The sequence below is a fragment of the Salinisphaera aquimarina genome (genome assembly GCF_042643355.1).
GTDB classification, from domain to species: Bacteria; Pseudomonadota; Gammaproteobacteria; order Nevskiales; family Salinisphaeraceae; genus Salinisphaera; species Salinisphaera aquimarina.
This window is the reverse complement of sequence record NZ_JBHRSS010000003.1, coordinates 860,882-973,709: the sequence shown is the minus strand read 5'-3', so window position 1 is coordinate 973,709 and position 112,828 is coordinate 860,882. Positions and strand designations below refer to the sequence as shown.

Sequence of the window (112,828 nt, the reverse complement as noted above, 5' to 3'; positions counted from 1 at the left end):
CCCGCAGGCGGGTCTGGGCGCGTTCGGTCTTGGGCCAGTGGTCGCCCCAGTGGCCGTTGGAGATGGCGTGCACGCCGGGCCTGAGTCGGGTACGGCGTACATCGCCGCGATTGGAGACGAACCAGAGCGTGTCGAGATCGCCGATCAGCAGGTTGAACGGACCATAGGCCTGTGCACCCGCGGGGATCCGATCGGCCCAGCCAGCGGCGCTCTCGCTGGAGGCAAAATAATCACGCACCAGCCAGCCGCGCGACAGACGAACACCGGCCGCGGCCGGCTCGCGCACGTTGGTGACGGCCGCAAACCGGCCCTGTCGATCCATGCCGCACCAGGCGCCGCCGGCTTCCAGATCGCGGCCGGCGAACAACCCTGCCGGGGTATCCCACCACTGCGCGGCGGCGGTAGCACGGGCATGAAACTCGTCGCGATTGGCGGTTACCACCAGCGGCCGATCCGCGGCGACCTGCCAGGCAAAGGCGATCAGGCACATGGCCGCGATCCCGTCGCGCGATCAGAGCGCGGTTCCAATCTTGCTAAGCTGTGCATCGGATTCCGGGGGCTAGACATCATGACAATGGAACAACAACAAAAACATCGTGTGGTGATCGTCGGCGGCGGTTTCGGCGGCCTGTTCGCGGCCCGTAAACTCGGCGGCAGCGGCTTCGACGTGACCCTGCTCGACAAGCGCAATTTTCATACGTTCCAGCCTCTGCTCTATCAGGTCGCCGCCGGCATGCTCACCACCGGCGATGTCTGTACGCCGCATCGGGTGACTCTGCGCCGCAAGAAGAACGTGCGCACTCTGATGAGCACCGCCTACGACATCGATCCGGCCACGCACACGCTCTACCACGAACACGGCGAACTCAAGTACGACACGCTGATCGTGGCCACCGGCGTCAAGCACGCTTATTTCGGCAACGACCAGTGGGCGGAGGTCGCTCCCGGCCTGAAAACCGTCGAGCACGCGCTGCGCATGCGCCGCAAGATCTTCTATGCATTCGAGACCGCCGAGCTTATCAGCGATGAAGCCGAACGCGCGCCCTGGCTGAACTTCGTGGTGGTGGGAGCCGGGCCGACCGGCGTCGAACTGGCCGGCGCGATCGCCGAACTCGCCCATCGCACGATGGTCGACGATTTTCGCCAGGTCGATCCCCAACAGGCACGCATTCTGCTGGTGGAAGGCGCGGACCGGGTACTGCCCGTGTATCCGGCAAAACTCTCGCGCAAGGCCGCGGCGATGCTGGCCGAACTCGGCGTGGAGATCATCACCGACACCCTGGTTTCGGCCATCGACGAGAGCGGCGTGGTCATGAAAGGCCCGCAAGGCGAACAACGGGTGCCGGCGCGCACCGTGCTGTGGGCGGCCGGTGTGCGCGCGTCGGTGTTCGGCGAGATCCTGGCAGACAAGACCGGAGCCACGCGCGAACGCGGCGGCCGCCTGCGGGTGAAATCAGATCTGTCGCTCGCGCAATATCCGGATATCTTCGTGATCGGCGATCTCGCCGCCTGTACCGACCGCAAGGGCAAGGACGTGCCCGGGCTGGCACCTGCGGCGATCCAGCAGGGCGAATATCTCGCGAAGATGCTCAAACGACGGGCCGCCGGCAAGCAGACGCCGGCCTTCGCCTACAAGGATCAGGGCAGCATGGCGGTGATCGGGCGCAATCGGGCGGTGGGCAACCTGCCCTGGTTCACGATTGCCGGCTTCAGCGCCTGGCTGCTGTGGGTGCTGATCCATATCTATGCGCTGATCGGCAGCGAGCGGCGCCTGCGCGTAATGCTGCAATGGGTCTGGAAATATTTCACCCGCCGTACCGGCGACCGCCTGATCACCGGCCGGCCGCCCAATACGCGCCGTCTTCAGCAGGAGCACGGCAGCGCGGCGGCTACCCCGGACACCGTCAGGGCGTCGAGCCAGACCTCGACTCCAGACCCAGCTCCTTGATCTTGCGGGTCAGCGTGTTGCGGCCCCAGCCGAGCAGGCGCGCCGCTTCCTGACGATGGCCGTCGGTCTGGTCGAGGGCGGCATGGATCATGACGCGTTCGAGACTCGGAATGGCCTCGTCGAGCAGATGATCAGCGCCCTCGGCCAGACGTGTTCGGGCCCAGCGCGCCAGCAGTTCATCCCATGCCGCGCCGGCAGCAGAGGCCGGCTGTTCAGGCGCTGCCGGGTCGACACCGGTCGGCGCGGGACCCGTCGGGGCCGGCGGCGCTACGGTGTTGACGGCGGGCAGCGTGTCGCCCTGGCGCAGATCGTGCGGCAGATCCTCGAGCACGACTTCGCGCCCGGGCGCCATGACCGTCAGCCAGCGACACAGATTCTCCAGCTGACGGACATTGCCGGCCCAGTCGAGAGCACTGAGAAAACGGCTGGTGGCCGCGCTCAGCGTCTTGATTTCCATCTGCAGTTCGCGCGCCGCGCGACCGAGAAAGAACTCGAGCAAGAGCGGGATGTCTTCGCTGCGTTCACGCAGCGGCGGCACACGCAGACGGATGACGTTCAGACGATGGAACAGATCCTCGCGAAAGCGCCCCTTGCGGACCTCGACTTCCAGATTCTGATTGGTTGCCGCGATGATGCGCACGTCCACGGTCACCGGCGTATGCCCGCCCACACGGTAGAACTGCCCGTCCTGCAGCACGCGCAGCAGCCGGGTCTGCAGATCGGCCGGCATGTCGCCGATCTCGTCGAGAAACAGCGTGCCGCCGTGGGCCTGCTCGAAGCGCCCGCGGCGCTGAGCGGCGGCGCCCGTGAATGCGCCTTTTTCATGGCCGAAGAACTCCGATTCCATGAGATCTTTCGGGATGGCCGCCGTATTGACGGCGATGAACGGCCGCTCGGCGCGCGGGCTGTGTTCATGCAGGGCGTGGGCAACCAGTTCCTTGCCGGTACCCGACTCGCCGGTAATCAGCACCGTGATGTTGGAGGCCGATAGCCGGCCGATCGCACGAAAGACCTCCTGCATGGCCGGTGCTTCGCCGATGATGATCGACTGCTGGGGCTTTTCCGTGGCACCGGCCGGCCTGACCTCCCGCGCCAGTCGCGCCGCCCGGGTGACCAGTTCAACGGCCTCGTCGAGGTCGAACGGCTTGGGCAGATACTCGAACGCACCGCCGCGATAGGCCGACACCGCGCTGTCCAGATCCGAATGCGCGGTCATGATGATGATAGGCAGATCGGGCTGTACCTTGCGCACCCGGTCGAGCAGATCGAGACCGGAGATTCCGGGCATGCGGATATCGGTGACCAGCACGTCCGGCACGTGGTCTTCGATGGCGTCGAGCAGTTCGGCGCCGCCGGGGAAACTGCGGACCTCGATGGCTGCGTTGGTCAGGGCACGCTCCAGCACCCAGCGGATCGACTCGTCGTCGTCCACGATCCACGCGGTGAATGACGTCGGTTTTGCACTATTCATGGTTCATCGCACCGCTGTGCAGATCTGAGGATATCGGCCTGCGCATGCGTCAGCGCTGGTGCTCATCATCGCTGGCCTCCAATGGCAGGATCACGCTGAAAATGGTTTGCCCCGGGCGACTCTCGCACTCGATAAGCCCTTGATGCAGATGGATCAGATACTGTGCGATCGGCAGGCCCATGCCGGTGCCTTCGGCACGCGAGCTGACCATCGGATGGAAGATCCGCGGCAGCAGATCGCGGGGAATGCCCGGCCCGTTGTCGATGACGTCGATACGCACCACCAGCCGATGCTGGGTGCCGCCGATCGTGAACAGCCGCTGGGTGCGCGTGCGCAGCATGATATCGCCGCGCTCGCCCAGGGCCGTGACCGCATTGCCCACCAGATTGAACAGGGTCTGGATCAGCTGCTCCCGGTCGGCCTGAATATCCGGAATGCTGGGGTCGTAATCACGCTGCAGGGTCACCTCCGTCGGCAGGTCGGCGCTGACCAGCGCGCGCACGTGCTCGAGCGGCTCGTGGATGTTCAGCGGCTGCTTGTTGGGTGGCCGTCGCGGGCCGAGCATCCCGTCGACGAGGTTATGCAGGCGGTCGGCCTCGCGGATGATGATGGTGGTGAATTCGCGCAGATCGGGGTCGGATATCTCGCGTTCGAGCAGTTGGGCGGCGCCGCGCAATCCGCCCAGCGGATTCTTGATTTCATGAGCGAGCCCACGCAGCATCTCCCGATTGGCGAGATTCTGCACCCGCATCTGGTCATCCCGGGAGATGCGCAGCTGGCGATCCAGCGACAGGAACTCGAGCACCAGCGAGGCGTCGCCGTTGCGGTCGTTGAACGGCGTCACCGTGCAATCCACGATCATGGGGTCACCGCCGCCCGCACGCAGATACAGTTCGCGTTCGGTGAACGCTGCCCCTTTCCTGAGCGCCGCCTCCAGCTTTGAGCGGTGATCGATCAGATACGGCAGCGCCTTGTCGAACGGCTCGCTGCCGCAATGACGCGCCGACACACCGAACAGCATTTCACTGGCGGTATTCAGATAGGTGACACGAAGCTGGGCATCGAGGCACACCACCGCGGTCTTCAGGTTGTCGAGAAGGGTGTCGGGACGAACGCCGATACTGTCGCGGGGACTCATAACATGGTGCAGAAGCAAGACTCGGGCCACATAACAGCCCTTGAGCCTATCCCAGTGGCGCGCGCACCGCACCAAACGGGTGCATCAACTCGCGTTCAGACCCGCGGGCGCGCTGCTGCTGTTGATCCGCGGCGCGGCCGGAACGCCCGCGGAATTGCCGGCCGGCGGCGCAACGGATGTCCCGGGAATGCCGCTGCCCGCGTCACCGTCGCTGCCGGCCTGGCCAGTGTTGAGCGGCGAAATCGCCGATGGCGGCTGCATGTAGAACGTCACCGGTTCGGTGCGCCGGATTTCACGGCCCTGGTAAATCAGCGCAGCGCTGAGCGTATGCGAACCACGCGGCACGTTACCCAGTTGCAGCTGGGTCTGGTCGGTCGGCGACTGTGGGATCGGGCTGCCGTCGAGATAGTAGGTCACCTGTTCGCCCGAGCGCAGCTCACTGCTGCCGCCAATGGTCAGCGCCACCGGCACGATACCCTGGGCGTCGCGGAACGTGGCGCCGGCCTCGGGCTGACTGAGCTGCGGTGTGCGCGCCTCGGGCATATCCTGAGCACCCGGATTTGATCCCATGCCGGCAACGGCCTGCAGTTCGGCCAACGCATCCTTGTTGCCGTCCACGCTCTGGATGCCGGGCAGATCGGCGCGCTTGGCGCCACCGCTGGCGGCGTTATCGCTGTAGTGACGCACGCCCTGTGCATCCACCCAGGTGTAGATTTCTGCCTGCGCCGCACCGGCGAGCAGCAACAAAGTCAGCAGCAGTGCCTTGTTCATGCCTCTCATCATGCCTGAGTCGGTTGTTTCGCTCTATTTTACCGCGTCGGCGAGATGACAAGCGCTCGGAGGCAAGGCGCGTAGAGCAGGCACCGAGGATACGACGCGATGTGAATCAAGGGCCCGACGACGCGCATGAAAAAGGGCGTACCCGGTAATCGGATACGCCCCGCCGACCGGTGCGAGGTGCACCGGTCTCCCCCAAGTCAGCGTGACTGCGCTAGCAGGAGTAGTACATGTCGAACTCGGCCGGATGCGTGCTCATCTTCAGACGCAGCACTTCTTCCATCTTGAGCTCGATATAGCCATCGATCAGATCGTCCGTGAACACGTCGCCCTTGGTCAGGAACTCGCGATCGGCGGACAGCGCGTTAAGCGCTTCTTCCAGCGACTGGGCCACGGTCGGAATGGCTTTCTCTTCCTCGGGCGGCAGATCGTAGAGATCCTTGTCCATGGCTTCGCCGGGATGGATCTTGTTCTGGATACCGTCGAGGCCGGCCATCAGCATGACCGAGAACGCCAGGTAGGGGTTGGCGGTGGGGTCCGGGAAACGCACCTCGATACGACGCGCCTTGGGGCTGGAGACCCAGGGAATACGGATCGATGCGGAACGGTTGCGCGCCGAGTAGGCCAGCAGCACCGGCGCCTCGAAGCCCTTGACCAGACGCTTGTAGCTGTTGGTCGAGGCATTGGCGAAGGCGTTGATCGCCTTGGCGTGCTTGATGATGCCACCGATATAGAACAGTGCTTCCTCCGACAGGCCGCCGTACTCGTCGCCGGAGAAGATGTTCTTGCCATCCTTGGACAGCGACTGATGCACGTGCATGCCGGAACCGTTGTCGCCGACCAGCGGCTTGGGCATGAAGGTCGCAGTCTTGCCAAAGGCATGAGCGACGTTGTGGACACAGTACTTGTAGATCAGGGTCTCGTCGGCCTTCTTGACCAGCGTGTTGAACAGCATGCCGATCTCGCCCTGGCCGGCGGTGCCCACTTCATGATGGTGCACTTCGACGGTCAGGCCCATTTCTTCCATGGCCAGGCACATGGCCGAGCGCATATCGTGATGGGCATCAACCGGCGGCACCGGAAAATAGCCGCCCTTGACGCCCGGACGATGGCCCATGTTGCCGTCGGGATACTGTTTTTCACTGTTCCAGGCCGCTTCCTCGGAATCGATGGCGAAGCCGGCACCCTTCATCTCGTTCTGCCAGTTGACCGAATCGAACACGAAGAACTCGGCTTCCGGGCCGAAGAACGCGGTATCGGCGATGCCGGTCGAGGCCAGATAGGCCTCGGCGCGCTTGGCCACGGTGCGCGGATCGCGCTCGTAGCCCATCATCGTGTTGGGTTCGAGCACGTCACAGCGGACGATGACGGTCGGCTCTTCGAAGAACGGATCCAGCATCGCGGTGCTGTCGTCCGGCATCAGTACCATGTCGGATTCGTTGATGCCCTTCCAGCCGTCGATGGACGAGCCATCGAACATCTTGCCTTCTTCCATGAACTCTTCGTCGACGATGTGCGCAGGCATCGTGACGTGCTGTTCCTTGCCCTGCGTATCGCAAAAGCGGAAGTCGACAAACTTCGCTTCACTTTCCTTGATGAGTTTGATCGCTTCGCTACTCGACATTGATGACTCCTTGTATAAGAAACTCGGTTGGCCCGTAAAACGCAGGGCAACGAGGACAGCCACTATAAAGGCAGATTCCGTGCCACGTCACGTAAACCGGGTTTCTGGCTTGCGATGGGCGCAAGCGCTCTATTTTAGTGCGGTAATCGCACCACTATATTGCACAAACTTAGTGGCGCGCTTTTTTGGTGCGCGCGGCTATCCGCCGTGAACCAACGGCGTTCCGTTATACTTCGCCCTGCGTTTAAAGGGTGTTTTGCATGGATTTCCAACAGCTCATTTTCCGGCTGCAGCAATTCTGGGCCGAGCGTGGCTGCGCAATTGTTCAGCCACTGGATATGCCGGTCGGCGCGGGGACCTTCCACCCGGCCACGTTCCTGCGCTCGATCGGACCCGAGCCCTGGCGCGCGGCCTATGTCCAGCCGTCCAGACGTCCCACCGACGGTCGCTACGGCGAGAACCCCAACCGATTGCAGCACTACTACCAGTTTCAGGTGCTGCTCAAGCCGTCGCCGAAAAATATTCAGGCGTTGTATCTGGAGTCGCTGGAGACCCTGGGCCTGGACATGTCGATTCACGACGTGCGCTTTGTCGAGGACAACTGGGAATCGCCCACACTGGGTGCCTGGGGGCTGGGCTGGGAAATCTGGCTCAACGGCATGGAAATCACCCAATTCACGTATTTCCAGCAGGTCGGAGGGCTCGACTGCCGGCCGGTATCCGGTGAGATTACCTACGGCCTGGAACGCATCGCCATGTATCTGCAGAACGTGGAGAGCGTCTACGACCTGATCTGGTCGGAGTCGCCCGCGGGCATCATCCGCTACGGCGATGTGTTCCACCAGAACGAGGTGGAGCAGTCGACCTACAACTTCGAGCACGCCGATGTCGGTGCGCTGTTCGCGCGCTTCGACGTACTCGAAACCGAGTGCAAGGCACTGATCGACAAGGCGCTGGCGCTGCCGGCCTACGAGCGCATGCTCGAGTGCTCGCACACTTTCAACATGCTCGATGCCCGCCATGCCATTTCGGTCACCGAACGCCAGGGCTATATCCTGCGCGTACGCACCTTGGCCCGTGCCTGTGCACAGGCCTACTACGCGTCCCGCGAAGCGCTCGGTTTCCCCATGCTCAATAAGAACGAGGCCGCATGAAGGCTACGCTACTGATTGAAATCGGCGTCGAGGAACTGCCGCCGAAGGCCATGTGGCGCCTCGGCGATGCGTTCGCCAAGGGCGTGACCGACGGACTGACCGAAGCCGGGCTGACGCATGAAGAGACCGTCTTCTATGCCACGCCGCGGCGTCTGGCCGTCGCTATCGCGGCGGTCACAGACAAGACCGATCCGGTCGCGGTGGTAAAAGCCGGCCCGACGGTGGCGATCGCCTTCGATGCCGACGGCAACCCGACCGCCGCCGCGCAGGGCTTTGCGCGATCGCTGGGCACCAGTGTGGACGCGCTCGAGCGCGAGGACAGCGACAAGGGCGAGCGGCTGGTCTATCGGGCCACCGACGACGGCAAGATGCTCTCCGACATGCTCCAGGAGATCGTCGACAAGTCTTTGAAAAAACTGCCGATTCCAAAGCTCATGCGGTGGGGCGACTCGGAGGCGGCGTTCGTCAGGCCGGTGCACTGGGTGGTCGCGTTACACGGCGACAAGGTGCTTGATCTCACGGTGTTCGGCGAACACGCCGACCGCATCACCCGGGGTCATCGTTTTCATCACCCGGACACGATCACGCTCGACAACGCGGACGCCTACGCCGAGCGTCTGCGAGCGCCGGGCTACGTGATCGCCGATCCCGAGGCACGCCGCGCGAAAGTGGTCGAGCAGATCGAGGCCGCGGCGCGTGACTTCGGCGGTCGCGCCATGGTCGACCCGGCGCTTGTGGACGAAGTGACTGCGCTCGTGGAATGGCCGGTGGGCATAGCCGGCCGGTTCGACACGCGCTTTCTGCAGTTGCCACGCGAAGTGCTGGTCGCAACCCTGCAGGGCCACCAGCGTTATTTCCCGATCGAGGACGAGGCCGGGCAGCTGCAGGCCGGGTTCGTGACGATTGCCAACATCGAAAGCCGCGACGTCGCCCAAGTGGTCGCCGGTAATGAACGCGTGGTTCGCCCGCGGCTCTCCGACGCGCTGTTCTTCTGGGAACAGGACAAGAACAAGGGGCTGGCCGCGCTCATCGACGGCCTCGATCGGGTGAGTTTTCAGCAGGAACTGGGATCTCTTGCCGACAAGAGCGAACGCGTGCGGGCCATTGCACAACGGCTCGCCGCTGCGGCCGGTGCGGATGCCGACGCAGTCGAGCGCGCAGCCATGCTCGCCAAGACGGACCTGCTCACCGAAATGGTCGGCGAATTCCCGGAGCTGCAAGGGGTCATGGGTCGTTATTACGCACGGGCCGCAGGCGAGGAGCCCGCGGTCGCCGATGCCCTGGAATCCCAGTACGCGCCCGCCCGCGCCGGAGCACCTATTGCCCCGGACGCCGTCGGCCGGGTGCTGGCCGTAGCGGATCGCCTCGATACGCTCAGTGGCATATTCGCCATCAACCGGCGGCCCAGTGGAGACAAGGACCCGTTCGGCCTGCGACGCGCCGCTCTGGGCGTCTTGCGTACGCTTATCGAAGCGCCGATAGCCATCGATCTCGCCACCGAGCTGGAGTTCGCGATAGCCCAGCAGCCTGTAAAAACCGCCGATGACACGGCCCACGCGCTGTGGATGTTCCACATGGAACGTCTGCGGGGCTACTACGCGGACCAAGACATCGCCGGCGATCGATTCGAGGCCGTCGCTGCGCTCGACATCACCGATATCGTCGACTTCGATCAGCGTATACACGCGGTCGCGGGTTTCGTTGTTCTCGACGACGCAGCCGTCGTCTGCGGCGCCCACAAACGTATTCGCAACATCCTGCGCAAGAACGACACCGTCGAAGCCAAGACGTTCGAGCCCGCAGGCGTACGCGAGCCGGCGGAGAAAGCGCTCGCGGATGCGCTGGCTGTCAACCGGGAACAGGTCGAGCAGGCGAGCAGTGAGGGCGCTTATGACCGCGCGCTGGCCAGTCTCACGCGCCTGGCCGCACCGCTCGATGCGTTCTTTGATCAGGTCATGGTGATGGCCGACGACCCCGAGTTGATGCGAAATAGAGTCGCGTTGCTGCGGGAACTCGACGTTCTGTGCCGCCAGGTCGCCGATATTTCCTGTCTGTCGTTAGACTAGGGCGGACATCCCCATGGTTGCCGACATGAAACTGGTCATTCTCGATCGCGACGGCGTCATCAATGAAGACAGCGACGACTTCATCAAGTCGCCCGCTGAATGGCGGCCGATCGCGGGCAGCCTGGAAGCGATCGTCAAGCTCAAGCACGCCGGCTTTCGGGTCGTGATCGCCAGCAATCAGTCGGGCCTTGCGCGTGCGCTATTCGACTACGACACGCTGTTCACGATCCACGACAAGATGACGCGCATGCTGGCCGACCTCGGCACCCAGGTCGACGGCATATTCTTCTGTCCGCACGGCCCGAAGGATGGTTGTCGTTGTCGCAAGCCCGGCACGGGGCTGCTGGACGATATCGCGCGTCGATTCGGCCGGCCGATCCAGGGATGTGCCTTTGTGGGTGACAGCGCAAGCGATGTCGACGCGGCGCGCACCGCCGGCGCCCGGCCGATTCTGGTGCGCACCGGCAAGCCGCTCGATGAGCGCTTCCTGCAGGACCAATCGATTGCGGTCTATGACAATCTCGAGCAGGCCGCCGACCAGATCATCGCCCGGTACAACGCTGGAAAGAAAACCAAAACGGCCGACTGAGCCGGCCGCGTTTTGGTTTTCGCGCTGTGCCAACCGCTCAGGCCCTAGTCCCGCTAGATATCGAGATTCGAGACCATCAGCGCGTTGCGTTCGATGAACTCGCGGCGGGGTTCCACATGGTCGCCCATGAGCGTGGTGAATATCTGATCCGCGCCCACCGCGTCGTCGATCTTCACCTGCATCAGGCGACGATTCTCGGGGTCCATGGTGGTTTCCCACAGCTGGCTGGGATTCATCTCGCCGAGGCCCTTGTAGCGCTGCACGTGCTGGCCGCGCTTGGCTTCGGCTAGCAGCCAGTCATAGGCCGCCTGAAAGCCGTCTATGGGCTGACTCCGCTCACCGCGGGTGATCGTCGCACCCTCGCCGATGAGCCCGAGCAACTCGTTGCCCAGCGCCGCCATACGCTTGTAGGCGTCGCCAGTGAAGAAGTCTTCATGCCAGACAAAGGTATGCGGAATGCCGTGGCTGTAGCGCGTGACCTGCAGATGAAGAGGTTTGTCGTCGGCCGCAGGCTTGATCTGCACCTCGTAGCGGTGCCGCGCCTCGCCGCGGGCGTCCAGGCGCTGCTGAAGCGAATCCGCCCAGGCCGTGATCCTGGCTTCGTCACCGAACAGCTCCGGCGTCATCGGCGGCAGATAAGTCATTTCCACCAGCGTCGCCGGATCGAATCGGCGCGTCAGCCGATCAATATCCTCGTGCATGCCCATATAACGGTGGGCGAGATCCGCCAGGGCATCATCGGCGATCGGCGGGGCATCGGCCGCCACGCGCAGCTCGGCCTTGCTCAGGGCCAGACGCAGCAGATAGTTGCCGAGTTCGCGATCGTCCTTGACGTAGTATTCCTGCTTGCCGCTCTTGACCTTGTACAGGGGCGGTTGCGCGATATAGACGTAACCGGCCTCGATCAAGGCGAACATCTGGCGATAGAAGAACGTCAGTAGCAACGTCCGAATATGCGAACCGTCGACGTCGGCGTCGGTCATGATGATGATGCGGTGATAGCGCAGCTTGGCCGGATTGAATTCGTCGCGACCGATACCACAGCCCAGCGCGGTAATCAGCGTGCCGACTTCGACCGAAGAGAGCATCTTGTCGAAGCGCGCTTTCTCGACGTTCAGGATCTTCCCCTTGAGCGGCAGAATCGCCTGATTGTGCCGATCGCGGCCCTGTTTTGCCGAGCCGCCGGCGGAGTCACCCTCCACCAGGAACAGTTCCGACAGCGCCGGATCCTTTTCCTGACAGTCTGCGAGCTTGCCGGGCAGACCGGCGATATCCAGCGCCCCTTTGCGGCGCGTCATATCCCGCGCCCGGCGCGCGGCGTCGCGCGCGCGCGCAGCATCGATGACCTTGGCGGCAATGACCTTGGCTTCGCGCGGATTCTCGAGCAGGAAATCGCTCAGATGTTCGTTGACCGACGATTCCACAGCAGTGCGAACTTCCGACGACACCAGCTTTTCCTTGGTCTGCGAGGAGAACTTGGGATCGGGCACCTTGACCGAAACGACCGCTGTCAGACCTTCACGCGCGTCATCGCCCGCCGGGCTGACTTTCTCTTTCTTGGCCAGCCCCTCGGATTCGATATAGCCGTTGAGAGTGCGCGTCAACGCACCGCGAAAACCGGCCAGGTGGGTGCCGCCATCGCGCTGCGGAATATTATTGGTGTAGCAGAACACGCTCTCCTGGTAGGAGTCGTTCCACTGCATCGCCACCTCGACGACCATGTCGTCGCGCTCCGCGGTGAAGTAGCAAACCGTATCGTGTAGCTGAGTCTTGTTTTCATTGAGATTTTGCACGAACGCCCGGATACCGCCTTCGTACTCGAACACCACGTCGCGTTCGCTGGCCTCTTCGGTCAGACGGATACGCACCCCCGAATTCAGGAACGACAGCTCACGCAGACGCTTGGCGAGAATATCGTAGCTATAGGCAATATTGGCGAACACGTCCGGACTGGGATGAAAATGAATCGACGTCCCCGTACGCGAGGTTTTGCCCATAACGGTCAATTCGTCGAGCGGATCACCCATCGAATAATTCTGACGAAAGTGCTCGCCATCGCGATGGATATTGAGCTCCAGGCGGTCCGAAAGCGCATTGACCACCGACACGCCGACCCCATGCAGCCCACCAGACACCTTGTAGGAGTTCGCGTCGAACTTTCCACCTGCGTGCAGCACGGTCATGATCACTTCGGCGGCCGGCTTGCCTTCACCTTCGTGCATGTCGACGGGTATGCCGCGACCATCATCAGTGACCGTAACACTCTGGTCGCGATGAATAAGGACTTGAATCTCGTTACAATATCCGGCCAGCGCTTCGTCGATCGCGTTGTCGACGACCTCGAACACCATATGATGCAGACCGGTGCCGTCGTCCGTATCGCCGATATACATACCCGGTCGTTTACGGACGGCTTCAAGGCCCTTGAGCACTTTAATGCTGCTGGAATTGTAATCGCCGTTGGATTGCGTCATGGCGGCCCGTTACTCAGAGTGGATTCGTTCGACTAAACCCTGCGAGTTTACCACGTTGCTCCCACGCAGGCGGCTTGCAGGCTCAGAGCGCCCTATCAGGCCAAATGAAAGAAAAGCCCGTACGCTCGCTCTGGACACGCCTGTCGGGGTGCTCTCGATCCCGCGGCAAGCACTTGGACTAAGCTGTGACCTCACCCCTAATACCGGCGGATACGAACCGGATCGACTGGCCGTTTCTAGACGGCTGCAACCCGACCATGTTCCACGTGGAACCTTCTGACGTCGCCCAGCCCCTCGGGCACCAGTGACGCTTCGAGGAACGTCATGAAGCACTGGCCGCCAACGGCTTCAATTTCCGTGGCCAGCGTTTCCCGATAATGAGGGCCCAGTTCGGCAGCAAGATCGTCGATCAGCAGAACCGGGCGCAATCCACGTCTTTGCTGGAGCAGTTGGGCTTGAACCAGCAACAGCGCCGTAGTCAACACTTTCTGTTGGCCGCGCGATACCCAGTCGCGTGCCGACGCACTGGCAATCGTGATTCGAAGATCCGCCCGATGGGGGCCCTGTTGGGTAAATCCGGCGCGCTGGTCCTGGTCGAGGCTCGAAGCGAGCGCCATGCCGAAACCATCATCGCCGCGCCAGCCTGGCGTGTAGTCGAGAACGACCGGCTCGTCTCCAAGCAGGCGATTGGTGCGCTCCGGCAGGCCGCGGTAAAGATGTTCGATATAGGCGCGACGCGACGCGTCGACGACTTCGGCATTGCGAACCAGCTCGGCGTCCCAGGCGATGATGTCCTTCTTGGGCAATCGTGCCTTGAGCGCGCGATTGCGCTGTCGTAAAGCGCGTCTATAGCGACGCCACGCCGGAAAAAACGCGTGTTCCACGTGGAACACGCCCCAGTCCATAAAGTGGCGACGAAAACGCGGGCCTTGTTCGAGCAACCGGTGCACATTCGGATCCACCAGTTGCAATGGCAAGGTGTTGATCAGGTCCAAGCGCGTCGTTTCTGCTTGCGCGTCGCGCTTGAACACGATTCGATTCCGCGTGCGGTGTATGCCAATACGATGGGAACGACCATCCTCGACACCGATGTCCCCGTTCAGGGTGAATGCATCCTGGCCCTGGCGAATGGCGGGTCGCGGCCCGGACTGTCGGAACGATTGACCGCGGCCCAGAAAGAAAATCGCCTCGAGCAGACTGGTCTTGCCCGAGGCGTTATCGCCGGTAATGACGTTGATGCCGTGGGATGGCTCAATATCCGCGAATTCGAAACACCGGAAATGCTGAAGCCGCAAACGCTGAATATGCATCGCGCCGTCGCAGGCGTCTAAAGTCGCATCGGCATGACGACATAACGGGTAGCCGGGTCATCAATTGCCTGTAGAAGGCCGGAACTGTCAGGGCCTGACAGCGACAGCGTGAATTCACGTCCGACCATGGCGCCCAGGGCCTCGAGCAGGTAGTTGACGTTGAACCCGATCTCGATCGGGTCGCTGTCATAGCTGACCTGGATTTCGTCTTCTGCTTCTTCACGCTCGACGTTCTGGGCCTGCAGACGCAATGTGTGTTCGCCGAGCGCGAGCCGCACGCCGCCAAATTTCTCATTCGAGAGAATCGCGGTACGTGAAAGGGCTTGTCGAATCATGTCTCTGTCGGCGTGCATCTGCTTGTCGGCGTTGTCGGGAATAACGCGTTCGTAATCCGGAAAGCGTCCATCGATCAGTTTGGTGGTGAACGCCAGTCCCGGCAGCTGCAGACGCAGATGTTTCGTTGTCAGCTGCACGGTGATTTCGGCTTCGCCGTCGCTCAGAAGACGGACCAGTTCCGTGATCGCCTTGCGCGGCACGATCGCCTGCATCGGCTCGTCGAGTGCGATATCAACGGCGGCATCGCTGAGCGCCAGTCGATGACCGTCGGTGGCAACACAGCGCGCGCGGTCCGAGCGCAGCGACAACAGCAGGCCGTTCAGGTAATAACGCACGTCCTGGTGGGCCATTGCGAAATGGGTTCGATCGAGAAGTCCCTTGAACGTGCCTTCGGCCAGCGTGAACTGCTGGCCTTCTTCGACTTCGTCGAGATAGGGCCAATCCTGGGCCGACATTGTCGCCAGCGTGAAACGCGACCGGCCGGATTGAACACGGGTTTGGTGCTGATCCTGCTGCAGACTGATTTCTGCATCATCGGGGAGGCCTCGGCAGATGTCGAGCAGTTTGCGTGCCGGTACCGCGGCGGACCCCTGTGCGCCGATGACGGCAATACAGTCCGTAATCAATTCGAGTTCGAGATCGGTCGCGGTAATCACGATGCGATCGGTTTCGGCCTTGATCAGGATATTGGACAGGATCGGCATTGTCTGGCGTCGTTCGACGACGCCGATGACGGTCTGAAGAGCAGAGAGCAGATCTCTGCGTTGTACTGAAAATTGCATGGACAGCTCCCGAAGCAGTCGGTCTTGTTGTCTTTATATCTCTTAAGAAAAGCTAGTTATAGTAGCAATAGGGTTGTGTCTAACCGGTGCGTATCTCTATTTTCAACATTAAAATCAATTGCTTGCGAATTTAACAAGGTTGCTTGAAAGCAGCGGAGATGTTGTGCCTGGCCTGTGGACAGCATGTGTGCCTTTTGAGCTTGCGACGCCGCCGAAGTGCGCGCCAGGATACTGTCCCCGGGTTATCCACAGCTAGCTGGTGAGCGTTCTGCTCAGATTGATGTAATCCTCTTCGATGCGGGCGTCGGTCTCGCGCAGTTCCTTGATCTTGCGGCAGGCATGCAGAACGGTCGTATGATCGCGACCCCCGAAGCCCTGTCCGATTTCCGGCAGACTGTGATTGGTCAGTTCCTTGGCCAGCGCCATCGCCAGCTGGCGAGGACGAGCGACCGACCGTGTGCGTTTCTTGCCGAGCAGGTCGCCCAGGCGCATCTTGTAATATTCGGCCACGGTCTTCTGGATATTCTCCAGCGTGACCAGCCGATCGTAGACTGCCAGCATGTCGTGCAACGCCTGTTTGGCGAAGTCGACGGTGATCGGGGTACCGGTGATCTGGGCCGAGGCCTTGAGACGATGCAGGGCGCCTTCCAGATCGCGTACGTTGGAACGCACCCGCTTGGCGATGAAGAACGCCACTTCCTGGGGCAGCGTGACGCCGAGGTATTCCGCCTTCGATAGCATGATCGCGACGCGTGTCTCCAGTTCCGGTGGTTCCACGGCAACCGACAGCCCCCAGGAGAAACGCGACTTGAGCCGATCCTCGAGTCCCTCGACCTCCTTTGGAAACCGGTCGCAGGTGATCACGATCCGCTGGTTCGACTCGAGCAGCGAGTTGAAGGTATGAAAGAACTCTTCCTGCGATCGATCCTTGTTGGCGAAGAACTGGATATCGTCGATCAGCAGCGCGTCCAGCGAGCGGTAATGGGCCTTGAAGCGATCCATGCGGTTATGCCGGATGGCGGTGATCATTTCGTTGACGAAATGCTCTGAGCGCACGTAGGCGACCTTGGCGCGCGGATTGTTGGTCAGCAGCCGGTTGCCCACGCTCTGCATCAGATGGGTCTTGCCCAGACCGACGCCGCCGTAGATCAGCAGCGGGTTGTAGGCGATGTTGTCGGGGTTGGCGGCCTGTTCGGCCGCGGCCCGGGCGATCTGATTGGATTTGCCCTGAACGAATGCTTCGAAGGTATAGCGACTGTCCAGATTGTGGCGCGAGGCCGGGGTAACCGCCGGCATCTCGGCGACCGCCGACGGCGCGGGTTTGCGCCCGCCGCCCACCAGCACGCGGATGCGCTTGGGCTGCTCGCCGAGATCGTTGAGTGCGTTCGCGATCGGGGTGCGCAATTCGCGCTCGACCTGGTCGCGTACCACCTCGTTGGGTGCCATGAGGTCCAGGCCGTCGTCGCTGAAACTGGCTTCAAGCGGTCGCAGCCAGAGATTGACGTCTTTCTCCGGCAGTCGTGTTTCTATGTGCGTGAGACAACGTTGCCAAAGCGAGTCAGCCAAGTCTTGAACTCCATAACCGGGGAGGACGCGTTCATCGGAGCGCGTCGGTGCACTACCCTAGCGCACCAACCACAACTTATCCACAGCTTGTGACCGGCTTGCAAGTCGCACCCCGAGGCGACTAGAATCCGCGGTCTTTCAGCAAGCAGCGCCCAAACATGGCGCCGGGTCGAACACATCATGAAAAGAACATACCAGCCCAGTAATCTGCACCGTAAGCGCACCCATGGTTTTCGTGCCCGCATGGCCACGAAGAACGGCCGCGCCGTGCTCGCCTCGCGTCGTGCCAAAGGCCGCAAGCGTCTGGCGCCGTAAGAATTTTTCGTGTCGCAGGCGGCGTTCCCAAAAACTGCGCGCCTGCGTAAATCCGGCGAATTCAAGGCAGTATTCGCCGGCGGGCACAAGTTTGTCTGTGCCGGATTCGTACTGATTGCAGCACCGGCCGGCACACCTCGGGCACGCCTGGGACTCGCGCTGGCCAAGCGCCGTATCGCGCGCTCGGTGGATCGCAATCGAATTAAACGGGTGTTGCGGGAATCCTTTCGCAACCACCGTAGTGTGCTTGCCGCAGTCGATATCGTGGTGTTGGCACGTAGTCGCACTGGTGCAATGAGCAACGCCGATCTGTTTGCTCAATTGGCTGGAATCTGGCCGCAAATCGCCCGGCTGGACAGTCTGCCTCGCCCCGACCGGTTGCCGCCGGGCGGGCGTGGTCAACGTTAGGGATTCTGCCGCGCATGGAAAATATTCGCTTCGCGTTGCTATGCGCCGTCGGCGTCATCTGCTTCTTCCTTTATCAGGCCTGGCAGACGGACTACGCGCCGACCCATGCCGATGCCACCGCGAGCAACTCGCAGGCCACCGCCCAGAACAATACCCGCAGCGACGATGACGATGTGCCGTCGCTGTCGTCCGCGCCGGAGGCCGGCGGTGTCTCCGAAAACAACGATCGCGGCAACGCCGACAATGGCTCGGATATCGCCCGCGACACGGGTGCACCGGTGGTCGAGCAGGCCAAGCGCGTGCATGTCGTCACCGACAAGCTCGATATCATCATCGACACCAAGGGCGGCGATCTGCGCAAGGTCGAATTGCGCGGTGTGCCGTTGTCGTCCGACAAGCCCGATACCAATCTGCGGCTGATCAACGACAGCGCGCCCAACTTCTTCATTGCCCAGAGCGGGCTCGTGGCCAGCGGCGCCAAGGCGCCCGATCACAACAGCACCTACCAGGCCGAAAAGACCGAGTACGAACTCGCCGACGGCGAGAACACCCTCGAAGTGCCGCTGACCTGGACCAACAACTCCGGCCATCAGGTCACCAAGACCTACACCTTCACGCGCGACAGCTATCGCATTGGCCTGCAGCACAAGGTGGTGAACAACGCCGACAGCGACTGGAAGCTGTCTCAGTACGTGCGTTTCTGGCGCGCGCCCTACGAGATCACCGGCGATGTGCCCTTCGCCAAGGCGTTCTTCGGGATCGGCTGGTATCAGAAGAAGGACGGCGGCGACAATTACAGCTACAAGACCGAGGATCACGACGACCTCGGCGAAGAGCCGCTCGAGCTGACCCAGCAGGGTGGCTGGGTCGCCATGATCCAGCATTACTTCATCGGCGCGGCCATCCCGCCGCCCGATTCCAAGGCGCGTTTCTTTGGTCGTCAGAAGGATGTGCCGAATGCCAATGGTGGTTTCGCCACCGGCTTCATCGGCGCCCAGCAGGACGTCGCGGCGCATTCGCAGACCGATTTCGACGCTACCCTGTTCGTGGGTCCCAAGCTCCAGGATCAGCTCGATTCGGTTGCGCCGGGCCTCGGCCTGGCGGTGGACTACGGCTGGCTGACAGTGCTCGCCAAGCCCATCTTCTGGGTGCTGGAACACCTGCACGCGCTGGTCGGCAACTGGGGTGTATCGATCATCCTGCTGACGTTCCTGATCAAGCTCGTGTTCTACAAGCTGTCGGAGACGCAGTACCGGGCGATGGCGCGCATGCGCAAGTTCGCACCGCGCATGACCCAGCTCAAGGAACAGTACGGCGACGATCGTCAGAAGCTCCAGGCCAAGATGATGGAGCTCTACAAGAAAGAGGGCTTCAATCCGCTGGCCGGCTGCTGGCCGATGCTGGTGCAGATGCCGGTGTTCATTTCGCTGTACTGGGTACTGCGGGAATCGGTGGAATTGCGTCACGCGCCGTTCATGCTCTGGATTCAGGATCTGTCCGCGCCCGACCCCTACTACATTCTGCCGGTGTTGTTCGGTGTGACCATGTTCCTGCAGCAGCGTCTGACCGCGAACGTGACCATGGACCCGATGCAGCAGCGCATGATGCAGATCATGCCGGTCGGTCTAGCCGTGTTCTTTGCCTTCTTCCCGGCCGGTCTGGTGCTCTACTGGTGCACCAACAACATGCTCTCGATCGGCCAGCAGTGGTATATCTACCGCAAGCTGGACGCCGAGGGCCTGGGCCACAAGGCCGCCAACAGCTGACCTGAACGGCGTGGGGGACTCCGACACGATCGTCGCACTTGCGAGTGCCGCCGGTCGCGCCGGAGTCGCGGTCGTACGGCTGTCGGGCCCCGATGTGCCGGCGCTGTGCCAGGCGTTGATCGGGCGCCTGCCCGAGCCGCGGCTGGCCGGCCTGGCCGCCTTCCGGGCGGCCGATGGCCAGGCTATCGACCATGGCCTGGCGATCTATTTCCCGGCCCCGGCCTCGTTCACCGGCGAACACGTGCTCGAACTGCAGGGTCACGGCAGCCCGATGCTTGTCGATATGCTGCTGGCCCGCGTGGTCGAACTGGGCGCGCGGCTGGCGGCCCCCGGCGAGTTCTCCCAGCGCGCTTTTCTCAACGACAAGCTCAGTCTCGATCAGGCCGAGGCCATCGCCGACGCGATCGATGCGGGCAGCGGCGCGGCCGCGGTCGCGGCCATGCGTTCGCTCGAAGGCGTGTTTTCGCATCAGATCGATGCCCTGGTGGCGGATCTGACCGCGCTGCGTGTCTATACCGAAGCCGCAATCGATTTCCCGGATGAAGACGACGTCGATTTTCTCGGCGACGGCGCCATTGCGTCCCGGCTCGAGGACATCCGCCAGCGACTGCATTCGCTCACCGATCAGGCGCGTGAAGGCGCAGCCCTGCGCGAAGGTCTGCGCCTGCTGATCCTTGGGCGCCCGAACGTGGGCAAGTCGAGTCTGCTCAACCGGCTGGCGCGCCGTGATACCGCCATCGTCACCGCGATCGCCGGCACCACGCGCGACGTGCTCACCGAGGATCTGTCCATCGACGGCCTGCCGCTGACGCTGATCGATACCGCCGGTCTGCGCGAAACCGACGACCCGATCGAGGCCGAGGGCGTGCGACGCGCCCGGGCGGAACTCGACCGCGCCGACCGCGTATTGCTGGTATTCGACGACGCGGCCGGTCTGGGCGCCGCCGAACAGGCCATGATCGATGACATCGGCGCGCGCTGCGCGATCACCCTGGTGGCCAACAAGATCGATATCAGCGGCGCCGACGCCGGGCTGGATGGCCTGGACGGCCACGACCGGGTACGGCTGTCGGCGACCACCGGCGCCGGTTTCGATGCGCTGGCCGCCCACCTCAAGGCCCAAGCCGGGCTTGCCGCCGATGGTGAACCCGCCTTCGTGGCGCGCCGCCGGCATCTGGATGCCCTGGCCCGTGCCGCGGCGGCGCTTGCAAGCGGCCACGAGCGACTCGCCGACGGCACCGGCGACCTGCTCGCCGAGGAACTGCGTCTGGCCCAGAACGCGCTGGGCGAGATCACCGGCGCGGTGACCAGCGACGATCTGCTCGGCGAGATCTTCTCGAGTTTCTGCATCGGCAAGTAGTGACGTCCTCCCGTTAGCCGCAACTACGGATTGAGCGTCGCTCGCGTCCTGTGCATGATGCAGGAACCACCTGTGTCGAGGCGCTGCCATGCTTGGTTATCCACGGCTGATCTATGCCGGCTATGTCGTTTTTACCCTGCTGCTCGGGGTGGTGCTGGCGTGGATGGCGCCGGTGTGGCTGTGGGCGTGGCTGATCCTGGTCGCACTGGCGGTACTGGGCGCGTCCGATCTGTGTTCGCATCGCAACGTGCTGCGAAATTTTCCGATCCTCGGGCACCTGCGCTACATGCTCGAGTTCATGCGCCCCGAGTTGCGCCAGTACTTCTTCGAATCCGAAACCAGCGGCCGACCGTTTTCGCGCGAGCAGCGCGAGATCGTGTATAGACGCGCAGCCGGCGCGCCCGATACCTCGCCGTTCGGCACGATTCGTGACTACGAGGACGCCGGCTACAACTTCACCATGCACTCGGTGGCGCCAAAGACGGTCGATCGCCGACACGCACGACTGATCATCGGTAACGCACAGTGCCGCCAGCCCTATGATTCCTCGCGTCTGAATATCTCGGCGATGAGCTTTGGTTCGCTGTCGGCAAACGCGGTGGCGGCCATGAATCGCGGTGCCGCGCTCGGCAACTTCGCCCAGGACACCGGCGAGGGCGCGATCAGCGACCATCACCGGGAACACGGCGGTGACCTGATCTGGGAGATCGCCTCGGCGTATTTCGGTTGCCGCACCGACGACGGCCGTTTCGACCCCGAGGAATTCGCGCGCAAGGCCAACACCGATCAGGTCAAGATGATCGAGATCAAGCTGTCCCAGGGCGCCAAGCCCGGCCACGGCGGTCTGCTGCCCGGCTCCAAGGTGACTGCGGAGATCGCCCGTGTGCGTGAAATCGAGCAGGGACAAGATTGTCTGTCGCCGGCGGCGCACAGCGCGTTCGACACGCCTATCGGCCTATTGCGGTTCGTGCAGCGACTGCGCGAACTCACTCACGGCAAGCCGGTCGGCTTCAAGCTGTGCCTGGGGCATCGCGCCGAATTCATGGGTATCTGCAAGGCTATCGTCGAAACCGGCATCGTCCCGGATTTCATTACCGTGGACGGCGCCGAGGGCGGCACCGGCGCCGCGCCCACCGAGTTCTCGGATTTCATCGGCACCTATATCAACGACGCCCTGCCGTTCGTACACGAATGCCTGCTCGGCATCGGCGTCCGTGATCAGGTGCGCGTGATCGCCAGCGGCAAGGTGGTCATGGGCTTCGACATGGTGCTCAAGATCGCCTTGGGTGCGGATATGTGCAACGCTGCCCGCGCCTTCATGTTCTCGGTCGGCTGCATCCAGGCACGGCGCTGTCATACCGATACCTGTCCGACGGGCGTGGCCACCCAGAACCCACGCCGGGCCGCCGCCCTCGACGTGATGAGCAAGTCGCTGCAGGTGCGCAACTACCACGACGCGACCATCAAGTCGTTTCTGGATATCGTCGGCACCATCGGCCTGGACGATCCGGATGAGCTCACCCCGGCGCATATCCAGCACCGGCCGGAACATGGCCATGCCAGCACGTTCGCCGATATCGAACCGCGCATTGGATCCGGCGATTTTCTCGACGGACGTGTTCCGGATGTATATCGCCGCGACTGGCAGGCCGCGCGCGCCGACCGCTTCTAGCCTGCCAGGCGGTGCCCGGGTCGTTTCCGTAGTCGCACGGATGTATGGCCGGCCGGTGGTTGCCTAGAATCCGCTTCGCTTTTGCAACGGCTAGGCCGCTGCACTACTGCCTGCGCCTGGCAAAAAGTGTGCGCGGCGGCGCATCCGTTCACTCACGACTCAATTTCCGGCTTGGGAAAACAACATGCTCATTCGTACTCGCAAAGACGCCGAACAGGACGCGGTTGAAGACGACAAATGGCTCAGCAAGCGCTACACGCTGCGTGCCGACGGTATGGGCCACTCACTACACGAGACCTATATCAAGCCCGGCCAGTCGCTGCATATGTGGTACAAGAATCACAAGGAAACCGTGCTCTGTATCCAGGGCCGCGGCCGGATCGAGGATCTAACCGAAGGCGGCCAGTGGGATCTCGAGCCCGGCGTGCTGTATGCGCTGGACAAGAACCAGCAGCATATTCTCTCCAGCGAAAAAGGCATGACCGTGGTCTGTGTGTTCTCGCCCGCGCTCGTGGGCCCGGAGTCGCATGACGAACAGGGCAGCTATACCCTGCTGGACGACGATGGCACCGTGCTCAGAAGATGACGCCGATCGGGCCGGCCTGATTGCAGTTAGTGGTTGGATGCGGCGGCATCGCCGGACGCCCTGGCGATCTCGAACAATCGCGGCCAGTACTTGCCGGTCAGATAGAGTCGTTCTTGTGCCGCGTCCCAGGCGATACCGTTGAGTACGTTCGGCGTCGCGTCCCGCGGCAGTGATGCTTTGAGTGCCGTCGCGTCGATGGCGCGGGTCACCTGGCCGCTGACCGGATCGATCCGTACGATCCGGCTCTGGTGCCACACGTTTGCCCAGATGCCGCCGTCGATGTATTCCAGCTCGTTGAGGTTGTCGAGCGGTCGGCCCTGTTCGGTCACCGCGATCCGGCCGACCACGGAAAAATCCTGACGGTCGATCACACGCAGCGCGGCGCTGCCGTCGCTCATGATCAGATGATGTCCGTCCCAGGTCAGGCCCCAGCCTTCACCGCTGTAATGCAGTTCACCCAGGCGTTCGAGGCTGTTGCGGTCATAGATGAACACCACCCCGGCCTTCCAGGTGAGCTGGTAGAGTCGGCCATCGGCCAGGGCCAGGCCTTCGCCGAAGTATTCAGCGGGCAGAGACACCGCCTGCAGGATCCGCCCGCTTTCGAGATCGACCCGGCGCAGGCTGGACTGGCCGTACTGGCCGGTGCTTTCGAACATCTCGCCCCGGTCGACGAGCAATCCCTGGGTGAAGGCGTCGGCGTCGTGCGGGTATGCGGCGAGTATCCGCGCCGGCTCGGCGGGCACGATCGAGGCGCTGCATGCCGTGGTCGCGCCCAGCAGAACGGCGACTATGAGGCCTCGGATACCCTTATTCATGGCGCCATCATAGCGATACGAACGCCGGCCCGCCTGGCGGTTTCGAGGCGCTAAAAAAGTTGCTGTCGACAATACGTATTGTGCGCAAAACAATTTAAGATAAGACACTGTTTCTTCGACCGAGACGATTCAATGGCCGAGACCCAACATACCGAACACGATCTGGATCACAGCCAGAAACGTGACGCGCGCCGTCGCGAGGCTCCCAGCGCGGCGGTGGTCTATGAGGCCATCCGCCGCGAGGCCGAGTCCGAGCTCACGCGGCCGCTGCCGGGCCTGTGGTTCTCGGCCCTGGCCGCGGGGCTGTCGATGGGTTTTTCCTTCATTGCCCAAGCGCTGCTCTACAACTACACGCCCGAGTCCGCCTGGCGCCCGATCGTGGCAAGCTTCGGTTATTCCATGGGTTTTCTGTTCGTGATCCTGGGTCGCCAGCAGCTGTTCACCGAGAACACCCTCACCCCGGTGCTGGAGGTGCTGCGGGTGCGCTCCCTGGGCGTGCTGACACGCACGCTCATTCTCTGGATCGTCGTTTTGCTGGGCAACATGATCGGCACCGCGATATTCGCCTTCGCCATGTCGCATTTCGATGTGCTCGACCCTAAGGTCAACGAAGCGCTGGCCGAGATCGCGGCCAAGGAATACGAGTACGGTTTCTCGACCATGTTCGTGCGCGCCATCTTCGCGGGCTGGCTGGTCGCGCTCATGCTCTGGCTGATGCCGTTCGCCGAGACCGCCCGCGTCGGCGTGATCATTCTGGTGACGTTTCTGATCGGGCTGGCGCATTTTCCGCACATCATCGCCGGCTCGGTGGCGGCGCTGTACGCGGTGTTTTCCGGCACCCACGGGCTGGGCGCGTTCTTCGGCACCTTCTTTCTGCCCACCCTGCTGGGCAACATGGTGGGCGGGATCATGCTGGTGGCCGTGGTCAATTATGCTCAGGTGGCCTATAGCGATTCCGACCGTGACGACAGCGACGTGGACCGCAAGGCCGACAGCAACAGCGGCGAGGTCTACAACCGGGATTGACGACGGCCGTCTCTACTGAATGGGATGTTGCGCCGCAGCATGGTGGTCATGCCATTGAGCGGAAGATATTTCACGTCGGAATCCGATGATAAATGGCAAGGCCGCTGGCAACGGGTCAAGGACAACACGCCTTCGGCAAGGTCCAGGAAAAATACGGCGACACCTAAGGAAAAGGTCGAAGAGATGCGCAAGGACTTCGAGCGCAAGCATCTCTAGGCACGGGGTCCTGCATGAAACGGCGCGGTCGAACCGGGCCGCCTTGTTCATGACCGGTGGTCGATCGCGGCCGCGACCAGCGCCCGGAACAGCCGTCGTTGGGCGGGTCGGTAGAACAGATATTCCGGGTGCCACTGCACGCCGATGACAAAACCGCGGGCGCGGGCCTCGATGGCCTGCACGAAGCCGTCGGCATCGCGCGCGCTCGCGCTCAGCCCCTGACCGAGTTGGTGTACGGCCTGATGATGCAGGCTGTTCACGCGCAGACGCGTGCGCGCGGTGACCGCGCTCAGGTGTGAGTGTTTTTTCAGCGCCACCGGCTTGCAGGCCAGCGGGTTGGCCCGGTTCGAGGTATGCCGGCGCATCGCGCTGATGCTCTCATAGAGCGTGCCGCCGCCGCATACGTTGATCAGCTGGGCACCGCGGCAGATCCCCAGCAGCGGCCGGCCGCGCTCCAGCGCGCTCTTGATCGCAGCGAGTTCGAAGGCGTCGCGCTCGCGATCGGCGCTGCGATCGAACACCGGGCTGGCCGCATAGAGGTCGCTGGCGATGTCGTCGCCGCCGCCAATCACGAGGCCGTCGATATTCGCCGGCATGGGCCGGCGCGGCGTCGCCCGCACGGCCTGGCCGCCGGCCAGCCGTATCGCCAGCCAGGCGAACCACCAGCCGGGCGCCCAACGGCTGGCCTTGCCGGTAACGGCGATCCGCGGTCGTGCCGGTTTTACGGCCCTGCTCGAATCACAGATAACGTTCGAACCCGTCGCCCCAGCGCCCCAACCAGTCGCCGAATGGCTTGTCGAGCGCGCTGCAGTAGTCCTCGCAGATACGGATCAGCCGCGGGGCGTCCGCGGCGAGTTCCTCGATCACCAGCCAGTGGTTCCAGGCCGGGTTCAGATCCCAGCCGGGTTGTTCGATCTCGCAGTTGGGCAGGCGGTAATGCAGCGTCGGCCGGGCGTTGACCAGATCGTCGGGCACCGCGGCGCGCACGCGGTCGTCGTCCATATGCGCAAACACCGGCAGCATGTCCAGGGCGCGGTTGCGGGTGGCGTTTTCGGCGAGGTAATCGCTGATCAGGCGTGCCTTGGTGGGGGTGTAGCTCGGGTCGCACACGGTACGCACATAAACCTTGCTGTAGGGCTGGATATAGGGAAACACGCGCCGGCTGATATCGATCTCGCTGACCCGCTTGAGCCAGTCGAAGGCCACCGCGAAGGCGCGGATATAAGCCAGCAGCGTGTCGGTTTCCAGATCCGGCAGTTCCGGATTCAGGTGCAGCCCGAAGGCATAGAGCGCGGACTGGCTGGTGCCACGCGCGCCGGCGTCGCGCAGCGCCTGGAGCATCGGGTGCAGCCGGTGCAGTTCGCCGATCGCGATCGGTGGACACACGATCTCCAGTGGCACCACCCGCTTGGCCAGGGCACCGAGCACGTCCTCCGAGACCTGCTCCAGTTCATCGAGCAGGCCGGGTTCGTGTTCGCGGCGGCCGCGTTCTTTGAGGAAGGCGTAGTCGAGTTCGACCGCGAAATCACCCAGTGTGGTGTTCTCGACCGTGTATTCGTATGCGCTGTGAGGGCGGATGTCGCCGCCCAGACAGGCGCGCAGTGTCTCGCCGATGCGTTCGATGGTCAGGCCCGTAAACTCAAGTTCCACACCGACCCGGCGCTCACCGTTCGCCGCCGTATTGCGGCGCGAAGGTTGGCGCAGCGGGGCGTTGCCTGAGGCGGTCGTGGATGGGGTCATTGTATCGTGCACTGCAACATAATTGAGAAACCCTGCAAGCATGCCATTGGCGCACCCCCGGAGCTAGTTGTCGGCCCTCCGTGAGCGGGCGTAGTATCAAGCCCAAATCGCTTTTCTACCGACTTTCATAAGGAGTGCCGTATGGCCCAGGCGAGTTCGCACCCGGAGCACGCCGACGACGTGGAAGACGTCGATCCGCAGGAATCCGGCGAGTGGCGTGATGCGCTCGATGCCGTTATCGAAGTCGAAGGCCCCGAGCGGGCACATTTTCTGCTGGAAATGCTCATCGAGCGTTCGCGTCGGTCCGGCGCCTATATTCCCTATTCGCCGAACACAGCCTACGTCAACACCATCCCGCCGCATCAGGAAGTCCGCTCGCCGGGCGACCCGGCGATCGAATGGCGGATCCGTTCGTTCATCCGCTGGAACGCGATGGCGATGGTGATCCAGGCCAACCGCCATCATGAAGGCGTGGGCGGGCATATCGCCAGTTTCGCGTCGGCGGCGACGCTCTATGAAGTCGGCTTCAACCACTTCTTCCACGCGCCCAGCGAGGATCACGGCGGCGATCTGGTCTATATCCAGGGCCATTCCGCGCCCGGTATCTATGCGCGGTCCTATCTGGAAGGCCGGATCAGCGAAGACCAGCTGCTCAACTTCCGTTCGGAATCGGGCGGCAAGGGCCTGTCGAGCTATCCGCATGCCTATCTGATGCCGGATTACTGGCAGTTCGCGACCGTGTCGATGGGCATCGGCCCGATCACCGCCATCTATCAGGCGCGCTTCATGCGCTACCTGCACAATCGTGGCATCGAGGACACCAGCAAGCGTCATGTCTGGTGTTTCTGTGGCGACGGCGAGATGGACGAGCCCGAATCCATGGGCGCGATCGATATCGCCGCCCGCGAGGGCCTCGACAACCTGATCTTCGTTGTCAACTGCAATCTGCAGCGCCTGGATGGCCCGGTGCGTGGCGACTCCAAAATCATCAACGAGCTGGAAGGCTCGTTCCGCGGCGCCGGTTGGAACGTGATCAAGGTCATCTGGGGCGCGCTCTGGGACGGCCTGCTGGCCCAGGACCACGACGGCAAGCTCGTCGAGCTGATGAACGAGACCGTCGACGGCGAATACCAGGCCTACAAGGCTCATGGCGGCGACTACACGCGTGAGCATTTCTTCGGCAAGTATCCGGAGCTGGAGAAGATGGTGGCCTCGATGTCCGACGAAGACATCCGTCGCCTGAACCGCGGCGGTCACGATCCGCACAAGGTCTATGCCGCCTATCATCGCGCGGTGAACACCGACAACGGGCGCCCGACCGTGATCCTGGCCAAGACGGTCAAGGGCTACGGCATGGGCGAGGCCGGCGAAGGCCAGAACATCACCCATCAGCAGAAGAAGATGGGCGAGGATTCCCTCAAGGAATTCCGCGATCGCTTCGAGATCCCGGTTGACGACGACAAGATCAACGAAGCGCCTTTCTACAAGCCGGCCGAAGATTCGGAGGAGATGAAGTATCTCCACGCCCGTCGCGAGGAACTCGGCGGCTACCTGCCGCAGCGCCGGACCCAGGGCGATACGCTGGAGATCCCCCCGCTGTCGATCTTCGACAAGTTGTTGCAGGGCTCGGGCGACCGCGAAATGGCCACCACCATGGTCTTCGTGCGTTGCCTGCAGTTGCTCATCCGCGACAAGAACATCAAGGATCGCGTCGTGCCGATCATTCCGGACGAGGCGCGTACCTTCGGCATGGAAGGCATGTTCCGCAGCCTGGGCATCTATTCCCCGGTGGGTCAGCTGTTCAAGCCGGAAGACTCGGACCAACTCGCTTTCTACAAGGAAGCGGTCGACGGCCAGATTCTGGAAGAAGGCATCACCGAAGCCGGGGCCATGTCCTCGTTCATCGCCGCGGCGACGTCGTATTCCAACCACGGCAAGACGATGATCCCGTTCTATGCGTTCTACTCGATGTTCGGGTTCCAGCGTATCGGCGATTTCTGCTGGGCCGCCGGCGACATGCGCGCGCGGGGCTTCATGCTCGGTGGCACCGCAGGGCGTACAACCATCAACGGCGAAGGCCTGCAGCATCAGGACGGCCATTCGCACGTCATGTTCGACTTCGTGCCCAACTGCCGTGCCTACGACCCGACCTTCTCCTACGAGATGGCGGTGATCATTCATCGCGGTCTGGAAGAGATGTACGTCGAGCAGAAGGACGTCTACTACTACCTGACGATGATGAACGAGAACTACAGCCACCCGGCCATGCCGGAAGGCGTGGAAGACGACATCATCGCCGGCATGTACAAGTTCGCCGAAGGCAACAAGCGTTACAAGAAGCAGGTCAATCTGCTCGGTTCCGGCACCATCCTGCGCGAGTCGATCGCCGCCGCCGAAATGCTCGAGAAGGAGTACAACGTCGGCGCCACGGTCTGGAGCGTGCCCAGCTTCACCCAGCTCAAGCGCGACGGCCTCACCACCGAACGGTGGAACATGCTGCATCCGCAGGAAAATCCGCGTCAGAGCTTCGTGGGCAAGAAGTTTGCCGACGCCAAGGGCCCGGCCATCGCCGCAACCGATTATGTACGAGCGCTGCCGGAGATGATCCGTCCGTTCATGCCGGTGGCGTATCACACGCTGGGTACCGACGGTTTCGGCCGTTCCGACACGCGTGACGCGCTGCGCGACTTCTTCGAGGTCGATCGGCGCTGGATTACCGTGGCCGCGCTCAAGGCACTGGCCGACGAAGGCACGATCGAGCGCAAGCAGGTGGCGGACGCGATCCAGAAATACGGTATCGATCCGGAGAAGCCGGAGCCGATCACGCACTGATACGCATCGGTACGATTGCACGAACGATAGAACCGAGTTAGGCGCGGTCGGCAGCTTGCCGGCCGCGCCCCGATCAAGGAATACGCTTTATGGCGGCGCAGGAAATCAAGGTCCCGGACATCGGCGATTTCGACGCGGTCGAAGTCATCGAAGTGCTGGTATCCGAAGGCGACACGGTCGAGGAAGAACAGGCCCTGATCACGCTGGAATCGGACAAGGCCACCCTCGAGGTGCCGTCCACCGTGGCCGGCAAGATCACCGATCTCAAAGTCGCCGAAGGCGACAAGGTCTCCGAGGGTGACGTCATCGCCATGATCGAGGCCGGTGATGATGCCGGTGACGATAGCGACGATGCGGACGACGACGACCAGGCCGATGACGACAGCGAGGATGCTGCCGACGAAGACGACACTGGCGAGTCCGACGAGGCTGATGACAGCGATGATGACGACGCCGCGGATGAGCAAGAGGCATCCGGCGGCGGCGAGACGGTCGAGATCAAGGTGCCGGATATCGGCGATTTCGACGAGGTCGAAGTCATCGAGGTACTGGTCGCCGAGGGCGACGACGTCGCGGAAGAACAGGCGCTGATCACGCTGGAATCCGACAAAGCCACGCTGGAAGTGCCCTCTACCACCGCCGGCAAGATCGGTGAACTCAAGGTCAAGGAAGGCGACAAGGTCTCCGAAGGCGACGTGATCGCCATGCTCGAGACCGCCGCCAAGAAGAAATCCGGCGGCAAATCGGACGACAAGAAAGCGGCCAGCAAGAAGTCTTCCGACGGCGACCGGGCGAAGAAGGACAAGCCAAAGCAGGATGACGACAGCAAGAAGGATGCGCCGGCCAAGTCCGCCGACAGCAAGCCTGCCCCGTCCGGCGACAGCGACGACTCGAGCAAGCTTAAGAGCATCGACGAGGACCGCTTCAACAAGGCCCATGCCTCGCCGAGCGTGCGTCGCTACGCGCGCCAGCTGGGCGCGGATCTCGGCCGTATCCAGGGCAGCGGCCGCAAGGGCCGGATTCTCGAGGACGACGTCCAGGCCTACGTGAAAAAGGCGCTGGAATCGACCCAGGGCGGCGGCGCCGGCACCGCGCCCGCCGGCGGTGGCGGCGTGCCCCAGCAGCCGGATATCGACTTCAGCCAGTTCGGCGAAGTCGAGACGGTCAAGCTCGAGCGCATCCGCAAGATCTCGGCCAAGGCCGTACATCGCAACTGGCTGCTCATCCCGCATGTCACCCAGTTCGACACCGCCGACATCACCGAGATGGAAGCCTTCCGCAAGGCCAACAAGGAAAAGGCCGCGAAGGAGGGCGTCAAGCTCACGCCGCTGGCTTTCATGCTCAAGGCCTGCGCCGCCGCGCTCAAGCAGTTCCCGGACATGAACAGCTCGCTGTCCGCGGACGGCGAGTCGCTGATTCACAAAAAGTATTGCAACATTGCCGTGGCCGTGGATACGCCCGCCGGCCTGCTCATGCCGGTACTCAAGGACGTCGACCAGAAAGGCATCTACGAGCTGGCGCGCGAACTCGACGGCATCAGCGGCCGGGCCCGCGACGGCAAGCTCAAGGGCGACGAGATGAAGGGCGCCTGCTTCTCCATCTCCAGCCTCGGCGGCGTCGGCGGCACCGCGTTCACGCCGATCGTGAACAGTCCGGAAGTCGCCATCCTCGGCGTGTCCAAACACGCGTGGCAGCCGGTTTGGGACGGCAACGCCTTCGTGCCGCGCCTGATCCTGCCGCTGTCGCTGTCCTATGACCACCGCGTGATCGACGGCGCCAAGGCGGCGAGGATCACCGGCTTCATCAGCGAGAAACTCTCTGATCTTCGTACGTTGCTTCTCTAGGAGGCCGCGGCCATGGGACTGCAATACGGCGTTGCCGCTCGCTTGTGTAGCGTTGCTACACCGCAGGCGCGGCGTCTTGTCTTGCAGCCCCATGACTCGCGCCGGGCGGTCTGAGGCCCTGTCGCTTCGATCGCTCCTTCTTGAACGCACAATCCGGCCCGCAGGCCGGTCAAGGTAGTTAAACCATGGCGCAGGAAATCAAGGTTCCGGACATTGGCGATTTCGACGCGGTCGAGGTCATCGAAGTGCTGGTCGCCGAAGGCGACGAGGTCGAGCAAGAGCAGGCGCTGATCACGCTGGAGTCGGACAAGGCCACGCTGGAAGTGCCCTCGTCTGCGGCCGGCAAGATCACCGAGATGAAGGTCAAGGAAGGCGACAAGGTCTCCGAAGGCGACGCCATCGCCCTGCTCGAAGCCGCCGAGAGTGACGGCGACGAGGCCGATAGCGGTGAAGACAAGAAGCAGGACAAGGCCGAAGAAAAGAAGGCCGATTCCGGCGACAAGAAGAAGACCTCAGACAAAGAGAAAAGCGACGAAAAGAAGCCATCGTCGTCGAAAAAATCCGAAAAGGAAGACAAGAGCAGCGAAAAAAGCGAATCGAAGTCGGCGTCGAAGAAAGACCACGGCTACGATTGCGACGTGCTGGTGCTCGGCTCCGGCCCCGGCGGCTATACCGCCGCCTTCCGCGCCGCGGACATGGGCCTGAACGTCACCCTGGTCGAACGCCACAGCGTGCTCGGCGGCGTGTGCCTGAATATCGGCTGCATCCCCTCCAAGGCCCTGTTGCACTCGGCCAAGGTCATCGAAGACGCTGCCGACATGGCCAACCACGGCGTGTCCTTCGGCAAGCCCAAGATCGAGCTGCCCAAGCTCATGGAGTTCAAGCAGTCGGTGATCGACAAGCTCACCGGCGGCCTCAAGTCCATGGCCTCGAAGCGCAAGGTCAACATCGTCACCGGCACGGGCACCTTCAAGGACGAGCACACGCTGTCCATCGAAGGCAACGATGACACCAGCGAGATCAGCTTCAACAACTGCATCATCGCGGTCGGCTCCGAGCCGGTCATCCTGCCCGACTGGCCCGAAGACGAACGCATCTGGGATTCCGAAGCGGCGCTGTCGCCGGACGAAATCCCGAAATCGCTGCTCGTGATCGGCGGCGGCATCATCGGCCTGGAACTGGCCAACGTCTATGCCGCCCACGGCACCGATGTCGACATCGTCGAGATGACCGACACGCTCATCCCCGGCGCCGATCGCGACCTGGTCAAGCCTCTGCAGAAACGCATGAGCAGCCGCTGCGGCAATATCTGGACCGGCACCAAGGTCACCGGCATCAAGGCCAGCAAGAAGTCGCTGAAAGCCAGCTTCGAGGGCAAGGACGCCCCCAAGAGCAAGGACTACGATCGCGTGCTCGCCGCCATCGGCCGCAAGCCCAACGGCAAGAAGATCGGCGCCGAGAACGTCGGCGTGAAAGTGGACGAGCGCGGCTTCATAGGCATCGACAAGCAGTGCCGCACGAGTGTGGACAACATCTTCGCCATCGGCGACGTCTCCGGCGAACCGCAGCTGGCCCACCGCGCCACCCATCAGGGCAAGGTCGCGGCCGAATGCTGTGCCGGCGAAAAAGCCGCCTTCGACGCCAAGGTCATCCCGTCCGTGGTCTATACCGACCCGGAAGTGGCATGGACCGGCGTCACAGAAACCCAGGCCAAGAAGGACGGCGTCGAATACGAGAAGGGCGCCTTCCCCTGGGCCGCCAGCGGCCGTGCGCTCGGCATGGGCGTATCCGAGGGCCTCACCAAGATCCTGTTCGACAAGGACAGCGGTGTGGCTATCGGTGCCGGTGCGGTTGGTCCCGGCGCCGGCGAACTGATCGCCGAACTGGGTCTGGCCATAGAAATGGGCTGCGACGCTCACGACATCGGCCTGACCGTACATCCCCATCCGACCCTGTCGGAGACGGTGGGCATGGCCGCCGAGGCGGCCGCGGGCACGCTCACGGATTTGTATATACCGAAGAAGAAGTAGCTCAGCCGCTATCTCCTACGACTAAAGGCCGGCAATTTGCCGGCCTTTTTTTATGCATTTTGCATTTACTCGGCCCATCCCCTTCTCTATTGTTCTAGACAGTGGCTATCAATGCTGCTGTGAGGGGGAACATGGCCGAGCTTGCGAACATTCATCCGGGCGACGTGTTGCGCGAAGAATTTATCGCGCCGATGGGCTTGAGCCTTCGCAAAGTTGCGGGTGCGACCGGTCTTTCACCGGACGACCTAACTGCGCTGATGGAAGGACGCCGTCAGGTGGATGCCGATATCGCTCTGCGACTGAGCCGGTACTTTGGCACGTCGGTTCAGTTTTGGGTGGGATTGCAGTCGGATTACGACGCACTGGCTGCACAATGCGAGACCTGACCCCGTCCGTTGCTGTGACCCCGTCCTTTGCTGCTCTAGTCTGCACGAAGCAATCGATCCTATAAAACCCGCTAAGAAACCCTATGCCTAATCCTAGCTTCTTCGGCTCGGCTCAAATAACCGGTCGAGGCATAAAAAAACACTTTGAGAGTTATGAGCCGGTCAGGGCGATCTACGAACTTATTTGGAACGGATTTGACGCGAATGCGACTAAGGTAAACATTCGGACGGTCTATAACGACCTAGATGGATTAGAACAAATCGCCGTTACTGATAATGGCGACGGGATCGATTTAGAGCGGCTGGCAGAGAGTTTTGAAAGATTTAATGAATCTTCGAAAAAAGGCGACGATGAAACTCACGGGTCCCAAGGTCGAGGCAGGCTTGCATTCCATAAATTAAGTGAAATAGCCGAGTGGTATACGAAGTACGCCTCCGTGAACGCTAAAATAACCATAAATAGCGCAACTATTAAAGATTATTCGGGGGAGAATCTAAACTCTAGCGACCAACATGCTTCGCTCTCAGGTCTCAACTCGGGAACATGCGTCGAGCTTCGGAATATACACGGAAATTTGCCGGAACACGAAAGCCTAATCGAACAGATTTCACGTGAATTTGGATGGTATCTTGCCCTAGACGAATCACGGGAAATCAACGTAAATGAACGCACTGTGCCCGTTCCGCATCATTCCTTAACTAGGAAGCAGTTCGACTTAGAGGGTGTAGAATTTCGAGTCGACATAATCCAGTGGAAAGATCGTCCAAAAACTGAAAAATCTTACACCTATATCACAAATAGCAAAGATAGAATCATAACCAAAGAGCTTAGTAAGTTAAACAATAAAATATCGTTTTATACTAGCGCGTATGTCTCGTCTCCATGGTTAGACAGCTACGACTCTAGCGGACTGGAAATGGATCCCATCCATCAGGATGATAATCGGATCGTCCGTAAGGTTTTTTCGGAGGTATTGAATTTCCAGCGGGAACTATACAAGGACTTTCTTCGGGAGCATGCGGCCGAAGAAGTTGAGAAATACGACCGAGCGGGTTTTTTTCCGGAGTATAGAGGATTTGATAAATTTTATGCGGCTTGGAGGAAAAATAACACTAAAACGGTCATTAAAGAGCTATATGTAGCTGACCCGTCTATATTCCATACCCTGAGTTCGAAACAAGCGAGGGTCGTCATCAGACTCTTGGATAAGGTCTTAGTGTCAAACGAAAATGACGGATTAATGGATGTTTTAGATGGAGTCTTAGATCTTGACCAGGAGTCCTTGCAAACGTTTTCGGGTCAGCTTAGACGCACTTCGCTAGATAATATTATAAGTAGTATTGAAACGCTTCAGCGACGGCAAATTGCGGTGCATAAGCTGAGAGAAATTATGGAGAACAGGTACGCTGATGTCTTAGAAACGCCTGATTTGCAGGGAATCGTAGAAAATAATACGTGGCTGTTCGGGCCGCAATATACGACGCTTGGAGCAGAAGAGGATACGTTTACGAAAATTTCTAGAAAGCTACGTGACGAGGTTCCGGGTATCAATTCAGTCGGCGTGGAAGAAATCGCGGACGACGCGAAGCTTGATGGTGTTCAAAGACAAGTAGATCTTTTCTTGGCGCGTAAACTGCCTGCTTACGACTCATCCGGTGAGGAATTTTTCAGGTGCGTGATAGTTGAGATCAAGAGGCCGGGAATTTCCCTAAACAAAAAGCACTTACGTCAGCTGGACGATTACGCAGAGATACTATCGAAACATGGGACGTTTTCGAGTTCAAAGCTCAAGATTGAGTTAATTTTGATCGGTCGAAAGATTTCGAAAGACGATAGCCATATCGGCTCGAGGTTGGATAGCGTTAAAAGTGTGGGAGAGATGGGTCTGGTAACGGATAGTAAGGTTAAGTGTTACGTAAAAGATTGGTTTACGATTTTCGACGAATTCGATCTGACTAATAATTATTTGATGGAAAGACTCAATACTAAGTTGGACGATTTAGATAGGGAGCCCACTACTGGTTTGGTGGCGTCGTTGCAAGGCTAGTCGCGCCAGCTCTTGGCGGCTTTAGAGGAGCTTTAGGGGAATTGAGGGTCAGTCTTGCGTTTTGCCTCAAGCAGCCATTACGACTCGAAAGCCAAGACTCACCTCCGAGAACGAGCTGAGCTCACTCAAATAAGGTTCTGCCCGGCCGGTCTCTTTACAACGCGGCAGCGAAGCGGGGCCCGGCATACTGAAATTCCCGTAATATGGCGGCCCGTGATTTTTTAAAGCAGGAGTGCCAGCCATGGCCAAAGCCAGTGCCCGTCATATTCTCGTTGACAGCGAGCAGAAGTGCGCCGAACTCAAGAGCCAGATCGAAGGCGGTAGCGACTTCGCCGAAGTCGCGCGTGAGCATTCCTCGTGCCCGTCCGGCCGCAAGGGCGGCGATCTCGGTACGTTTGGCCCCGGCCAGATGGTTCGCGAGTTCGACGAGGTGGTGTTCAGTGCGCCGTTGAACGAGGTGCAGGGTCCGGTGAAAACGCAGTTTGGTTATCACCTGTTGGAAGTGACCGAGCGCGGTTAGGGATATCGGGGCCAGTTGCGTCGCGCCGGCCTTGATTTTTCGGCTGTAGCTCGTTTGCGGGTAGCGGCTTGCTTTCTGTCGGCTTGGGGTTTCGCGCTGATGCGCGAGCGACTTTTATTTGCTTGCCCAAAATAAAAGTAGCCAAAACAAAAGGCACCCTGCCTTGCGCCGATGCTACGCATCGGTTCCCTGCGCGGCTCCGGCCGCCTGGTAAATTTCACTGGGGGCCAGCCGAAAACTCGCCGCGCTGCGCGCGACTCAAACATCCGGCTGCCTTCTTCTCTTTCGGCCTCCACTGCTCGGCGCTACGCCCAAGGGGCCCAATACAGATAAGCCTCAGGGTCGCGTCGCGATCTTCGTAGGTCGAATTAGCCGAAGGCGTAATCCGACGGGAACGCAGGCGCACGCTTCAATAACAACTCGGTAGCCGTTATGGCTATGGCGGGCCGTATTGCCTGTATCAGGTCCCGTTGCACAGCGACGGAGACGCGCAGCGGCGTAGGGTGTCCGGCGCATTGCGCCGGTGCGGCCAGCCTGTTTGAGGACCGCCAAAGCGGGCCGAGTTCTGGCCGCATCCCTTCGCCGTGAGCATCGGAGTGCACCGGCGTAGCCGGCGCTGTGCCGGGTGTCCTTTCCTTTGCTGCCTTTCGTTTGGACAAGCAAACGAAAGACAGTCGCACAGCAGTGCGAAACAAAAGGTTCGAGGGGCTCGCGAGTGCCGGAAGACGCTTGGCTTGAAACCACCGAATTTTGAATCAATGACAGCGGTTCGGTCGGCTTGGGGTTTCGCACTGCTGTGCGAGCGACTTATATTTGCTTGTCCAAATATAAGTCGCCAACACAAAAGACACCCTCTCTTCGCGCCGATGCTTCGCATCGGTTCCCTGCGCTGCTCGCCAGGAAGGGAACAGCCGGAAACTCGCCGCGCTACGCGCGACTCAGACATCCGGCTGTTTTAATCCCTTCCTGGCTGCGCTGCTCGGCGCTTCGCCAAGGGGACCCAATACAGGCAAGCTCGCTATCGCTCGCTCAGGGTCGCTTCGCGATCCTTGTTGATCTGAGTGCGCCTAAAGTGGAATCGGACGCGAACACAGCCACGCTCGCCAAGTTCTACCTAAAAGTTGTTGCGTCGAAAGGCGCCGACCTGGCTTCTCTGTATTCGGGCCCTTGTGAAGCGACGAGAAGCGCAGCGCCGAAGGGTGTCCGGCGCACTGCGCCGGTGCGGCCAGCCTGTCTGAGGACCGCCAAAGCGGGCCGACCTAGTCAGATTTTCAAGGGGCCGCATCCTTTCGCCGCGAGCATCGGAGTACACCGGCGCAGCCGGCGGTGTGCCCGGGTGTCCTTTCCTTTGCTGTCTTTCGTTTGGACAAGCAAACGAAAGACAGTCGCACAACAGTGCGAAACCCCAAGTAAACAGCCGGCGATCAGGTCGAATTCGTAAGCAGTAGTCGCTCATTCCTTGCTAATCAACTGCTCAGCCAAGGGCTACACTTGGGCGTCACGAACAACCAACCGCCCATTCAACCGAGCATCAAGCTCGCCCAGTTCCGCGTCGGCATCCAGCGGCCAACCCACATCCAGCGTCACGCCCGCGGCGTGATAATCCGCCGCCACGATCTCGCCCTCGTGTTCCGCCAGCCACCCACGCGCAGGCTGCTCATCGGCAAAGGTCAGAGCCAGCGAAACGCGACGGCGCGGCACGTACTGTCGCGTCGGCAGTTCCGCGATCAACGCAGTCACCGTCTGGCCATAAGCCCGCGCCAGACCGCCGGTGCCGAGCTTGGTGCCGCCGAAATAGCGAATAACGATACAGGCGATTCGCCCCAGGCCGCTGCCTTCGAGCACGCGGTACATTGGCTGCCCGGCAGTACCGCCGGGTTCGCCGTCGTCGGAAAAGCCGATCGCGCGATCCTCGCCGGGCGCGCCCGCGATATAGGCCGAGCAATGATGCGAGGCATCCGGGTATTGTTCACGCGCACGGGCGATCAGCCGCTGTGCGTCCTTGACGCCGTCGATGCCGGCACACCAGCCGATGAAGCGGCTTTTCTGTATTTCGAGCGTGGCGGTATGAGGATAGTCGACGCTCGCCGCCGGCATGGAATAGCGCATCAAAGCTCCGCGGGACCGACACTGGGGTGGAGTCTCGCATTGTGCGTGCGGCAGGGCGACGCCAACTCGGGCTAGCGCGTTATGAGTAGACAGCTCCGGAGGGCGGCCGAGACCGCTGTGCGGCCGCAATCAGCGGTAGAAGCGTTTCTTGAGCAGCGTGTCGATCTCCTCGTAGAAACCGGCGTAGCGCTTGCTGACATTCGCCATGATCTTCGCGAGTGCGGCGTCCGGCTCGCGCTCGGCGAGGGTAGCGGCCAGATAGTGCTGCTGGTCGACCGCCCCCAGCAGGCGGATGAGAATACCGCGTTCAAACACCTTGCCCGTGTCGCCAACCACGGGGGCGAAGCGTTTGAGGGTGGCTTTCTTCTGGGCGTCGTGAGCGGCCTGGATGATGGGCGGCGTATTGTCGTGGTCGATGGCCAGCGCCGGGAATTCGCCGGTGAGGGTCGTCATTCGCTGCGCCAACTGGCCGCTGTAATCGGTGATGTCCCGAACGACGTGTTGCACGTCATCGGACTCGATCTTCACATAGAAAATCCTGTCGACCTGCGACAGCCCGTCCGCGGTCGAATACAACTCGCTGTAGTCGTCGTTGAGCCGGTCGCGCACCGAAGGTTGGGCGGCGACAGACGATGACGCGGGCGACGAGCCGAGACTGCCGGAGCCCAGAGTCGAGCAGCCGCTCAACGCAATCATCATTGCGATGAGCAGTCCCGGCAGGTGAGCCGGCCGGACGCGGCTGTTTTCGGTATTAATATTCATGACTGCCCACTACGTGTTTCGTCGCTCCCGCGATGCCGGGGGTGCATCGTAGCGGATGCGCCGGCGCTTGCCGCGGTCGGGTGTTAAGGATGCGGTGGTCTGGCGATGGCAACCACCCTGCCGAACAGCCCGTACGCATCCGGTATCTCGCATTCAGGCGTACTGTTCGGCTTTGATTTAACGGAATTTTTATCCATGACCGATGGCAATAACACGGGCAGCGACAACATCTGGCCGGAGAGTTCGGAAACCATGAATGGCGCCCAGCGCATCTACCTGCAGCGCCTGTGCGGAAAGGCGGGTGTGGCGTTCGACGACTCCTGGAGCGAGGCCCAGGCGCTCGAACGCATCAAGGAGCTGGAAGCGTAGACCGGCAATTGGAAATCGGAGGTCGGTCTTGCGAGGGCCGGCCCGTATGCTGACTTGAACCCGTTATCGACCTTGGTATCGCGCCGGCAGAGGCCACCGCCCCGGTTACTGAGGCGGCCGGTGGTCTAATGGTCGCCGGTTTTGGGCAGCGTTCATGCGCCATGGATTTCGGGCTCGGGCTGATGCATCCTGCGTTTTCCGCTCTCTCGTGATGTCGCGGCAATGAATCCGGAAGACCTGCGCAAACTGGTGACCCACAGCATGCCGTTCGGCAAGTACGAGGGGCGTTTGATCGCCGATCTGCCCGGCCATTATCTGAACTGGTTCGCCCGTGAGGGTTTTCCCCGCGGTGAGATCGGCCGCCTGCTGGCGCTCATGCACGAAATCGATCACAACGGCCTGAGTGCATTGCTCGACCCACTGCGGGCCGGTCGTTAGTTTGCGTTCGTCGGTATCCTGTTCGCGTCGTTTCAAGTTTCCGGGGTTTCGATTCGCATGGCCATTCTCAAGATCGCCCGTATGGGCCACCCGGTGTTGTGGCAGGTCGCGGCGAGGGTCGAAGACCCGACCGATGACGAGGTCCAGCGCCTGATCGCCGACATGAAGGATACGCTGGCGGACGCCGAGGGCGTGGGCCTGGCCGCACCGCAGGTGTATGTATCCAGGGCGGTGATGATGTTCTTCGTGCCGCCGTCGCGCACCACGGAAGACGAGGCCGACGACGGCGTGCCGTTGACGGTGCTGATCAACCCCGAGATCGAGCCGATCGGCGACACGCGGGTCGGTGGCTGGGAAGGGTGTCTTTCTATACCCGGCTTGCAGGGCTATGTGCCGCGCTGGCAGCGGATTCGCTATCGCGGCGTGGATGAGACCGGCGTGCCGATCGAGCGCGAGGCCGAAGGTTTCCACGCCCGCGTCGTCCAGCATGAATACGACCATCTGATGGGCGTGCTCTATACCGAACGCATGGACGACATGACCCAGTTCGGTTTCAACGCCGAGTTGTCACGGCATGCGACACGCGACACGGACGACGAGACTTAGCGCGATGCTTCAGTTGTGCCAGCGTCGGGGCCTGAACTGTGACTCGACAGCCCTTGAAGCCGGCCCGATTACCGTCGGTTTTTTCTGTAGTCGGGCCATATATGGTCCCGGCTGATCACACGATTCACCGAGAAAGCGCGCACTTGGCTGTGCCGGTCCCTTAATTGCTTTTTGTCGTGACAACGCCGCAACTGGAGACGCCACCATGAAATACCTGCCGTTTGCCTTGCTGTTCCTGGCCACTGCCGCCGGGGCGGTGGCCAATCCGGACGCGCCACGCTATGTGGATGCGTTTCATCAGCGTATGGCGCCCTACCACGAGCGGATCGTTCAGGGACAGACGACGCTGGCCATGGATCAGGCCGGTGTTGCCATGGCCAAGGCGCTGGACAATGAGCTGAACGCGGCATATCGCAAGCTGATGACGCGGCTGTCGCCGGAGCAGAAATCGGCCCTGCGCGCGTCGCAGCGGCAATGGTTGAAATACCGGGACGCCGAGTATGCGTTCCTCAATCAGGCGTTCACGCGCGAGTCGCACGGCAGTTCGTCGGTACTGACGGTCGGCAGTGCCCGCAATGCCCTGGTCTACGAACGGGTCGAGGAGCTCTGGTCCTATCTCGAGCAGTTGTAGGCCGATGCGTGGCGGCGTGATGCACGACAGGCGGATGTGATTCCGCCCGCTGCGATCTGCCGCCCGCTGTCACTCTAGTTCGCATGACTCAGCAGCGTTCGACGCCCTTTCCCTGCAGAATTCGAGCCGCGCGACAGTCTGCTACAGTCGCAGCGAACCGGCGGTGGACAGGAATACGGATGGGTCGCGCATTTTTCGCGCTGATGCTGTGCCTTGCGGGCCTGAGCGCTTTGCCGTGCTCGGCATCAGCCGCCGACGCGCCGAAGCCGGTCGTGCTGGAGTTGTTTACCTCCAACAGCTGCGAGCAATGCCCGCCGGCCAATGAATTCATGCGGCGATTGCAGGCGTCGCCGCCGCCCGGGATCGAGCCTATCCTGTTGTCGGAACATGTCGATTACTGGAATCCGTACGGCTGGGTCGATCGCTATTCCAGTGCCCAGTTCACCGAGCGCCAGAAAATCTACGGCTGGGATAATTTCCAGGGCAAGATCTACACCCCACAGCTGATCATCGACGGCCGCCGCTCCACGGTCGGCACCTGGGAGAACGACGTCCACGCCGCGATTCGCGATCTGGCAACGCAGGCGAATCGACCGGTCTCGATCGGCTTCGAGCCGACGCAAGAGCAGATGCTGGCCGTGCAGATCGATTTCGCGAGGGCGCCGGAAGACGATCTCTCGCAGATCTGGGTCGCCCTGGTTCAGGACAACGTGGTGGCGAAGGTCGACGCCGGCGAAAACGGCGGCCGGACGCTGCATGAGGACGGTCTGGTACGCACACTCATCCAGGCTCGAGCCAGCGGTTCGGATGCCACCCAGGCCACGCATTACCGGGCGTCGTTAACGCTGCCGTCCGGAGTAGATCGGGCCGATCTGGCCGTGGTCGCCTTCGCCCAGCGTGCGGACAACCACGCCATCGTCGGCGCGACGCGGCGGCCCCTGCGGTAGCGCAGCCGGCCGTCGTCCCGCCTGGACATCACCATTTTCGAGCGGTCCGTAACCGCCGATGAGAGCGACGGTACAAAAGTCGACAAGCGACAACCGACGGTACCGGAGCATAGCCTCGGTCGACAGCGAATAGTCACCAAGTGTCAGGATACTTGACACTCGATACAGCTGTAGTTCGGAGGAGACGGGGGCTGCAGACTTCTCGTCGATGTTAATTACTTGAAATATAAAAATTTTCTTTCCGGTGCACGACCGTCAACGCAATGTATGCGGGTATGGCTGGTCGACATGACGGCATGGTCGCGGCCTGATTGGGCACTAAGTGTCGAAACATATTACAAGAGGTGTGATTTTCCACCGTTTTCGTGCCGTCTTTCGAGTGCCTGCGGGACCAACCCATGACGCCATAAGCCATGGCCCGCTCCTTGCTTTTGACAAAAGCGAGAACGGATGCTAGGCAAAGCAGGTTCCGTTGATGTGATTAGAAGGTTGGGTGCGTTATAGGCTGAATCTTTAGCAGGTGATGACATCATGAAACTCAAACAAGTATTAGTAGGTGGCGCCCTCCTGGCGTTTTCAGGGTTGACCGGTACTGCGTTCGCAGCAGTCACGCTCGCCTTTGACGATGTCGGCCCTCGCACGGGCGGCACGGTAAGCTACGACGGCGCCGGAGGGGCACTGATCGGAAGTAATGTGGGATTCAGCAGCATTGAGTTTGGGGGCGGCGTGGCTCCTAACGAGAGCTCGCTGGCCTGCAACGGCTGTCTTCTGAACTTCACGACCGGCAACAATGTCTCCGAACCGTCCGGTGGCAGTGTGGACTATATCTTCGGTAACGGCGGTTCGTTCTCGCTGAGCGGACAGGCCGTGGATTCGGGCGGTACGGTGATCGTGGATGGGTTACTGCTGAGCGGCGCTTTCAGCGGCCAGCCGACGGCCACGCGGCAGAACGTTAATACAAGTACCCCGCCGGCGACGATCAATTTCAATGGCTTCGGCACGGATACGAACAACCCGGATCTGCTGGCCTACTTCGGTATCGATCCGGCGACCTCGTTCATTTTTGCCAATACCACCATCGCACTGGGTACCACCAGCTTCAATCTGGCGACCGGCGCTTTCTCGGGCACGGTCAACCAGGCGGATCTGATCAACAGTGGTTCGTTGGCTGCCGTTCCCGAGCCGAGCGAATTGGCGATGATGGGGCTTGGTATGGCGTTGCTGCTCATGGGCATCAGCGTACGACGCAGACAGTCCCTCTGATACAGAGCTGACAGGCCGAAGTCGAGCATCGCAAAAGCCTCGACACGGTCCAGGGAGGAAGTATTCTCGGCATCGCTCTTCGGGCGATGCCGTTTTTATTTGCATGCCCGATCCTGTTCAAGGTATTGATGCTGGCGCATCGGTAGCTGATCGGCGTCGAAAAGTAGTAGGCGAGTCGGTGGTGTCGGGTGAGGGGTAATGCACGGAGCACGCATTATACGGTCGGGCCGCGCACGCCGTGTCACGACAACATCCGCGGCCTTTGCCAGCCCGGCCCGGCTTTCCACATCTTGATTATGTACGAGACGCAGCAGGCTCCGACCTGGCGCAACGGGCGGATAGCTTGAGAAGAAAGCATTTCTCACGCAAAGCCGCCAAGCCGGAAAGATGAAGCACGCCTTTCGATGGCGCGCTGTTTTGGCTTCTTCGCGTCTTTGCGCCTTCACGTGAAACCGTTGTGGCTCCGGCATCCGGGGCAGAATGAAGTAAGACAAACGAACTGAACCTGCTACATAGTCAAGTTCCACGTTGAGCCGTGCTCCCGCCCTGGGCCAGCAATCGGCCCGCAATCGGCCAGGATCGCGGGACATTGCATTTTGGGTCTTAGACACGGCCTCGGGCGGCGAAGGTTTTGGCGCCGATCATGTAGCGCGAGAACCTGCCGCTGCTCGCGAGCATTCAATCGGCGCTCGGTTCAATCTTGGCTATCCGCTCCCTGCCATGGGCCAGATCGATTGGTCCAAGAGATGAGCGACGGGTGCAACACGCGCTTCCCTATGCTTGTTTGGCTGCGGGCGCGGGGTTGGCCGCCATGTGCCGTGTCGCCGGGACCTACACTTATTCAGGCCAGAGCCGGCGGTCTGGGCGTAGCCAAAGCAACGCATAACAAGACGTCCTTGCCTCGGTTGCCCGATCTTGCCCGGGTCGACCTGACGGTGGTGGCGTTGCGCCAGGGGTGGATTCCTGTGCGATCGTGGGCGCGTCTCGCAATATCTCTCCATAATACAGCGGCATGGAGCGAGCACGGGTGTCGGGTTCGGTTCCGGTGTTGATGAAATTCAGCTTCGGGTCTTGAGGCTTTCCAATGAGTATTGTCTACAAAGCGGATCCGGTTCGCGGCAAGCGCTGGCAGGCGCTGCTGGCGGGGAAGGCGCCCGAGCGCAGATTGCATCTCTGGCCCGAGTACGGGGATCCGGCGGCGGTGCGGTATCTGGTGGCATGGCAGCCGCCGGAACACGTCATGGCCTGTTTCCCGAACCTGCAGGTGCTGTTTTCGACCGGTGCGGGCGTCGATCAGCTGGATCTGGACCGCATACCGGCCGAGCTGCCGGTGGTGCGTATGATCGATCCCGGCCTCACACAGGGCATGGTCGAGTACGTGGTGTTAGCGGTGCTGGCGCTGCAGCGGGATATGCCGGCGTATCTGTCGCAACAGCGCGCAGGCGTCTGGCAACCGCTTGCGCAGCGGCCTGCTGCTCGCACGCGCGTGGGCGTGATGGGCGTAGGCGAACTCGGGCGCAGCGTGCTCGAGCGACTGGCCTGCTTTGGTTTTGCCTGCGAAGGCTGGAATCGTTCGCCGAAGCAGATGGACGGCGTACCGGTGTCCAGCGGCGATCAGGCGCTGGACGCGTTCCTGGCGCGCACCGATATTCTGATCTGCCTACTGCCGCTGACCCCGGCGACCCGTGGCCTGTTGAATACGACCCTGTTTGATCAGTTGCCGCGGGGTGCTGCGGTGGTGAACGTCGCGCGCGGGCCGCAACTGGTGATTGACGATCTGCTGGCGGCGCTGGATCGGGGACAGCTAGGTGGCGCGGTGCTGGATGTGGTCGATCCCGAGCCGCTCCCGGCCGATCACCCATTGTGGACACACCCGCGCGTATGGCTCACGCCGCATGTCGCCAGCGCGACGCAGCCGGAAACCGCGCTCGACGCGCTGCTGGCCAACATCGAGCGCTTCGAACACGGCGAACCCATGCAAGGCGAGGTCGATCGATCCCGCGGCTATTGAACCGGCCCGGTCCGGTGTCGGTCACGACCGGGCGCATGTGCGTTGTGTCTGCTGGCTTTGACGCTCAGGGAAACACGAGGCGCGGCTTATCGAAGGCCCGTCATTCCCCATCCGGCACCAGATACTGGATCTCGACCTTTTGACGGCCCCAGTTGCGGGCGCGCTGTTTCTTGGCGAACAGGATGTCGATCTTGTCGCGCCAGCGCCGGTGCATCTTGTCCTGAACGGTGTAGGTGCCCGGCAGACCCTCGATCCGGATCTTTGTGCCGTGGGTCAGGCCTTCGTCGATAAGGTCACGCGATACGGCGACGGCCTTGGAGGTGGGCTTGAGCTGGTCGCCGAACGCGGTCAACCCGACGTTGCCGCGCTTGGTTTCCTCCTCGGCGAGCGTGAACGAGGTGGCGGTGACTTCCATGGTCTCCCACGACGCGGTGTCGTCGGCGTGGCCGGTGCCGGGGCCGATCATGCCAAGCATCAGCGTGCCGATCGTTACGGCTATGCCGGCCGGGGAGCGCGTGCCAATGGTATTCATCGTGATGATCCTCTGCCTGCGTGGCGTGGGCCCGGAAGGCCGATACGCCGGGGCAAATGAAAAGCGTTCTCTCGACCTATATAAACAGCTAAACGCATACGCTGCAGCATCTGCCGGCTGCCACGGCCGTTAGCGGTTCGGCAGATCATGCGGCGAGCCTTGATGCCCGCTGTGGCCACGGCGGGATGAATCCACCGATTCGACCGGCGGAACGCTTGGCCTGACAATGGCATCAGGTCCCCATCGTGCGCAGGTAACTCGTGGACGATCTCGTCGACAAACCGGCCCGACAGCAGGCGCTGCTTCCATCGGCGCCGGTACCGGTCGCGGCGAAGCCGTTGGCGTGCGGCACCGCGCCGGAAAGCGCGTCTGCGCGAGACAAATTGGTCGCAGCCTGTCTGGCCGATGCGATCGGCGCGTTCGGAGTGGCGTCGTCGGGCTACCACCTGCGCCGGCGTGTTCTGACCGGGCTGCTGCGCCTGCCGGTACGGCGGGTGGCAGAGCGTTTACTGGCCTACGATGCGATCGTCGCCGACCAGGGCCTGCAGCGCGGCGGTGCCTACGCGCTGCCGACGCTGGCACGTCACGCCGTTGTCCACGGCCAGGCGAACATACCGCGGCGCGGCCCGCTGCTGCTGGTATCCAATCACCCGGGCCTGGCCGATGCGGCCGCGCTCTTCGCCCATGTGCCGCGGGTGGATCTGCGTGTGATCGCCGCCCGCCGGCCGTTGCTGGCCGCGCTGCCGGCGACCGCCCGCCAGCTGTTGTTCGTGCCGGAGGACGGGTCAAATCGTCTGCCGGTCGTGCGTCAGGCCGCGCGTCATATGCGTCATGGTGGCGCCCTGCTGACGTTTCCCGCCGGCCGCATCGAGCCCGACCCCGCCATTCGCTCCGACGCGATCGCGGCCCTGGCGCAGTGGTCGCCCTGCGTCGACAGCTTCGCTCGTCTGGCGCCCGACCTGACGATTGTGCCCGTGGTCGTCAGCGGCGTGCTGTCACGCAGGGCGCTGGATCATCCGGTTACCCGGCTGCGGCATGCCCAGCGCGATCGGGAATGGCTGGCGGCGACCCTGCAGATGCTCGTGCCTGCGCTTGCCGACGTCACCGTGCGCGTGGTTTTCGGCGCACCGATTCGTGTATCCACGCTGGCGGTCGGCCAATCGGCGCGCGCCGCCGTGCTCGATCGGACACGGCAGCTGATGCGCGACTGCGCTCTGCCTGACCAACCATGACAACGCCCCTGCATGAGCTCGCGCGGTCGGCTGCGTTCTACAATCCTGTCCGCGGACAGGTGGACTCCACGCCTTCTGGCACGCAGACAAGACCAAGAGCCCGAGCCAATGGACCGACCGATGGATGACCGCCCATGATCTCTCGACGCGTCGTCGTTGCCGGGCTGCTCAGCCTGGGCCCTGCCGGTATCAGCCTCGGCGCATTGGCCCGCGACAGCGACGGCGCGCAGACAGGCGCGCCGGCCGATTCCCTGGTTGATTCGCTGGTTGATTCCTTGGCTGACCTCGAACGTCGCTACGGTGGCCGCCTCGGCGTGGCGGTTTTCGATACCGGCAGCGGTCACATCGCCACCCATCGCGGCGACGAACGATTCGCCCTGTGCAGCACGTTCAAGGTACTGGCTGCCGGGTACGTGCTCGCGCGCGTGGATCGCGGCGAGGAGCGCCTGGATCGGCGCATCGCCTATGATCAGGATGATCTGGTCGACTATTCGCCCGCGACCGGAAAGCATGTCGGCGACGGCATGCGTCTGCGCGATATCTGCGAAGCGGCGGTCACGCTCAGCGACAATACCGCCGCCAACCTGATGCTCGCCAGCCTTGGCGGGCCGGCCGGGTTGACGGCCTATCTGCGCTCGCTGGGTGACGACGTCACGCGTCTGGATCGTCGCGAACCGCAGCTCAACTACGTCGAGCCGGGCGATCCGCGCGATACCACCACGCCGGTCGCGATGCTGCACACCTTGCGTCGCCTCGTGCTCGGGAGGGCTCTCTCCGTGGCCTCGCGCGATCAGCTGCAGACCTGGTTGCGCGCCAACCAGACCGGCGACAAGCGACTGCGCGCCGGCCTGCCGGCGCAGTGGCGCGTGGGCGACAAGACCGGCACCGGGCCGAACCACGAGGCCAATGACATCGCCGTGGTCTGGCCGCCGGAACGGGCGCCGCTGGTGATCACGGCCTACTATGTCGGCCGCGATGCGTCCGATGGTGACCGGGATACGGTGCTGGCCGAGGTGGGCCGGCTTGCCGCGACGCTGTGAGCCGCTCCGCCGGTCGATTCGACGACCACGGGTCGTGGTGTCTCGATCCCGGCGCCTTGTGGTCGCTGCGCCACGCTGCCCGGACTCGGCGTACAGACGACGCACGCTCCGATCAGTCGCGTTTCGTCACGGACCATGGGTAGACTCAGGGTTGGCGTTCTCAGCCCGAGGGATGTGCGATGAAACGATCCACCTGTGACCGGTCTCTGATCGTCGGCCGCCACCGGCGTTGCCGCGCGGTGTTGGCGTTGTGCATGGCCGTCATGCTCACCGCGAGTATTGCCGCTGCCGCGGCCCCGGCCGGGAAGCCGCCGATGGCGAAGACGATCGCCATGATCGGCGCCGGCAACATGGGCCAGGCGCTGGGCAATCTGTGGGCGGCGGCGGGTTATCGGGTGCTGTTCGCGAGCCGACATCCGGATGAGCTCGATGACGTGGTCGCGAGCGCGGGCCATGGCGCCGAGGCGGCCGCGGTCGGTGACGCGATCGATCGTGCCGGGATCGTGGTGCTTGCGGTGCCGTATCGCGCGGAACCGCCGATCGCGCAGCAATACGGCGAACGCATGCAGGACAAGATCCTGGTGGATGTCGACAATGCCTTCCCGCACCGCGACGGCGAGGTCGCGGTCAAGGCGGAAAAGGTCGGCGAAGCGGTCTATTCGGCGCGCCTGTTCGAAGGCACACGCTTCATCCGTGCCTTCAATCTCAAGGGCGCGACCAGTTTTCCCGATCCCAGCGAAACGGATGCCGCGGATTTCGAGGTGCCCTACACGACTAACGACGAATCCGTCCGGCCGATCGCGGAAGCACTCATACGCGCCACCGGTGGTACGCCGAAGTATGAAGGCGGGCTGGAGAATGCCCGTGAATACTGAGCTGCGGCGCGGCGCCCAAGGCAGGCATCAAAACGGACGTTCTCATGCAAGACACGACTGAAACGCGAACCCTGAGCGTGTCCATCAACCGGGACCTGGCCGAGGCTTATGCGTTCTTGTCCGTTCCCGAGAATTTTCCGAAGTGGGCGTCGGGGTTGGGCGAACTGCGTCGGGTCGATGACGCTTGGATAGTGCAAACCCCCGATGGTCCCGTGGAGGTCTGTTTTTCGCAGCGCAACGACTTCGGTGTGCTCGATCACTGGGTGTGTCCCGCGCCGGATACAACGATCTATATTCCGATGCGAGTGGTTCGGAACGGCAGCGGCTGCGAATTGATCTTCACGCTCTTCCGGCTCCCCGGCATGAGCGACGAGAAATTCGCCGCCGACGCGGAGTGGGTCATGCGGGATCTGCATGCCGTTCGGGATATTCTGGAAACAAAAGACGCCTGACAGGGTGACGCGGGCGCCCGCCCCAGAACGCGGTCACGTTTGGAGCGGGCGTAATGAGCGGCCGCTGCGTAAGCTATTGCTTCTCATCACTACTCTTTATCTTTCGGCAACTTGTAGGCGATCACGTAGTCGCCCATCCTGGTGCCGAACGTGCCGTGGCCGCCGGCCGTGACCAGCAGATACTGCTGGCCGCTGTTGCCGGTATAGGTCATGGGCGTGGCGTTGCCGCCGGCTGGCAGGCGCGCCTTCCACAGCTGCTCGCCGGTGGCCACGTTGTAACCACGCACATAGTAGTCGAGCGTGCCGCTGAGAAACGCCACGCCGCCGGCCGTGGTGATCGGGCCACCGAGCGCGGGCACGCCCATGGGCAGCGGCAGGGGCACGACCGGCATCTGGTCGCGGGCGGTGCCGTTGGCATGCCGCCAGACCACCTTTGACTGCTGCAGGTCGATGCCCGCCACATCACCCCAGGAGGGCGCCTGGCAGGGCAGCTTGAGCGGTGACAGCAGCGCCCCGATCTTCACCGCATAGGGCGCGCCGGCGTTGGGCTGCAGGCCGGAGCCTTCGGAGGCACCGCGTTCCATCTCGTCGGCCTGTTCACGCGGCACCAGCTTCAGCGTGAAGGCCAGATACTTGGGCGCGACGAACAGGGTCTGGGTAGCCGGATTGACGGCCACGCCGCCCCAGTTCATCACCCCGACGTTGCCGGGATAGGAGATCGAGCCCTGCAACGACGGCGGCGTGTACTGGCCCTCGTAGCGCAGCGACTTGAAACGGATCCGACACATCATCTGATCCAGCGGCGTGGCGCCCCACATGTCGGCGCCGGTCAGTTTCGGCGGCAGCAGGTTGAGCGCGGAGCGCGGCTGGGTCTTCGCGGTATGGTCGCCGTCGACCGCGCCCTGGGGAGCGGGGATTTCTTCGATCGGCACCACCGGCTTGCCGCTGTTGCGGTTGAACACATACAGGCTGCCCTGCTTGGTGGGCTGGATGACCACCGGCTGGGTGCCGTCTGCCGTGGCCATGTCGGTGAGCACGGGCTGGGCCGGCGGATCCATATCCCACAGATCGTGATGCACGAGCTGGGCGTGCCAGGCGACCTGGCCACTGTCCACATGCAGCGCGACCAGCGAAGAACTGTATTTTTCCGTCGCCGGCGGCCGGTCGCCGCCGTACTGGTCGGGCGGCTGGTTGCCGACCGGCAGATACAGCAGGCCGCGTTCTTCGTCCACGCTCATCGGCGCCCAGACGTTGGGCGAATTGCGGGTGTAGTGGGCGTCGGGGCCGATCGGCTTTGTCTCGGTCGGGTTGCCGCTGTCCCAGTTCCAGACCAGTTCGCCGCTGTGTACGTCGAAGGCGCGCACCACGCCGGAGGGTTCATCGGTGGAGGCGTTGTCGGTGACATGGCCGCCGATGATGACCAGATTCCGGGTGACCACCGGCGGCGAGGTGGCGTAGTAGCCGCCCGGATCGAAGGGCCGTACGTTGCGGGTCAGATCGACCGCGCCGTTGTCGCCGAAGCCCGGGCAGGGTTTGCCGGTATCGGCGTCGAGCGCGATCAGGCGCGCGTCGGCGGTGGGCAGGAAGATGCGTCTGGGGCAGCTGTCGTTGCTGGTGGCATTGCCGGTGGTAGTCAGGTTGCTGTTGTCGGGGCTATTACTGGCGCCGCCATAGGCAGCCTCGTCGTAATAGGCGACGCCGCGACAGGTCATGTGCGCCCAGCCGGAGAAATCCTTTGCGCCTTCCTGACTCAGCTGGGTGTCGTAGCGCCATTTGGTGTCGCCGGTGTCGGGGTCGAGCGCGAGCACCTGGCTGTGCGGGGTGCAGGTATAGAGCGTGTCGTTGACCTTGAGCGGCGTGGCCTCGTCGGTGATCTCCTTGGGCGCGTTCGGCCCGGGCAGGTCGCCGGTGCGGATGCGCCAGGCCTCCTCGAGCTGGTCGACGTTGTCGGTGTTGATCTGAGCCAGCGACGAATAGTGGCTGCCGGCCTGGGTGCCACCATAGGACGGCCAGTCGGCGCCAGCCGCGTATTCCGGCTTGACCGGGTGCGTGGCTTGGCTGTCGATCGTGCCCTCGAGCGTATGCGGCGCGGTGAACTGGCTGGCGAGTGCCACGCCGAACGCGACGATCACCGCCACCACCAGGGCCGGCGTGGCGGTGCCGCTGTTTTTTCCCGCGTGTTCGGCCAGCGGCCGGCGCACCCAGGGCAGCAGCAGAACCAGCCCGATCACCGCCCACATCGCCAGGCGTGGCACCAGCGGCCACCAGTCGAGGCCGACCTCGAACAGCGACCAGACCACGGACGCCAGCAGGATGGCCGCGTACAGCCACAGACCGCTGCGCCGCGCAGCGATCAGCAGTACGCCGCTCACGGCGAACGCGACGCCGGCGATCAGGTAGTACCAGGACCCGCCGAGCGTTATCAGGCGAATGCCGCCCGCCGCCATGGCCACGCCGACGACGAGCAGAAACAGCCCGATCAGGCTGGGGAGCAGTCGTGAGGGCGACCAGGCGCGGGTGTTGTGCATAGGGTGACTTCGAGTTGGCGTAAGGGTGCGGGTGGCCGGTAATCAGCCGGTGCAGCGCATGGTGTGACGGTTGTGGTGCGTAGCGACGGTCGGATGCGACGCGCTCAGGGTGCGCTCGCGCCACGCACGTTCATGCGCAGGGTATAGAGTGAATCGCTGGCGGTGATGAACAGGGTGCGGTCATCGGCGCCACCGAAGGTCACGTTGCCCGTCCATTCCTCGTCGACCGCGATATGTCCGATCTTGTCGCCGCCCTGATTGAATATGGTAACCCCGTGGCCGGTCAGATACAGGTTGTGATTCGCATCCATGGTCATGCCGTCGGACCCCATCGCCGTGAACAGCGTCTTGTCCGACAGCTGGCCGTCGTCGTCGATGGTGTAGCGATAGGTCTTCTTGCCGCCGAAGTCGGAGATGTACAGGGTCTTGCCGTCCGGGGTGCCGATGATGCCGTTGGGCTTTTCCAGGTCACTGGCGACCGCGATCACCCGCAGGCCATCCGGGGTTCGGTAATAGACCCGCTGCTGATCGATGTCGGGCTGGGTGCGTGTCCAGTAATCGCGTTGATAGTAGGGGTCGGTGAAATAGATACCGCCGCGCGGGTCGATCCACAGATCGTTGGGGCCGTTGAGCCGGTGCCCCTGATAGTCCTTGACCAGCACCGACACCTGCTTGTCCGGGCCGATAGACCACAGCTCGCCGTGCAGGTCGGCGGCGCTGACCAGGTTGCCGTCGGCGTCGAAGAACAGACCGTTGGAACGTCCGGCGCCGTCCATGAACAGCGACAGCTTGCCGTCGGTATCGTATTCCCAGATCCGATTGTTGGGCTGGTCGGTGAAGAACACATTGCCGTTGCGGTCCGCGGCCGGACCTTCGGTGAACTCGAACTGATCGGACACCAGCCTGAGCTTTGCGCCGTCGGCGACCGGCGAATCGTCGCCTGCCAGGGCGGAACCACTTGCCGCGCACAGCGCGATCAGCAACAGAGCTGCGAGAAGACCGGTGCGCGTGCCTGCAAAAATATTCGTCTGCGTCATCTCGAGAATCCCCGCGGTAAAGCCTGTCTGGCCTGTCTATCACGGCGCGATCGAGCCTGTCGAGGCACTGTGGTGGCGCGCATTCGGCGCGCGGCTCGGGTGATGTGTCGTACACGCCAGAGCCGAACGCCAGGAGCCTGTGGCCGACTGCTCCGCGGACTTGCCGCTCAGTGAATCTTGGGTGGCGCGGCGTCCGGGTCCTCGATCAGTGCCTCCACGTCCGCGGGGCTGAACACGTAAGTGGTGTTGCAGAAATGACACTGGGTCTCGATCTGGCCCTGCTCCTCGACCACGCTGCGCAGCTCCTCGGCGCCGAGCTGATGCAGCGCGCGGCCGAAGCGTTCGCGTGAACAGCTGCAGCGAAAGATCACCGGCGCGGGCTCGAACAGTCGGGCCTGTTCCTCGTGAAACAGGCGGTAGAGCACCTGTTCGGCGTCGAGCTCGGTCAGTTCCGCGGCGGTAATCGTATCGGCCAGATGATTGATACGCTCCCAGGCCTCCGGATCCTGAGGGTGGGTTTCTTCCGGCAGCTTCTGGATCAACAGCCCGGCGGCGCGCGAGGCGTCGCTGGCCAGCCAGAGCCGGGTGGGCAGCTGCTCCGAACGGGCGAAGTATTCTTCCAGACAACCCGCGATCGTGGGTCTGTCGAGCGCGACGATGCCCTGATAGCGCTGCCCTTCGTGTGGATCGAGGGTGATCATGAGGCGGCCTTCGCCGGTCAGCGTGGCCAAGGAGAGATCATCCATATCGGCGACCGCGGCCTCGTCGAAACGGGCGATCGCCCGCAGCCGCTGTGCGCTTTCGATGCTGCCCGGATTGGACTCGGCCATCAGCAGCGACAACGCCCCGGTGCCACGGATTTCGATGCTCAGAATGCCGTCGAGCTTGATCGTCGCGGTGAGCAGGGCACAGGCGGCGAGCAGTTCGCCCAGCAGCCGTTCGATCGGCGCCGGATAGTCGTGCCGCGAGAGCACTTGCTGGTAGGTGTCTTCCAGCTGGGCGATTTCACCGCGCACCTGGGTGTCGTCGAACAGGAAACGTTGCAGTTGGTCGGAAGGCATGGCGGCGGCTCGGGTAACTCCGGAATCAGCGGTTGAAATGTGTGCCGAAGGGCGGGAATTCAACTTGCGCACGCGATTCGCCGTCGACGACGACGCCTGCGTGCCCCGCCGAGGTCGTCTCAGGTGTCGGGCATGAGGGCGTCGTCCATGGCCGTCGCGCGTCGGTAGGCATCGCGTGCCGTGAGACGCTCGGCATAGTCCTTGAACGCCTCGCGCGCGGGCAACGAGCCGAACTGCAGCCCCCAGATGACTTGCGACCCGAGGTAGACGTCGGCCGCTGTGAAACGCTTGCCCGTGATGTACGGGGTCGCGGCGACCGCCTGCGCCAGCACGTCGACCGTCAGGTCGTAGCTGCCGTAGCCGGCCATGCGCCCCTGCTCCGCGCTCGGCGCGAACCCGAGTGTATTGTTGGTCACGGCGTGTTCGAGTGGGCCCGCGGCAAAGAACAACCAGCGATAGTATTCGGCGCGGTCATCGGTCTCCGGCGCCAGCCCGGCATCGGGGAATACATCGGCAAGATAAGCGCAGATCGCTGCACATTCGGTCACGATATGCCCGTTATGGACGATGGCGGGCACCTTGCCCATGGGGTTGATGGTCCGATACGGCGCCGTTTTCATGTTCGTGGCGTAGTCGAGGATCTCGGTTTTGTAGGTCGCCCCGGTTTCCTCGAGCATCCAGCGCACGATCCGCCCGCGCGACATGGGATGGGTATAGAACACGAGATCGGCTGCCATCGGCCTGCTCCGGCGCTGTTTCGATGCCCATGAAATGCGCTTTTCGCGGCGCGCGTCAAGCGCGCATGACGGCCCGGCGTTATTCGACATCCAGCCTGCGGGTCACCGTCTGTCCGCTGAGCAGGTCGTGGACGGTGACGCGCCAAGTGCCCGTGGGGTCGTTGAGCGCCAGCGGGATGCGCTTGCGGCCGCCGCCCGCGCGGACGATGACATTGCCCGAATAGGCCAGCATGCGTTCGCCTTGCGGGTTGCGAACCGTCACGTGGAACACGTTAACGTCGGCCTGGGTCGGTGCGGTCCGCATACCGACTTCCACGATCGATCCGCGCCGGGCTCGTGCCGGTGCCGTGACCTGCATCCCGGGCAGCGGCGTGTCGCTCACCGCGAGCAGCGTGGGCTCGTAGGGATCGACGGTGAGCGCCAGGTCGTTCCGGCGACCCAGCTCGGTGCGCGCGCGGATATCGTAGACATACATTGATGTCGGCAGCCGCAGGCGCACCCTGATCGGCGTCTCGAAGCGCTTGTTCGACTGAAAATCGGGCGGGCCGAGCTCGTCCACGCGCAGCTGCGGATTCGACTGTAGCGAGATGATGCGTACGCGCCCATTGGCGAGCACATGGGTATCGATACCGACGACGGCGTGGCCGTTGTCGTCTTCGACCGCGAAGCGCGGGCGGATATCGTTGGCGCGCAGCAACTGCTCGATTGTTCGATGCATCGCGGCTTCGTCGCCCGTGAGCCGGCGTTGCAGATAGCTGGCGATATCCATGCCGAGAAGGATCGCCTTGCCCTGGCCGATACGGCGTACGTGCATGGCCGGTTGGTTCTGGGTGTCGGTTGTCGGCGATGGCTCGGCGGGCGCGGGTTTCGGCCCGAACATATCTTTCAGCACCGACGTTGCGCGTTTGCGGCTGTGCTCGTCATAGGTCCCGGGCATGCCGCTGGCGATGGCCACCCCGCCGGCTGTCACGAAGTCGCGGATCGCGGTGGCCTCGGCCGGCGACAGCGAACTCGACTGCGGCAGGATGAGCACGCGATAGCCACGCTTGCGCAGTTCGCCCTGTTCCAGCTGCTGATAGGAGACGAAGCGGTGCTGAAGGCCCTGATCCTCGATCAGGTTGGCCCAGGATTCACGCAGCCGCATGAATAGGTTGTGGGTGCGCTCGTACTTGGCGCCGCGGCGCATCCAGGCGGTGTCGTCGCCGTCGCTGTCGGCGCGGCGTTCGAGCAGCCACTGGGTGCGCAGGCTGGGCTGCGAATAGTGGACGGCGATGGGGTCGTTGACCACCGGGCTGTTGATGATGAGCGCGCCGGTGCCGTCGCGAATTTCGTTGTAGTACCGACCGGAGCGCAGGCCCGCCTTGGTAGGCTGACCGTCCGGTTGCACGTAGCGCCGGTCCGGATCCCACAGGATCAGGCCGCGATTGCCATGCAGCAGCTCGTGCCAGACCCGGTGTTTCTCCCAGCGGCCCGAGGAAAAGCCGGTGCCCAGAATCGGTATCGATGGATCCAGCGAATGCACGATATCGACGCTGCGGCCGATGTCGTAGATCTCGATGGCGGTGACCGCCTTGGTGAGCCGGGCATAGTCGTAACCGCCCCAGCCCGGCATCTGGCTGCCGCCGAAACCCACGAACGCGTCCGGGTCCCCTTCGCGGACCGCATCCGCGCCCATCTTGAGCGCGCCCGCGAACGACACGTCCATCCAGGCCTTGAAGTCCGCCCAGGCCGCGAAGTTGTGGTCCTGCTTCGTCATCGCCTGGCGTGTGGTCATCGGCATGACCCGATCCCAGCTCGGGAAATCCATGCCCCATTCGGCGTTGAGGGCCGCGAGGCTGTGGTACTGGCTGCGTAGCCAGCTGCGCATGCCGGCCAGCGAGCTTTCGGAGAAATCGAAATCCCATTGCGCTGCGAGCTCGGCGATGCCGGGTTCGTCCGACAGGCTGTAGAAGTAGGGTCGGTAAGGCGCGTTGCGTTTTGCCATGGCCCGGCTGCGGTCGTGCACGCGCTGACGCCAGACCGGATCCTCGAGACCGGGGTGGCGCTTGAAGGCGTCCAGGCTGTCGGGGTTCTCCTGGTACTCCTGTTTGGCGCGGGTGAAGGACAGGTCCTTGGGCTGGTTGCGCCGCCAGCGATGGTATTCGGCGTAGAAGCGCGGCACGAGGCTCTCCGAGTACCAGCGCACGTTGTTGTCGATCAGGAAATCCGGGGCTGCCTCGAGGCGCCCCGAATATTGGCCCGCGTTAATGCCCAGCCGCTTGAGCGCGGGCAGTAGGTCCGCCGGATAGGGATGCCACATCATGATGATGTAGTCCTTCCAGCCGGTGAAGGGCGGCCGGGCCACGAAATCGGCCTCGGCGCTTTCCCGTTCGCCCTCCAGGCGGACGCCACCTCGGCGGCCGCTCAGCGAAACGTCGACGCGCAGATGATTCTTCATCGCCAGCGCATGCGTCATGTCGATATCGAAGGGGATGCGGGTCGCATCGGTCAGCTCGGCGGACAGGGTCCGGTCTGCGACCCGCCGGCCGAGGCTGTCGGTCCAGCGAAGGCGCAGCGTGGCGTGCCCGCTGAAGCGTTCACCCAGATCGTAGACCACTGTCACCGGGCCGCTGCGATCCAGCGTCGACGCCGGCAGGCGCAGCGTACCCGTCGGTGCGTCGGCCACTGCGACACAGCTGCAAAGCAGTGTCATAACAAGACCCATGCAGGCGATGGCGACCGTCATCCGGTTCATTGGTTGTTCTCGAGCCCGGCTTGGCTGAATGGATCGATCGCCCGGCGACATTACATCTGCCAACGGTCGAAAACGCTGCTCTCGCCCGGCTTTCACGGTCGGTTCATGGGATGAGTGACGCCGTGCCGAGTGTGTCCAATGCCTATCTTATGTCGGTTGTGGCCGGCATGGGGGCGTTCGACGACGCCCGGCCGATTCGCAGGCTCGATTGACGTGTATCGATGCCCGCGAAGCGTCCTGGACGATCGTTTTTGACGATATCGGTTGCCCCGTTGGTGCTGGTGGCTGCCGGATGCGCCGTCGTGACGGACGAGCCGCGTGGCGGGGCTCGGGCGCCTGCTCGAACAGGCCCCGGACCGCCACGCAGCGCGCGTCTAGATCTAGATCGCCCGCCGGTTCATCTGGTCGGCGATATAGCCGGCCTGGCGAATCGCCAGCGACACGATCGTGAGGGTGGGATTCTCCGCCGCGCTGGTGGTGAACTGGCTGCCGTCGGAGATGAACAGATTGGCCACCTCGTGCGTCTGCCCGTGCTTGTTGCAGACCCCATCGGCCGCATCTGCGCTCATCCGGCAGGTGCCCATGTTGTGGGTGGACGGATAGGGCGGCGTGCGGTGGACGCGCGTGGCGCCGACCGCTTCGTAGAGCTTCGTACCCTGCTCGAATGCATGTTCGCGCATGGCGGTGTCGTTGGCGTGGTCGGCGTACCAGACATCGGCCACCGGCAGACCGTATTCGTCCTTGAGATCGTTGTTGAGGGTGACGCGGTTCTTTTCCTGCGGCATGTCCTCGCCCACGATCCACATGCCGGCCATGTTGCGGTAGTTGTCCATGGCGCTGGCAAAGTCGGCGCCCCAGGCGCCGGGCTTGAGAAAGGCCGCGGTGAACGCCAGACCCAGCGAGATGGTCTCGAATTCATAGCCGGCGACGAAACCGCGCTTGGTGTCGTGGCGCGCCTCGTCCTGGATGATGCCGGCCATCACCGTGCCCTTGTACATTTCCACCGGTTTGTCGAACTTGCCGAACACGGACGCGGTGGTATGGCGCATATAGTTTCGCCCGACCTGCCCGGAGCCGTTGGCCAGGCCGTCCGGGAACTGGCTCGAGGCCGAGTTGAGCAACAGCCGCGGCGTTTCTATGGAATTGCCGGCCACCGCGACCACGCGCGCTTTCTGGCGCTGCTGCTTGCCGTTCTTGTCGAAATAGACGACGCCGGTGGCGCGGCCCTGATCGTCGTGTTCGATATGAGCCACGTGGGTCTGGGTGCGCAGCTCGGCGTGGCCGGTCTCCAGCGCCGCGGGAATCTCGGTGTAGAGCGTCGACCATTTGGCCGAGAACCGGCAGCCCTGGAAACAGAAACCGCGCTGCATGCAGTGGGAACGGCCATCCTTGTTGATGCTGTTGATCGCCATGCGCCCGGTCGAGCACTCCTTGTAGCCCAGCTTCTGGGCGCCCGCGTACATGACGTTGAAGTTGTTATTGCCGGGCAGACCCGGCAGGCCGTTGGTGCGGGTGACGTTGAGTTTCTTCTCGGCCTTGTCGTAGTGCGGTGCCATGTCGGCCAGGGTGATCGGCCAGTCGAGCAGGCTGGCGCCGTCGATATCGCCGTAGGTGCTTTTCGCCTTGAACTCGTGTTCCTGGAATCGCAGGCTGGCGCCGGCCCAGTGCACGGAACTGCCGCCCACCGTCTTGCAGATCCAGGCGGGCAGATTGGGAAAATCGTCGGCCAGTTGCCATGGGCCGGATGCACTGCGCGGATCGGCCCATGCCAGCTGCTTGAAGGACGGCCACTCGTCGGCGATGAAATCCGCCGGGGTGTTGAGCTTGCCGGCCTCGAGCAGAACCACGTCGATGTCTTTCTGTGCGAGTTCGTTGGCCAGGGTGCCGCCACCCGCGCCGGAACCGATGATCACAACCACGCTGTCGTCGTCCGCGGCGAAGGTCTTCTTGTTGTCGTACTGTCCCATGATGTCCTCCTTCACGAACGCTTGGCGTTGGGGATCGGGCCGCTGGCTTCATCGGCCGGATCGGGCAGCCAGTCGAGATCGTTGAAGCCGCGATACAGATAACCGCTGTCGCCGCGGGGTCCGGGATAGCCGAAATGGGCGTAGGCGAGTTCATTGCTGTAGAGCGATACGACCGCGGTGCCGCGCACGTTCTCGAAGAACGGCGTGCCCTCGAGCGCTTTCACCTGTTCGAAACGCGCATCGTCGTCGGCGGCCAGCCAGTTGCCATCGGTGGCGTCGTCCAGATGCGCCACGCCCTCGACCAGCCGCTTGCGGGTCGCCGGTTCGGCGGCCGCGCCGTCGTCCAGATCCTTCACCACCAGTGCGTAGACCGCGTCGTCCAGGGTGTCGTGTGGGTACAGATAGCGTATGAACTGCAGCAGCGTCTTGCTCTGATGCGTGCTCAGGCTCTTGAGTTCGACGGCCCAGCTGCGACTGGGGGCGAGCAGCGCGATGGCGCCGCTGGATGCGGCCAGCGTGCCCACGAGCACGCTGCCGCTGGCAGCCAGAAACCGGCGCCGCGATAGGGCGATATCGGACATGGCGATCTTCCTCCGGGCGGCGGATCAATGCGTGTCCGCCTTTTATTATGTTCACTCAGACTAGCCCCGCGTTGTCCGCGCGGTGGTATTAGGTCATTACTACATTGCCCACAATCGACGAACAGGCTAGTTTCGACTATGGCCGGCGGTGAATCGCTGTCGGCGGCAAAACAAGAACGGAGGACGCGCCATGTGCAATATGTACGCATCCGTCGACCCCGAGCGCTACGAGAGCGTGACGCGTTCCGTGCGATTGCAGGGGTTCGTTACCAGTGTGCGACTGGAAAACGAGTTCTGGGAGATACTCGAAACGTTGGCCGCCGAGGACGGTTATTCGGTGTCGGGTTTCATCAGCAAGCTCTATGACGAGGTCATGAGCTGCCAGGGCGAAGTCGGGAATCTCACCTCGATGCTGCGTGTGTCCTGCGCCATCTATCTGCACCGGCGGGTGGACCGGGCCGGCGACATGACCGATCGCGACCCGCAGCCGGCGCCACGAACCGCGCTGGCATAGCGCTGCGAACTGACGGCCGGAGCGCGGTGGGCAGGGCTTCGCTGTAGGCTAGGTGCTCCGGCCCGATCGGGGTCTGTGGCGCGCGCGGGCAAGCCGCCCCGCTCGCCGAATGCCTACGCATGGGGCGCGGCCTGTCGCTGTGGCACACTGCGCCGCCGAACAGTCCTTTCCGATGGATCATCGATGACAGCTGTCGGCTATAACCGCAGCGCATGAGCGCGACCCCCGCGATTTCCGCAGCCACCGTGCTGCGATTGGCTGTGCCCGCGCTCGGCGTGCTGGCCGCGGAACCGTTGTATGTGCTCGTGGATACCGCCGTGGTCGGACATCTGGGGGCCTTGCCGCTGGCCGGGCTGGCGCTCGGCGGCACGATGCTGGCGGTGGTGACCAGCCAGCTGACGTTTCTGTCCTACGGCACCACCGCACGCAGCGCCCGCCTGTTCGGCGCCGGCCGGCGCGACGATGCGGTGACCGAAGGCGGGCAGGCGACCTGGCTGGCGATCTTCGTGGGGCTGATCGTGCTGGGCCTGGGCGAGCTGTTCGCGCATCCGATCGCCCTGGCGCTGGCCGGCGATCCGGCGGTGGCCGATGCGGCCGCCACCTGGCTGCGCATCGCCCTGCTGGGCGCGCCGGCGGTACTGATCACGCTCGCCGGCAACGGCTGGATGCGCGGCGTCCAGGACACGGTGCGCCCGCTCTACTACATCCTCGCGGGCAATCTGCTGTCGGCCATCGCCTGCCCATTATTGGTCTACCCGCTGGGCTTCGGGCTCGTGGGTTCGGCCATGGCCAACGTGCTTGCCCAGTACACGGCCGCGACCCTGTTTCTGCTCGCCTTGCGCCGTGAGCGGGCGATCGTGCGGCCGCGCTGGCGGATCATGACCGCGCAGATGGCGCTGGGGCGGGACCTGATCCTGCGCAGCCTGTCGTTCCAGATCTGTTTTCTGTCTGCCGCGGCGGTGGCGGCGCGCTCGTCCACGGCCGCGCTCGGCGCCCACCAGATCGTCTATCAGCTGTGGGTGTTCCTGTCCCTGATTCTGGATTCGCTCGCCATTGCCGCGCAAGCCTTGATCGGCGCCGAGCTGGGCGCGGAACGGGTGGCGCGGGCGCGGGTAGTGGCCTGGCAGATCACCCGCTATTCGGTTGCGCTCGGTGTGCTGCTTGCGGCGTTGTTCGCGGCCCTCGCCGGCGTATTGCCGCATGCCTTCACCAGCGATGCCGCCGTGCTCGCCGAGATTCCGCACGCCTGGTGGCTGTTCGTCGTCCAGCAGCCGGTCGCCGGCGTCGTGTTCGCGCTCGACGGCGTGCTGCTCGGCGCTGGCGACACGCGTTTTCTGCGTACCACGACCCTGGCCTGTGCGCTCGGCGGTTTTTTGCCGCTGATCTGGCTGTCCTGGGCGTTTGGCTGGGGCCTGACCGGAATCTGGATCGGTCTGACCCTGTTCCTGGTCACCCGCATGATCGCGGTCGTACTGCGTACCCGATCGGGCGCCTGGGCGGTGGCCGGGGCGTAAGCCGTAGCTATCGGTGGTGGCCGAGTTCACTGACGTAGCGCGGAGCCGGATTCACGTTGGCCGGGACGCCGGATCTTTCTTATGGGCTGACGATACGTCGAGCTGATAGCTGACTGGTATCCAGCGATAGCCGCTCGCCTGTTTGTCGACGAAACCGACGGACGGAAACGAGGTGTGATAGCCGATCACCGGTATGCGTTCGTGGGCCGCCATGGCATAGATGCGTTCGCGTGTGCGTGCGCCCTGGGCCTTGTCGCGATCGAACAGCGCATGCCATTCGGGCCGGGCAAGCGAGGCGACTTCGTGATGGGCACAGTCGCCCCAGAGCAACAGGCGCTGGCCCCGGCTCTCGATATGGAACGCGAGATGGCCGGGGGTATGGCCATAGGCTTCGATCGCATGGATGCCGGAGGCGACTTCGTCGCCGGGCTTTATGAAACGCATCCGCTCGGCGAAGGGGGCGACATGGGTGGCGAATAGGCGCGCCGACAGGTTCTCGATATCCCCCTCGGGCTTACGCAGCCGGTCTTCGGTCGCGGCCCAGAACTCGAACTCCTTTGCGCCCATGACATAGCGCGCGTTCGGGAATGCGGCCCGGCCGTCCTGAAGCATGCCGCCGATATGATCGACATGGCCGTGGGTGAGCACGACGACATCGATCTGCTCGGGGCTGTAGCCGGCGGGGGCGAGCATACGCGCCAGCCAGCCGCCGTCGGGTGGCGGCACGAAACCATCCGCGCCATTGCCGGTATCGAACAGAATAAGTTCCTTGCCGGTGTTCACCAGCGCCGGGGTGAAACCGGGCTGGAATCGCGTCTTCGGCAGCAGATTGGCGTGCATCAACTGTTGTACCTTCTCGGCCGGCTGATCTTCGCCCACCACGGGCCAGGGCCCGTCGAGCATCGCGCCGGCGTCGAGAAGCGTGGTCACCTCGAAGTCGCCGAGCTGGAAGCGGTAATGGGTGGGGCGTGCCGGGCCGAGCGCCGGCGCGGCCGCCTGCGCCGGGCGTACGAGCTGCCGGCCGATGGCAGGCAACGCGAGAACGGCGGCGCCGGCACCGAGAATACGGCGGCGCGTGATGTCGGGGCGGGTTTTGAACATCGGCTCTCTCCTTTCGTGGACGCACAGTGCGTGGCAGCTGCTATCGTCTTGAGTCGCACACTTGCCCGGCTTCTGTTGGCCGGGTTACCGGTGCTGCGCATCGCTCAGCGCGGGCGCATGGGTTGGAGATTGGCCGATGAATGCCTCCCGTGACTTGTACGAACCTGCTGCCGGCCAGCGCAAGAGCGCCGATGCGCTGTGGCATCTGGATGCCGGGCGGATGCTGTTCATCGCCCCGCTGTGGCAAAACGATATGCATCAGCACGGCGCGCCGATTTTTCTGACCGGTATGCACGACCGTTTCGAACTGCGCATCGCGGGTGGCAGCTGGCAATCCTGTCGGTCGGCGGTGATTCCTGCCGGCGTGGCGCATGAACTGCAGGTGCACGGCAACCCGGTCGCGGGCTTGTATATCGAACCGTCGATCGACGGCGTTCATGCCCTGCTGCCGTTGCTGCGACATCGGCATGAAATCAACGGTGTTTTGACCAGTGCTGGCGGGGAATACGCGCCGATACGCGAACTCTGGGAGGGCCGTACGGGCGTGGCGTCGGCCGGGCTGCTGCTGGACGATCTGCTGTGTTTTTCCAGTATTCGTGCGCCGGCGCGCATGGATACGCGGATCGCCGCCAGCGTGGCGACCCTGGCGCGGGTCACGGAGGCGTCGCTGCCGATAGCACGGCTCGCGGCCGACGCCGGCTTATCTGTTTCCCGTTTTCAGCATCTTTTTAGCGGCCAGGTCGGCGTGCCGTTCCGCCGCTATCGTGCATGGGCAAGAATGCGGGTGGCGATCGAAGCGATCGTGGCCGGCGCCAATTTCACGGCGGCAGCGCATGTCGCGGGTTTTTCCGACCAGTCCCATTTCAACCACGATTTTCGCCGCACTTTCGGCGCGCCGCCCTCACTGAGTCTGGCGCGCCTGCGAGAGTGATTGCGATCGCCGGTGCAGGCTTGCTTGGCGCGCGACGGGCCGGGCCGTCAGGCCGCCATCGTCAGCTGCCGGCGAAGGCGGTCAAGGCGTCGCCGGTCAGGCGATAGGTGGTCCACTCCGACTGCGGCCGCGCGCCGGCGGCTTCGTAGAAATCGATTGCCGGCGTGTTCCAGTTCAGAACCGCCCATTCGAAGCGACCGCAATCGCGTTCCACGGCGAGGCCCGCCAGATACTTGAGCAGTGCCTTGCCCGCGCCGCTACCGCGTGCGGACGGCGTGACGTAAAGGTCTTCGAGATACAGGCCCTGTTTCGCCAGCCATGTCGAATAGCTGAAGAAATACAGTGCAAAGCCGATCGGCTGGCCGTCCCGCTCGCAGATCACGGCGGCCGCGTTAGCGCCCGCATGGAACAACGAATGCGCCAGCGTCGCCTCGGTGGCGATCACCTCGTCGGCCGCTTTTTCGTATTCGGCCAGCTCCCGGATGAGTCGCAGGATCAGCGGCACGTCGGCGGGTACCGCCGGGCGGATATTGAAATCGGACATGACAGACTTTGACTAGCAAATCGATGGGTGGCGCGACTGGCGCGTGCGGGTCCGTTCTATTTGGCGAACAGCTGGCCGCGGTCGGCAAAGGCCTTGAACTCGAGCGCGTTGCCACAGGGGTCGAGCAGGAACATGGTGGCCTGTTCACCGGGTTCGCCCTTGAAGCGGACATAGGGTTCGATCACGAAATCGGTATCGCGGGCGCGCAGCCGCTCGGCCAGGGCTTCCCATTCGGCCCATTCCAGTACGATGCCGAAATGCGGGATCGGTACGTCGTGGCCGTCTACCGGGTTGGTATGAGCATGATCCTGGGCCGGGGTCTTCGGATGCTCGTGGATGACCAGTTGATGGCCATAAAAGTCGAAATCGACCCACTGCGCGCTGGATCGGCCTTCGCTGAGCCCGAAGGTCTCGCCGTAGAAACGACGCGCGGCCGGCAGGTCGTGAACGGGGATCGCCAGATGAAAGGGGGACAGTGCCATCGCAACGCCTGTGTCGAAGATCAATGAGCCCGATTGTGAGCGATAAGACCGATGATGGGAAACGCCGAATACGGGTCACTGTGCCACCGCGCCTGGGGCGAGGGAGCCTGGCGGCGGCCGCGGATGAATGGCACCCGCGGCGCCACTACTGCGAAAACGACAGGCCGTCGAGCAAGGCGGCAAGCCGCTGGAAGGCTGCGTCTTGGGTCATCGGCGGCGTCGGATTGTCCGGATAGACTTCCGGGCGCACGCCGCTGACCACGAGATCGATTGCGTAGCAGCGTCCGTGGACGACGCCGCGATAGCTGTGCCGCGACAGGAAATGGCTCATGGCCGCATCGCCGCTGTCCACGCGCTGGAACGGCTCGCCGCCGACGGTCACCGGTATCGGCTGGTTTGCATTGGCTGCCTTCGCGGCCGTCGCCCGGACACAGTCACTGACGGCCTGTGCGCTTTGGCTCGCGCCAAGGCGCAGCCGCGCGTCGAGCAGATGGTTGGATTCGGGCAGCGTCAGCGATAGCAATGCCTGGCCCGCCTGGTCGGCGGGCGCGTCGGGATTCCATCGCTGGGCGAGCAGATAGTCGCTGGAGAAACCTCGACTGGCGGTGAGGTCGGCCGGATAGCGCAGGGTCACGCCATAGGCCGCGTTCGCGTACGACGCGTCATTCGACGGCGTCGTCTCGACAGGCCGCTGCGCTGGCATACAGCCGGCGGCAGCGGCCGTGAGCGCTACGAACAAGACGGCGGCTGACCGATCAGGAATAGCGTTCATGGACACTCCTCCGGCGCGCCACTAGCGCGTGGCGACAATGAACAGCCGTGGAAACGGCAGCAGCAGGCTGCCGTCCGGGAACGGCGTATAGGTTGACTCGAGCGCACTGCGATAGCGGGCCAGGAAAAGCTCGGCTTGCCGTGCGTCGAGCCGGTCCAAAAACGGCCGCAGGGCGCTGCCCTTGAACCATTCCACGATACCGTCCAGTCCGTCGGCCAGTGGATGGTGATAAACCGTGAGCCAGATATCGAGCCGCGTGGTCAGCGGGCGCAGTGTGCGGTAATACCAGGCGGCGTCATGCTGCGGCGCGCGTGTGTCGGCGGCACCGGCGAGCGCCTCGGCCCACGGGGCTTGTGCAGCGAGCTCGCGCATCAGGCGATGGGTCGGCGCGTCGAGATTGTGCGGCATCTGTACGGCGAGTTGGCCGCCGGGCGCGAGACTGTCGATCAAGCGCGGCAGCAGGACGGCATGGTCCGGCACCCAGTGCAGCGCTGCGTTGGACAGGATCAGATCGAAGGGGCCGGTATCGGCCCAGGTTGCGATATCGCCGAGCTCGAAGGCGACGTCCGGCAGGCGCCGGCGGGCCGCGGCGATCATGTCGGGCGAGCTGTCGATGGCGGTCACGCTCGCTTGTGGAAAACGGCCCTGCAGCAGTTCGGTGGAGTTGCCGGGTCCGCAGCCCAGATCGGCGACGCGCGTCACGTCGCGCTCGGCTACACGTGCCAGCAGATCGCCGATCGGACGGTTGCGTTCGTCTTCGAAACGGCGGTATTGCGCAGCCGACCAGCTCATCGGGTTCTCCGGCGGGTGGGCCGACAGTATAGGACGCAGCGCAAGCGAATGCGGCGCGCGAGGTGTCGTGTTTTTCTGTCGTAATCGCGCCTCGAATACGCACAGCATATCGCCGGCCGGCCGCGAGGCCGCTGGATGACTGATATGTCGGTGACAGGCCCGCTAACTGCCCGGGTTGGAGGCAAGCCGTGCCGGGCGCGTTTTTGTTCGCGGCCGAATCGGTCTAGTGATGAACCGCGCGCGGCATGTCCTTGGCAGCGGCGACCCATTTCTCGACCTGGCCTAGACCGGGCAGCCCGCGTACCAGCTTCTTGGCCTCGTTCACCTCGACCATCTTGGCGTGCAGATTTTCGGGTTTGCGCTGGGCCAACTCGGGCACCGAATCGACGCCCGAGGCCTCGAGCAGGTCGGCATATTCCTCGCCGATGCCCTTCACTCGCGCGAGGTCGGCACGATTGGTCCACTTGAGAATCAGCTTGGGGCTGATGCCGCTATCAGCGGCAAGCTTCTTTCGCCCGGCCGCCTTGCCGCACATATCCAGCAACTGCGCCTGGTTCTTGCAACCACAGGCCGCTAGCTTTTCGACGGATGCTGCGCCGATACCTTCGATTTCGCTGAGTTTCGCCATTGTGCTGTCCTTTCGTTGTTCTTGTGTCCCCGACCACTGCAATGCGATAGCGATCGCATGGCATCAATGCCGAAGGTTATCTGAGCTTCAAGACGCTTGTATGTCAAGCACTGCTGTATCTTTTGTCCGTCCGTGCTACGCCCGATCGGCGTGGCGGCGACAGCATGCGAGCCCTTGGCGCATCAGCCTTTGCTCCAGATCCGATGGTGCGACGCGGCCGGCTTGAGGACAGAAAGCTCCGCTGAAGCCGTGTTCGGCCCGATACCTGCGCATGAACGCAAAAGGCGCGTCGCCGCGACTGCGATGCTGCTCAGGCGACGCGCGTGCCCGGCAAGACGCCCGCCGTGTCGGTGGGCGTGATACCAGGCGCGGGCTCAGTCGCCGCTGTAGTCGTCGGGCTCGGCCTGCTCGAATGCTTCGACAAAACGGCTCGACGAAATCAGCGCGAGTGTACGTCGCAGCTCTTGTGCCTGCGTGGCCCCGAAGACCGATTCAAAACGCTGTTGCGCATCTTCCCAGAGCGCAATCGATTGCTCGAGCTTGGCTTCGCCGCGCGCTGTAAGCGACACGCGGCGGGTGCGCTTGTCCTGCGGGTCCGGCGTGATCGTGAGATAGCCATCGCGCTCAAGCGGTTTGATGTTGTGTGCCAGCGCCGAGCGATCCAGCACCAGGGCACGGGCGAGTTCACCCATCGTTGGGGCATCGAGGCGAGAGATCTGGGCCAGCATCGACCGCTGCGTCGAGCGCAGACCGCAGGGTGCGATCACGGCGTCATAGAGCTGGGACACGCGGCGCGAGGCCCGGCGCAGGGCGTGGCCGTTGCAAGGGCTCGGCGCGGGCTGAGCGTCCTCGCTTGCCGACCGCGACGACGCGTCCGGTACGCGCTCTGCGTTTTTTCCTGTCGGCGAGCTCATCAGATCGTTCTCCTGGACGGGCGGTCTCTTGTTGACAAAATATGCATATACAACTAGATACTGCAATATTGGCATATGCATATAAGGCAGTGGAGTGCGCATTCTTGTCGTGGGCGCCGGTTCGACCGGCGGTTATTTCGGCGGCCGGCTACTGCAGGCCGGCCGTGATGTCACCTTCCTCGTGCGGCCCGGCCGCGCGCAACAGCTGCGCGCTCGCGGTCTGGAGATCGTGAGCCCGCATGGCGACATTACCCTCACGCCGCAGCTTCTGTGCGCCGGGGACATCCGCGGCCCGTATGACGTGATTCTGTTGACGGTAAAGGCGTATTCGCTCGCCCAGGCGCTCGAAGACGTCGCTCCGGCGGTCGGCCCGGACACCGTGATCCTGCCGGTGCTTAACGGCATGAAACATATGGGCGTGCTTCGAGCGCGTTTTGGTGGCGACAAACTCGTGGGCTGCGTGTGCATGGTCGCCGCATCCGTCGACGCCCAGGGTCGGGTTATCCAGGACGGCGAACTCCAGCGGCTGAGCTATGGTGAGTTATCCGGCCGACCCTCGGTGCGTATCGCGCGCCTCGATGGCGTCATGCGCGATGCCGGTTTTGACGCGCGCCTGTCATCGACCATCGAACGCGACATGTGGGAGAAATGGGTTCTGCTGGCGACTCTGGGCGGCGTCAACAGTCTTATGCGGGCGACCGTCGGCGAGGTCGTGGCCGCGCCCGGCGGCCTCGATTTCATTCACGCGTTTCTCGACGAAGTGGTGAGCGTGGTGCGCGTGGTCGGCATCCCGCCCGGCGAAGCGTTTCTGGCGACCACGACACGCTTGCTGACCGAGAGGGGCTCGAACAGAACGTCTTCCATGTACCGCGATCTGTGCGCGGGCGATCCGGTCGAGGCGGAGCATATTCTGGGTGATCTCGTCGCCAGGGCGGCCGCCGCGGGCCTGACCGTGCCGCGATTGTCGGCCGCGTTCATGCAGCTGGCGATCTACGAGCGCCGACGTCGGGCCGAGGACAGCACAAACACGGCCGACAGCTGATCCACGACGAGCGGCCGGCTCTGGCCGCGGGCTTTGCGGGCTGTGTTCCTGCCGTTGGGCGGACAACCGGGCACCCGACCCGTTAGGCTGACGCCTGTGAGGATCGTCAACGGAGCACTGTCTTGGAACGGGAAATCGATTGCTGGCTGACCGACATGGACGGCGTGCTTGTGCACGAGCACAAGGCCGTGCCCGGCGCGGCCGAACTGCTGGATCAGTGGCGTGCGCAGGGCAAGCGCTTTCTGGTGCTGACCAACAACTCCATCTATACCCCGCGCGATCTGAGCGCGCGCCTGGCGCGCAGCGGCATTGATGTGCCCGAAGATCAGCTGTGGACGTCGGCGCTGGCGACCGCGACTTTTCTCAAGGATCAGGCGCCCGGCGGCTCCGCGTTCGTGATCGGCGAGGCCGGCATCACCACCGCCATGCACGAGGCCGGCTTCGTGATGACCGACACGTCCCCGGATTTCGTCATTCTGGGGGAGACGCGCTCCTATTCCTTCGAGGCGATCACGCGGGCGATTCGCCTGATCGACGCCGGCGCGCGCTTCATCGTCACCAACCCGGACGTCACCGGCCCGAGCCCGGAAGGGCCGCTACCCGCCACCGGCGCGGTGGCGGCGCTCATCACCAGCGCCACCAAGCGCGAGCCCTATGTGGTTGGTAAGCCCAATCCGATGATGTTCCGCTCGGCCATGAACAAGCTCGGCGCGCACTCCGAGCGCACCGGCATGATCGGCGATCGCATGGACACCGACGTGGTCGCCGGCATCGAGGCCGGCCTGCACACGATCCTCGTGCTCAGCGGCATCGCGACGCGCGCGGATATCGAGCGCTTTCCGTTTCGTCCGCGCGAAGTGCTGGACTCGGTCGCCGATCTGCTCGACTGACGGCATGAACCGCCAAGCGCTGGCAGCCCCGGAGTCATAGGACCTAGCGGGTCGGGTCTGCGACAAGCTAACGTTCCGGCTCGTAGCCGAGATTCGGCCCGATCCAGCGTTCGGCGGTAGCCACGTCCCAGCCCTTGCGCTTGGCGTAGTCCTCGACCTGATCGCGGGCGACGCGGCCGAGCACGAAGTAGCGCGATTCGGGATGGCTGAAATACCAGCCCGACACGGCCGCGCCCGGCCACATCGCCTTGGAGTCGGTCAGCTCGATGCCGGTGTTTTGTTCCACGTGGAGCAATTCCCAGATCGTGTCCTTGCCAGTGTGCTCCGGGCAGGCCGGATAGCCGGGCGCCGGCCGGATACCGGTGTATTTCTCGCCGATGAGCGCGGCGTTATCGAGTGATTCGTCCGGGCTGTGGCCCCAGAGCTCGGTGCGTACATGCTTGTGCAGCCATTCGGCGAAGGCTTCGGCCAGCCGGTCGGCGAGTGCTTCCACCAGGATGGCGTTGTAGTCGTCGTGCTCGGCCTTGAACGCCTCGACGCGCTCCTTGGCGCCGATGCCGGCGGTTACCGCAAAGGCGCCGACCCAGTCCTGTTTGTCGGCATCCGCCGGTGCGACGAAGTCGGCCAGGCTGCGGTTGGGCACGCCCTTGCGGTGTTCGCTCTGCTGGCGAAGATTGTGGATAACGTTGACCGTCTCGCTGCGATCGTCGCTCAACACGTGGATATCGTCGCCCACGGTTTGCGCCGGGAACAGGCCGGCCACCGCGTTCGCGGTCAGCCATTTGTCGTCGACGATCCGCTTGAGCATGGCCTGGGCGTCGTTGAACAGCTTCTTCGCCTCGGGCCCCTTGATCGGATCGTTGAGGATGTCCGGATAGCGGCCGCGCATTTCCCAGGATTGGAAGAAAGGCGTCCAGTCGATTAACGGAATCAGTTCCTCGATCGGGAAATCATTGAGGACATAGAGCGCGGATTCGGTGCCGTCGCCTTCGGGCGCATACGGCGGCGCCTGACGCTCGGCGTATGTCGTGGTCTGCGGCAGCGCCGGGCGCGGCGGCTGGTAGCTGGCCCAGTCGAGCTCGACACGGTTCGCGCGGGCATCCTCCAGGGTCAGGAATTTTTCCTTGCGCTTGGAGGCATGGCGTTCGCGTACCTGGGCGTATTCTTCCTTGAGCTCGGCGGTGAGCTTTTCGCGGCTGTCCTTGCCGGTCATGCGTGCGGCCACCGGCACCGAGCGGCTGGCGTCCTTGACCCACATCACCGCACCGTCATACACGGGGTCGATCTTGACCGCGGTATGCGCCCGCGAGGTGGTCGCGCCACCGATCAGCAGCGGCGTGGTCATCCCGCGGCGCTGCATTTCGGCAGCGACGTTGACCATTTCATCGAGCGACGGCGTGATCAGCCCGGACAGGCCGATCACGTCGGCGTTTTCCTGCTCCGCGGTGTCGAGGATCTTCTGTAGCGGCACCATCACGCCGAGATCGATGACCTCGAAGTTGTTGCACTGGAGCACCACGCCGACGATGTTCTTGCCGATGTCGTGCACGTCACCCTTGACCGTGGCCATGATGATCTTGCCGTTGGACTGGCCCTTGTCGGCGTCTTCCTTCTCTTCCTCGATGTAGGGCAGCAGATGGGCCACGGCCTTCTTCATCACGCGCGCGGACTTGACCACCTGCGGCAGGAACATCTTGCCGGCGCCGAACAGATCGCCCACCACGTTCATGCCGTCCATGAGCGGGCCTTCGATGACATGCAGCGGCTTGTCGGCCGCCAGGCGCGCTTCTTCGGTGTCCTCGACGGCGTAGGTGTCGATGCCCTTGACCAGCGCGTGCTCGAGGCGCTTGTTGACCTCGAATTCGCGCCAGGCGAGATCCTGCTTGTTCTCTTTCGCCTTGCCGTCGCCGCGATACTGCTCGGCCAGATCCAGCAGGCGCTCGGTGGCATCTGCGCGCCGGTTCAGCACGACGTCTTCGCAGGCCTCGCGCAGCTGTTCGGGAATATCGTCGTAGATCTCGAGCTGGCCGGCGTTGACGATCGCCATGTCCAGCCCGGCAGGAATGGCGTGGTAGAGAAACACCGAGTGCATCGCCCGGCGTACGCCTTCGTTACCGCGGAAGGAGAAGGACACGTTCGACAGCCCGCCGGAAAAATGCGCGTGCGGGCAGACTTCCTTCACGCGCCTGATCGCGTTGATGAAGTCCACGCCGTAGTTGTTGTGTTCCTCGATGCCGGTGGCGATGGCGAAGATATTGAGATCGAAGATGATGTCTTCGGGCGGGAAGTCGAGCTTTTCGATCAACAGCTTGTAGGCGCGCTCGGCGATCTCGACCTTGCGATCCTCGGTATCGGCCTGGCCGTCTTCGTCGAAGGCCATGACCACCACGGCCGCGCCGTAGTCCAGACAGGCCTGGGCCTGTTCCAGGAACTTCTCGACGCCTTCCTTCATGGAGATGGAGTTCACCATCCCCTTGCCCTGAATACATTGCAGCCCGGCTTCGATGACTTCCCATTTGGAGGAATCCACCATCACCGGCACGCGGGCGATGTCGGGCTCGCCGGCGATCAGGTTGAGGAACTGGCGCATCGCAGCGACCGAGTCGAGCATGCCCTCGTCCATGTTCACGTCGATGATCTGGGCGCCGTTGTCGACCTGGTCGCGGGCCACCGCCAGTGCCTTGTCGTACTGCTCATCCTTGATCAGACGACGGAACTTGGCGCTGCCGGTGACGTTGGTGCGTTCGCCGATGTTGATGAAGTTGGCTGTTGAGGTCATAGGAAAAGTTATCCGCAGATGGACGCAGATTTACGCAGATGAAGAGCGATGCTGTTCATGTGAGCGTACGAGACGGCGATGCTGGAGCCGTGTCTGTCCGAAGTTGAGTATGAGCGCGCGATTGAAACGCGTTGCTCTGAGATAGTTTCAGTACCTGGGCATCGTCGCGAGTGGTCAGATGATTGATTGCTTTGATCTCCACGATGACGCTTTCGAAACAGATGAAGTCAGCGCGATAACGACAGTCGAGAAGCTGCCCCTTGTATTCGATTTCAAGGCCGCGTTCCCGAACAAAAGGAATGTCGCGCTCGCCAAATTCGAATGCCAGCGCCTGCTGATAAACGAGCTCCAGAAATCCGGTTCCCAGCGTTTGATGGACTTCTATCGCAGCGCCGATGATTCGGTAACTCTCCGGGTCTCTTTCATCCATTCTTCAAATCTGTGTCTATCTGCGTTCATCTGCGGATAAATTGCCTGTGTTCAGGCCGACGCGGTAAACGGCTCTAGCCCCGACAGGCGCATGGCGCGCTTGATCTCGGGGCGCTTGCGCGGGGCCTTGCCGGCTACGGCCTCGGCGATCGCGGCGATATGTTCGGGCGTGGAGCCGCAGCAGCCGCCGGCCATGTTGAGCAGGCCCGATTCAGCCCATTCGCCGATATGCTCGGCCATTTCGTCCGGCGTGAGATCGTACTCGCCGAATTCGTTGGGCAGGCCGGCGTTGGGATAGGCGTGCGTATAGCAGGGCGCAATTCGCGATATCTCGGCGACGTATTCACGCAGCAGATCGGGGCCGAGCGCGCAGTTCAGGCCGACCGTGAGCGCTTTGGCATGGGCGATCGAGTTGTAGAACGCCTCGGTGGTCTGGCCGGACAGCGTGCGCCCCGAGGCGTCGGTGATCGTGCCGGAGATCATCAACGGGATATCCACGCCGCGCTCGCGCATGAGCTTGCGCACGGCATAGATGCCCGCCTTGGCGTTGAGCGTGTCGAAGATGGTTTCCAACAAAATGATGTCCACGCCGCCGTCGAGCAGCGCGGCGGCCGAGGCGCCGTAGGCGGCGGCCAGTTCCTCGAAGCTGGTGTTGCGCTTGCCGGGATCGTTGACGTCTGGCGAGATCGAGGCGGTGCGGTTGGTCGGCCCGATCACGCCGGCCACGAAGCGCGGCTTGTCGGCGGTCGCGTATTCCTTGGCCACGTCGCGCGCGACGGCGGCCGCGGCGCGGTTCATCTCGTCGGCCAGATCCTCCATGCCGTAGTCCGCCTGGGCGATGGTGGTCGCGGAGAAGGTGTTGGTGGTGAGGATGTCCGAACCGGCGGCCGCGTACTGAGCGGTGATCTCGCGGATCAAGTCCGGATTGGACAGGGTGAGCAGGTCGTTGTTGCCCTTGAGATCCGAATCCCAGTCGGCGAAGCGCGCGCCGCGGTACTCGGCCTCGTCCGGGTCGTGGTTCTGGATCATCGTGCCCATGGCGCCGTCGAGCACCAGAATACGGTCGCCCAGCGCGGTTATCAGGTCGGTCATCGCGAGTCACCCGGCAAAATCAGCCCACTATTGTATCCGCTTATCCGGATAGGCAGAAAACGGCGATGCGTTATGGCGTCTGGCATCACCGTGTCCAGCGTGTCCCAATACGGTGGCCGGGCGGCTCATGGCCCTTGCGCGGCGCAGTTGACGCAGTGATGTGGCCTATCTACGCTTGCCTTGCCACAGGTGTCCTGCGAGCTGACTTTGATGTCGGGTTGCCGGATTAAACGGGAAGCCGGTGCGTCGAAGTCTCGCGATTTCGGCCAGGCCGGCGCTGCCCCCGCAACGGTAGGCGAGTCGGGATCACGCGTGATGAATCCTCGAGAGGGATTATCGGCGTGGTCTGCGGCGTGACTGCATGGAGTCACTGGATTCGGGAACGAGGGTTTTCGATCCGGGAAGGCGCAGTCACGCGACGCAAGTCACTCGTGAGTCCGGAGACCGGCCTGAGGTAGGGGAGGTCTGGTGTCGCGGCGGGCGATGAACGACGGGTTGGGGGAATCGATGGTGGGCGAGTTGTGTTCACCGCGCGTGCTGTCCGCGTGATCCCGCCGGTTTTTCTTGTCTTCGTTATCCGCGGTCCGGGCTTCGACATCATGTCGGGCGCACGGGTGAGTGCGCTGTTGCTCGAGAAAAACCAATGAAGTTCTTTGTTTTTACCGGTGCGCTGCTATCGAGCGCGTCTTTCGGCCTGCATGCGGCGCCTATCGATGCGGCTTCGCCGCAGGGCCTGGACGGCATCGTGGTCACGGCCACCCGGACGCCGCTGGCGCGCAGCAACACGCTGGCCGCCACCACCGTCATCACCCGCGAGCAGATCGAACGCACCCAGGCGCGTTCGGTCACCGAGCTGCTGGCGCGCGCGCCTGGCATCGATGTTGCCAGCAGCGGCGGACCCGGCAAGCTGACCTCGATCTTCATGCGCGGCACCGAGTCCGATCACGTGCTGGTGCTGGTCGACGGTGTGCGCTACGGCTCCGCGACCAGCGGCATTCCGGCGATCCAGGATCTGCCGGTGGGCCAGATCGAGCGTATCGAGATCGTGCGCGGCCCCAGATCGTCGCTGTACGGATCGGATGCGATCGGCGGCGTCATCCAGATCTTCACCCGTGACGGCTCCAATGTGGCCGGCAGTGGCCCGCAGCCTTATTTCAGCGCCGGGGCGGGCACTTACCACAGCTACGACGGCCAGGCCGGCGTGTCCGGACGCACCGAACGCGGCCACTATAACCTGAGCATTTCCGGCGAGAACACGGACGGCTTCGACTCCTGCAGCGGACGGCCGTTCGGCGCGCCCGGCGGCGGCGCGGGTTGTTTTGCCGACCAGGCCGACGAAGACGGCTATGCACGGGCGGCCGGCTCGTTCAATGGCGGCTATCGCTTCGACAACGGCCTTACGGTAAACGGCCATTACCTGCGTGCGGACGCCGACAACGAATACGACGGCACCACCGCCAACCAGTCCGATATCATCCAGGAAGTCTACGGCGTATCGCTGGCCGGCCGGCTGGCCGACCCGTGGACCACGACGCTGGAGCTGGGACGTAGCCGCGACAGCACCGACGATACGCTTAACGGCACCTTCGCCAGCGATTTCGAGACCGTGCGCGATACGGTGAGCCTGCAGAACGATATCGTGCTCGACGCGCACAACACGGTGGTGCTCGGGCTCGATTACCGCCGCGAGGAAGTCGCCAGTTCGCTCGTGTTCGAGCAGACCAAGCGCGACAACAAGGGCGTGTTCGGCCAGTATCTTGGCGACTACGGCCGTCATCATGTCCAGTTCGCCGCCCGGGGCGACGACAACGAGCAGTTCGGCGAGCACGCCACGGGGTCGGCCACCTACGGCTTCGATCTCAGCGATGTCTATACCGCGACCGCGTCCTTCGGCACCGCCTTCAAGGCGCCGACCTTCAACGAGCTCTATTATCCGAGCTTCCCCGGATTCGCGCCGTCGTCCAACCCGGATCTCGATCCGGAAGAGTCGAAGAGCTACGAACTGGGTCTGCAGGCCACACCCGACTGGGGCCAGTGGTCGCTGCACGCCTATGAAACCCGGGTCGACGATCTGGTGGCCCTGGATGCGGTGTTCACCCCGCAGAACATCAGCGAAACCCGCCTGCGCGGCGTGGAGGGTGATATCGCCACCCAGCTTGGCGCCTGGACGATCAGCGCCAACGCCAACTGGCTGGACGCAGAGAACCGGGCGGACGGCCCCAACCGGGGCAACGACCTGCCGCGCCGGCCGGGCTACAGCGCACAGCTGGACGTGGATCGCGCCCTCGGTGCGTTCAGCGCGGGGGCGAGCCTGTTCGCGGCCGGCTCGCGTTATGACGATCTGGCCAACACCCGCCGGCTGGACAGCTATCAGCTCGTCGACCTGCGCGGCGGCGTCGAGTTCGCGCCCGACTGGCTAGCGCAGGTGCGACTGAGTAACCTGTTCGATGAAGACTACGAAACCGTGGCCTTTTATAATCAGCCCGGTCGCAGCGTATACCTCACGCTGCGCTATCAGCCGTAAGCGAGACACCCCATGCAGTCGTTGACCATCAAACAGCAGAGCCTGATCGCCGCCGCACTCGCGCTGTTCATGATCCTCACGCGCAGCCCCGGCGTGCCGGGCACCGAACTGCTGCACAGCGGTTCCTGGGCGGTGTTCTTCGCCGCCGGCGTGTATCTGACGTCGGCGCTGGCGCTGCCCGCCCTGCTGCTGCTGGCGTTCGTACTCGACGCGATGGCGCTGGGGTGGAGTGGTGTGAGCGCCTATTGCTTCACCCCCGCCTACGGCATGCTCATTCCCGCCTACGGCTGTCTCTGGGCCGCCGGCCGCTGGTATGCCGGTCAGCATCGTTTTGCCATGCGCACGCTACTGCCGCTGGTCGCCAGCGCGTTGATCGCTGCCATAGCCTGTGAAGCGTTCGCCAGTGGCGGCTTCTACTGGCTGTCCGAGCGTTTCGCCCAGCCCAGCCTAGGCGAGTTCATGGCACGCGAAGCCCAGTATTTCCCGGCTTATCTGGCCACTCTCTTGTTCTGGATCGGCGCAGGCGCGCTGATTCATGTCGGCGTGGTGACCGCGCGCAGTGGTGCCGCCTCCGACGCGGCCTCCTCCTGAGCCGGTCGGCGCGGCCGGGGCGCGCAGACACGCGGGTGCCGGCATGAAGAAAGCGCGGGTCTATACCCGGACCGGCGACGAAGGCAGCAGCCAGCTGCTCAGCGTGGGCCGCGTGCCCAAGGATCATCTGCGCCTGACCGTCTACGGCGATGTGGATGAACTCAACAGCGTCATCGGCCTGGCTATGGCGTTTGAGCCGGCCGCATCGCTGGCGCAGCAGCTGGGCGCGATCCAGAACACGCTGTTCGTGCTTGGCTCGCAGATCGCGGTGCCCAGGCCCGATGAGGTCGGCTTTCCAATCCCGAGCCTGGTAGCCGACGACACCGTGCAGCTGGAAGGCTGGATCGATGCCATGGACGCCGAGCTCACGCCGCTCAAGAACTTCATCCTGCCGGGCGGCACCCGCGCGGCCAGCCAGCTGCACGTGGCACGCACCGTCTGCCGGCGCTGCGAGCGACATCTGCAGAGCCTGAATCAGGCCGAAACCGTACCCGCGCCGGCACGAACCTATGTCAATCGCCTGAGCGATTATCTGTTCACCGCCGCCCGCTACGACAACCAGGCCAACGGCGTGGCCGATATCGGCTGGACCTCGCGCGACTGACTACGCGGGTTCGTGAGCCGCGTCGGTGGCCGGGCATTCATGCTTGCGCTCGCTGCGGTCGATGATCGACGCACCCACGAGATCCCCGGTCACGTTGAGCGCCGTGCAGCCCATGCCGACCAGCGCATCGATCGAGGTCAGCAGCGCGACCGTCTCGATCGGCAGCCCGATCTGGGTGAACACGGTCGCGATCATGATGATGCCCGCGCCCGGTACTCCGGCGGTGCCGATGGTGGCGAGCGTGCCGATGACCACGATCTCGATCATCTGCATCAGATCCAGCGGCGTGCCCACCACGTTCGCGGCAAATACCGCGGAAATCGCGATCCGTATCGCGGCCCCGTCCATGTTGACGGTTGCGCCCAGTGGCAGGCTGAAGCCGTAGATGCGCCGGGCCAGCCCCATCCGGCGGGCGGCATCCAGCGTGAGCGGCAGCGTGCCCGAGCTGCTCTGGGTCGCAAAAGCGGTGACGATCGGGGTCCGCGCGTGTCGGAAGAACGCGCCCGGTCGTACGCGAAACAACAGCATGAACAGCATATACAGCCCGGCGTGCACGAACAGGGCGATATAGAGCACGATCACCATGCGCCCCAGCGAGAAGATCGTGTCCGTGCCTTGCTCGCCGACAGTCTTGGCCACGATCGCGAAAATGCCGATCGGCACGTACTGCAGAATGCCGCGCATGATCGTCATGGTGGCCTCGTTGAAGCCTTCCACCATCGTCAATACATGGTCGGCGGCGCTGCGATGCTCGGCGGAGCGGCGCATCAGCAATAGCGCGATCCCGAACACCATCGCAGTGAAGATGATGCCGAGCAGATTGAGCTGGGTGAACGCGGTGAAGATGTTGTCCGGCACGATGGAGAGCAGCACGTTCGCCACGCCCGGGTTGGCGGGGACGTCGAAGCCGCCGGCGCCCTCCAGCGTCATGCCGCTGCCGGGCGCGAACAGCGTGGCGACGGCAATGCCGACGACGATCGCCAGCGCCGAGGTCAGCACGTAATAGCCGAAGATCTTGCGGCCGATGCGCCCCATGCTGCCCAACTCACCCTGATTGATGCCCACGACGAGCGTGCACAACACGATCGGGATGATCAGGAACTTGAGCAGGCGCAGCAGCAGTTCGCCCAGCGGCGCCAGGATCGCCGCCTGATCGCCGAAGACCAGGCCCACGACCACGCCAAGCACGAGCGCGATGGAAATCTTGAGGACCAGCGAGGCGCCGGCGTAGTGCTGCCAGAGTGTCTTCATGGCCGGGCGAAAGGGCTATTCACGATAAGGCCCAGCATAGTCGATTGCACCCTGCCTCCTCTCGCTGACCGTTGGGAGAACAGCTGACGGGCTCGTGGCGCACGGTGTCCTGATTCGGGCACGCGAAGACCGGGCGATCCGCCGATAACGGATCGCCCGAGACGCGCACGGCAAGGTTCAAAGTCCTAGTTACGCTCGTAGGTGCCGATCAGCCGTTCCATGCCCAGCAGGTGCGGCTCGGTCTTTTCGAGCAGGTCGGCCAGGCTCAGGCCGGCGGGCAGATCCAGCGCCTTGTCGAATGCCAGAACCCAGAAATAATAATGATGCACGCCGTGGCCTTCGGGCGGCATGGGGCCGCCGTAGCCCTGCTCGCCGAAATCGTTGCCGCCGACCGTGCCGGTGTCCACGCCCTCGGCGAGTTCGGTGGTCGAGGCCGGCAGGTTGTAGAGCACCCAGTGCACGAAACCGTACATGCCGTTCTGCACCAGCGGGGCGTCCGGGTCGTGGCAGACCACGGCGAAGCTCTGAGTACCTTCGGGCGGGTTGGTCCAGGCCAAGGCCGGCGAGATGTTCTCGCCCTCGGCGCTGTGCTTGGCCGGGATCTTGCCGTGCGCGGAAAAGGCGCTGCTCTCGAGTTTCATCTCGGTGGGGGCGAATGCCATGCTGAATCCTTGGTGGAAATGACCTGTGCAGCGTAACCCGGGGCGGTAGTGTGTGGGCAATACAGCGGCCATTTTTGTACCATTTGTCGACAGTGAACGCCGCCGGTCATCCGGGTCGGCGAAACGCCACAAGATGGATCGTCTCATGCATATTCGCCATGCCACCGACGCGGACTGGCCGGGGCTCTGGGCCATCATCGAGCCGGTCTTCCGGGCCGGCGAGACCTATGCGATCGCCACCGATATCGATGCCGCCGCGGCCCGGCGCTACTGGGTCGGGCAGCCGGCGGCGACATTCGTGGTCGTCGACGGGGATGGCCTGCTGCTGGGCAGTTATTTCATCAAGGCAAATCAGCCGGGCCCGGGTGATCATGTCTGCAACTGCGGCTATATCGTGGCCGAGACAGCGCGCGGGCGCGGTGTGGCCGGCGCGCTGTGCGAGCACAGCCAGGCCGAGGCGGTACGCCGCGGTTTTACGGCCATGCAGTACAACTGCGTCGTGGCCAGCAACGCCGGCGCGATCCGCCTTTGGCAGAAGCTCGGTTTTGCCATCGTCGGCACGCTGCCCGGGGCGTTTCGTCATCCGCGCGAGGGGCATGTCGATGCCCATGTCCTGTACAAGACGCTCGCCGCGCCGCGGCACGAGTAACATGAGCGCGCCTCTCGCTCCGTGGAACGCCGATGCCGGATAACCTGACCAAACTGCTCAGCGACGCCGTCGAAGCGCCGCACCGCCTGCCCTGCGCCGCCGCCATGGCCGCGCATGAGAAGGGCGTGCTGTTCGAGTACGCGGGCGCGTCCGAGCCGAGCGGGATCGATTGCAACTCGATCTTCTGGCTCGCCTCGATGAGCAAGGCGGTCACCGCGACCGCGGCCCTGCAACTGGTCGAGCGCGGCGTGCTCACGCTCGACACTCCGGCCGGCGACTGGGTGCCCGAACTGGCGGCGCCGGTTATTCTCGAAGGCTTCGGCGACAACGGCCCGATCCTGCGCCCCGCGCGGCAGGCGATCACGCTGCGCGATCTGCTCGCCCATACGTCGGGTCACGGCTATGCCTTCGGCAGCGATGCCCTGGGTCGTTACGTGAAACAGGCGGGGCTGCCGCCGCGCAGCAGCGGCACGCGCGCCTCCTACAATCTGCCGCTGCTGTTCGAGCCGGGCAGCGACTGGCACTACGGCATCGGCGTCGACTGGGCGGGCGCGGTGATCGAGGCCGCGAGCGGTCAGCCGCTGGATACCTATCTGGAGGAACACGTCCTCGCGCCGCTGGGCATGGCCGATACCGGCTTCACCCTGGACACGGCACAGGCTGCGCGCCGCGCGCCGATGAGCCGGCGCGACGAGGACGGTCGGCTCGAGCCCATGACCATGCTGGCGCCGACCACGCGCCCGGAGTTTGTTTCCGGCGGGGGCGGCCTGTACGGCACGCCCCGCGATTTTCTGTGTTTTCTGCGCATGCTGGCGGGCGGCGGCGTGTTCGAAGGCCGGCGGATTCTCGCGCCCGAGAGCGTACAGACGATGCAGCAGAATCAGATCGGTAATTATCGTGGCGGCTGGATCACCTCGGCCCAGCCGCGCATCACCCGGGATTTCGATCTGCTGCCGGGCATGGCGCAGAAATGGGGACTGGGTTTTGCCATCAACCCCGAGCGCAGCGCCGAAGGCCGGAGTGCGGCCAGCGTCGGCTGGGCCGGGCTGGCCAACAGCTACTACTGGATCGACCGGGCACGCGCCAGCTGCGGCCTGTTCATGACCCAGATCCTGCCGTTTGCCGATCCCGAGGCGCTGGCGCTTTTCCGCCGTTTCGAAACGACGATCAACACGAGGCTCGACGGGTGCGCTGACTCTTAGCCGCGATCAGGCGATGCGACGGTGCAACGCGCTTACGCAGTGTTCGACGACGACGTCCAGCTCGGCGTCGATGCGGATCGCGATCGCCTCGCGTTCGTCGGGCCGTTCCAGCGTGTCGAACTGGGTACGCAGCATGTCCGGCGAGAAGAAATGCGCGCGTGCCTGCATGCGCTCGAGGATGACTTCGTAGCTGCCGTCCAGGAACAGGAAGATCAGATCCGGGTCGTGCTGGCGCAGCTGGTCGCGGTAGCGCCGTTTGAGCGCCGAGCAGCCAATCAGCAGCGATTCGTCCGCGGTACGCCTGGCGCCGATGAGTTCGGCCAGCGTCTCCAGCCAGCCATGACGGTCGATGTCGGTCAGCGGCGTGCCCTCGGCCATCTTGTCGATATTGGCCTGCGGGTGGTAATGATCGCCGTCGACATAGGCCACGCCCAGCCGCTTGCCGAGGGCCGCGCCCAGCGTCGACTTGCCACAGCCCGATACCCCCATGACGACAATACGGCGCGGCGGTACGAGGCCCTCGTCTGACGATGCTGTGCTCATACCACCGACGTCATGCCGCCGTCGACGAAGATATTCTGGCCGGAGACGAAGTTGGAGGCATCGCTGCACAGATACACGAGTGTGCCGACCAGTTCCTCGAGCTGGCCCCAGCGCTGTGCGGGCGTGCGTTTTCTGATCCAGGCGTCGAATTCCGTGTCCTGCCACAGCGCGGTATTCATGTCGGTCTGGAAATAGCCCGGCGAGATGCAGTTGATCTGCAGACCGTAGCGGGCCAGGTCGGCGGCCATGCCGCGGGTGAGCATGGCCACGCCGCCCTTGCTCGCCGCGTAGGGCGCAATGGTCTCGCGAGCGAGCATCGACTGCACCGAGCCGATGTTCACGATCTTGCCCGAGCCGCGTTCGCTCATCTTCGCGGCCAGCGCGTTGGCCACATAGAACACGCCGGACAGATTGGTGGCGATGAGCGCGTCCCAGTCGGCCGGGTCGAACTCGGCGAACGGCGCGCGCCGTTGCAGACCGGCGTTATTGACCAGGATATCCGGCGTGCCGTGGGCCTCGACCAGCGCGGCCACACCTTCGCGCACCGCCTGCGCATCGGTGATATCGAAGCAGGCGATCTCGATTTCGGCGCCGGTGGCTTCATGCATGGCACGCGCCACGACCGCGAGAGTGTCGGCATTTCGGCCGTGCAGGATCACACGCGCGCCGCGTTCGGCCAGCCCCGTCGCCAGGGCATTGCCCAGCCCGCGCGAGGAGCCGGTGACCAGCGCCAGTTTGCCGGTGATATCGAACAGTGAATCGGCCATGGGGACAATCGGCTCAGAAGAGGATGAACAGGATATAGGTCAACGCGAATGCGACTACCGATTCCAGCGCCTGCTGCACGGTCCAGGTCTTCAGCGTGGTCTTCACATCCATGCCCATGAGCCGGCCGACCAGCCAGAAGCCGGAGTCGTTGACGTGCCCGGCGAACACCGAGCCCGCGGCTGTGGCCAGGGTGATGGCCACGACCTGCATGGGCGCCATGTTGGCCGCGGCCACCGCCGGCGCCATCAGTCCGGCCGCGGTGACCAGCGCGACTGTGGCCGAGCCCTGGGCGAGCCGGATCACGACGGCGACGATATAGGCCGCCACAATCAGCGGCAGGCCGATATCGCCCAGCGAGTCGGCCAGCGCATCGCCGATGCCCGATGCGCGCAGCACGCCACCGAACATGCCACCGGCGCCGGTGATCAGCACCACCGAGCAGATCGGCCCGAGCGAGGAATCCAGGATCTTCTCCAGGGCGCTGCCCTGTTCGCCGCGCCGCCAGCCGAGCACGTAGGAGGCCACCAGCACCGAAATCAGCAGCGCGATCGGCGTATTGCCCACCAGCACCAGCAGCTTGAACCATTCCTGGCCGTCGTCCACCCAGCCCAGCGAGGCCGCGAACAGCAGGCTGGTGTTGGCAAAGATCAGCACCAGCGGCAGCAACAGGATGCCGATGACGGTGGCCACCGTCGGCGGGTTGTGGATCACGTCGTCGTCGCGGCCGCCGAACAGCCCGGCGCCGACCAGGAACGGATGCTTGCGCGCCGCGTAGCGGCCCCATAGATAGCCCGACACGTACCACAGCGGAAACGCCATCACGATGCCGGTGAGCAGCACCAGGCCGGGGTTGGAACCGTACAGTTCGATCGCGGTGACGGGTCCGGGATGCGGCGGCACGAACACATGCATCACCGAGAACGCGGCCGCTGCCGGCAGGCCGTAGAGCAGCACCGGGCCGTCCAGGCGCCGAGCCACCGCGAAGATGATCGGCAGCATCACGACCAGGCCGGCATCGAAGAAGATGGGAAAGCCCATGAACAGCGAGGCCAGCCCCAGTGCGAACGGTGCCCGCGCCTCGCCGAACACCGACACCATCTTCTCGGCGAGCACGCGCGCGCCGCCGGAGTGCTCGACCAGCTTGCCGAGCATGGCGCCAAAGCCCACCAGCAGCGCCACCGAGCCCAGCGTGCTGCCGAAGTTGTCGACCAGCACATCGACGATCGAATCCGACGGAATGCCGGTGGCGAAGGCGGTGGCCAGGCTCACCATCGCCAGCGCCAGAAACGCGTGCACGTTGAAGCGGATCACGAGCACGAGCAGCAGCGCGACCGCCACCACCGCGATGCCGAGCAGCGGCCCGGCCGTCATGGTCTGGGACCAGTTTTCCATGGTTGTGCGCTCCGGTGGCCAGCGGCGGCAAGGCCGACGGCGGAAAATAGTTGCGGCCCGGGCGCGTCGACGCGCCCGCGTAGAACGGCTGCAGGCTGCACAGGCTCCCAGAGGGCCGCGGTCTTGCCCATGCGACGATCGTCGGAGGGCGGCCCGCAAGGAGAATCGTTGGCGGCCGTTGGATTACCACTGATCATGTCCGCGGTCGGCACGAACCGTGCAGGCCCGTCTCCGACGCCGACGATGAATTTGCTAGCATGAAAGCTGTATCACGAATTGATGCAATCGCGACGCGGGCCCGGGATGGCGCCGGCACCGATTGCTGTCATTACGCCCCGGGGGAACGAATGAAGACAATGATGGTGCGCCTGATGGCGTTGATGGCCCTGACGCTGTTGCCGCTGATGGTCCTTGCCCAGACCTATGTCGCCGGCATCGAGCCGTCGTTCCCGCCGTGGGCGTCGGTCAAGCGCGGCGAATACGTGGGCATCGCGCCCGACGCCGTGCGTGCGATCGCCAAGCAGCAGGGCTTCGACGTCAAGTTCAAGTCGATGTCGTTCTCCTCGCTCATTCCGGCACTCAAGGCCGGCAAGATCGATATTCTGGTCACCGGCCTGACGGTCACGCCCGAGCGCGCCAAGCAGATCGATTTCACCGTGCCCTGGTGGGAGACCAAGCTGGATGTGCTGGTGCCCGCGGATTCCGATACCAACATGATCACCGCGCTGTGCTGCGGGTCTAACGTGGGTGTGCAGACCGGCACCACCAACTACGAATGGCTCAAGGACAACGTGGTCGGCCAGGATGTGGATCTGAGCATCCATACCTACGACACCGATACCACCGCCCTGCAGGATCTGCTGATCGGCCGCCTGGACGCGACCTTCCTGGACGACGACACCGCGCGCGCGTTCGTGGGCGACAATCCCGAGCGTATACGTATCGCCGGCCAGATCGCGCCGCATCCGGCCCAGGTCTATGCGCTGGGGATTGCCAAGAACGACGACGACACCCTGCTCAAGACCCTCAACATGGGCGTGGTCGAACTGTACGAGTCCGGCGACTGGGCCAAGATCATCCACAAGTACATGCCGGACGCGGCCGTCGGCAAGGTGCCCACCGAGATGCCGGCGGACGTGCCTTCCTATGAAACACCGATTGCGGGGCTCGGTTCCTGACGGCAGCGGTGGCGGCCCGCGTCAGGCAGGTTCTGTCATCGCACGGCGGAGGGTTCATATGAGCCGTCCGTTTCGTTTGCGGGCGACTGAAGGGGCAGCCGCGGGGAGGCTCCGGTGATTGTCGAGACCCTCTGGCTCAACCTGCCCTATCTGCTGGAAGGCGCGGGCGTGACCGTGCTGCTCGCCGTGGCCCTGCTCGCGATCGGCATCGTGGTGGGTCTGGCGCTCGCACTGGCCCAGGTCTACGGCCGGCTCGGCCTGCCGCTGCTGGCCACACTCGTCGAACGCCTGTTTCGCGGCATTCCGGCGATCGTGCTGCTGTTCCTGTTCTACTACGGCATCTCCATCTTCTACGACATCGGCGCCTTTCCTGCCGCGGCGCTGGCGCTGGGGCTGCGGTCGGCGGCCTACCAGTCACAGATCTTTCGCGGCGCGATCCTGTCGATCCCCTCCGGGCAGATGGCTGCCGCACGAGCGATCGGCATGAGCGGGGCGATGGCGGTGGCCAGCATCATTCTGCCGCAGGCGTTTCGACAGGCGATCGGGCCCTGGGGCAACGAAGCCCTGTCCGAGCTCAAGGACACCTCGCTGGCCTACACCATCGGCGTGGTCGAGCTCATGCGCCAGGCCTCGTATCTGGTGTCCGACAACTACGGCCATACGCTGGCTTTCTACGGCGCGGCCGCCTTCGTCTATCTGCTTCTGAGCCTGGCCGCCACGCTCGCGCTCACCCAGCTCGACCGGCGTCTGGCCGTGCCGGGCTTCGATACCCGCTAGCCATGCCCAACCTGCCTCTGATGCGCGTCGAGCGCCTGTGCAAACGCTACGGCGACAAGACCGTGCTGCACGACGTGTCGTTCACCCTCGGCCAGGGCGAGGTCAAGGGCGTGATCGGTCCGTCCGGCGCCGGCAAGAGCACGCTCGCCCGTTGTCTAAACGGGCTGGAAGCCATCGACGGTGGCGAAATCTGGCTCGACGATATCCGTTTCGGCGACCGCCACACGAAGCTCGACGCGCTGCGCGCGCGGATCGGTTTCGTGTTCCAGGACTTCAACCTGTTCACCCATCTGACCGTGGCCCGCAACGTCACCATCGGCCTGACCAAGGTCAAGAAGATGGCGCGCGCGGAGGCCGAGGCGATCGTCCGTCGTGAACTGGCCCGCGTGGGACTGGAAGACAAGCTCGACGCCTATCCGGCCGAACTGTCCGGCGGCCAGCAGCAGCGCGCTTCCATCGCCCGCGCGCTGGCCATGGAACCGGAACTGATGATCTTCGACGAACCCACCTCCGCGCTCGATCCGGAATCGGTCGGCGGCGTGCTGCGGGTGATGCGCGAGCTGGTGCGCGAAGGCATGACCATGGTGGTCGTCTCCCACGAAATGGCCTTCATCGAAGCGGTGGCCGACGACGTGCTGTTCATGGTCGACGGCGGAATTCACGAGGAAGGCCCGGCCGAACAGATATTCCAGCATCCGCAGGGCGAGCGCACCCGCGAATTCATCCAGGGCCTGTCGCACGCCGAGCCAGACAACGTCCGCGACGCGCGATGAACGCGTTTTTCGTCTTCGCCTGGGAGAACCTGCCGGCCCTGCTCGACGGGCTGCAGTACACGGTGATCATCTGGATCGTGGCGGTGGCCTTCGGCTTCGTCCTCGGCCTGCTGCTCGCGGTCGGCCGTGTCTATGGCAACACCCCGCTGCGGTGGCTGGCCATCGGCTATATCGAACTGATCCGCGGCACGCCGCTGCTCGCCCAGATGTTCATCGTCTATTTCGGCCTGCCCGAAGTCGGGCTCGTGCTGTCGCCGCTGGTCGCGGCCATGGTTGCCATCGGCCTGAACACCGCCGCCTACCAGGCCGAGTATTTCCGCGGCGGTATCCGCGCCATTCGCAGCGGCCAGATGGCCGCCGCCCGCGCCATCGGCATGACCCGCGGCCAGGCCATCCGCAGCATCATACTGCCCCAGGCCCTGCGCATCGCCCTGCCGCAATGGTCCAACGAAGTGATCCTGGAGTTGAAGTACACCTCGGTGGCATTTGCCATCAGCGTGCCCGAACTCATGGGTCAGGCGAAGATGATCGGGGCGAATACATTTCTGTATTTCCAGATTTTCGTGGTCGCGGCGCTGATCTATCTGGTGCTGGTGACGCTGGTCACGGCCGTGCTCGATCAGGTCGAGAAGCGTTATGCGTTACGGCACTGACGGCCGGGTTGTAGACATTGCGCTACAGCGCACGGAACCATTTCCGCGGCGCTGCCAATCGTTGCGGGAACCTGCAAAGACACGGGTGTCGAGCGGATCGGCCGAGGCCCGCGACCGGATTAAACCAATAGCCAGAGTCGGTTACGATCAATACGAATTGTGCCCGGGCTGCTTGTTCGACCATACTCGACTGGCCCGTGATCTTTGGACAATCCAGCCCCGGGAGACCTGATGCAATCTGCAATTATCGTCGGCTACCTGATTATCATGGTTGTGCTCGGTCTTTATTTTGCGAAGTCGCGGGTCCGGGACAGCGCCGATTTCATGGTTGCGGGACGCAGCCTCTCCTACGGGGTCCTCATCGGCACGCTCGTCGCAACGTTCATCGGCTCCGGGTCCATCATCGGGGGCGCGAGTTTCGTCTATCAGCATGGTCCGCTGGCGGCCATCTTCTTCTTCGCCGGTACCCCGATCGGCATTCTCATCCTGTATTTCTTTCTCGCCCACCGCATCCGGGCGGCGGCGATCTACACGATCCCCGAGATCATCGAGAAGCGCTACGGCCGGTTCGCCCGCGGCATGGCGGCCCTGATCATCCTGCTGGCCTATGTTGGCATCGTGTCGTACCAGTTCATCGGCGGCGGCTATGCGCTTAACGTCACGCTCGGTCTGCCGGTCTGGGAGGGCGCGCTGATCAGCGCGGTGGTGATGATCTTCCTGGCCATGATCGGCGGCCTCGTCTCCGTGGCCTATACCGACTTCATCAGCTCGATCATCATCTTCCTGAGCCTGCTGATCGCGCTTCCGATCGCATTGATGAACGTCGGCGGGCTGTCGGATATGTTCGCCGCGCTCCCGGCCGCGAAACAGAGCTGGACCGGTGGTCTGACCACGGTGCAGTTGCTGGGGTATTTCCTGCCCCTGTTCCTGCTGCTGCTCGGCGATCAGAATATCTACCAGCGGTTCTCGGCGGCACGCGACGCCACCACCGCCCGTCGCTCGGCCGCCGGTTTCTTCATCGGCGCGATACTCATCAACGCACTGATCATTCTGCTGGTCGCTACGACAATAGTGGCCTTTCCCGACATCAAGCCCGATACCGCGGTGCTGGTGCTGGGCGCCCGCGGTGTGCCCGACCTGCTGGGCGGCTTCATCCTGGCGGCGACGGTCGGTCTGATCATCACGACCGGCAATTCCTACCTGCTCTCTTCGGCCGGCAATCTGGTGCACGACCTCTATGTGAACGTCTTCGGGCGCCGTATCGCCGAGTCGCGTCGCCTGCTGGTGGATCGGGGCACGGTCGTGGCCCTGGGCGTTTTCGCCTATTGCCTGGGCACGTTCTTTCCCTCGGTACTGGCGATCCAGATGTATTCCTACACGATGTACGGCGCGGCCATCACGCCGGCATTGATTGCGGCGCTGGTCTGGCGGGGCGCGACCGTGCCCGGCGGGGTGGCGTCGATCCTCGTGGGCGGTGCCGCGACCCTGATCTGGGAGATCGCGCTCGGCAAGCCGCTGGAGTTGAACAGCGTACTGATTTCGCTGCCGCTGTCGGTCTTGACCCTGATCGTCGTGAGCCTGCTGACCCAGCAGCGCTGCACCCCCTTGATCGGCGAGCAAACGGAGTAAGGAAGTTCATGCTGATTATCGACAATTGTCATATATTCGACGGGCTTAACGATGGTCTGCGGGCCGACTCGCAGGTCGTTGTGGAAGACGGCCGGATCAAGGATATCGGCGCGGCCGGCGACAAGACGGCAGGGGCCGAGGTGATCGATGCCCGTGGTCGGACGCTGATGCCGGGCCTGATCGATGCCCATGTGCATGCCTATGCGGCCACGGCGAACCTCGCCCTCGTGGACACGATGGCGCCGTCCTATCTCAGCCAGTTTGCCCGTGCCTCGCTCGAATCGATGCTGCAACGCGGTTTTACCAGCGTGCGCGACGCCGCCGGTGCCGACTATGGCCTGGGCCTGGCGACCGAACAGGGCTATATCCGCGGCCCGCGCCTGTTCTATTCCGGCAAGGCATTGAGCCAGACCGGCGGCCACGGCGATTCCCGGGGGCTCGAGAGCGGTGGCTGTGTATGTGGCTGTGGTTCCTCGCGGGTGGTGCTTTCGCACGTGGTCGATGGCGTGACCGAAATCCGCAAGGCGGCGCGGGAGGAACTGCGTCGGGGCGCGACCCAGATCAAGATCATGGCCTCGGGTGGGGTCTCCTCGCCCTCCGACCCGATCTGGAATCTGCAGTTCTCGGAAGAAGAGATCCGCGCCGCGGTCTGGGAGGCCCACGCCTGGGGGCGCTACGTGCTGGCCCATGCCTATACGCCCGAGGCGATTCGGCGCTGTCTGGAATACGGCGTGCGCTCGATCGAACACGCGAACCTGATCGATGCCGACACCGCGGCTTTCGCGGCCGCGCAGCAGGCGTTCGTCGTGCCCACGCTGGTCACCTACGAAGCGCTGGAAACCTATGGCCGCGCGCAGGGTTTTCCGGCGGTCAGCCTGGACAAACTCAAGGTCGTACGCGATGCCGGCGTGACGTCACTGGAACACTTGAAATCCGCCGGTGTGCGGATGGGCTTCGGCACCGACCTGCTCGGTGAGATGCAGGTCCATCAACTGCGCGAGTTCAGTATCCGGGCGGAGGTGCTTTCGCCGTTCGAGATCCTGCAGTCGGCGACTTCCATCAACGCCGAGATCCTGCAACAGACCGGTGAACTGGGTGTTATCCAGCCACGGGCGCGGGCCGATATGCTGCTCGTCGACGGCAATCCGCTGGAAGATCTTTCCATCCTCGAGCGACCCGCCGAATGCCTCAAGCTGGTGATGAAGGGCGGTGAGATCTACAAGAACGAATCGGCGGGCAGATAGCCGCTTTCCGCTCGCTCGACAACAGCGGCCGGCTTAGCGCGATTGCTTCGCCGTCAGCGGTGGGAGACGCTCGCTCCGGATGTCTGCGTCGAGCCGCGTGTCCTCATCGGTGGCCACACTGGCGGTCGCTGAGATACCGCTGCCTGGTCGGTGATCTCGACGCGGGGCGGTTGATCGTGCCGCACAGAGTTGGCGGGACACGTCGGGCGGCCCTTGTCAGATCACTTTCCGTCGCAGCCAGGCGGCCAGCGCTTCCCCGGCGATGACCAACACCAGAATGGCGAGCAGGATGGTGGCCACGGTGCGCCAGTCCAGCGTGTCGATCGCACTCTGCAGGATCACGCCGATGCCGCCGGCGCCGACCAGTCCGAGCACCGTCGATTCGCGCAGATTGATGTCCCAGCGCAGTATGCCGACCGCGAAGAAGGTCGGTACCACCTGAGGCACGATGGCATAGACGATGACCTTGGCCCGGGATGCACCGGTGGCCTCGAGTGCTTCCACCGGCCGCCGGTCGATCTCCTCGATCGCCTCGCCCATGAGCTTGCCGAGAAACCCCAGCGAACGGAACATGATGGCGACAATGCCGGCGAGCACGCCGGGGCCGAAGATGGCCACGAACAGCAGCGCCCAGATCAGCGTGTTCACCGAACGGCTCGACACCAGGATGAACCGGCCCAGCCACAGCGTGGCGGCGTTGGGGGTGGTGTTCTGTGCCGAGATATAGGCCACCGGCAACGACAGGAACACGGCGAAGAACGTGGCGATGGTGGCGATGTTGAGCGTCTCGATCAGCACCCGGATGATGGTGCGAAGATTCGAGACGTCGGGCGGGACCATGCGCGAAAACAGATCGGCGATCTGATTCGGGGCATCCCATACCCAGGGCCAGACGATATTGATGGTGCCCACCGACCAGCTCACCGCCACGGCGACGACCAGCAGGCCGACCAGGCGCCACCAGCGCTGGCTCGAGCTGTAGCGCCGCCAGGCGCGATCGGCGACCGAGTCGTTCACCAGATCATCTTCCGCATGCGGCCGCTGACGGCTTCGCTGATCAGGATCGCGCCGATGATCACCAGCGTGATCGCCAGGGCGAAGTCATAGTCGTAGCGGCCGAAGGCGTTCATCAGCGTTGATCCGATACCGCCCGCGCCGACGATGCCCACCACCGCCGAGGCGCGCAGGTTGCTGTCCAGCTGATACATGGTCAGACCGATCTGGCGCGGCATGATCTGCGGCAGCACGGCGTATTGCAGCACCGTGATATAGCGGGCACCGCTGCTGCGCAGGGCCTCGACCTGACCCCAGTCGATCTCCTCGATGCGTTCGGCGAGCATCTTGGCGACGAAGCCGATCGAATAGAGGGTCAGGGTGAGAATGCCGGCCACCGGCCCGAAGCCGACCGCCTTGACGAACAGGATCGCGACGATTACCGGGTGAAAGCTGCGGGCGATGACGATCAACGCCCGGCCCAGCGCGTAGATCGGTTTGATGGCGATGTTGCGGGCGGCCATGAACGCGATCGGGATGCTCAAACCGACCCCCAGCAACGTGGCCAGCACCGCGATCTTGAGGCTCTCCAGAAAGCCGTCCATGAGCAACTCATAGCGCGCAAAACTGGGTGGAAAGGCGCCGCCGAAGATGCGGCCGGCGCGTTCCATGCCCTGGGCGACGCGCGCCCAGTCGAACGGCAGGGTGGAACAGGCCCACACGGCGTAGCACAGCGCCCCCAGCATCAGTGTCCAGCGCAGCCACGGATTGGCAATGAACGGCGTCTTGCGCCAGCGGCGTGGTGTGCCCGCGGCCTCGCTCATGTCGTTACCGCTGCGCGGGCCCGTGGCTCATGGTCGCCGGTATCTTCCTTGTTTTCGGCGGTGCCGCTGTAGACCGCGTCCATCGCCGCCTGGTCGAGATCGGCCGGGGCCCCGTCGAAGATCAGACGGCCGAAGCGCATGCCCACAATGCGCTCGGTGAATTCGCGGGCCTCGCCGACGTTGTGGATATTGATCAACACCGGCAGCTGGAACTCGGCCGCGAGCTTCTGCAGCAGCTCCATGATCTGGCGCGAGGTCACCGGATCCAGCGACGCCGTGGGTTCGTCGGCCAGCAGTATTTCCGGGTCCTGCATCAGGGCGCGTACCACGCCCACGCGCTGGCGCTCGCCGCCGGAGAGCTCATCCGCGCGCTTGTTGGCGTACTGCGCGATGCCGACCCGCTCCATCAGGTGAAAGGCGCGCTCGATGTCCTCCTGCGGGTAGCGCCGCAGTGCCGCCCGCCAATAGGGGATATAGCCGAGCCGGCCGCATTGCACGTTTTCCATCACCGACAGCCGGTCGACCAGATTGAACCCCTGGAAGATCATGCCGATACGACGACGCGTATGCCGCAGCGCCGGCTTTCTGAGCGTGGTGATCTCGACGCCGTTGAGCTCGATACTGCCGGCGGTCGGCTCGACGAGCCGGTTGATACAGCGCAGCAGCGTGCTCTTGCCGGCGCCGGAGGCCCCGATGATGGAGGTCACCGATTCGCCGGGCACCTCCAGCGCCAGATCCTTGAGGACCGGCGGGTTGTTGCCATAGCGCTTTACCAGATGTGATATCCGCAGCATGCGTTCGACTCCGTGATCCGACCCGGGCCTGTCGGCCCGGGGGACAGCCTCAGCTCTTGTCCAGATCCTGCGGCGTATAGGACACGCCGTTGGCTTCCTGGATATCGCGGATGATCTGCCAGTCCTTCTTGTAGGTGATCGGTACGAACTGGGTCACACCGCTGAATTCCTCGCCCAGCGCGGTGCCCTTGAAATCGAAGCTGAGGAAGGCCTCGCGGATCTTCTTGACGAGTTCCGGCTTCAGGTTGTGCGCATAGGTGTAGGACGTGGTCGGAAAACGGCTGGACTCAAAGATGATCTTGACGTCTTCCGGGTCGTAGAGGTCGCGCTCGGCCATGCGGTCGACGACCTCGGAGGCCACCGGTGCGGCGTCGTAATCGCCCGCGACCACGCCCAGCATGGACTGGTCATGGGAGCCGGAATACACCACCTCGTAATCCTTGCCGGGCACGATGCCCTGCTTGGGGAACAGGGCCCGGGGTGCCTGATTGCCGGAGTTGGACGTCGGCGAGGTATGCGCGACCCGCTTGCCCTTGAGGTCCTTGAGCGTATCGATGCCGCTGTCCTTGCGGGTATAGACCTGCAGGGTATAGCCGAATTCGCCCTCGTCGGTGCCCATGATGGCGAAGGGCACGGCGCCGGCCAGATTGACCGCGAAGGGAGTCGGACCCGTGGAAAAGCCGGCGATATGAATACGGTTGCTGCGCATCGCCTCGATTTCCGCGGCGTTGGACTGCACGGCGAAGAAACGCACGTCCTTGCCGGTGACCTTGGACAGATGCTCGATGAACGGTTCCCAGATATCCGCATAGATGGCCGGATCCTCGACCGGCGTATAGGCGAATACCAGCGTGTCGGGGTCCTGCAGTTCACCGGGATTGCTCGGCGCGTCGGCCACCAGGTCGCCGTCCGCGTCGCAGTAGATCGAGGCGAGATCGCCGCGATGTTCGCATGACTTCGATTGCTGAGCGTTCGCGGCGCTTGCAAACAGGGCCGCGACGAGGCCGATGCCGAACAGCAGATCGCGGCTGTGGCTGATCAGTGCGTGGATGGGCGGCTTGGTCGATGTCATGGCGTGGCTCCCCTGCGGCTTGCAAGCGTTTCTTGTAATCGAAGTCATCTTGAGCGTAGGCAATTCAGTTGGTCTTTACAATAAAGATAGGCGACAATGTGGGAAAAGCCACGGAATTTGTGGCTATTTCAACATTATCCATTGGTCGCATGACGCGGTCGTAGATCGTCGGTCGAACGAGGGAGAAGAGCATGGCCCACCGTCTGCGAAAGGATGAGCGGCGCGCACAGATCCTGGATGCCCTGCGCTATACGCCGCATCTGCGCATCACGTCGCTCGCCGAGCGTTTTGCGGTGACCACGGAAACGGTGCGCCGTGATATCGACGCGCTCAGCGAAACCGGGTTGGTGGACCGTGCGCATGGCGGTGCGGTGGCCCGCCCGATGGCGTTTCAGCCCTCGATCAGCGAGCGCGAACAAGCGACCGTTGAAGAGCGTCGACGCATCGCGGCCACGGCGGCGCAGCTGGTATCCGCGGGGCAGGTGGTGATGATCGACGCGGGCTCGACCACGAGCCAGCTGGCATGGCACCTGAACGCGGTCGGCGAGCGGCTGCGCGTGATCACCAACAGCTATCCCGTGGCCTCGGCGCTGGCGAGTGCAAACCTGCGGGCCATCGTATGCCCCGGCGACTTCAACGGTCGCGAGGGCGGTGTGTTCGGTCAGGATACCAGCGATTTTCTGTCCCGGTTCAACGGCAACATCGCCTTCATCGGCGCCAGCGGCATCGCCGCGGACGGCATTTCCGACGTCAATCGCGAGGCGGCGTGGGTCAAGCGCACGATGCTTGCGCGCTGTGAGCGCGCCTATCTGCTGGTGGACCACAGCAAGTTCGATACGCGGTTGCTGGAAGTGGTGGCGCCCTTGGACGACCTCGACGGCATCGTCACCGACCGTGCCCCGCAGGGCCCGTTGGCCCGGCAACTCGACAAGGTCGGCGTCGCCGTTCATGTTGCCGACGAGTCCCCATCCACGACCGATCCAGCGGCCGCGGCCAGTTTGTCCCGGTCACGCCCCGATCATGGATGAAGCCATCCAGCGCTTGCGGGACGCCGATGCCGATGCCCTGCGTTATGTCGAGGTGGTGCTGACCGACGTCGACGACACCTTGACCCGCCATGGACGCGTCGCTGCGGCCACGCTCGCGGCCATGGAGCGGCTGCGCCACGCCGGCATTGCCCTGGTGCCGGTGACCGGCGGCTGCGCCGGGTGGTGTGACCATATCGTGCGTGCCTGGCCGGTCGCGGCGGTGATCGGCGAGAGCGGCGCCTTTCGTTTTCGCAAGACAGCGAACGGTGGACTCGACCAGCACTTCGTGCGCCCACGCGAGCAACTGCGCGACGAGCAGCATCGCCTGCTGGAACTCGCCGAACGCGCGCTGGCAATGGAACCCCAGGCCCGCCTGGCCGCCGATCAGCCCTACCGCCTGGCCGACGTGGCGATCGATCATGCCCAGGACGTGAATCCGCCGCTGCCCCGCGCAACGGTGACTCGGTTGATGGAATGCATGCGCGCGACGGGCGCGCGCGCGCGGGCGAGTTCGATCCACGTCAACGCCTGGTTCGGCGATCACGACAAGGCCAGCATGGCGGCATGGATGCTCGAGTCCGACTTCGACCTCGACGCCGCCGCACAGAATCGGCGCGTGCTGTTCATCGGCGACGCGCCGAACGACGAATCGCTGTTCGAGCGCTACCCGCTGTCGGTGGGCGTGGCCAACATTGCGGCGCATCTGGAACTGATGCAGGCCCGGCCGCGCTGGCTGTGTCACGCCAGCCATGGCGAAGGGTTCGTGGAAATGGTCGAATGCCTGCTGGCTGCGCGTTGACACGGGTTGCAATGATTGGAATGAGGGCAGAACGAGCATGTCGCGAACGCTGATCATCATCGGTCTGATCGTCGTCGCCGTCGGTCTGTTGTGGCCGTGGCTGGGGCGGCTGCCGCTCGGCCATCTGCCCGGCGATATCGTGATCCAGCGGCCGGGTTTCAGTTTCTATTTTCCGATCACGACGATGGTGCTGGTGAGCGCGGTGGTGTCGTTTCTGTGCTGGCTGTTCGGACGATAGAGGCGCGCGTTTCGCGAACTGTTGCTGACCTTCGGCCGCAACGACCGCGCCTGTGTGCTCGATCGCGGGAATAGAGAATTGAGCGCGGTGAAGTGTCGGGCATCGACGGCCGGCGGGGCACGGGCTGATCAACTGTTCGATCGAAACGGGTGGTATCAATGGCGCGCAGGGTGTCGCCAGGTTCAACCGGAGTCTTGAAAGATCATGGGCAGGTGGGCGGCATATCGCGACTGTATTGATCCGGCCCGGCCGTGTATCCGCCCGCACCGTCCAGGGTCCATGCCGTCCAATAGTTCCACTCGGCGACTCCAGCCGGCAGAACCCCTATCCGGGTCGATTTGAAACGGATACGGGCTTTCGTATTAGTATTGTGTGCAAATAACAACTATCGTGGTGGGCGACCGGCCGACCACGGTGGGATCGACACACTGGACGAGCCGCCGGGCAGGTCGTGTTCGACACGACAGCCGATTACAGTAAAAACGGCTGCAGGTGGCACCGATATACCGTTTCAACCGCGGCCGCTCGTCTGGACAGCCAAGGATGACAAGCCCATGACGCAATCGACCACGCTGACGGTGAACGGCGACAAGCAGACCGTCGACATCGCGCCCGACGCCATGCTGTTGTATGTATTACGCGACAATCTCGGGTTGAAGGGGCCGAAATTCGGCTGCGGGCTGTCGCAGTGCGGTGCCTGCACCGTGCTGCTCGGTGACCGTGCCGTGCGCTCCTGTGTCACCCCGGCCACCGCGGCAGAGGGCCAGCACGTGACCACGCTCGAAGGCCTGGGCACGCCGGACAACCCGGACCCGCTGCAGCAGGCGTTCATCGACGAACAGGCGGCCCAGTGCGGTTACTGCATCAACGGCATGATTATGCAGGCGAAATCGTTTCTCAACGATAACCCCAACCCCAGCCGTGACGACATCAAGCAGGCATTGAACAACAATCTCTGTCGTTGTGGCACCCACATGCGGATAGTGCGCGCGGTCGAACGCGCCGCCAGAATCGGAGACAAGGCATGAAACACGATTCCAGTACCGCTGCCGTGAGCGAGCCCAGCTCGGACGAAACGCTCGGCGATCTGGGCCAAAGCCGTCGTCATTTCCTGAAAGCGTCTGGCGGTCTCGTCCTCGGCTTTTCGCTGATGGGCTCGGGCGTGGCCTGGGCCGCCGAAAGCATTGCCACCGGCAAGACCAACAAGAACGCCGCGGCACAGCTGGACGCGTGGCTGGCCGTGCATCCGGATAACACGGTGACGCTGTTCACCGGCAAGGTCGAAGTCGGCAACGGCAATGAAACGTCGCTCGCGCAGATCGCCGCGGAGGAACTCTATTTCCCGGTCGATCAGCTGATCGTGGTCATGGGCAGCACCGACAAGACCATCGATCAGGGCCCGACCTACGGCAGTCGCACCATTCCCTACGCGGGGCCGCAGATCCGCCATGCGGCCGCCGCAGGTCGCCAGGCGTTGCTGTCGCTGGGCGCGAAGCACTTCAAGCTGCCGGCGCATCAATTGGCCACCCAGAATGGCTCGGTCTCGGTTATCGGCGATCCCGCGAAGAAGATATCGTACGGTGAACTGGTCGACGGGCATCGCTTCGACGTGGAGATCGGTGCCAGCGGCAACAGCTTCGGGCTTGAGATTGCGCCCGACACGACGCTCAAGAATCAGACCCACTATTCGATCGTCGGCAAGTCGGTGCCGCGCAAGGATATCCCGGGCAAGATGTTCGCCCAGTACAGCTATATCCAGGACATCAAGGTCGACGGCATGCTGCACGGGCGCGTCGTGCGCCCGTACGGGGTCGGCGCCAAGCTCGTTGACGTCGACGAAAGCGGGCTCAAGGACATTCCCGGCTTCGTGCAGGTCGTACGCGAAGGCAATTTCCTGGGTGTGGTCGCCAAGACCGAGTGGGCGGCGATCAAGGCGGCCAGCCGGCTCGGCTCCACGCTGCATCCGAAGGGCCGCAAAGCCGGTCAGGCGACATGGTCCGACGCGAACACGCTGCCCGATCAGGACAAGGTCTGGGATACCGTGCGCAAGACCTCCGGCAAGGATGTGTCGGTCGCCTCCAACGGCGCGTATTCGATGGCCGCGAATTACGCGGCCCGGACCATCAAGGCCACTTATCAGACGCCGTTTCAGATGCACGCCTCGATCGGCCCGTCCTGCGCCATCGCGGATGTGAACAGCGAGCGCGCCATCTTCTGGGCCGGCACGCAGATGCCCCACCAGGCACGCCGCGACATGGCCAAGATGCTCGATGTGCCCGAGGACAAGGTGACCGTGCACTGGCACGGTGCGTCCGGCGCCTATGGGCGCAACGGCCTCGAACACGTGATCGCCGATGCCGCGGTCATGTCCCGGGCGGTCGGCAAACCGGTTCGCGTGCAGTGGATGCGTTGGGACGAGCACGGCTGGGAGCCCAAGGGCCCGCCGATCGCGCAGGATCTGGAAGGCCTGATCGACGAAGACGGCAAGGTCATCGGCTGGCGCCATCACATGTGGGTGCCGACCACCGGCAACACCAATCTCATCGCCGCCGACCTGATCGGTCATCCGGTGGGCGACGAAGGGGCCGGCCGTGGCTCGATCAGCTATGCCTACACGTTCCAGAACGCCGATGTGTCCTATCACGGCGAAGGCCGGGTCGGGGTGATCACCGCCTGGCTGCGCTCCCCGGCGCAGTTCGAGACCACCTTCGCGATGGAAGCCTTCATCGACGAACTGGCCGCCGATGGCCAGATCGACCCGCTCACGTTCCGTCTGCAGAATCTCGAGGATGCGCGGGCGATCGGCGTGCTGCAGGCGGCCGCGGAAAAATACGGCTGGACGACGCGCGCCAGCAACCAGGACAAGGCCGAGGAAAAAGATGGCCAGGCCATCGGCCGCGGCATCGCCTGGGTGAACCGCGATGACAGCTATGTGGCGACCATTGCCGATATCGTCGTCGACCGGGAAAGCGGTCAGATCACGGTCAAACGGGTCGTTGTCGCCCACGACTGCGGTCTGGTGGTGAATCCCGATGCGCTGAAGAACCAGATCGAGGGCAACATCATCCAGTCGCTCAGCCGTACGCTGCACGAGGAAGTCACCTTCGACAATGCGCACATCACCAGCCGCGACTGGGTCGGTTATCCGATTCTGCGCTTCAACGAAATCCCCGACAGTATCGAGATGGTGTTCGTGAACGACACGCCGGGCCGCAAGATGACCGGCGGCGGCGAGCCGTCGACCTGCCCGACCGCAGCGGTGGTAAGCAACGCCTTGTACGACGCCATCGGTGTGCGCATGCGCCAGACGCCGTTCCGCGCGGATCGAGTGAAGAAAGCCATGGCCTGAGCGGTCGCGCTCGAAACCGGGCCCGGGTGAACGTTCCCGGCTGCGTTCGGGCGCGGCGTCAGTGCGACACGGGCCGAGCGCGACGGCCAGGACGGCTGATGGCGATCGGCTGCTTGAAGAGAACAACCATGTCGCGAACGTAATCGTCGTTGGTTTGATCGCGGTCGCGCTCGGTCTGCTCTAGCCATGGCCGGGACGGCTTCCGCTCGGCCATGTGTCGGGCGATATCGTGATCCAGCGGCCCGGTTTCGGTTTCTATTTTCCGATCGCCGCGATGGTATTGGTGAGTGCGGTGGTGTCCTGTGTGTTCTGGCCGTTCGGTCGGTAGCCGCACTTTCCTCGCGACTCACTTGCCCTCTTCGTCACTCCATTCCGGACTGTATCCGCCCAGTGTCGGGTGATACATCTCGTCGCCCGCGTGCTGGGTGAATTCGACGTTGAGCCGGTCCTCGCGCAAGCCGAGTGTGTCCACGCAGATCGCTATCAGCTGTTTCGCCAGCGTCATGCGCAGCTCGGCGGGCCGGCCCTGGCGGATATCGCACATGAGGATCGAGGCCGGCTCGGGCTCGCCGTCGATCATCCGCCACAGCCCGCCGGCGCCGAGTTCCCGGATTGCCACGCTGATGCGGCGCATGTCCATCGACATGGTCTGGGCGTAAGTCTCGCTCAAGCGGGCTGCGAGCAGGCGCTTGGTTTCGGCGGGATAGTGATCGTTCACATCGAGTTGCAGGTAGGGCATGGGTCCAGGCTCAGGCGTTGACGGGTTGCGGCGTGCGCACGACCGGCGCGTCGCGGATCGGCCAGTGCAGGGCCGCCGCGAGCAGGGCGAGCGCGATCGAGGCGATCCAGGCTTCGTCGTAGCTGCCGGTCACGCGATACGACCAGCCGGCCGCCCAGGCGCCGAAGAAGCTGCCGAACTGGTGGCTCATGAACACCACGCCGAACAGCAGCGACAGATGGCGAACGCCGAAGATCTGGCCGACCAGCCCGCTGGTCAGCGGCACCGTGCCCAGCCACAGAAAACCGATGGACGAGGCGAACACCAGCGCACTGGTGGCCGACAGCGGCACGAGCAGGAAGATCACGATGACCACGGCGCGGGCAAAGTACAGATACGACAGCACGTGTTTCTTGCTGTAGCGATCCGAGCAGTAGCCGAAGAAGAACGAGCCGAAGATATTGAACAGGCCGATCAGCGCGAGCGCGCCGGCGCCGATGGAGCCGCTCAGACCGGCGTCCGACAGATAGGCCGGCAGATGGGTCGACAAGAAGGCGATATGAAAGCCGCAGACAAAAAAACCCGCGTTGAGCAGCAGAAAACCGGAATGCTTCGAGGCCCGTTTGAGTGCCGCCCACGAGCTCTCGCCGACGCTGCCGTCGTCATTCAGCGCGTGGGGGTCGGCCCGGCCGGTCACCCCACGGGCGAGCGCGACGATGATCAGCATCATCCCGGCGAGCACCAGCATGGTGGTGCGCCAGTCGCTGACGTTGATGATTTCCTGGGTGAACGGCACGACCAGAAACTGGCCGATCGAGCCGCCGGCGGTGACGATGCCGAATGCCTTGCCGCGCTGGTGCGCCGGCACGACGCGGCCGACCGCGCCAAGGATGACCACGAAGGTGGTGCCGGCCAGTGCCACGCCGACCAGCAGGCCGAGGGTCAGGTTGACGCCCATCGAGGTGCCGATGGTGGCGGTCAGGGCGAGGCCGGCGGCATAGACCAGCGCGCCGATGACGATGGTGCGACCGGCGCCATAACGATCCGCGGCCGCGCCCACCGAGGGCTGCACCAGGCCGAACAGCAGGTTCTGGATCGCGATCGCCAGGCCGAAGGTCTCGCGATTGACCACGATATCGTGCGCCATCGGCAGCATGAACAGCCCGAACGCCTGGCGCGCGCCCATCGACAGGGTCACGATCGTGGCGCCGCAGGCGACCATCACCCAGGGCGAGACCCGCTGCGGGGCGGCCAGCGAATTCATGGTGTCACCCCTTCGAGATCGGCCAACAACGACAATAGCTGTCGCTGGCGGCCGCCGAGGCGCGTGTCGACTTCCCGCTGTGCCTCGCGCCAGTACGGCAGCGCCGTGTCCAGCGTTACGCGCCCGGTCGGGGTGAGGGTGACCACGCGCTGACGGCGATCGCGCCCGGGCCGGATGAGGATCCGCCCGTCGGCGGCCAGCGGGTGCAAGCTGCGCGCCAGCGTACTGCGCTCATGGCCCGTGGCCCGGGCCAGGTCGGAGACCGCGATCGGGGCGAGCCGTTCGACGTAGCGCAGCAGTGAAAACTGGGCCACGTTGATGTGTGCCGGCGACAGCGCCTCGTCGTAGAGCGCGCTGAGCGACCGCGCGCCGCGGCGAACGTGGGTGCAGATACAGGCTTGATCTTTCATTACGTGTATATACACGCATTTGTTGGTTGCAGGCAAGCGCGTCCCTGCCGAGAGTCGCGCATGGCGGCGGGCCGTACAGCGCCTTTGGTATCCGCTAACGCGGTGGACAGCTGCGGACGAAAGTCAGATCGCCCTTTGTTCGCGCGCTGTTAGCGGCTCGTCACCGCGACGATAGGGGCGTCAGCTCTCGTTGGGCCCAATCGCTTTCGACCGCACCGCAATCTCGATTGAACGCGGCGTGATCGCCGCTGATTCGCGCACGCGTTGATGGCTCAGCCGCGCGCGGTCGCCGGGCCGTGGCGCGCCCTAACCCAGCGCCAGCCACACCCCGACGCCCACCATCAGCGTGCCGGCCACGCGGTTGAGTAGACGCACGTTGCGGGCGTCGCGCAGGAAAAAGCGCGCGGTGCTGCCGCCGCCGGCATAGATCAGCAGGGCGATGAGTTCGATCAGCAGGATGATGCCGACCAGCGCCACCAGTTGCGGCGCCAGGCTTTGTTCCGGATTGATGAACGGCGGCAGCAGGGCGATATCGAAGGCCCAGCCCTTGGGGTTGGCCACGGCGGTGACGAAACCCTGGGCGACGAGTTGCCCGCGTGCTGCACGGGGCGCCTCGCCCTGTGTTTCCGGCATCGCCAGGCTGCCCCTGGAGCGCCACATCTGCACACCGAGATAGATCAGATAGGCGCCGCCGACCCATTTGAATATCTCGAACACGGCCGGATAGCGCAGCATCACCGTCGCCACGCCGACCACGGCCGAAACCGCGGTCAGGCCCACGCCGGCCAGCTCGCCGATCATCATCCAGAGCGTGCGGCGCACGCCCAGCGTCATGCCCAGACTCATGGACAGCGTCATGCACATGCCGGGCGTGAGCGACACCAGAAAGAAGGTGGGCACGAATACCGAAAGAACGGACAGGTTGATCATCGTCTATGCGCAGCACAGGGCCGACCGGCGATGTCGCGGCGGCGCAATCAGTGGGAACAGCCGGGCAAATTGCCGGCTCGGGGCGCGTTTTGCAACCGCGGGCGGCGCCGGTGCGCGTTTGTTGCCCGGCCAACGCCCGGCCAGCGCCTGCCCAGCGCCCGGCCAGCGCCTGCCCAGCGCCCGGCCAGCGCCTGCCCAGCGCCCGGCCAGCGCCTGCCCAGCGCCCGGCGACGGCCGGTCCCGATCAGCCGTTGACCAGGCCGAAAACACCCAGCAGCGTGTAACCGCCCAGCCCGGTGGCCACGAGCAGCACGATCGCGGCCAGCACGTTGCCGACGGGCCCGTTGCGGTGCGCGCCGAGCAGGTCGGACCGGTTCATCACGATAAGCAGGAACAGCGCGATCAACGGCAGCAGCACGCCGTTGGCGGCCTGGGCCACGAGGATCGCCTGCACCGGGCTGTGGCCGAACAGGGCGAACGTCGTGCCGACGATGATGATGATGGCCCAGACCAGCCGGAAGCGCGTGCTGCGCAGATCGGCCGGCCAACCGAGCGCGCCGGTGGTGGCATAGGCCGCGGCCAGCGGCGCGGTGACCGCGCTGGTCATGCCGGCGGCAAACAGTCCGATGGCGAAGAACCACTGGGCCGCGGGGCCAAGCAGTGGCTCGAGCTGTTGCGCCATCTGGCCGGCGTCCTCGATGTTGATGTCGCGGCCGAAGAAGGCCGCCGCCGCGGTCACCATGATCGCCAGCGTTATCAGCCCGCCGAGCAGGATCGAGGCGATCGTATCCATGCGGGATTCGCCCAGGGCACGGCCGGTGGGCTCATCGGCGCTCCATTTGTCCTGCACGGCGGCCGAATGCAGAAAGACGTTGTAGGTGACGACCGTGGTGCCCACGAGGGCGATCACGGTCAGCCAGGCGCCGGCGGGCACCGAGGGCGCGAACAGGCCGGCGACCAGCGCGCCGATATCCGGCCGCACCATCAGCGCGGTGACGATGAACACCACGCTCATGGTCAGCACCAGCGCGACCAGCACCCGTTCGATCAGCTTGTAGCGCCCGGTCGCCAGCAGGGCGAACGCACAGACGCCGACGATCAGCGCCCAGACCTGGGTCGGCAGGCCCACGATGGTCGTCAGGCCTAGTGCCGCGCCGGTGATGTTGCCGGTCTCGAAGGCGGCGGTGCCGAAACCGATCGCGGTGATCACCAGCAGGATGGCGAGTGCGGTGAGCAGGCGGTTGTCGAAGGTGGTGCGCAGCGCCTCGCCCAGACCCAGGCGCGCGACGATGCCCAGACGCGCACTCATTTCCTGCAGCACGATAGTGGCGAATATCGAGAACACCAGCGCCCAGAGCAGCGCATAGCCGGTGCCCGCGCCCGCCACGCTGGCGGTGGTCACGGTGCCCGGGCCGATGAACGCGGCCGCCACCAGCAGGCCGGGGCCGAATCGCTTGAGCCATTGCCGCATCGATGTCTCTCCGCAGTGCCGACCACGCCGCTCGCGGCCGTTTATTCGAGCATCGCACACTCGGCCGACGATGCGCGCGCTACACCGGATAACCGAAGGTCGGGTGTCGTGGCGGCCTGCCCATGCCTATGATGCGCGACGACATCCATATGCACACAAGGGATTTCCATGACCGCACGATTGCAAGGCAAGATCGCCATCATCACGGGCGCCACCAGCGGCATTGGCGAGGCTACGGCACGCCGCTTCGCCGAGGAAGGGGCGAGTCTGATGCTCGCCGCGCGCAGCGTCGACGTCGGCGAACGCCTGGCCGCGGAGCTGGGCGACAACGTGGTGTTCAAGCGCACCGACGTCAGCCACGAGGCCGAGATGCAGGCGCTGGTCGATGCCACGATCGAACGTTTCGGCCGGCTCGACTGTCTGTTCAACAACGCCGGCGCCGGCGAGCGCAGCACCGCCGAGACGATTACCGAAGGCGATTTCGACCACACCATGCGCCTGCTTGCCGGCAGCGTGGCATTCGGCATCAAGCACGCCGCGCGGGTGATGAAGGACCACGGCGGCAGCATTATCAACAACGCCAGCATCGCCGGTCATCGGCTGGGCCAGGGCGGCTATCTGTATTCCGGCGCCAAGGCGGCAGTGGCCCACTTCACCCGCATCGCCGGGGTCGAACTCGGGCCGCACGGCATCCGCGTGAACGCGATCTCCCCGGGCGCGATCGCCACGCCCATCTTCTGGGGCGGCTCGGCCCGTGCGGCCACGCTTTCGGACGCGGAAAACCAGGCCAAGATGGACAAGCTCACCGGCAATCTCGCCCAGGCCACGCCGCAGCCCCGCGCCGGCTACGCGGTGGATATCGCCAATGCGGCGGTCTTTCTGGCCAGCGACGAGGCCTCGTTCATCAATTGCCACGATCTGGTGGTCGACGGCGGCCGGATCTCGATGTTCAACGAGAGCAGCTAACCCGGCGAAATCAGACTGTATGTAGCATAAAAATTAAATATGATCGGATTCGCGCGGATAAAGCGATCATTCGGCGTTCAGACAGCGATTGCGGCGCAGACCTGCTGCGTGGCGGGCCGCGCCAGTCCCCGAGCCGTTTGCGAAAAAATATTGTGAAACAGAAAAATACGGTCGATCCGCGCTTGCTGTTACGGCGCGGATCGTGCGAGCGGTCGCGGTTTCGCAAATTAGCCGGGACAGTCTGGCTCGGGCCACGTTAGGCTAGCCATGTTCTTCAACCATGAGCCTGTGCGTGCAGCAAGCCGAATCGACGAAACCGTTCCGCCAGCAGAGCAGCGGTCGCCATTACAAGGACAGCCGCTACCGTGGTTTCTTCCAGAAGATGGTGGCACGGCGCGAGCAGGTGCTCGCCCGGCGTCTGCTCGACGTGCCGTATTCGCGCTGCAACGGCCATATCGTCGATATTCCCTGCGGCTACGGTCGTTTCTATCCGCTGCTCCGGCAGCTGGACATGAAAGTGAGCGCGATGGATCAGTCGCAAGCCATGGTCGAGCTCTATCAGGAGATGGACGGTTTTCGTCCGGATCACGATCATGCCCAGCAGGCGGACGTGCTCAAGCCGCTGCCGGCGGATGCCGATCGGGCCAGCCGGGCGCTGTGCGTGCGTCTGTTCCAGCACCTGCATCACGGTGAACTGCGCGTTCAGGCCCTGCGCACCCTGGGCGCCAATCGCCGCCGCATCGTGATGACCTATTACGACGACGGCTGCCTGCACTACTGGAGCAAGCGCCTGGCGATGTGGCTCAAGGGCAAGAAGGTGCGGGTGAAGATGATCCCGCGGGCGCGCTTCGAGTCCGAGGTGGCTGCCGCCGGGCTGCGCATCGTCAAGCGGATCAAGCTGGTGCCGGGCCTGCACGCCCAGACCTGGGTTCTGCTGGAGCCGTTGGACGACGCCTGAGGCGCCGGCAAGGATCCAACGCGGTCCTGTGGAGCCGGTTGAACAGGTTATGAAGCGCTGTCCCTAGCCTCGGCCGGCGTGCCGGCTGCGATGCAGGGCGCGTACCTGTTCGTCGAGCCCGGCCACCGGTCCTTCGACGCGCACCGCCGGTGCGATCTGCTGTATCGGCAGCGGCCGAACCGGTGGCGCCTCCACGCCCATGTCCTCGAGCCAATCCATCAGCTGTGCGGCCGAACTGGCATACACAATGCGCCCCAGCCCGACCCAGGCGTGGGCGGCCGCGCACATCGGGCAATGCTCGCCCGAGGTGAACACCGTGGCCGCTGCGCGCTCGGCCGGGTTCATGTGGGCTGCCGCCCAGCGTGCCAGCTCGAACTCGGGATGCCGGGTCGCATCGCCCTCGGCAATGCGGTTGCGATCCTCGGCCAGCATATCGCCACGGCCGTCCACGAGCACGGAGCCGAACGGCTCGTCGCCGGCCGCCAGGGCCTCGCGGGCCAGCTCGATGCAGCGGTTGAGGTGGCGATATTCCTGTTCGTTGGGCATGACGCGTCGGACTCGTAGGCGGTGATGTCGGGCGGCGGCTCAGATATAGCCGGTGTAGCGCGCGCCGATCAAAACGGCGGCAACCACGATGAACACGCCCCAGGCATATTTGTTGGTGATGACGGTGAGCAGCAGCATCACGCACAGCACCAGAAAACCGCCCATCAGCAGGCCGTTCCAGCCGCCGTCGGCGATGATGTCGAACCAGTTTTCAAGCACAGTCATCGCAGCAGCCTCGCGTGATCCGACCCCACAGTAAGGCAAATAGGGCGGCAGGCAAACGCAGCGCCGAAAGCCGGTTCCTGCAACGACTGGCATTCATATTGCAACGATCTGATATCCGCGCATCGCGCCCGGCGCTCCCGCCGCTTCCTGAATGGTCCTGCCGATGAACAACGCCCGTTGCAGTGCTCAAATCCACCGGCGAGCCGCTATCGACGGCTGCTCTCGATGAGTGCGGGCGCGTCGAACGGGCGCACCGCGCTCGCGCTGACCGCGGGCGGCTCGCGCGGCGCCTACCAGGCCGGTGTACTCAAGCGCGTCGGCGAGTTGAAGGCGTTTACTGATGCGCCGATGCCGTTCGAGATCATCGCCGGCGCGTCGGCCGGTGCGATCAACGGCGCGGCGGTGGCGGCGTACAGCGAGCGGTTCGGTCTCGGTACCTCGCGCCTGGCCGGTCTGTGGGCCGGGCTCAGCGCGCGTCGTGTCTATCGCACCGGCGTTCGCCCGATGCTGGCCAACGCGCGCCGGCTCGCCGTCGATTTCACCCTCGGCCGTATCACCGGCGACAGCCACGCCCAGGCCTTGCTCGACGCCACCCCGTTACGGCAACTGCTAACGCGGGAACTGCCGATGGCCAATATTGCGCGTGCCATCGAACAGCAGCGCTTGTATGCCCTGGCGATCACCGCGGCCGGCTATCACTCTGGCAAGTCCTATACCTTCATTCAGGGCGCAGTCGGCCATCCGCTCTGGCGCAAGAGTCGGCGTATCGCGCTGTCGGCCACGCTGGGCGTGGACCATGTCTGTGCCTCCAGCGCGATCCCGCTGATCTTTGCGCCGGTCGCGCTGTCGACGGGCGCCACCATGGCTTGGTTCGGCGACGGCGCCATGCGCCTGACCAACCCCCTGAGCCCGGCGATTCGCCTGGGCGCGGACCGCGTGATGGCGATCGGCATCCGCTGTCATCAGGCTGCCGATGCGCTGACCGAACAGGAGCTGGCGAGCGCCGCGCCGGACGTCGACACTGCCGCCCTGCCGCGCCGGCCACCGCTCGCCCAGATCTGTGGCGTGTTTCTCAACGCCATCTTTCTCGATCATCTGGACGCCGATATCGATCACCTGCTGCGCATGAACGAGTTGGTGAAGGCCTATACCCACGGCGCGGCGGACGAAGCGACGGCATCGAGCGTGCGCGAGCCGATGCGCGTGATCGAGCCGCTCGTGATCTCGCCCTCCGAGGACTTCGCCGGCATCGCCAGCACGCTGGCCCACCGCATGCCGATGGGCGTACGGCTGATGCTGGACGGCCTCGGCCGGCCCGACCCGACCAGCGCCGATCTGACCAGTTATCTGCTGTTTGACCCGGAATATACCCGCGCGCTGATCGATATCGGTTATCGCGATGCGCAGGCCCGCATCGACGAGATCGAAGCGTTTCTGCGCGGCTGACGCAGCACCGACATCGCACGACCGGCAACGATCGCGACGCGAAAAGCGGCGTGAGGCATTACCCTGTCTGTCTGCCGGCCGTGCGCGGCCAGTCACGACAAGCAGGGGTCGAGTTCATGCCAGATATTGATCAGTTGCACCGTTCTCGCGCGCGGGGTCTGCGGTGATGACGAACGCATTCCGCTATCGGTTCCGCGTGCGCTACAACGAATGCGATGCCCAGCAGGTCGTGTTCAACGCCCGCTACGCCGACTACGTCGATCTGGCGATGACCGAGTTCATGCGTGCGATCGGGCGTGACTATACTGCCCTGCTCGCACGCGGGCTCGACAATCAGGTGGTCAAGCTGACTCTCGAATGGCAGGCCCCGGCGCGTTTCGATGAAGTCATCGAGGTGCGCGTGAGCTCTCCACACGTGGGGCTCACCTCTTTCGCCATGGCCTATGAAATCGTGCACGCGGCAACCGATCGGGTTCTGTGCACGGCCGAAGCGGTCTACGTGATGATGACCACCGACCCGTTCGAGAAAACACCGGTGCCGGATGATCTGCGGGCCGCGCTCGGCGACGGGGCGGTCGGCCAGGTTATCGATCACAGCGGCAGCTGACGTATTCCGTGCGGTCGCTTGCAATCGCCGGCCGAGGGCCGGATATTGGGGATTGCTAGCGGATCAGCGCCCGAGCGCCGACGCACAGCGTCGAAATACGCTGGAAACGGTGGTTCACGGGGCGCGGACCATTTCCGAACGCGGGAGGATGCGATGGCAACCGGTTGGGCCAAGGAAGGCGCGGTACAGGAGCAGATCGACAGCACCGTGCAGGACGGCGTAGATCAGGCACGGCGTGAACTCGAGGGCGCCGGCGAAAGCCTGACCCATTGCGAGGAATGCGGCGAGCCCATTCCCGAGCGTCGCCGCGAACTCATCAAGGGCGTGCGGCTGTGCGTGGCCTGCCAGTCCGAGGTCGACAAGCACAACGCCAATGCCTCGGGCTTCAATCGCCGCGGCAGCAAGGACAGCCAGCTGCGCTGAGCCCCGCGGTCCAGGGCGGTTTGGCCCGACGCCGCGCCAAACGGCAGCACGCCCTACCTCCAGAGCACAGGTACGCCGGCGTTGCGACCGTTGACCGGATCGTGGTCGGGTGTGCTTGCTCGGGCGATACGCGCGATCGCCGCGTCATGGTCGGCTGCAGAATCGCTGCGGCAGATATCCCATCGCTGCTGATCCGGCTGATAGGCTCCCACCAGTTCGAAATCGGTGCTCGCCTGCATTCGGCAGTGGCCGGTGCCAGCGGGCAATACGAGCACGTCCGCGCGCGTGACTCGCAGCCGCGAGCCGTCTTCGCCGCCGAGCATGAGTACGGCATGACCGCGGGCCACGCCCAGGGTTTCGTGCGAAACCGAATGATAATGATGAAAATCGAATACACCTCCGCGCCACTGCGGCGGCCAGGCGTTGGCGGCGAACAGGGCTTCGAGCGGTTCGGCGAGTGAGCCCTGGCCGCTCGGCTCGCCGCGATAGACCAGCACCGGATAGCGGCTGTTGGGCGTACGCCCGTCATCGTCGAAATACAGCCTTTCGGCTACAGGCCGCCGGGCGCCGAACAGTTGCTCGATCGGCTTCAGGGCCATCGTTGCCTCACCGCTCCAACAGGCCGACTCGCCTACTAGATGCTGTAGAGCGGCTGGTCGTTCGCCGGCTGCAGCGGAAACACGCCGTCGGTCATCCAGCAGCCGTTGCAGTCGCCCTCTTGCTGCCGGGACAGAAAGAAGACATAGGCGGTTTCCTGGCCGTTGACCTGCTGCAACTCGGCCAGCACCTGGGCGGTGTCGTCGTCACGCTGTTTCAGGCTGACGCGGGCACTGGTCTGGGTGAGCATGTCCGCGTACTGGCGTTTGATCAGCTGCGCGAACTCGGCCGGGCTGCCGATCATGCCGCGGTTGCCCGGCGAGGCAAAACGGTAGGCGCCGCGCGCATCGTCGGCGCGGAACGCTTCCAGTTGCAGGCGGACCACGTCGGTGGGCGTGAGCTCTGGCGACGGGCCGCTGCTCGCGGCGTGGCCGGCGGCGGCGAACAGCAGCAGCGCGAGCGTGAAACGGGCTACGACAACGAATCGATGCGAACGCATGGCAGTCCCCCGGAGTGTAATGGGCTGGCGGCAGTCTTGGTGCTGTCGTTCCAGCGCTGTCTTGGCCTGTCCATGTTGGCGCGAATCGGGTGCAGGCGCCAGTGCACGGACATCGGCGTTCGATTACTGCGGTTCGATAAGCTTGCCGTTGGGGGCGGGAACGCCGCGCCGGATGGCCTGCGAGAAGTGTTCGCTCGCACGACCGTCGATGTCGGAAGCGTTGGCGCGTTCGTCGATATAGCCGCGCCGCTCGAGTTCGTCGAAGTCGCGCGAGGTGTCGAGCGCGCCGAGGTCGTAGATATAGTTGGGCAGATAGCCCGACAGAATCAGGCGGATATCGCGCGGCAGGCCGGGCACGATACGCTTGACCATGTCGTAGACGATGGTCGTGCAGTTGGAATAGAGCGTGTTGTAGAAGCGCGGCGCGCGCTGCAGTTTGTGGGCTTCGTCGACATAGGAGCGAAACAGCGTGCGGATAGCGTCCTGCGACATGCCTACGCGGTAGATATACACGTCCTCGCCGCGCACATTGGAGCGGGTGCGCACGATGTCGCGCTCGTCGGCGGCGACCAGAACGAGCTCGGATTGCTTGAAGAAATCGGCGAGCGGCGAGAACTGCTGATCCCGGGTGCGCCGCACCTCGACGGAGAACACCAAATAACGCCCGTCGGCAAACCCGAAGCTGACCAGTGTGTGCGCGATCGCCGGGCCCATCCAGTACGACACCACCAGATCCACCGAGCGCAGGGTCGACAGATCGTAGCTGCGCTTTTCCCAACGCGGGGTGAAATCGTCGCGGCTGGCATGCCAGGCGAAATTGCGTACGTTCTGGAGGGTGACGATATCGCCGTCGATATGGGCATCGAGCAGGCGGGCCACGTCGGGTGCCCAGTCGCGCTGCTGTTGCGGCTGGATCGTGCTCCACCACAGACACAGGCCGGCAAAGCCGAGTCCGAAGACCACCAGTGCACCGAGACGCAGTTCGCGCAATGCCGGTACGAACAGCACGACAAGCACGCCCACGGCGAGCAGCGTCCAGACGGCCACGATTACCAGCGCGCCGATCACCGACGCCGGGCCGCGAAACCACAGCGCC

Annotated in this window: 105 protein-coding genes, 3 pseudogenes and 1 riboswitch (2 of these 109 cut by a window edge); of the genes and pseudogenes, 57 read left to right on the top strand and 51 right to left on the bottom strand. The window is 63.8% G+C overall.

Features of this window, described 5'->3' with window-relative positions; genetic code table 11:
• Window positions 1–490: the 5' portion of an NRDE family protein gene (locus ACFOSU_RS07965; protein ID WP_380688227.1), read on the bottom strand. 329 nt of this gene lie to the left of the window's left edge; only the first 490 of its 819 coding nucleotides appear in the window; it begins with the start codon at window positions 488–490; the stop codon falls past the left edge of the window.
• A gap of 78 nt (window positions 491–568) precedes the next feature.
• Here ACFOSU_RS07965 and ACFOSU_RS07960 point away from each other — a divergent pair, with 78 nt between their 5' ends.
• The gene (locus ACFOSU_RS07960) at window positions 569–1,948 is read left to right on the top strand and encodes an NAD(P)/FAD-dependent oxidoreductase (RefSeq protein ID WP_380688225.1); all 1,380 of its coding nucleotides are present in this window, start codon (window positions 569–571) and stop codon (window positions 1,946–1,948) included.
• Here ACFOSU_RS07960 and glnG read toward each other — a convergent pair.
• The 4 genes from glnG to glnA form a co-directional block, all read right to left on the bottom strand.
• Window positions 1,905–3,419: a nitrogen regulation protein NR(I) gene (glnG, locus tag ACFOSU_RS07955; protein ID WP_380688223.1), complete on the bottom strand. Its 1,515-nt coding sequence runs from the start codon at window positions 3,417–3,419 to the stop codon at window positions 1,905–1,907. The genes ACFOSU_RS07960 and glnG overlap by 44 nt on opposite strands.
• A gap of 49 nt (window positions 3,420–3,468) precedes the next feature.
• Window positions 3,469–4,557, bottom strand: coding sequence for a nitrogen regulation protein NR(II) (gene glnL / locus ACFOSU_RS07950; RefSeq protein ID WP_380688221.1), 1,089 nt, complete (start codon window positions 4,555–4,557; stop codon window positions 3,469–3,471).
• Between the two features lie 84 nt (window positions 4,558–4,641).
• Window positions 4,642–5,328 (bottom strand): DUF4124 domain-containing protein, encoded by a 687-nt coding sequence (locus tag ACFOSU_RS07945; RefSeq protein WP_380688219.1) that lies wholly within the window; start codon window positions 5,326–5,328, stop codon window positions 4,642–4,644.
• 220 nt (window positions 5,329–5,548) lie between these two features.
• Window positions 5,549–6,958 (bottom strand): glutamate--ammonia ligase, encoded by a 1,410-nt coding sequence (gene glnA / locus ACFOSU_RS07940; RefSeq protein WP_380688217.1) that lies wholly within the window; start codon window positions 6,956–6,958, stop codon window positions 5,549–5,551.
• A gap of 260 nt (window positions 6,959–7,218) precedes the next feature.
• On the opposite strand from glnA, the gene glyQ reads away from it, so the two are divergent.
• Genes glyQ through gmhB form a run of 3 tightly spaced genes read left to right on the top strand, consistent with a single transcriptional unit; the run spans window position 7,219 to window position 10,767 of the window.
• Window positions 7,219–8,112 (top strand): glycine--tRNA ligase subunit alpha, encoded by an 894-nt coding sequence (gene glyQ, locus ACFOSU_RS07935; RefSeq protein ID WP_380688215.1) that lies wholly within the window; start codon window positions 7,219–7,221, stop codon window positions 8,110–8,112.
• Window positions 8,109–10,178, top strand: coding sequence for a glycine--tRNA ligase subunit beta (gene glyS, locus ACFOSU_RS07930; protein ID WP_380688213.1), 2,070 nt, complete (start codon window positions 8,109–8,111; stop codon window positions 10,176–10,178). The genes glyQ and glyS overlap by 4 nt, the downstream gene beginning before the upstream one ends.
• Before the next feature lie 25 nt (window positions 10,179–10,203).
• A complete protein-coding gene (gene gmhB, locus ACFOSU_RS07925; RefSeq protein WP_380688211.1) occupies window positions 10,204–10,767 on the top strand; it encodes a D-glycero-beta-D-manno-heptose 1,7-bisphosphate 7-phosphatase in 564 nt (187 codons plus the stop codon).
• A 53-nt stretch (window positions 10,768–10,820) separates the two neighbouring features.
• On the opposite strand, the gene gyrB is transcribed toward gmhB, so the two are convergent.
• From gyrB to dnaA, 4 genes are all read right to left on the bottom strand, one after another.
• Entirely contained in the window at window positions 10,821–13,241 is a 2,421-nt protein-coding gene (gene gyrB / locus ACFOSU_RS07920; RefSeq protein WP_380688209.1) for a DNA topoisomerase (ATP-hydrolyzing) subunit B, read from the bottom strand.
• Between the two features lie 236 nt (window positions 13,242–13,477).
• Window positions 13,478–14,551, bottom strand: coding sequence for a DNA replication/repair protein RecF (recF, locus tag ACFOSU_RS07915; protein ID WP_380688207.1), 1,074 nt, complete (start codon window positions 14,549–14,551; stop codon window positions 13,478–13,480).
• 17 nt (window positions 14,552–14,568) lie between these two features.
• Window positions 14,569–15,669, bottom strand: coding sequence for a DNA polymerase III subunit beta (gene dnaN / locus ACFOSU_RS07910; protein ID WP_380688205.1), 1,101 nt, complete (start codon window positions 15,667–15,669; stop codon window positions 14,569–14,571).
• Between the two features lie 252 nt (window positions 15,670–15,921).
• Window positions 15,922–17,235, bottom strand: coding sequence for a chromosomal replication initiator protein DnaA (dnaA, locus tag ACFOSU_RS07905; protein WP_380688203.1), 1,314 nt, complete (start codon window positions 17,233–17,235; stop codon window positions 15,922–15,924).
• Window positions 17,236–17,415: 180 nt separating this feature from the next.
• On the opposite strand from dnaA, the gene rpmH reads away from it, so the two are divergent.
• From rpmH to ACFOSU_RS07875, 6 genes are all read left to right on the top strand, one after another.
• Window positions 17,416–17,550, top strand: coding sequence for a 50S ribosomal protein L34 (rpmH, locus tag ACFOSU_RS07900; RefSeq protein WP_380688201.1), 135 nt, complete (start codon window positions 17,416–17,418; stop codon window positions 17,548–17,550).
• Window positions 17,551–17,559: 9 nt separating this feature from the next.
• Window positions 17,560–17,958 (top strand): ribonuclease P protein component, encoded by a 399-nt coding sequence (gene rnpA, locus ACFOSU_RS07895; RefSeq protein ID WP_380688199.1) that lies wholly within the window; start codon window positions 17,560–17,562, stop codon window positions 17,956–17,958.
• 14 nt (window positions 17,959–17,972) lie between these two features.
• The gene (yidC, locus tag ACFOSU_RS07890; protein ID WP_380688197.1) at window positions 17,973–19,724 is read left to right on the top strand and encodes a membrane protein insertase YidC; all 1,752 of its coding nucleotides are present in this window, start codon (window positions 17,973–17,975) and stop codon (window positions 19,722–19,724) included.
• Window positions 19,725–19,734: 10 nt separating this feature from the next.
• Window positions 19,735–21,084 (top strand): tRNA uridine-5-carboxymethylaminomethyl(34) synthesis GTPase MnmE, encoded by a 1,350-nt coding sequence (gene mnmE / locus ACFOSU_RS07885; protein ID WP_380688195.1) that lies wholly within the window; start codon window positions 19,735–19,737, stop codon window positions 21,082–21,084.
• Between the two features lie 88 nt (window positions 21,085–21,172).
• A complete protein-coding gene (locus ACFOSU_RS07880) occupies window positions 21,173–22,756 on the top strand; it encodes an FMN-binding glutamate synthase family protein (protein WP_380688193.1) in 1,584 nt (527 codons plus the stop codon).
• 184 nt (window positions 22,757–22,940) lie between these two features.
• Window positions 22,941–23,342 carry an ectoine synthase gene (locus ACFOSU_RS07875; protein ID WP_380688192.1) on the top strand — a complete coding sequence of 134 codons (402 nt, stop codon included), beginning with the start codon at window positions 22,941–22,943 and terminating at the stop codon, window positions 23,340–23,342.
• A gap of 26 nt (window positions 23,343–23,368) precedes the next feature.
• Here the strand turns inward: ACFOSU_RS07875 and ACFOSU_RS07870 are convergent, their stop codons facing one another.
• The gene (locus tag ACFOSU_RS07870; protein WP_380688190.1) at window positions 23,369–24,157 is read right to left on the bottom strand and encodes a glutaminyl-peptide cyclotransferase; all 789 of its coding nucleotides are present in this window, start codon (window positions 24,155–24,157) and stop codon (window positions 23,369–23,371) included.
• Window positions 24,158–24,289: 132 nt separating this feature from the next.
• On the opposite strand from ACFOSU_RS07870, the gene ACFOSU_RS07865 reads away from it, so the two are divergent.
• A complete protein-coding gene (locus ACFOSU_RS07865; RefSeq protein WP_380688188.1) occupies window positions 24,290–25,183 on the top strand; it encodes a formate/nitrite transporter family protein in 894 nt (297 codons plus the stop codon).
• A gap of 24 nt (window positions 25,184–25,207) precedes the next feature.
• The gene (locus ACFOSU_RS07860) at window positions 25,208–25,399 is read left to right on the top strand and encodes a hypothetical protein (RefSeq protein WP_380688186.1); all 192 of its coding nucleotides are present in this window, start codon (window positions 25,208–25,210) and stop codon (window positions 25,397–25,399) included.
• A 47-nt stretch (window positions 25,400–25,446) separates the two neighbouring features.
• On the opposite strand, the gene ACFOSU_RS07855 is transcribed toward ACFOSU_RS07860, so the two are convergent.
• Both ACFOSU_RS07855 and ACFOSU_RS07850 read right to left on the bottom strand, forming a co-directional pair.
• Window positions 25,447–25,995, bottom strand: coding sequence for a gamma-glutamyl-gamma-aminobutyrate hydrolase family protein (locus tag ACFOSU_RS07855; RefSeq protein ID WP_380688184.1), 549 nt, complete (start codon window positions 25,993–25,995; stop codon window positions 25,447–25,449).
• A 142-nt stretch (window positions 25,996–26,137) separates the two neighbouring features.
• The gene (locus ACFOSU_RS07850; RefSeq protein WP_380688182.1) at window positions 26,138–27,139 is read right to left on the bottom strand and encodes an amidoligase family protein; all 1,002 of its coding nucleotides are present in this window, start codon (window positions 27,137–27,139) and stop codon (window positions 26,138–26,140) included.
• Between the two features lie 141 nt (window positions 27,140–27,280).
• Between ACFOSU_RS07850 and aceE the strand changes: the two genes are divergently transcribed.
• The 6 genes from aceE (at window position 27,281) to ACFOSU_RS07820 (ending at window position 36,799) form a co-directional block, all read left to right on the top strand.
• Window positions 27,281–29,971, top strand: coding sequence for a pyruvate dehydrogenase (acetyl-transferring), homodimeric type (aceE, locus tag ACFOSU_RS07845; protein ID WP_380688180.1), 2,691 nt, complete (start codon window positions 27,281–27,283; stop codon window positions 29,969–29,971).
• An 89-nt stretch (window positions 29,972–30,060) separates the two neighbouring features.
• The gene (aceF, locus tag ACFOSU_RS07840; RefSeq protein ID WP_380688178.1) at window positions 30,061–31,815 is read left to right on the top strand and encodes a dihydrolipoyllysine-residue acetyltransferase; all 1,755 of its coding nucleotides are present in this window, start codon (window positions 30,061–30,063) and stop codon (window positions 31,813–31,815) included.
• Window positions 31,816–32,000: 185 nt separating this feature from the next.
• On the top strand, window positions 32,001–33,845 hold the full coding sequence (gene lpdA, locus ACFOSU_RS07835) for a dihydrolipoyl dehydrogenase (protein WP_380688176.1): 1,845 nt from the start codon (window positions 32,001–32,003) through the stop codon (window positions 33,843–33,845).
• 131 nt (window positions 33,846–33,976) lie between these two features.
• Window positions 33,977–34,231, top strand: a complete 255-nt coding sequence (locus ACFOSU_RS07830) for a HigA family addiction module antitoxin (protein WP_380688174.1) — start codon at window positions 33,977–33,979, stop codon at window positions 34,229–34,231.
• 83 nt (window positions 34,232–34,314) lie between these two features.
• Entirely contained in the window at window positions 34,315–36,279 is a 1,965-nt protein-coding gene (locus ACFOSU_RS07825) for an ATP-binding protein (protein ID WP_380688172.1), read from the top strand.
• Between the two features lie 241 nt (window positions 36,280–36,520).
• On the top strand, window positions 36,521–36,799 hold the full coding sequence (locus ACFOSU_RS07820) for a peptidylprolyl isomerase (protein WP_380688170.1): 279 nt from the start codon (window positions 36,521–36,523) through the stop codon (window positions 36,797–36,799).
• A gap of 1,485 nt (window positions 36,800–38,284) precedes the next feature.
• On the opposite strand, the gene ACFOSU_RS07815 is transcribed toward ACFOSU_RS07820, so the two are convergent.
• Window positions 38,285–38,908 (bottom strand): IMPACT family protein, encoded by a 624-nt coding sequence (locus ACFOSU_RS07815; RefSeq protein ID WP_380688168.1) that lies wholly within the window; start codon window positions 38,906–38,908, stop codon window positions 38,285–38,287.
• Window positions 38,909–39,037: 129 nt separating this feature from the next.
• Window positions 39,038–39,670, bottom strand: a complete 633-nt coding sequence (locus ACFOSU_RS07810) for a hypothetical protein (RefSeq protein WP_380688166.1) — start codon at window positions 39,668–39,670, stop codon at window positions 39,038–39,040.
• Between the two features lie 105 nt (window positions 39,671–39,775).
• Between ACFOSU_RS07810 and ACFOSU_RS07805 the strand changes: the two genes are divergently transcribed.
• The 7 genes from ACFOSU_RS07805 to ACFOSU_RS07775 all read left to right on the top strand — a co-directional run bounded on the left by ACFOSU_RS07805 (window position 39,776) and on the right by ACFOSU_RS07775 (window position 45,935).
• Complete coding sequence (locus ACFOSU_RS07805; protein ID WP_380688164.1) at window positions 39,776–40,039, top strand: DUF3072 domain-containing protein; 264 nt, start codon at window positions 39,776–39,778, stop codon at window positions 40,037–40,039.
• Window positions 40,040–40,261: 222 nt separating this feature from the next.
• Window positions 40,262–40,477 carry a DUF3820 family protein gene (locus tag ACFOSU_RS07800; protein WP_380688162.1) on the top strand — a complete coding sequence of 72 codons (216 nt, stop codon included), beginning with the start codon at window positions 40,262–40,264 and terminating at the stop codon, window positions 40,475–40,477.
• A 57-nt stretch (window positions 40,478–40,534) separates the two neighbouring features.
• Window positions 40,535–41,083 (top strand): peptide deformylase, encoded by a 549-nt coding sequence (def, locus tag ACFOSU_RS07795; RefSeq protein WP_380688160.1) that lies wholly within the window; start codon window positions 40,535–40,537, stop codon window positions 41,081–41,083.
• A 205-nt stretch (window positions 41,084–41,288) separates the two neighbouring features.
• Window positions 41,289–41,714 carry a lysozyme inhibitor LprI family protein gene (locus ACFOSU_RS07790; protein ID WP_380688158.1) on the top strand — a complete coding sequence of 142 codons (426 nt, stop codon included), beginning with the start codon at window positions 41,289–41,291 and terminating at the stop codon, window positions 41,712–41,714.
• Window positions 41,715–41,893: 179 nt separating this feature from the next.
• Window positions 41,894–42,661 carry a DUF1223 domain-containing protein gene (locus tag ACFOSU_RS07785; protein ID WP_380688156.1) on the top strand — a complete coding sequence of 256 codons (768 nt, stop codon included), beginning with the start codon at window positions 41,894–41,896 and terminating at the stop codon, window positions 42,659–42,661.
• A gap of 531 nt (window positions 42,662–43,192) precedes the next feature.
• Window positions 43,193–43,924: a PEP-CTERM sorting domain-containing protein gene (locus ACFOSU_RS07780; RefSeq protein WP_380688154.1), complete on the top strand. Its 732-nt coding sequence runs from the start codon at window positions 43,193–43,195 to the stop codon at window positions 43,922–43,924.
• Between the two features lie 1,084 nt (window positions 43,925–45,008).
• Complete coding sequence (locus tag ACFOSU_RS07775; protein ID WP_380688152.1) at window positions 45,009–45,935, top strand: 2-hydroxyacid dehydrogenase; 927 nt, start codon at window positions 45,009–45,011, stop codon at window positions 45,933–45,935.
• 100 nt (window positions 45,936–46,035) lie between these two features.
• Here ACFOSU_RS07775 and ACFOSU_RS07770 read toward each other — a convergent pair whose 3' ends face one another.
• Window positions 46,036–46,467 carry a 3D domain-containing protein gene (locus ACFOSU_RS07770; protein ID WP_380688150.1) on the bottom strand — a complete coding sequence of 144 codons (432 nt, stop codon included), beginning with the start codon at window positions 46,465–46,467 and terminating at the stop codon, window positions 46,036–46,038.
• 260 nt (window positions 46,468–46,727) lie between these two features.
• Here ACFOSU_RS07770 and ACFOSU_RS07765 point away from each other — a divergent pair, with 260 nt between their 5' ends.
• From ACFOSU_RS07765 to ACFOSU_RS07750, 4 genes are all read left to right on the top strand, one after another.
• Window positions 46,728–47,699 (top strand): 1-acyl-sn-glycerol-3-phosphate acyltransferase, encoded by a 972-nt coding sequence (locus ACFOSU_RS07765; RefSeq protein ID WP_380688148.1) that lies wholly within the window; start codon window positions 46,728–46,730, stop codon window positions 47,697–47,699.
• A 134-nt stretch (window positions 47,700–47,833) separates the two neighbouring features.
• A complete protein-coding gene (gene bla / locus ACFOSU_RS07760) occupies window positions 47,834–48,739 on the top strand; it encodes a class A beta-lactamase (RefSeq protein WP_380688146.1) in 906 nt (301 codons plus the stop codon).
• A gap of 179 nt (window positions 48,740–48,918) precedes the next feature.
• Window positions 48,919–49,614, top strand: coding sequence for an NADPH-dependent F420 reductase (locus ACFOSU_RS07755; protein WP_380688143.1), 696 nt, complete (start codon window positions 48,919–48,921; stop codon window positions 49,612–49,614).
• Window positions 49,615–49,658: 44 nt separating this feature from the next.
• Window positions 49,659–50,066, top strand: coding sequence for an SRPBCC family protein (locus tag ACFOSU_RS07750; RefSeq protein WP_380688141.1), 408 nt, complete (start codon window positions 49,659–49,661; stop codon window positions 50,064–50,066).
• An 89-nt stretch (window positions 50,067–50,155) separates the two neighbouring features.
• Here the strand turns inward: ACFOSU_RS07750 and ACFOSU_RS07745 are convergent, their stop codons facing one another.
• The 5 genes from ACFOSU_RS07745 to ACFOSU_RS07725 form a co-directional block, all read right to left on the bottom strand.
• The gene (locus tag ACFOSU_RS07745; protein WP_380688139.1) at window positions 50,156–52,594 is read right to left on the bottom strand and encodes a glucose/quinate/shikimate family membrane-bound PQQ-dependent dehydrogenase; all 2,439 of its coding nucleotides are present in this window, start codon (window positions 52,592–52,594) and stop codon (window positions 50,156–50,158) included.
• Between the two features lie 104 nt (window positions 52,595–52,698).
• Window positions 52,699–53,631 (bottom strand): SMP-30/gluconolactonase/LRE family protein, encoded by a 933-nt coding sequence (locus tag ACFOSU_RS07740; RefSeq protein WP_380688137.1) that lies wholly within the window; start codon window positions 53,629–53,631, stop codon window positions 52,699–52,701.
• A 167-nt stretch (window positions 53,632–53,798) separates the two neighbouring features.
• Window positions 53,799–54,692: an Hsp33 family molecular chaperone HslO gene (gene hslO / locus ACFOSU_RS07735; protein WP_380688135.1), complete on the bottom strand. Its 894-nt coding sequence runs from the start codon at window positions 54,690–54,692 to the stop codon at window positions 53,799–53,801.
• A 119-nt stretch (window positions 54,693–54,811) separates the two neighbouring features.
• Window positions 54,812–55,429, bottom strand: a complete 618-nt coding sequence (locus ACFOSU_RS07730) for a glutathione S-transferase family protein (RefSeq protein WP_380688133.1) — start codon at window positions 55,427–55,429, stop codon at window positions 54,812–54,814.
• A gap of 79 nt (window positions 55,430–55,508) precedes the next feature.
• Complete coding sequence (locus tag ACFOSU_RS07725; RefSeq protein ID WP_380688131.1) at window positions 55,509–58,121, bottom strand: beta-galactosidase; 2,613 nt, start codon at window positions 58,119–58,121, stop codon at window positions 55,509–55,511.
• Between the two features lie 62 nt (window positions 58,122–58,183).
• Here ACFOSU_RS07725 and ACFOSU_RS07720 point away from each other — a divergent pair, with 62 nt between their 5' ends.
• Entirely contained in the window at window positions 58,184–58,375 is a 192-nt protein-coding gene (locus ACFOSU_RS07720; RefSeq protein WP_380688129.1) for a hypothetical protein, read from the top strand.
• 168 nt (window positions 58,376–58,543) lie between these two features.
• Here the strand turns inward: ACFOSU_RS07720 and ACFOSU_RS07715 are convergent, their stop codons facing one another.
• Both ACFOSU_RS07715 and ACFOSU_RS07710 read right to left on the bottom strand, forming a co-directional pair.
• Entirely contained in the window at window positions 58,544–60,130 is a 1,587-nt protein-coding gene (locus ACFOSU_RS07715) for a GMC family oxidoreductase (protein WP_380688127.1), read from the bottom strand.
• An 11-nt stretch (window positions 60,131–60,141) separates the two neighbouring features.
• Entirely contained in the window at window positions 60,142–60,711 is a 570-nt protein-coding gene (locus ACFOSU_RS07710; protein WP_380688125.1) for a tat (twin-arginine translocation) pathway signal sequence, read from the bottom strand.
• A gap of 190 nt (window positions 60,712–60,901) precedes the next feature.
• Here ACFOSU_RS07710 and ACFOSU_RS07705 point away from each other — a divergent pair, with 190 nt between their 5' ends.
• Both ACFOSU_RS07705 and ACFOSU_RS07700 read left to right on the top strand, forming a co-directional pair.
• Window positions 60,902–61,225, top strand: coding sequence for a ribbon-helix-helix domain-containing protein (locus tag ACFOSU_RS07705; protein ID WP_380688123.1), 324 nt, complete (start codon window positions 60,902–60,904; stop codon window positions 61,223–61,225).
• A gap of 212 nt (window positions 61,226–61,437) precedes the next feature.
• Window positions 61,438–62,739, top strand: a complete 1,302-nt coding sequence (locus tag ACFOSU_RS07700) for an MATE family efflux transporter (protein ID WP_380688121.1) — start codon at window positions 61,438–61,440, stop codon at window positions 62,737–62,739.
• A gap of 51 nt (window positions 62,740–62,790) precedes the next feature.
• Here the strand turns inward: ACFOSU_RS07700 and ACFOSU_RS07695 are convergent, their stop codons facing one another.
• Entirely contained in the window at window positions 62,791–63,840 is a 1,050-nt protein-coding gene (locus ACFOSU_RS07695) for an MBL fold metallo-hydrolase (RefSeq protein ID WP_380688119.1), read from the bottom strand.
• 136 nt (window positions 63,841–63,976) lie between these two features.
• Here ACFOSU_RS07695 and ACFOSU_RS07690 point away from each other — a divergent pair, with 136 nt between their 5' ends.
• Entirely contained in the window at window positions 63,977–64,771 is a 795-nt protein-coding gene (locus ACFOSU_RS07690; RefSeq protein ID WP_380688117.1) for an AraC family transcriptional regulator, read from the top strand.
• A 61-nt stretch (window positions 64,772–64,832) separates the two neighbouring features.
• On the opposite strand, the gene ACFOSU_RS07685 is transcribed toward ACFOSU_RS07690, so the two are convergent.
• The 6 genes from ACFOSU_RS07685 to ACFOSU_RS07660 form a co-directional block, all read right to left on the bottom strand.
• The gene (locus ACFOSU_RS07685; RefSeq protein WP_380688115.1) at window positions 64,833–65,315 is read right to left on the bottom strand and encodes a GNAT family N-acetyltransferase; all 483 of its coding nucleotides are present in this window, start codon (window positions 65,313–65,315) and stop codon (window positions 64,833–64,835) included.
• 56 nt (window positions 65,316–65,371) lie between these two features.
• Window positions 65,372–65,797 (bottom strand): VOC family protein, encoded by a 426-nt coding sequence (locus tag ACFOSU_RS07680; protein WP_380688113.1) that lies wholly within the window; start codon window positions 65,795–65,797, stop codon window positions 65,372–65,374.
• 145 nt (window positions 65,798–65,942) lie between these two features.
• Window positions 65,943–66,569 (bottom strand): hypothetical protein, encoded by a 627-nt coding sequence (locus ACFOSU_RS07675; protein ID WP_380688111.1) that lies wholly within the window; start codon window positions 66,567–66,569, stop codon window positions 65,943–65,945.
• 21 nt (window positions 66,570–66,590) lie between these two features.
• Window positions 66,591–67,361: a trans-aconitate 2-methyltransferase gene (gene tam, locus ACFOSU_RS07670; RefSeq protein ID WP_380688109.1), complete on the bottom strand. Its 771-nt coding sequence runs from the start codon at window positions 67,359–67,361 to the stop codon at window positions 66,591–66,593.
• 223 nt (window positions 67,362–67,584) lie between these two features.
• Window positions 67,585–67,989 carry a DUF4332 domain-containing protein gene (locus ACFOSU_RS07665; protein ID WP_380688108.1) on the bottom strand — a complete coding sequence of 135 codons (405 nt, stop codon included), beginning with the start codon at window positions 67,987–67,989 and terminating at the stop codon, window positions 67,585–67,587.
• Window positions 67,990–68,363: 374 nt separating this feature from the next.
• Complete coding sequence (locus ACFOSU_RS07660) at window positions 68,364–68,903, bottom strand: MarR family winged helix-turn-helix transcriptional regulator (RefSeq protein WP_380688106.1); 540 nt, start codon at window positions 68,901–68,903, stop codon at window positions 68,364–68,366.
• A gap of 94 nt (window positions 68,904–68,997) precedes the next feature.
• Here ACFOSU_RS07660 and ACFOSU_RS07655 point away from each other — a divergent pair, with 94 nt between their 5' ends.
• Window positions 68,998–69,945 carry a ketopantoate reductase family protein gene (locus tag ACFOSU_RS07655; protein WP_380688104.1) on the top strand — a complete coding sequence of 316 codons (948 nt, stop codon included), beginning with the start codon at window positions 68,998–69,000 and terminating at the stop codon, window positions 69,943–69,945.
• A gap of 122 nt (window positions 69,946–70,067) precedes the next feature.
• Window positions 70,068–70,835, top strand: coding sequence for an HAD-IIA family hydrolase (locus ACFOSU_RS07650; RefSeq protein ID WP_380688102.1), 768 nt, complete (start codon window positions 70,068–70,070; stop codon window positions 70,833–70,835).
• A 67-nt stretch (window positions 70,836–70,902) separates the two neighbouring features.
• On the opposite strand, the pseudogene metH reads toward ACFOSU_RS07650, so the two are convergent.
• The 3 genes and pseudogenes from metH to ACFOSU_RS07635 form a co-directional block, all read right to left on the bottom strand.
• Window positions 70,903–73,614, bottom strand: a pseudogene (metH, locus tag ACFOSU_RS07645) (methionine synthase); the annotation flags it as partial.
• Between the two features lie 55 nt (window positions 73,615–73,669).
• On the bottom strand, window positions 73,670–74,044 hold the full coding sequence (locus ACFOSU_RS07640; RefSeq protein ID WP_380688099.1) for a GxxExxY protein: 375 nt from the start codon (window positions 74,042–74,044) through the stop codon (window positions 73,670–73,672).
• A 68-nt stretch (window positions 74,045–74,112) separates the two neighbouring features.
• Window positions 74,113–75,135: pseudogene (locus ACFOSU_RS07635) on the bottom strand (homocysteine S-methyltransferase family protein); the annotation flags it as partial.
• A 170-nt stretch (window positions 75,136–75,305) separates the two neighbouring features.
• Window positions 75,306–75,602, top strand: a riboswitch (cobalamin riboswitch).
• A gap of 176 nt (window positions 75,603–75,778) precedes the next feature.
• Here ACFOSU_RS07635 and btuB point away from each other — a divergent pair.
• The 3 genes from btuB to ACFOSU_RS07620 are packed head-to-tail and all read left to right on the top strand — an operon-like array spanning window position 75,779 to window position 78,854.
• Window positions 75,779–77,659 carry a TonB-dependent vitamin B12 receptor gene (gene btuB, locus ACFOSU_RS07630; RefSeq protein ID WP_380688095.1) on the top strand — a complete coding sequence of 627 codons (1,881 nt, stop codon included), beginning with the start codon at window positions 75,779–75,781 and terminating at the stop codon, window positions 77,657–77,659.
• A 12-nt stretch (window positions 77,660–77,671) separates the two neighbouring features.
• Window positions 77,672–78,250 (top strand): hypothetical protein, encoded by a 579-nt coding sequence (locus tag ACFOSU_RS07625; protein ID WP_380688093.1) that lies wholly within the window; start codon window positions 77,672–77,674, stop codon window positions 78,248–78,250.
• A gap of 43 nt (window positions 78,251–78,293) precedes the next feature.
• On the top strand, window positions 78,294–78,854 hold the full coding sequence (locus ACFOSU_RS07620) for a cob(I)yrinic acid a,c-diamide adenosyltransferase (RefSeq protein WP_380688091.1): 561 nt from the start codon (window positions 78,294–78,296) through the stop codon (window positions 78,852–78,854).
• On the opposite strand, the gene ACFOSU_RS07615 is transcribed toward ACFOSU_RS07620, so the two are convergent.
• On the bottom strand, window positions 78,855–80,105 hold the full coding sequence (locus ACFOSU_RS07615; protein ID WP_380688089.1) for a dicarboxylate/amino acid:cation symporter: 1,251 nt from the start codon (window positions 80,103–80,105) through the stop codon (window positions 78,855–78,857).
• Window positions 80,106–80,290: 185 nt separating this feature from the next.
• A complete protein-coding gene (locus ACFOSU_RS07610; RefSeq protein ID WP_380688087.1) occupies window positions 80,291–80,767 on the bottom strand; it encodes a YbhB/YbcL family Raf kinase inhibitor-like protein in 477 nt (158 codons plus the stop codon).
• Between the two features lie 145 nt (window positions 80,768–80,912).
• Here ACFOSU_RS07610 and ACFOSU_RS07605 point away from each other — a divergent pair, with 145 nt between their 5' ends.
• Window positions 80,913–81,416 carry a GNAT family N-acetyltransferase gene (locus ACFOSU_RS07605; protein WP_380688085.1) on the top strand — a complete coding sequence of 168 codons (504 nt, stop codon included), beginning with the start codon at window positions 80,913–80,915 and terminating at the stop codon, window positions 81,414–81,416.
• A gap of 32 nt (window positions 81,417–81,448) precedes the next feature.
• Entirely contained in the window at window positions 81,449–82,618 is a 1,170-nt protein-coding gene (locus tag ACFOSU_RS07600) for a serine hydrolase domain-containing protein (protein WP_380688083.1), read from the top strand.
• Between the two features lie 6 nt (window positions 82,619–82,624).
• Here ACFOSU_RS07600 and ACFOSU_RS07595 read toward each other — a convergent pair whose 3' ends face one another.
• From ACFOSU_RS07595 to ACFOSU_RS07585, 3 genes are read right to left on the bottom strand one after another with little or no spacing between them, the layout of a single operon-like run.
• Window positions 82,625–83,161, bottom strand: a complete 537-nt coding sequence (locus ACFOSU_RS07595; protein WP_380688081.1) for a gluconokinase — start codon at window positions 83,159–83,161, stop codon at window positions 82,625–82,627.
• Entirely contained in the window at window positions 83,158–83,928 is a 771-nt protein-coding gene (locus ACFOSU_RS07590; protein WP_380688079.1) for an SDR family oxidoreductase, read from the bottom strand. Before ACFOSU_RS07590 ends, ACFOSU_RS07595 begins: the two co-directional genes overlap by 4 nt.
• 13 nt (window positions 83,929–83,941) lie before the next feature.
• Entirely contained in the window at window positions 83,942–85,321 is a 1,380-nt protein-coding gene (locus ACFOSU_RS07585; protein ID WP_380688077.1) for a GntP family permease, read from the bottom strand.
• A gap of 347 nt (window positions 85,322–85,668) precedes the next feature.
• On the opposite strand from ACFOSU_RS07585, the gene ACFOSU_RS07580 reads away from it, so the two are divergent.
• From ACFOSU_RS07580 to ACFOSU_RS07555, 6 genes are all read left to right on the top strand, one after another.
• Complete coding sequence (locus ACFOSU_RS07580) at window positions 85,669–86,499, top strand: transporter substrate-binding domain-containing protein (RefSeq protein ID WP_380688075.1); 831 nt, start codon at window positions 85,669–85,671, stop codon at window positions 86,497–86,499.
• A gap of 114 nt (window positions 86,500–86,613) precedes the next feature.
• Complete coding sequence (locus ACFOSU_RS07575; protein ID WP_380688073.1) at window positions 86,614–87,276, top strand: amino acid ABC transporter permease; 663 nt, start codon at window positions 86,614–86,616, stop codon at window positions 87,274–87,276.
• A gap of 2 nt (window positions 87,277–87,278) precedes the next feature.
• Entirely contained in the window at window positions 87,279–88,049 is a 771-nt protein-coding gene (locus tag ACFOSU_RS07570) for an amino acid ABC transporter ATP-binding protein (RefSeq protein WP_380688071.1), read from the top strand.
• Window positions 88,046–88,702, top strand: a complete 657-nt coding sequence (locus ACFOSU_RS07565) for an amino acid ABC transporter permease (RefSeq protein ID WP_380688069.1) — start codon at window positions 88,046–88,048, stop codon at window positions 88,700–88,702. Before ACFOSU_RS07570 ends, ACFOSU_RS07565 begins: the two co-directional genes overlap by 4 nt.
• A gap of 231 nt (window positions 88,703–88,933) precedes the next feature.
• Window positions 88,934–90,331, top strand: a complete 1,398-nt coding sequence (locus ACFOSU_RS07560; protein ID WP_380688067.1) for a sodium:solute symporter family protein — start codon at window positions 88,934–88,936, stop codon at window positions 90,329–90,331.
• An 8-nt stretch (window positions 90,332–90,339) separates the two neighbouring features.
• The gene (locus ACFOSU_RS07555) at window positions 90,340–91,575 is read left to right on the top strand and encodes a metal-dependent hydrolase family protein (RefSeq protein WP_380688065.1); all 1,236 of its coding nucleotides are present in this window, start codon (window positions 90,340–90,342) and stop codon (window positions 91,573–91,575) included.
• A 216-nt stretch (window positions 91,576–91,791) separates the two neighbouring features.
• On the opposite strand, the gene phnE (ACFOSU_RS07550) is transcribed toward ACFOSU_RS07555, so the two are convergent.
• From phnE (ACFOSU_RS07550) to phnD, 4 genes are read right to left on the bottom strand one after another with little or no spacing between them, the layout of a single operon-like run.
• The gene (gene phnE, locus ACFOSU_RS07550; protein ID WP_380689211.1) at window positions 91,792–92,595 is read right to left on the bottom strand and encodes a phosphonate ABC transporter, permease protein PhnE; all 804 of its coding nucleotides are present in this window, start codon (window positions 92,593–92,595) and stop codon (window positions 91,792–91,794) included.
• Window positions 92,589–93,392: a phosphonate ABC transporter, permease protein PhnE gene (phnE, locus tag ACFOSU_RS07545; RefSeq protein ID WP_380688063.1), complete on the bottom strand. Its 804-nt coding sequence runs from the start codon at window positions 93,390–93,392 to the stop codon at window positions 92,589–92,591. The genes phnE (ACFOSU_RS07550) and phnE (ACFOSU_RS07545) overlap by 7 nt, the downstream gene beginning before the upstream one ends.
• Complete coding sequence (phnC, locus tag ACFOSU_RS07540) at window positions 93,389–94,186, bottom strand: phosphonate ABC transporter ATP-binding protein (protein WP_380688061.1); 798 nt, start codon at window positions 94,184–94,186, stop codon at window positions 93,389–93,391. The genes phnE (ACFOSU_RS07545) and phnC overlap by 4 nt, the downstream gene beginning before the upstream one ends.
• A 49-nt stretch (window positions 94,187–94,235) precedes the next feature.
• Entirely contained in the window at window positions 94,236–95,258 is a 1,023-nt protein-coding gene (phnD, locus tag ACFOSU_RS07535; protein WP_380688059.1) for a phosphate/phosphite/phosphonate ABC transporter substrate-binding protein, read from the bottom strand.
• A 191-nt stretch (window positions 95,259–95,449) separates the two neighbouring features.
• Between phnD and ACFOSU_RS07530 the strand changes: the two genes are divergently transcribed.
• From ACFOSU_RS07530 to ACFOSU_RS07505, 6 genes and pseudogenes are all read left to right on the top strand, one after another.
• A complete protein-coding gene (locus tag ACFOSU_RS07530) occupies window positions 95,450–96,286 on the top strand; it encodes a DeoR/GlpR family DNA-binding transcription regulator (protein WP_380688057.1) in 837 nt (278 codons plus the stop codon).
• Entirely contained in the window at window positions 96,279–97,085 is an 807-nt protein-coding gene (locus ACFOSU_RS07525) for an HAD-IIB family hydrolase (RefSeq protein ID WP_380688055.1), read from the top strand. The genes ACFOSU_RS07530 and ACFOSU_RS07525 overlap by 8 nt, the downstream gene beginning before the upstream one ends.
• A gap of 37 nt (window positions 97,086–97,122) precedes the next feature.
• Complete coding sequence (locus tag ACFOSU_RS07520; RefSeq protein WP_380688053.1) at window positions 97,123–97,323, top strand: DUF2905 domain-containing protein; 201 nt, start codon at window positions 97,123–97,125, stop codon at window positions 97,321–97,323.
• 554 nt (window positions 97,324–97,877) lie between these two features.
• Window positions 97,878–98,351, top strand: a complete 474-nt coding sequence (locus tag ACFOSU_RS07515; RefSeq protein WP_380688051.1) for a (2Fe-2S)-binding protein — start codon at window positions 97,878–97,880, stop codon at window positions 98,349–98,351.
• Entirely contained in the window at window positions 98,348–100,672 is a 2,325-nt protein-coding gene (locus ACFOSU_RS07510; RefSeq protein WP_380688049.1) for a xanthine dehydrogenase family protein molybdopterin-binding subunit, read from the top strand. The genes ACFOSU_RS07515 and ACFOSU_RS07510 overlap by 4 nt, the downstream gene beginning before the upstream one ends.
• Before the next feature lie 208 nt (window positions 100,673–100,880).
• Window positions 100,881–101,000, top strand: a pseudogene (locus ACFOSU_RS07505) (DUF2905 domain-containing protein); the annotation flags it as partial.
• 18 nt (window positions 101,001–101,018) lie between these two features.
• Here ACFOSU_RS07505 and ACFOSU_RS07500 read toward each other — a convergent pair.
• From ACFOSU_RS07500 to ACFOSU_RS07480, 5 genes are all read right to left on the bottom strand, one after another.
• Window positions 101,019–101,411, bottom strand: coding sequence for a tautomerase family protein (locus ACFOSU_RS07500; protein WP_380688047.1), 393 nt, complete (start codon window positions 101,409–101,411; stop codon window positions 101,019–101,021).
• Between the two features lie 10 nt (window positions 101,412–101,421).
• Window positions 101,422–102,654, bottom strand: a complete 1,233-nt coding sequence (locus ACFOSU_RS07495; protein ID WP_380688045.1) for an MFS transporter — start codon at window positions 102,652–102,654, stop codon at window positions 101,422–101,424.
• Window positions 102,651–103,064 (bottom strand): MarR family winged helix-turn-helix transcriptional regulator, encoded by a 414-nt coding sequence (locus ACFOSU_RS07490; RefSeq protein WP_380688043.1) that lies wholly within the window; start codon window positions 103,062–103,064, stop codon window positions 102,651–102,653. Before ACFOSU_RS07490 ends, ACFOSU_RS07495 begins: the two co-directional genes overlap by 4 nt.
• A gap of 306 nt (window positions 103,065–103,370) precedes the next feature.
• Window positions 103,371–103,994: a LysE family translocator gene (locus ACFOSU_RS07485; RefSeq protein WP_380688041.1), complete on the bottom strand. Its 624-nt coding sequence runs from the start codon at window positions 103,992–103,994 to the stop codon at window positions 103,371–103,373.
• Window positions 103,995–104,238: 244 nt separating this feature from the next.
• On the bottom strand, window positions 104,239–105,465 hold the full coding sequence (locus tag ACFOSU_RS07480) for an Nramp family divalent metal transporter (RefSeq protein WP_380688039.1): 1,227 nt from the start codon (window positions 105,463–105,465) through the stop codon (window positions 104,239–104,241).
• Window positions 105,466–105,633: 168 nt separating this feature from the next.
• Between ACFOSU_RS07480 and ACFOSU_RS07475 the strand changes: the two genes are divergently transcribed.
• Window positions 105,634–106,431, top strand: a complete 798-nt coding sequence (locus ACFOSU_RS07475; protein WP_380688037.1) for an SDR family NAD(P)-dependent oxidoreductase — start codon at window positions 105,634–105,636, stop codon at window positions 106,429–106,431.
• Between the two features lie 292 nt (window positions 106,432–106,723).
• Entirely contained in the window at window positions 106,724–107,389 is a 666-nt protein-coding gene (locus ACFOSU_RS07470) for a class I SAM-dependent methyltransferase (protein WP_380688035.1), read from the top strand.
• A gap of 63 nt (window positions 107,390–107,452) precedes the next feature.
• Here the strand turns inward: ACFOSU_RS07470 and ACFOSU_RS07465 are convergent, their stop codons facing one another.
• Entirely contained in the window at window positions 107,453–107,935 is a 483-nt protein-coding gene (locus tag ACFOSU_RS07465; protein WP_380688033.1) for a nucleoside deaminase, read from the bottom strand.
• 39 nt (window positions 107,936–107,974) lie between these two features.
• Window positions 107,975–108,160, bottom strand: a complete 186-nt coding sequence (locus ACFOSU_RS07460; RefSeq protein ID WP_380688031.1) for a hypothetical protein — start codon at window positions 108,158–108,160, stop codon at window positions 107,975–107,977.
• Window positions 108,161–108,385: 225 nt separating this feature from the next.
• Here ACFOSU_RS07460 and ACFOSU_RS07455 point away from each other — a divergent pair, with 225 nt between their 5' ends.
• From ACFOSU_RS07455 to ACFOSU_RS07445, 3 genes are all read left to right on the top strand, one after another.
• Window positions 108,386–109,606 carry a patatin-like phospholipase family protein gene (locus tag ACFOSU_RS07455; RefSeq protein ID WP_380688029.1) on the top strand — a complete coding sequence of 407 codons (1,221 nt, stop codon included), beginning with the start codon at window positions 108,386–108,388 and terminating at the stop codon, window positions 109,604–109,606.
• A 166-nt stretch (window positions 109,607–109,772) separates the two neighbouring features.
• On the top strand, window positions 109,773–110,213 hold the full coding sequence (locus tag ACFOSU_RS07450) for an acyl-CoA thioesterase (protein ID WP_380688027.1): 441 nt from the start codon (window positions 109,773–109,775) through the stop codon (window positions 110,211–110,213).
• A 153-nt stretch (window positions 110,214–110,366) separates the two neighbouring features.
• Window positions 110,367–110,636 carry a DksA/TraR family C4-type zinc finger protein gene (locus ACFOSU_RS07445; RefSeq protein WP_380688025.1) on the top strand — a complete coding sequence of 90 codons (270 nt, stop codon included), beginning with the start codon at window positions 110,367–110,369 and terminating at the stop codon, window positions 110,634–110,636.
• Window positions 110,637–110,689: 53 nt separating this feature from the next.
• Here the strand turns inward: ACFOSU_RS07445 and ACFOSU_RS07440 are convergent, their stop codons facing one another.
• From ACFOSU_RS07440 to ACFOSU_RS07430, 3 genes are all read right to left on the bottom strand, one after another.
• Window positions 110,690–111,235 (bottom strand): cupin, encoded by a 546-nt coding sequence (locus ACFOSU_RS07440; RefSeq protein WP_380688023.1) that lies wholly within the window; start codon window positions 111,233–111,235, stop codon window positions 110,690–110,692.
• 35 nt (window positions 111,236–111,270) lie between these two features.
• Complete coding sequence (locus ACFOSU_RS07435; protein ID WP_380688021.1) at window positions 111,271–111,732, bottom strand: DUF4864 domain-containing protein; 462 nt, start codon at window positions 111,730–111,732, stop codon at window positions 111,271–111,273.
• A gap of 123 nt (window positions 111,733–111,855) precedes the next feature.
• A protein-coding gene (locus ACFOSU_RS07430; protein ID WP_380688019.1) for an Lnb N-terminal periplasmic domain-containing protein crosses the window boundary here: on the bottom strand, window positions 111,856–112,828 show its 3' portion. 80 nt of this gene lie beyond the right edge of the window; the window shows 973 of its 1,053 coding nt (coding positions 81–1,053); the start codon falls outside the window, past its right edge; the stop codon is at window positions 111,856–111,858.

Coding starts and splice junctions, on each gene's coding strand:
- ACFOSU_RS07485 (WP_380688041.1), bottom strand. CDS start 103,994: ATGATCAACCTGTCCGTTCTTTCGGTATTCGTGCCCACCTTCTTTCTG.
- dnaN (WP_380688205.1), bottom strand. CDS start 15,669: ATGCAATTTTCAGTACAACGCAGAGATCTGCTCTCTGCTCTTCAGACC.
- glnA (WP_380688217.1), bottom strand. CDS start 6,958: ATGTCGAGTAGCGAAGCGATCAAACTCATCAAGGAAAGTGAAGCGAAG.
- ACFOSU_RS07685 (WP_380688115.1), bottom strand. CDS start 65,315: ATGTCCGATTTCAATATCCGCCCGGCGGTACCCGCCGACGTGCCGCTG.
- glnG (WP_380688223.1), bottom strand. CDS start 3,419: ATGAATAGTGCAAAACCGACGTCATTCACCGCGTGGATCGTGGACGAC.
- ACFOSU_RS07590 (WP_380688079.1), bottom strand. CDS start 83,928: ATGGCCGATTCACTGTTCGATATCACCGGCAAACTGGCGCTGGTCACC.
- ACFOSU_RS07640 (WP_380688099.1), bottom strand. CDS start 74,044: ATGGATGAAAGAGACCCGGAGAGTTACCGAATCATCGGCGCTGCGATA.
- ACFOSU_RS07875 (WP_380688192.1), top strand. CDS start 22,941: ATGCTCATTCGTACTCGCAAAGACGCCGAACAGGACGCGGTTGAAGAC.
- ACFOSU_RS07530 (WP_380688057.1), top strand. CDS start 95,450: ATGGCCCACCGTCTGCGAAAGGATGAGCGGCGCGCACAGATCCTGGAT.
- ACFOSU_RS07665 (WP_380688108.1), bottom strand. CDS start 67,989: ATGGCGAAACTCAGCGAAATCGAAGGTATCGGCGCAGCATCCGTCGAA.
- ACFOSU_RS07755 (WP_380688143.1), top strand. CDS start 48,919: ATGAAACGATCCACCTGTGACCGGTCTCTGATCGTCGGCCGCCACCGG.
- ACFOSU_RS07820 (WP_380688170.1), top strand. CDS start 36,521: ATGGCCAAAGCCAGTGCCCGTCATATTCTCGTTGACAGCGAGCAGAAG.
- aceE (WP_380688180.1), top strand. CDS start 27,281: ATGGCCCAGGCGAGTTCGCACCCGGAGCACGCCGACGACGTGGAAGAC.
- ACFOSU_RS07520 (WP_380688053.1), top strand. CDS start 97,123: ATGTCGCGAACGCTGATCATCATCGGTCTGATCGTCGTCGCCGTCGGT.
- rpmH (WP_380688201.1), top strand. CDS start 17,416: ATGAAAAGAACATACCAGCCCAGTAATCTGCACCGTAAGCGCACCCAT.
- ACFOSU_RS07725 (WP_380688131.1), bottom strand. CDS start 58,121: ATGACACTGCTTTGCAGCTGTGTCGCAGTGGCCGACGCACCGACGGGT.
- ACFOSU_RS07680 (WP_380688113.1), bottom strand. CDS start 65,797: ATGGCACTGTCCCCCTTTCATCTGGCGATCCCCGTTCACGACCTGCCG.
- ACFOSU_RS07805 (WP_380688164.1), top strand. CDS start 39,776: ATGGCAACCACCCTGCCGAACAGCCCGTACGCATCCGGTATCTCGCAT.
- ACFOSU_RS07740 (WP_380688137.1), bottom strand. CDS start 53,631: ATGACGCAGACGAATATTTTTGCAGGCACGCGCACCGGTCTTCTCGCA.
- ACFOSU_RS07475 (WP_380688037.1), top strand. CDS start 105,634: ATGACCGCACGATTGCAAGGCAAGATCGCCATCATCACGGGCGCCACC.
- gyrB (WP_380688209.1), bottom strand. CDS start 13,241: ATGACGCAATCCAACGGCGATTACAATTCCAGCAGCATTAAAGTGCTC.
- ACFOSU_RS07455 (WP_380688029.1), top strand. CDS start 108,386: ATGAGTGCGGGCGCGTCGAACGGGCGCACCGCGCTCGCGCTGACCGCG.
- ACFOSU_RS07480 (WP_380688039.1), bottom strand. CDS start 105,465: ATGCGGCAATGGCTCAAGCGATTCGGCCCCGGCCTGCTGGTGGCGGCC.
- ACFOSU_RS07800 (WP_380688162.1), top strand. CDS start 40,262: ATGAATCCGGAAGACCTGCGCAAACTGGTGACCCACAGCATGCCGTTC.
- hslO (WP_380688135.1), bottom strand. CDS start 54,692: ATGCCTTCCGACCAACTGCAACGTTTCCTGTTCGACGACACCCAGGTG.
- ACFOSU_RS07770 (WP_380688150.1), bottom strand. CDS start 46,467: ATGAATACCATTGGCACGCGCTCCCCGGCCGGCATAGCCGTAACGATC.
- ACFOSU_RS07730 (WP_380688133.1), bottom strand. CDS start 55,429: ATGGCAGCCGATCTCGTGTTCTATACCCATCCCATGTCGCGCGGGCGG.
- yidC (WP_380688197.1), top strand. CDS start 17,973: ATGGAAAATATTCGCTTCGCGTTGCTATGCGCCGTCGGCGTCATCTGC.
- ACFOSU_RS07705 (WP_380688123.1), top strand. CDS start 60,902: ATGTGCAATATGTACGCATCCGTCGACCCCGAGCGCTACGAGAGCGTG.
- ACFOSU_RS07515 (WP_380688051.1), top strand. CDS start 97,878: ATGACGCAATCGACCACGCTGACGGTGAACGGCGACAAGCAGACCGTC.
- ACFOSU_RS07870 (WP_380688190.1), bottom strand. CDS start 24,157: ATGAATAAGGGTATCCGAGGCCTCATAGTCGCCGTTCTGCTGGGCGCG.
- aceF (WP_380688178.1), top strand. CDS start 30,061: ATGGCGGCGCAGGAAATCAAGGTCCCGGACATCGGCGATTTCGACGCG.
- ACFOSU_RS07700 (WP_380688121.1), top strand. CDS start 61,438: ATGAGCGCGACCCCCGCGATTTCCGCAGCCACCGTGCTGCGATTGGCT.
- ACFOSU_RS07715 (WP_380688127.1), bottom strand. CDS start 60,130: ATGGGACAGTACGACAACAAGAAGACCTTCGCCGCGGACGACGACAGC.
- ACFOSU_RS07525 (WP_380688055.1), top strand. CDS start 96,279: ATGGATGAAGCCATCCAGCGCTTGCGGGACGCCGATGCCGATGCCCTG.
- ACFOSU_RS07600 (WP_380688083.1), top strand. CDS start 81,449: ATGCCGGATAACCTGACCAAACTGCTCAGCGACGCCGTCGAAGCGCCG.
- gmhB (WP_380688211.1), top strand. CDS start 10,204: ATGAAACTGGTCATTCTCGATCGCGACGGCGTCATCAATGAAGACAGC.
- ACFOSU_RS07660 (WP_380688106.1), bottom strand. CDS start 68,903: ATGAGCTCGCCGACAGGAAAAAACGCAGAGCGCGTACCGGACGCGTCG.
- ACFOSU_RS07745 (WP_380688139.1), bottom strand. CDS start 52,594: ATGCACAACACCCGCGCCTGGTCGCCCTCACGACTGCTCCCCAGCCTG.
- ACFOSU_RS07675 (WP_380688111.1), bottom strand. CDS start 66,569: ATGAACGCTATTCCTGATCGGTCAGCCGCCGTCTTGTTCGTAGCGCTC.
- ACFOSU_RS07570 (WP_380688071.1), top strand. CDS start 87,279: ATGCCCAACCTGCCTCTGATGCGCGTCGAGCGCCTGTGCAAACGCTAC.
- ACFOSU_RS07815 (WP_380688168.1), bottom strand. CDS start 38,908: ATGCGCTATTCCATGCCGGCGGCGAGCGTCGACTATCCTCATACCGCC.
- bla (WP_380688146.1), top strand. CDS start 47,834: ATGATCTCTCGACGCGTCGTCGTTGCCGGGCTGCTCAGCCTGGGCCCT.
- ACFOSU_RS07555 (WP_380688065.1), top strand. CDS start 90,340: ATGCTGATTATCGACAATTGTCATATATTCGACGGGCTTAACGATGGT.
- glyQ (WP_380688215.1), top strand. CDS start 7,219: ATGGATTTCCAACAGCTCATTTTCCGGCTGCAGCAATTCTGGGCCGAG.
- ACFOSU_RS07880 (WP_380688193.1), top strand. CDS start 21,173: ATGCTTGGTTATCCACGGCTGATCTATGCCGGCTATGTCGTTTTTACC.
- phnE (WP_380688063.1), bottom strand. CDS start 93,392: ATGAGCGAGGCCGCGGGCACACCACGCCGCTGGCGCAAGACGCCGTTC.
- ACFOSU_RS07690 (WP_380688117.1), top strand. CDS start 63,977: ATGAATGCCTCCCGTGACTTGTACGAACCTGCTGCCGGCCAGCGCAAG.
- recF (WP_380688207.1), bottom strand. CDS start 14,551: ATGCATATTCAGCGTTTGCGGCTTCAGCATTTCCGGTGTTTCGAATTC.
- ACFOSU_RS07790 (WP_380688158.1), top strand. CDS start 41,289: ATGAAATACCTGCCGTTTGCCTTGCTGTTCCTGGCCACTGCCGCCGGG.
- ACFOSU_RS07595 (WP_380688081.1), bottom strand. CDS start 83,161: ATGAGCACAGCATCGTCAGACGAGGGCCTCGTACCGCCGCGCCGTATT.
- ACFOSU_RS07500 (WP_380688047.1), bottom strand. CDS start 101,411: ATGCCCTACCTGCAACTCGATGTGAACGATCACTATCCCGCCGAAACC.
- ACFOSU_RS07810 (WP_380688166.1), bottom strand. CDS start 39,670: ATGAATATTAATACCGAAAACAGCCGCGTCCGGCCGGCTCACCTGCCG.
- ACFOSU_RS07625 (WP_380688093.1), top strand. CDS start 77,672: ATGCAGTCGTTGACCATCAAACAGCAGAGCCTGATCGCCGCCGCACTC.
- ACFOSU_RS07785 (WP_380688156.1), top strand. CDS start 41,894: ATGGGTCGCGCATTTTTCGCGCTGATGCTGTGCCTTGCGGGCCTGAGC.
- lpdA (WP_380688176.1), top strand. CDS start 32,001: ATGGCGCAGGAAATCAAGGTTCCGGACATTGGCGATTTCGACGCGGTC.
- phnD (WP_380688059.1), bottom strand. CDS start 95,258: ATGACATCGACCAAGCCGCCCATCCACGCACTGATCAGCCACAGCCGC.
- ACFOSU_RS07750 (WP_380688141.1), top strand. CDS start 49,659: ATGCAAGACACGACTGAAACGCGAACCCTGAGCGTGTCCATCAACCGG.
- ACFOSU_RS07580 (WP_380688075.1), top strand. CDS start 85,669: ATGAAGACAATGATGGTGCGCCTGATGGCGTTGATGGCCCTGACGCTG.
- glyS (WP_380688213.1), top strand. CDS start 8,109: ATGAAGGCTACGCTACTGATTGAAATCGGCGTCGAGGAACTGCCGCCG.
- ACFOSU_RS07780 (WP_380688154.1), top strand. CDS start 43,193: ATGAAACTCAAACAAGTATTAGTAGGTGGCGCCCTCCTGGCGTTTTCA.
- ACFOSU_RS07605 (WP_380688085.1), top strand. CDS start 80,913: ATGCATATTCGCCATGCCACCGACGCGGACTGGCCGGGGCTCTGGGCC.
- ACFOSU_RS07495 (WP_380688045.1), bottom strand. CDS start 102,654: ATGAATTCGCTGGCCGCCCCGCAGCGGGTCTCGCCCTGGGTGATGGTC.
- def (WP_380688160.1), top strand. CDS start 40,535: ATGGCCATTCTCAAGATCGCCCGTATGGGCCACCCGGTGTTGTGGCAG.
- ACFOSU_RS07465 (WP_380688033.1), bottom strand. CDS start 107,935: ATGCCCAACGAACAGGAATATCGCCACCTCAACCGCTGCATCGAGCTG.
- ACFOSU_RS07510 (WP_380688049.1), top strand. CDS start 98,348: ATGAAACACGATTCCAGTACCGCTGCCGTGAGCGAGCCCAGCTCGGAC.
- ACFOSU_RS07945 (WP_380688219.1), bottom strand. CDS start 5,328: ATGAACAAGGCACTGCTGCTGACTTTGTTGCTGCTCGCCGGTGCGGCG.
- ACFOSU_RS07960 (WP_380688225.1), top strand. CDS start 569: ATGACAATGGAACAACAACAAAAACATCGTGTGGTGATCGTCGGCGGC.
- ACFOSU_RS07850 (WP_380688182.1), bottom strand. CDS start 27,139: ATGACCCCATCCACGACCGCCTCAGGCAACGCCCCGCTGCGCCAACCT.
- ACFOSU_RS07490 (WP_380688043.1), bottom strand. CDS start 103,064: ATGAAAGATCAAGCCTGTATCTGCACCCACGTTCGCCGCGGCGCGCGG.
- ACFOSU_RS07825 (WP_380688172.1), top strand. CDS start 34,315: ATGCCTAATCCTAGCTTCTTCGGCTCGGCTCAAATAACCGGTCGAGGC.
- ACFOSU_RS07855 (WP_380688184.1), bottom strand. CDS start 25,995: ATGCCGGCGAATATCGACGGCCTCGTGATTGGCGGCGGCGACGACATC.
- ACFOSU_RS07445 (WP_380688025.1), top strand. CDS start 110,367: ATGGCAACCGGTTGGGCCAAGGAAGGCGCGGTACAGGAGCAGATCGAC.
- phnC (WP_380688061.1), bottom strand. CDS start 94,186: ATGCTGCGGATATCACATCTGGTAAAGCGCTATGGCAACAACCCGCCG.
- ACFOSU_RS07435 (WP_380688021.1), bottom strand. CDS start 111,732: ATGCGTTCGCATCGATTCGTTGTCGTAGCCCGTTTCACGCTCGCGCTG.
- btuB (WP_380688095.1), top strand. CDS start 75,779: ATGAAGTTCTTTGTTTTTACCGGTGCGCTGCTATCGAGCGCGTCTTTC.
- ACFOSU_RS07620 (WP_380688091.1), top strand. CDS start 78,294: ATGAAGAAAGCGCGGGTCTATACCCGGACCGGCGACGAAGGCAGCAGC.
- ACFOSU_RS07830 (WP_380688174.1), top strand. CDS start 33,977: ATGGCCGAGCTTGCGAACATTCATCCGGGCGACGTGTTGCGCGAAGAA.
- glnL (WP_380688221.1), bottom strand. CDS start 4,557: ATGAGTCCCCGCGACAGTATCGGCGTTCGTCCCGACACCCTTCTCGAC.
- ACFOSU_RS07565 (WP_380688069.1), top strand. CDS start 88,046: ATGAACGCGTTTTTCGTCTTCGCCTGGGAGAACCTGCCGGCCCTGCTC.
- ACFOSU_RS07585 (WP_380688077.1), bottom strand. CDS start 85,321: ATGGAAAACTGGTCCCAGACCATGACGGCCGGGCCGCTGCTCGGCATC.
- tam (WP_380688109.1), bottom strand. CDS start 67,361: ATGAGCTGGTCGGCTGCGCAATACCGCCGTTTCGAAGACGAACGCAAC.
- ACFOSU_RS07460 (WP_380688031.1), bottom strand. CDS start 108,160: ATGACTGTGCTTGAAAACTGGTTCGACATCATCGCCGACGGCGGCTGG.
- ACFOSU_RS07450 (WP_380688027.1), top strand. CDS start 109,773: ATGACGAACGCATTCCGCTATCGGTTCCGCGTGCGCTACAACGAATGC.
- ACFOSU_RS07440 (WP_380688023.1), bottom strand. CDS start 111,235: ATGGCCCTGAAGCCGATCGAGCAACTGTTCGGCGCCCGGCGGCCTGTA.
- ACFOSU_RS07865 (WP_380688188.1), top strand. CDS start 24,290: ATGGCCGAGACCCAACATACCGAACACGATCTGGATCACAGCCAGAAA.
- ACFOSU_RS07775 (WP_380688152.1), top strand. CDS start 45,009: ATGAGTATTGTCTACAAAGCGGATCCGGTTCGCGGCAAGCGCTGGCAG.
- ACFOSU_RS07560 (WP_380688067.1), top strand. CDS start 88,934: ATGCAATCTGCAATTATCGTCGGCTACCTGATTATCATGGTTGTGCTC.
- ACFOSU_RS07615 (WP_380688089.1), bottom strand. CDS start 80,105: ATGAAGACACTCTGGCAGCACTACGCCGGCGCCTCGCTGGTCCTCAAG.
- ACFOSU_RS07695 (WP_380688119.1), bottom strand. CDS start 63,840: ATGTTCAAAACCCGCCCCGACATCACGCGCCGCCGTATTCTCGGTGCC.
- ACFOSU_RS07860 (WP_380688186.1), top strand. CDS start 25,208: ATGTTGCGCCGCAGCATGGTGGTCATGCCATTGAGCGGAAGATATTTC.
- ACFOSU_RS07610 (WP_380688087.1), bottom strand. CDS start 80,767: ATGGCATTCGCCCCCACCGAGATGAAACTCGAGAGCAGCGCCTTTTCC.
- ACFOSU_RS07710 (WP_380688125.1), bottom strand. CDS start 60,711: ATGTCCGATATCGCCCTATCGCGGCGCCGGTTTCTGGCTGCCAGCGGC.